The organism is Anabaena sp. WFMT (genome assembly GCF_051781005.1).
GTDB lineage: Bacteria > Cyanobacteriota > Cyanobacteriia > Cyanobacteriales > Nostocaceae > Anabaena.
In genome coordinates this window covers 115,343-206,022 of record NZ_JBPWOA010000018.1, presented here as the reverse complement: position 1 = coordinate 206,022, position 90,680 = coordinate 115,343, and the positions used below count along the sequence as shown (strand labels likewise).

Annotated in this window: 81 protein-coding genes, 2 tRNA genes and 3 pseudogenes; 48 read left to right on the top strand and 38 right to left on the bottom strand. The window is 38.6% G+C overall.

What is annotated here, in order from left to right; all coding sequences use genetic code 11:
* The first annotated feature begins 526 nt into the window (after nucleotides 1-526).
* On the top strand, nucleotides 527-778 hold the full coding sequence (locus ACSQ6I_RS11525; RefSeq protein WP_438890473.1) for a hypothetical protein: 252 nt from the start codon (nucleotides 527-529) through the stop codon (nucleotides 776-778).
* A gap of 40 nt (nucleotides 779-818) precedes the next feature.
* On the top strand, nucleotides 819-1,232 hold the full coding sequence (locus ACSQ6I_RS11520; RefSeq protein WP_438890472.1) for a tetratricopeptide repeat protein: 414 nt from the start codon (nucleotides 819-821) through the stop codon (nucleotides 1,230-1,232).
* A 10-nt stretch (nucleotides 1,233-1,242) separates the two neighbouring features.
* Here ACSQ6I_RS11520 and ACSQ6I_RS11515 read toward each other — a convergent pair.
* Both ACSQ6I_RS11515 and ACSQ6I_RS11510 read right to left on the bottom strand, forming a co-directional pair.
* Nucleotides 1,243-1,316: transfer RNA gene (locus tag ACSQ6I_RS11515), tRNA-Val, on the bottom strand.
* Nucleotides 1,317-1,448: 132 nt separating this feature from the next.
* The gene (locus tag ACSQ6I_RS11510) at nucleotides 1,449-3,467 is read right to left on the bottom strand and encodes a glycoside hydrolase family 10 protein (RefSeq protein WP_438890471.1); all 2,019 of its coding nucleotides are present in this window, start codon (nucleotides 3,465-3,467) and stop codon (nucleotides 1,449-1,451) included.
* Between the two features lie 199 nt (nucleotides 3,468-3,666).
* On the opposite strand from ACSQ6I_RS11510, the gene ACSQ6I_RS11505 reads away from it, so the two are divergent.
* From ACSQ6I_RS11505 to ACSQ6I_RS11495, 3 genes are read left to right on the top strand one after another with little or no spacing between them, the layout of a single operon-like run.
* On the top strand, nucleotides 3,667-4,098 hold the full coding sequence (locus tag ACSQ6I_RS11505; RefSeq protein WP_438890470.1) for a HEPN domain-containing protein: 432 nt from the start codon (nucleotides 3,667-3,669) through the stop codon (nucleotides 4,096-4,098).
* Between the two features lie 3 nt (nucleotides 4,099-4,101).
* Entirely contained in the window at nucleotides 4,102-5,478 is a 1,377-nt protein-coding gene (locus ACSQ6I_RS11500; protein ID WP_438890469.1) for a tyrosine-protein kinase family protein, read from the top strand.
* 8 nt (nucleotides 5,479-5,486) lie between these two features.
* Nucleotides 5,487-6,992, top strand: a complete 1,506-nt coding sequence (locus ACSQ6I_RS11495) for a P-loop ATPase, Sll1717 family (protein ID WP_438890468.1) — start codon at nucleotides 5,487-5,489, stop codon at nucleotides 6,990-6,992.
* Between the two features lie 113 nt (nucleotides 6,993-7,105).
* Here the strand turns inward: ACSQ6I_RS11495 and ACSQ6I_RS11490 are convergent, their stop codons facing one another.
* Nucleotides 7,106-8,503, bottom strand: coding sequence for an amidohydrolase (locus tag ACSQ6I_RS11490; RefSeq protein ID WP_438890467.1), 1,398 nt, complete (start codon nucleotides 8,501-8,503; stop codon nucleotides 7,106-7,108).
* A gap of 82 nt (nucleotides 8,504-8,585) precedes the next feature.
* Between ACSQ6I_RS11490 and ACSQ6I_RS11485 the strand changes: the two genes are divergently transcribed.
* Both ACSQ6I_RS11485 and ACSQ6I_RS11480 read left to right on the top strand, forming a co-directional pair.
* On the top strand, nucleotides 8,586-9,359 hold the full coding sequence (locus ACSQ6I_RS11485; protein ID WP_438890466.1) for a cysteine hydrolase family protein: 774 nt from the start codon (nucleotides 8,586-8,588) through the stop codon (nucleotides 9,357-9,359).
* A 175-nt stretch (nucleotides 9,360-9,534) separates the two neighbouring features.
* Nucleotides 9,535-9,990, top strand: coding sequence for a cupin domain-containing protein (locus tag ACSQ6I_RS11480; protein WP_438890465.1), 456 nt, complete (start codon nucleotides 9,535-9,537; stop codon nucleotides 9,988-9,990).
* Nucleotides 9,991-10,241: 251 nt separating this feature from the next.
* Here ACSQ6I_RS11480 and ACSQ6I_RS11475 read toward each other — a convergent pair whose 3' ends face one another.
* A complete protein-coding gene (locus tag ACSQ6I_RS11475; RefSeq protein ID WP_438890464.1) occupies nucleotides 10,242-10,439 on the bottom strand; it encodes a DUF2811 domain-containing protein in 198 nt (65 codons plus the stop codon).
* Nucleotides 10,440-10,982: 543 nt separating this feature from the next.
* Nucleotides 10,983-11,633, bottom strand: coding sequence for a bifunctional phosphoribosyl-AMP cyclohydrolase/phosphoribosyl-ATP diphosphatase HisIE (hisIE, locus tag ACSQ6I_RS11470; protein WP_438890463.1), 651 nt, complete (start codon nucleotides 11,631-11,633; stop codon nucleotides 10,983-10,985).
* Between the two features lie 273 nt (nucleotides 11,634-11,906).
* On the opposite strand from hisIE, the gene hemL reads away from it, so the two are divergent.
* The gene (hemL, locus tag ACSQ6I_RS11465) at nucleotides 11,907-13,205 is read left to right on the top strand and encodes a glutamate-1-semialdehyde 2,1-aminomutase (RefSeq protein ID WP_438890462.1); all 1,299 of its coding nucleotides are present in this window, start codon (nucleotides 11,907-11,909) and stop codon (nucleotides 13,203-13,205) included.
* A gap of 78 nt (nucleotides 13,206-13,283) precedes the next feature.
* Here the strand turns inward: hemL and ACSQ6I_RS11460 are convergent, their stop codons facing one another.
* Entirely contained in the window at nucleotides 13,284-13,427 is a 144-nt protein-coding gene (locus ACSQ6I_RS11460) for a metallothionein (protein ID WP_438890477.1), read from the bottom strand.
* Between the two features lie 559 nt (nucleotides 13,428-13,986).
* On the opposite strand from ACSQ6I_RS11460, the gene ACSQ6I_RS11455 reads away from it, so the two are divergent.
* Nucleotides 13,987-15,594, top strand: a complete 1,608-nt coding sequence (locus ACSQ6I_RS11455; RefSeq protein WP_438890461.1) for a pentapeptide repeat-containing protein — start codon at nucleotides 13,987-13,989, stop codon at nucleotides 15,592-15,594.
* Nucleotides 15,595-15,628: 34 nt separating this feature from the next.
* Here the strand turns inward: ACSQ6I_RS11455 and ACSQ6I_RS11450 are convergent, their stop codons facing one another.
* On the bottom strand, nucleotides 15,629-16,246 hold the full coding sequence (locus ACSQ6I_RS11450; RefSeq protein ID WP_438890460.1) for a TetR/AcrR family transcriptional regulator: 618 nt from the start codon (nucleotides 16,244-16,246) through the stop codon (nucleotides 15,629-15,631).
* Nucleotides 16,247-16,466: 220 nt separating this feature from the next.
* On the opposite strand from ACSQ6I_RS11450, the gene ACSQ6I_RS11445 reads away from it, so the two are divergent.
* Together ACSQ6I_RS11445 and devC are read left to right on the top strand one after the other, a co-directional pair.
* The gene (locus ACSQ6I_RS11445) at nucleotides 16,467-17,657 is read left to right on the top strand and encodes an ABC exporter membrane fusion protein (protein ID WP_438890459.1); all 1,191 of its coding nucleotides are present in this window, start codon (nucleotides 16,467-16,469) and stop codon (nucleotides 17,655-17,657) included.
* Nucleotides 17,658-17,760: 103 nt separating this feature from the next.
* A complete protein-coding gene (gene devC / locus ACSQ6I_RS11440; RefSeq protein WP_438890458.1) occupies nucleotides 17,761-18,936 on the top strand; it encodes an ABC transporter permease DevC in 1,176 nt (391 codons plus the stop codon).
* Nucleotides 18,937-19,016: 80 nt separating this feature from the next.
* Here the strand turns inward: devC and ACSQ6I_RS11435 are convergent, their stop codons facing one another.
* Entirely contained in the window at nucleotides 19,017-19,847 is an 831-nt protein-coding gene (locus tag ACSQ6I_RS11435) for a squalene/phytoene synthase family protein (protein ID WP_438890457.1), read from the bottom strand.
* Nucleotides 19,848-20,806: 959 nt separating this feature from the next.
* Here ACSQ6I_RS11435 and modA point away from each other — a divergent pair.
* Nucleotides 20,807-21,601 (top strand): molybdate ABC transporter substrate-binding protein, encoded by a 795-nt coding sequence (modA, locus tag ACSQ6I_RS11430; protein ID WP_438890456.1) that lies wholly within the window; start codon nucleotides 20,807-20,809, stop codon nucleotides 21,599-21,601.
* A gap of 263 nt (nucleotides 21,602-21,864) precedes the next feature.
* Here the strand turns inward: modA and ACSQ6I_RS11425 are convergent, their stop codons facing one another.
* Entirely contained in the window at nucleotides 21,865-22,314 is a 450-nt protein-coding gene (locus ACSQ6I_RS11425; protein WP_438890455.1) for a phosphate-starvation-inducible PsiE family protein, read from the bottom strand.
* A 745-nt stretch (nucleotides 22,315-23,059) separates the two neighbouring features.
* Here ACSQ6I_RS11425 and ACSQ6I_RS11420 point away from each other — a divergent pair.
* The gene (locus tag ACSQ6I_RS11420; RefSeq protein WP_438890454.1) at nucleotides 23,060-23,419 is read left to right on the top strand and encodes a hypothetical protein; all 360 of its coding nucleotides are present in this window, start codon (nucleotides 23,060-23,062) and stop codon (nucleotides 23,417-23,419) included.
* Nucleotides 23,420-23,779: 360 nt separating this feature from the next.
* Complete coding sequence (locus ACSQ6I_RS11415) at nucleotides 23,780-24,154, top strand: hypothetical protein (RefSeq protein WP_438890453.1); 375 nt, start codon at nucleotides 23,780-23,782, stop codon at nucleotides 24,152-24,154.
* A 131-nt stretch (nucleotides 24,155-24,285) separates the two neighbouring features.
* On the opposite strand, the gene ACSQ6I_RS11410 is transcribed toward ACSQ6I_RS11415, so the two are convergent.
* The 3 genes from ACSQ6I_RS11410 to ACSQ6I_RS11400 all read right to left on the bottom strand — a co-directional run bounded on the left by ACSQ6I_RS11410 (nucleotide 24,286) and on the right by ACSQ6I_RS11400 (nucleotide 27,650).
* Complete coding sequence (locus tag ACSQ6I_RS11410; RefSeq protein ID WP_438890452.1) at nucleotides 24,286-26,217, bottom strand: ABC-F family ATP-binding cassette domain-containing protein; 1,932 nt, start codon at nucleotides 26,215-26,217, stop codon at nucleotides 24,286-24,288.
* 87 nt (nucleotides 26,218-26,304) lie between these two features.
* Nucleotides 26,305-26,721, bottom strand: a complete 417-nt coding sequence (locus ACSQ6I_RS11405) for a DUF1824 family protein (protein WP_438890451.1) — start codon at nucleotides 26,719-26,721, stop codon at nucleotides 26,305-26,307.
* Nucleotides 26,722-26,801: 80 nt separating this feature from the next.
* Entirely contained in the window at nucleotides 26,802-27,650 is an 849-nt protein-coding gene (locus ACSQ6I_RS11400; RefSeq protein ID WP_438890450.1) for a prohibitin family protein, read from the bottom strand.
* A gap of 128 nt (nucleotides 27,651-27,778) precedes the next feature.
* On the opposite strand from ACSQ6I_RS11400, the pseudogene ACSQ6I_RS11395 reads away from it, so the two are divergent.
* From ACSQ6I_RS11395 to ACSQ6I_RS11385, 3 genes and pseudogenes are all read left to right on the top strand, one after another.
* Nucleotides 27,779-28,646 (top strand): annotated as a pseudogene (locus ACSQ6I_RS11395) (ABC transporter ATP-binding protein); the annotation flags it as partial.
* A 73-nt stretch (nucleotides 28,647-28,719) separates the two neighbouring features.
* Nucleotides 28,720-29,151 carry a beta-carboxysome assembly chaperone CcmS gene (gene ccmS / locus ACSQ6I_RS11390; RefSeq protein WP_438890449.1) on the top strand — a complete coding sequence of 144 codons (432 nt, stop codon included), beginning with the start codon at nucleotides 28,720-28,722 and terminating at the stop codon, nucleotides 29,149-29,151.
* 28 nt (nucleotides 29,152-29,179) lie between these two features.
* A complete protein-coding gene (locus ACSQ6I_RS11385; RefSeq protein WP_438890448.1) occupies nucleotides 29,180-29,794 on the top strand; it encodes an acyltransferase in 615 nt (204 codons plus the stop codon).
* A 118-nt stretch (nucleotides 29,795-29,912) separates the two neighbouring features.
* Here the strand turns inward: ACSQ6I_RS11385 and ACSQ6I_RS11380 are convergent.
* Together ACSQ6I_RS11380 and ACSQ6I_RS11375 are read right to left on the bottom strand one after the other, a co-directional pair.
* A pseudogene (locus tag ACSQ6I_RS11380) lies at nucleotides 29,913-30,464 on the bottom strand (cytochrome P450); the annotation flags it as partial.
* A 256-nt stretch (nucleotides 30,465-30,720) separates the two neighbouring features.
* Nucleotides 30,721-31,533, bottom strand: a pseudogene (locus tag ACSQ6I_RS11375) (cytochrome P450); the annotation flags it as partial.
* Nucleotides 31,534-31,700: 167 nt separating this feature from the next.
* On the opposite strand from ACSQ6I_RS11375, the gene ACSQ6I_RS11370 reads away from it, so the two are divergent.
* Nucleotides 31,701-32,333 (top strand): AAA family ATPase, encoded by a 633-nt coding sequence (locus ACSQ6I_RS11370; RefSeq protein WP_438890447.1) that lies wholly within the window; start codon nucleotides 31,701-31,703, stop codon nucleotides 32,331-32,333.
* Nucleotides 32,333-32,890 carry a hypothetical protein gene (locus tag ACSQ6I_RS11365; protein WP_438890446.1) on the top strand — a complete coding sequence of 186 codons (558 nt, stop codon included), beginning with the start codon at nucleotides 32,333-32,335 and terminating at the stop codon, nucleotides 32,888-32,890. The genes ACSQ6I_RS11370 and ACSQ6I_RS11365 overlap by 1 nt, the downstream gene beginning before the upstream one ends.
* A gap of 3 nt (nucleotides 32,891-32,893) precedes the next feature.
* Here ACSQ6I_RS11365 and ACSQ6I_RS11360 read toward each other — a convergent pair whose 3' ends face one another.
* Nucleotides 32,894-33,805: an alpha/beta fold hydrolase gene (locus ACSQ6I_RS11360; RefSeq protein ID WP_438890445.1), complete on the bottom strand. Its 912-nt coding sequence runs from the start codon at nucleotides 33,803-33,805 to the stop codon at nucleotides 32,894-32,896.
* 113 nt (nucleotides 33,806-33,918) lie between these two features.
* Here ACSQ6I_RS11360 and ACSQ6I_RS11355 point away from each other — a divergent pair, with 113 nt between their 5' ends.
* From ACSQ6I_RS11355 to ACSQ6I_RS11330, 6 genes are all read left to right on the top strand, one after another.
* Nucleotides 33,919-34,230, top strand: a complete 312-nt coding sequence (locus tag ACSQ6I_RS11355; protein WP_015215497.1) for a carbon dioxide-concentrating mechanism protein CcmK — start codon at nucleotides 33,919-33,921, stop codon at nucleotides 34,228-34,230.
* Between the two features lie 86 nt (nucleotides 34,231-34,316).
* Nucleotides 34,317-34,667, top strand: coding sequence for a carbon dioxide-concentrating mechanism protein CcmK (locus ACSQ6I_RS11350; protein WP_438890444.1), 351 nt, complete (start codon nucleotides 34,317-34,319; stop codon nucleotides 34,665-34,667).
* Nucleotides 34,668-35,269: 602 nt separating this feature from the next.
* The gene (locus tag ACSQ6I_RS11345) at nucleotides 35,270-36,457 is read left to right on the top strand and encodes a HetZ-related protein 2 (RefSeq protein WP_438890443.1); all 1,188 of its coding nucleotides are present in this window, start codon (nucleotides 35,270-35,272) and stop codon (nucleotides 36,455-36,457) included.
* Nucleotides 36,458-36,801: 344 nt separating this feature from the next.
* Nucleotides 36,802-37,485: a Crp/Fnr family transcriptional regulator gene (locus tag ACSQ6I_RS11340; protein ID WP_438890442.1), complete on the top strand. Its 684-nt coding sequence runs from the start codon at nucleotides 36,802-36,804 to the stop codon at nucleotides 37,483-37,485.
* Nucleotides 37,486-37,584: 99 nt separating this feature from the next.
* Entirely contained in the window at nucleotides 37,585-39,372 is a 1,788-nt protein-coding gene (locus ACSQ6I_RS11335) for a M61 family metallopeptidase (RefSeq protein ID WP_438890441.1), read from the top strand.
* A 78-nt stretch (nucleotides 39,373-39,450) separates the two neighbouring features.
* Entirely contained in the window at nucleotides 39,451-39,894 is a 444-nt protein-coding gene (locus tag ACSQ6I_RS11330) for a hypothetical protein (protein WP_438890440.1), read from the top strand.
* A gap of 65 nt (nucleotides 39,895-39,959) precedes the next feature.
* Here the strand turns inward: ACSQ6I_RS11330 and ACSQ6I_RS11325 are convergent, their stop codons facing one another.
* Entirely contained in the window at nucleotides 39,960-40,700 is a 741-nt protein-coding gene (locus tag ACSQ6I_RS11325) for a 2-phosphosulfolactate phosphatase family protein (RefSeq protein ID WP_438890439.1), read from the bottom strand.
* Between the two features lie 323 nt (nucleotides 40,701-41,023).
* Here ACSQ6I_RS11325 and ACSQ6I_RS11320 point away from each other — a divergent pair, with 323 nt between their 5' ends.
* Together ACSQ6I_RS11320 and ACSQ6I_RS11315 are read left to right on the top strand one after the other, a co-directional pair.
* A complete protein-coding gene (locus tag ACSQ6I_RS11320; RefSeq protein WP_438890438.1) occupies nucleotides 41,024-41,944 on the top strand; it encodes a class I SAM-dependent methyltransferase in 921 nt (306 codons plus the stop codon).
* The gene (locus tag ACSQ6I_RS11315) at nucleotides 41,937-42,923 is read left to right on the top strand and encodes a PrsW family intramembrane metalloprotease (RefSeq protein ID WP_438890437.1); all 987 of its coding nucleotides are present in this window, start codon (nucleotides 41,937-41,939) and stop codon (nucleotides 42,921-42,923) included. The genes ACSQ6I_RS11320 and ACSQ6I_RS11315 overlap by 8 nt, the downstream gene beginning before the upstream one ends.
* A gap of 203 nt (nucleotides 42,924-43,126) precedes the next feature.
* On the opposite strand, the gene ACSQ6I_RS11310 is transcribed toward ACSQ6I_RS11315, so the two are convergent.
* Complete coding sequence (locus ACSQ6I_RS11310) at nucleotides 43,127-43,999, bottom strand: 6-carboxytetrahydropterin synthase (protein WP_438890436.1); 873 nt, start codon at nucleotides 43,997-43,999, stop codon at nucleotides 43,127-43,129.
* Nucleotides 44,000-44,142: 143 nt separating this feature from the next.
* Between ACSQ6I_RS11310 and ACSQ6I_RS11305 the strand changes: the two genes are divergently transcribed.
* From ACSQ6I_RS11305 to ACSQ6I_RS11295, 3 genes are all read left to right on the top strand, one after another.
* Nucleotides 44,143-45,333, top strand: a complete 1,191-nt coding sequence (locus ACSQ6I_RS11305) for an SMEK domain-containing protein (protein ID WP_438890435.1) — start codon at nucleotides 44,143-44,145, stop codon at nucleotides 45,331-45,333.
* A gap of 213 nt (nucleotides 45,334-45,546) precedes the next feature.
* Nucleotides 45,547-45,816, top strand: coding sequence for a hypothetical protein (locus ACSQ6I_RS11300; protein ID WP_438890434.1), 270 nt, complete (start codon nucleotides 45,547-45,549; stop codon nucleotides 45,814-45,816).
* Entirely contained in the window at nucleotides 45,816-46,184 is a 369-nt protein-coding gene (locus tag ACSQ6I_RS11295) for a clan AA aspartic protease (RefSeq protein ID WP_438890433.1), read from the top strand. The genes ACSQ6I_RS11300 and ACSQ6I_RS11295 overlap by 1 nt, the downstream gene beginning before the upstream one ends.
* A gap of 13 nt (nucleotides 46,185-46,197) precedes the next feature.
* Here ACSQ6I_RS11295 and ACSQ6I_RS11290 read toward each other — a convergent pair whose 3' ends face one another.
* The 5 genes from ACSQ6I_RS11290 to psbD all read right to left on the bottom strand — a co-directional run bounded on the left by ACSQ6I_RS11290 (nucleotide 46,198) and on the right by psbD (nucleotide 52,599).
* Nucleotides 46,198-46,887, bottom strand: coding sequence for a J domain-containing protein (locus ACSQ6I_RS11290; RefSeq protein WP_438890432.1), 690 nt, complete (start codon nucleotides 46,885-46,887; stop codon nucleotides 46,198-46,200).
* Nucleotides 46,888-46,946: 59 nt separating this feature from the next.
* Entirely contained in the window at nucleotides 46,947-47,909 is a 963-nt protein-coding gene (gene cysK, locus ACSQ6I_RS11285) for a cysteine synthase A (protein ID WP_438890431.1), read from the bottom strand.
* Between the two features lie 17 nt (nucleotides 47,910-47,926).
* A complete protein-coding gene (locus tag ACSQ6I_RS11280; RefSeq protein ID WP_438890430.1) occupies nucleotides 47,927-48,367 on the bottom strand; it encodes an RrF2 family transcriptional regulator in 441 nt (146 codons plus the stop codon).
* A 469-nt stretch (nucleotides 48,368-48,836) separates the two neighbouring features.
* A complete protein-coding gene (locus tag ACSQ6I_RS11275; RefSeq protein WP_438890429.1) occupies nucleotides 48,837-50,555 on the bottom strand; it encodes an iron uptake porin in 1,719 nt (572 codons plus the stop codon).
* A gap of 988 nt (nucleotides 50,556-51,543) precedes the next feature.
* Complete coding sequence (psbD, locus tag ACSQ6I_RS11270) at nucleotides 51,544-52,599, bottom strand: photosystem II D2 protein (photosystem q(a) protein) (protein ID WP_438889924.1); 1,056 nt, start codon at nucleotides 52,597-52,599, stop codon at nucleotides 51,544-51,546.
* 328 nt (nucleotides 52,600-52,927) lie between these two features.
* On the opposite strand from psbD, the gene ACSQ6I_RS11265 reads away from it, so the two are divergent.
* The 4 genes from ACSQ6I_RS11265 (at nucleotide 52,928) to ACSQ6I_RS11250 (ending at nucleotide 55,062) form a co-directional block, all read left to right on the top strand.
* On the top strand, nucleotides 52,928-53,200 hold the full coding sequence (locus ACSQ6I_RS11265; RefSeq protein WP_015215480.1) for a hypothetical protein: 273 nt from the start codon (nucleotides 52,928-52,930) through the stop codon (nucleotides 53,198-53,200).
* 13 nt (nucleotides 53,201-53,213) lie between these two features.
* Nucleotides 53,214-53,891, top strand: a complete 678-nt coding sequence (locus ACSQ6I_RS11260) for an ABC transporter ATP-binding protein (RefSeq protein ID WP_015215479.1) — start codon at nucleotides 53,214-53,216, stop codon at nucleotides 53,889-53,891.
* A gap of 392 nt (nucleotides 53,892-54,283) precedes the next feature.
* Nucleotides 54,284-54,832, top strand: a complete 549-nt coding sequence (locus ACSQ6I_RS11255; RefSeq protein ID WP_015215478.1) for an NYN domain-containing protein — start codon at nucleotides 54,284-54,286, stop codon at nucleotides 54,830-54,832.
* A 158-nt stretch (nucleotides 54,833-54,990) separates the two neighbouring features.
* Nucleotides 54,991-55,062 (top strand) — tRNA-Asn (locus ACSQ6I_RS11250).
* A 100-nt stretch (nucleotides 55,063-55,162) separates the two neighbouring features.
* Here ACSQ6I_RS11250 and ACSQ6I_RS11245 read toward each other — a convergent pair.
* Nucleotides 55,163-55,582, bottom strand: coding sequence for a pentapeptide repeat-containing protein (locus ACSQ6I_RS11245; protein ID WP_438890428.1), 420 nt, complete (start codon nucleotides 55,580-55,582; stop codon nucleotides 55,163-55,165).
* A 1,338-nt stretch (nucleotides 55,583-56,920) separates the two neighbouring features.
* On the opposite strand from ACSQ6I_RS11245, the gene nifH reads away from it, so the two are divergent.
* Nucleotides 56,921-57,820, top strand: coding sequence for a nitrogenase iron protein (nifH, locus tag ACSQ6I_RS11240; RefSeq protein WP_016953627.1), 900 nt, complete (start codon nucleotides 56,921-56,923; stop codon nucleotides 57,818-57,820).
* A gap of 181 nt (nucleotides 57,821-58,001) precedes the next feature.
* Here the strand turns inward: nifH and ACSQ6I_RS11235 are convergent, their stop codons facing one another.
* Together ACSQ6I_RS11235 and ACSQ6I_RS11230 are read right to left on the bottom strand one after the other, a co-directional pair.
* Complete coding sequence (locus ACSQ6I_RS11235; RefSeq protein ID WP_438890427.1) at nucleotides 58,002-58,199, bottom strand: NblA/ycf18 family protein; 198 nt, start codon at nucleotides 58,197-58,199, stop codon at nucleotides 58,002-58,004.
* A gap of 378 nt (nucleotides 58,200-58,577) precedes the next feature.
* Nucleotides 58,578-58,940: an ArsR/SmtB family transcription factor gene (locus ACSQ6I_RS11230; protein ID WP_438890426.1), complete on the bottom strand. Its 363-nt coding sequence runs from the start codon at nucleotides 58,938-58,940 to the stop codon at nucleotides 58,578-58,580.
* Between the two features lie 277 nt (nucleotides 58,941-59,217).
* On the opposite strand from ACSQ6I_RS11230, the gene hetL reads away from it, so the two are divergent.
* Nucleotides 59,218-59,940: a heterocyst differentiation pentapeptide repeat protein HetL gene (hetL, locus tag ACSQ6I_RS11225; RefSeq protein ID WP_438890425.1), complete on the top strand. Its 723-nt coding sequence runs from the start codon at nucleotides 59,218-59,220 to the stop codon at nucleotides 59,938-59,940.
* A gap of 232 nt (nucleotides 59,941-60,172) precedes the next feature.
* Here hetL and acsF read toward each other — a convergent pair whose 3' ends face one another.
* Nucleotides 60,173-61,267 carry a magnesium-protoporphyrin IX monomethyl ester (oxidative) cyclase gene (acsF, locus tag ACSQ6I_RS11220; protein ID WP_438890424.1) on the bottom strand — a complete coding sequence of 365 codons (1,095 nt, stop codon included), beginning with the start codon at nucleotides 61,265-61,267 and terminating at the stop codon, nucleotides 60,173-60,175.
* Nucleotides 61,268-61,536: 269 nt separating this feature from the next.
* Between acsF and hemF the strand changes: the two genes are divergently transcribed.
* Together hemF and ACSQ6I_RS11210 are read left to right on the top strand one after the other, a co-directional pair.
* The gene (gene hemF, locus ACSQ6I_RS11215; RefSeq protein WP_438890423.1) at nucleotides 61,537-62,619 is read left to right on the top strand and encodes an oxygen-dependent coproporphyrinogen oxidase; all 1,083 of its coding nucleotides are present in this window, start codon (nucleotides 61,537-61,539) and stop codon (nucleotides 62,617-62,619) included.
* A 54-nt stretch (nucleotides 62,620-62,673) separates the two neighbouring features.
* Nucleotides 62,674-63,534, top strand: coding sequence for an acyl-CoA desaturase (locus ACSQ6I_RS11210; RefSeq protein WP_438890422.1), 861 nt, complete (start codon nucleotides 62,674-62,676; stop codon nucleotides 63,532-63,534).
* Nucleotides 63,535-63,655: 121 nt separating this feature from the next.
* Here the strand turns inward: ACSQ6I_RS11210 and ACSQ6I_RS11205 are convergent, their stop codons facing one another.
* Together ACSQ6I_RS11205 and ACSQ6I_RS11200 are read right to left on the bottom strand one after the other, a co-directional pair.
* Nucleotides 63,656-64,489, bottom strand: coding sequence for a M56 family metallopeptidase (locus ACSQ6I_RS11205; RefSeq protein WP_438890421.1), 834 nt, complete (start codon nucleotides 64,487-64,489; stop codon nucleotides 63,656-63,658).
* Nucleotides 64,490-64,493: 4 nt separating this feature from the next.
* A complete protein-coding gene (locus ACSQ6I_RS11200) occupies nucleotides 64,494-64,913 on the bottom strand; it encodes a BlaI/MecI/CopY family transcriptional regulator (protein WP_438890420.1) in 420 nt (139 codons plus the stop codon).
* Nucleotides 64,914-65,030: 117 nt separating this feature from the next.
* Here ACSQ6I_RS11200 and ACSQ6I_RS11195 point away from each other — a divergent pair, with 117 nt between their 5' ends.
* The 4 genes from ACSQ6I_RS11195 to ACSQ6I_RS11180 all read left to right on the top strand — a co-directional run bounded on the left by ACSQ6I_RS11195 (nucleotide 65,031) and on the right by ACSQ6I_RS11180 (nucleotide 66,990).
* Nucleotides 65,031-65,477, top strand: coding sequence for a DUF29 domain-containing protein (locus ACSQ6I_RS11195; RefSeq protein WP_438890419.1), 447 nt, complete (start codon nucleotides 65,031-65,033; stop codon nucleotides 65,475-65,477).
* Nucleotides 65,478-65,607: 130 nt separating this feature from the next.
* Entirely contained in the window at nucleotides 65,608-65,817 is a 210-nt protein-coding gene (locus ACSQ6I_RS11190) for a hypothetical protein (RefSeq protein ID WP_438890418.1), read from the top strand.
* 45 nt (nucleotides 65,818-65,862) lie between these two features.
* Nucleotides 65,863-66,735: an Rpn family recombination-promoting nuclease/putative transposase gene (locus ACSQ6I_RS11185; RefSeq protein ID WP_438890417.1), complete on the top strand. Its 873-nt coding sequence runs from the start codon at nucleotides 65,863-65,865 to the stop codon at nucleotides 66,733-66,735.
* 3 nt (nucleotides 66,736-66,738) lie between these two features.
* The gene (locus ACSQ6I_RS11180; protein WP_438890416.1) at nucleotides 66,739-66,990 is read left to right on the top strand and encodes a DUF4351 domain-containing protein; all 252 of its coding nucleotides are present in this window, start codon (nucleotides 66,739-66,741) and stop codon (nucleotides 66,988-66,990) included.
* 156 nt (nucleotides 66,991-67,146) lie between these two features.
* On the opposite strand, the gene ACSQ6I_RS11175 is transcribed toward ACSQ6I_RS11180, so the two are convergent.
* Nucleotides 67,147-68,817, bottom strand: a complete 1,671-nt coding sequence (locus ACSQ6I_RS11175; RefSeq protein WP_438890415.1) for a DUF3352 domain-containing protein — start codon at nucleotides 68,815-68,817, stop codon at nucleotides 67,147-67,149.
* Between the two features lie 566 nt (nucleotides 68,818-69,383).
* Here ACSQ6I_RS11175 and ACSQ6I_RS11170 point away from each other — a divergent pair.
* The 3 genes from ACSQ6I_RS11170 (at nucleotide 69,384) to ACSQ6I_RS11160 (ending at nucleotide 74,370) form a co-directional block, all read left to right on the top strand.
* Nucleotides 69,384-71,969 (top strand): M1 family aminopeptidase, encoded by a 2,586-nt coding sequence (locus ACSQ6I_RS11170; RefSeq protein WP_438890414.1) that lies wholly within the window; start codon nucleotides 69,384-69,386, stop codon nucleotides 71,967-71,969.
* A gap of 285 nt (nucleotides 71,970-72,254) precedes the next feature.
* Nucleotides 72,255-73,931: an ABC1 kinase family protein gene (locus ACSQ6I_RS11165; RefSeq protein ID WP_438890413.1), complete on the top strand. Its 1,677-nt coding sequence runs from the start codon at nucleotides 72,255-72,257 to the stop codon at nucleotides 73,929-73,931.
* Nucleotides 73,932-73,977: 46 nt separating this feature from the next.
* Entirely contained in the window at nucleotides 73,978-74,370 is a 393-nt protein-coding gene (locus ACSQ6I_RS11160; protein WP_438890412.1) for a hypothetical protein, read from the top strand.
* Nucleotides 74,371-74,650: 280 nt separating this feature from the next.
* Here ACSQ6I_RS11160 and ACSQ6I_RS11155 read toward each other — a convergent pair whose 3' ends face one another.
* From ACSQ6I_RS11155 to ACSQ6I_RS11125, 7 genes are all read right to left on the bottom strand, one after another.
* The gene (locus ACSQ6I_RS11155; RefSeq protein WP_438890411.1) at nucleotides 74,651-75,580 is read right to left on the bottom strand and encodes an Npun_R2821/Npun_R2822 family protein; all 930 of its coding nucleotides are present in this window, start codon (nucleotides 75,578-75,580) and stop codon (nucleotides 74,651-74,653) included.
* 12 nt (nucleotides 75,581-75,592) lie between these two features.
* Entirely contained in the window at nucleotides 75,593-76,591 is a 999-nt protein-coding gene (locus tag ACSQ6I_RS11150) for an Npun_R2821/Npun_R2822 family protein (RefSeq protein WP_438890410.1), read from the bottom strand.
* Between the two features lie 36 nt (nucleotides 76,592-76,627).
* Nucleotides 76,628-77,581 (bottom strand): glycosyltransferase family 10 domain-containing protein, encoded by a 954-nt coding sequence (locus tag ACSQ6I_RS11145; protein WP_438890409.1) that lies wholly within the window; start codon nucleotides 77,579-77,581, stop codon nucleotides 76,628-76,630.
* Nucleotides 77,582-77,605: 24 nt separating this feature from the next.
* A complete protein-coding gene (locus ACSQ6I_RS11140; RefSeq protein WP_438890408.1) occupies nucleotides 77,606-78,817 on the bottom strand; it encodes a glycosyltransferase family 4 protein in 1,212 nt (403 codons plus the stop codon).
* A gap of 4 nt (nucleotides 78,818-78,821) precedes the next feature.
* Nucleotides 78,822-81,071, bottom strand: a complete 2,250-nt coding sequence (locus tag ACSQ6I_RS11135) for an ABC transporter ATP-binding protein (protein WP_438890407.1) — start codon at nucleotides 81,069-81,071, stop codon at nucleotides 78,822-78,824.
* Nucleotides 81,072-81,164: 93 nt separating this feature from the next.
* The gene (locus tag ACSQ6I_RS11130) at nucleotides 81,165-82,337 is read right to left on the bottom strand and encodes a glycosyltransferase family 4 protein (protein ID WP_438890406.1); all 1,173 of its coding nucleotides are present in this window, start codon (nucleotides 82,335-82,337) and stop codon (nucleotides 81,165-81,167) included.
* 96 nt (nucleotides 82,338-82,433) lie between these two features.
* Nucleotides 82,434-83,276, bottom strand: coding sequence for a putative nucleotide-diphospho-sugar transferase (locus tag ACSQ6I_RS11125; protein WP_438890405.1), 843 nt, complete (start codon nucleotides 83,274-83,276; stop codon nucleotides 82,434-82,436).
* Nucleotides 83,277-84,100: 824 nt separating this feature from the next.
* Between ACSQ6I_RS11125 and gloB the strand changes: the two genes are divergently transcribed.
* The 3 genes from gloB (at nucleotide 84,101) to dnaB (ending at nucleotide 89,120) form a co-directional block, all read left to right on the top strand.
* Complete coding sequence (gene gloB, locus ACSQ6I_RS11120; protein ID WP_438890404.1) at nucleotides 84,101-84,874, top strand: hydroxyacylglutathione hydrolase; 774 nt, start codon at nucleotides 84,101-84,103, stop codon at nucleotides 84,872-84,874.
* 205 nt (nucleotides 84,875-85,079) lie between these two features.
* On the top strand, nucleotides 85,080-85,538 hold the full coding sequence (gene rplI / locus ACSQ6I_RS11115; protein ID WP_015215449.1) for a 50S ribosomal protein L9: 459 nt from the start codon (nucleotides 85,080-85,082) through the stop codon (nucleotides 85,536-85,538).
* Nucleotides 85,539-85,652: 114 nt separating this feature from the next.
* Nucleotides 85,653-89,120, top strand: coding sequence for a replicative DNA helicase (dnaB, locus tag ACSQ6I_RS11110; protein WP_438890403.1), 3,468 nt, complete (start codon nucleotides 85,653-85,655; stop codon nucleotides 89,118-89,120).
* A gap of 88 nt (nucleotides 89,121-89,208) precedes the next feature.
* On the opposite strand, the gene ACSQ6I_RS11105 is transcribed toward dnaB, so the two are convergent.
* Complete coding sequence (locus ACSQ6I_RS11105; protein WP_438890402.1) at nucleotides 89,209-89,733, bottom strand: FKBP-type peptidyl-prolyl cis-trans isomerase; 525 nt, start codon at nucleotides 89,731-89,733, stop codon at nucleotides 89,209-89,211.
* An 82-nt stretch (nucleotides 89,734-89,815) separates the two neighbouring features.
* A complete protein-coding gene (locus ACSQ6I_RS11100) occupies nucleotides 89,816-90,139 on the bottom strand; it encodes a phasin family protein (protein WP_015215446.1) in 324 nt (107 codons plus the stop codon).
* Nucleotides 90,140-90,680: the final 541 nt, after the last annotated feature.

Below are 90,680 nucleotides of genomic sequence, written 5' to 3'. Positions count from 1 at the left end.
AAAATTCTAATTGAAAGTCACAATTAGATAGTTCGTGACCTATCTGCCTTAAAAATACGAACAATCTGGCTGTACGTATACATTTTACTACTTTTTCTTCTTTCAGTGATAATTCGATGGGAGGATTGCAGACTGAGGGACGCATCTTTACACCAAGGAAAGTATCCTGTTGCCGTAAAAACCGCTATCCAACAGTTAAAAAAGGGTAAGTAAGCCACGTAAAGAACCATCTGTTACTGTTTAATATTCGAGCTTTACTAATACTTTTACTTTTGCTAAGTCTCTGATTTACTCAGCCCTGCTGGGTCTTTTTTCATTGCTTAGTCTAAACTCCAGTGATTATCTTTTGTGTTACTACCTACCTAGATAGCTAATTATCTGACTACTTGATTTTCTCTGAATTGATATGTTACTCTGTATTTATCTTTAATCTACTATTTGTCGATAGACTTGCAGTAGTTAAATTATGGGGTGATAAAACACACTCTTGAAAATCTGAGTTTTTAGTAACTGGAAATCTTCTTTTATGCCAAAAGATTGGTTAGAATTGCACGATTTTGACAATACTAAACCCAAATTACAGCAGCATCTAGAAGCTGAACAAATTTCATCTGAGCAACTGCAAGAATTAGCAACGGTCGGTTTTAAATCAGTTTTGAATTTACGTTCTCCAGATGAAACTGGTTTTCTGGATGATGAACAGCAACAGGCAGAAACTACAGCATTAGAACTGCATCTATCGCATTCAGTGATCATTATCACCAGATTTATTAATTAATAAAGATTCAGTCCAGCTAATTTAGCGTTCACTAATAACTATGAAAAACATAGAAGATTTAAACAGGGAAATAGAAAAGAATCCTAATAACTACAACGCTTATCTACAAAGGGGATTAATCTACATTGAAGACCTAGATGCTGGTGTAGTGCCAAATACAGTATTTTCTTTTAAAGACTACAGCAAAGCTATTGAGATTAATCCAAATTGCGCTAATGCTTATGTTAATCGCGCAGAGATTTATAAGTTTTGGGGAGAGATTTTCGCTGAGTATCAGTCTTCATCCAAAAATCCCGACTGGCTGGTGAAGGCAACATACCACCTAAAAATTGACTTGTCTCAGTGTTATCTAATGGCAATAGCCGATTATACAAAGGCACTCAAAATAAATCCAAATGATGTAGACACACAACAAGCTAGAGCAAGATTGATGCAGAAACTGTTTTTAATTTAGTTTACAAATATGGACGGTATTGGATTCGAACCAACGACCCCATCGATGTCAACGATGTACTCTAACCAACTGAGCTAACCGTCCTTAACTAAGCCTTATCAAAGGTAGCATACTTTTTTCTAAAAAACAAGTCAAACTCTAAATAAACAAAAACTCCGTATCCTCAGACCGATTCCACGAAGTTGCAAAAAATCAAATTAAATTTGTGAATGGACATCAACTCACTGCAATAGTCACACCTGCACTCTCATTTCCCAACCTATCTACTGCACACACTGCATAGGTTCCAGGTTGCACAGTCGCAAAATTAGTACCAGTAGACAAAATTCTTTGAATTATCCAACTATCTCCACTTTGACGGTACAGCGTCCAAGAACGTACAGGTTGATTATCACCTGCTTCCCAATTAAGTCTACCGTTTTGGAATTTTAGTTCTTTGGGGGGAGATGGCGCTATTGTACTTTGCCATGACATAGTAGGAACTATTGCAGGTCTGGAATAATAGGCATTTTTAAATTGGTCAGCAATGCCTTGGCGATTTTCAGTTATGGAACTCATACTGAAGAAGATATTGCCCAAGGAAAGTTTACCTGCTAAGTTGCGAGTAATGATAATCTGCTTTCCTATCTCTTCATTTTTCCAGGCTTTACCGTCTAGTTGTCCAATATTGTTACCTGCGTAAATGTGTCGCTGTTTAGTATTGGCTTCTGTCCACCATTTGAGTAAGACTTCATAACTCTGTTGTGTTTGGTCGGTGCGCCAATAAAGTTGGGGGGCTAAATAATCTATCCAACCTTGCTGTAACCATTTTTTAGAATCAGCATACAGGACATTATAGGCATCTAAGCCCACAATACCTGCTGGTTGTCCAGGACGATAAATACCAAAGGGACTAATCCCAAATTTAACGTGAGATTTGGTTTTTTTAATTCCCTGAGATAGACGTAATACCATTTGATTGACGTTTTCCCGTCGCCAGTCTTCTAAGTTAAGTGTCCCACCGCTTGATTTATAAGCTGCGTAGGTTTTGTTATCGGGGAAAGTTTGACCGGATATGGGATAGGGGTAAAAATAGTCATCCAGATGAATGCCATCTAAATCGTAGCGGCTGACAACATCAATAATGACATTGTAGGCTCTATCTTGAACGATTTTCGCACCTGGGTCCATCCATAATTGATTTCCCCATTGATAAACAACTTCGGGATTAGTTATGGCTATGTGGGGACGGACATTAGACCCGCTTTTGGTGGTAGTTTTGGCGCGGTAGGGGTTGAACCAAGCATGAAGTTCAATATTGCGTTTATGACATTCTGCGATCGCATATTCTAAAGGATCATAAAATGGTTCTGGTGCTTTTCCCTGAGTTCCCGTAATCCACGCACTCCAAGGTTCTAACCCAGAAGCATATAAAGCATCTCCCTCTGGTCGCACCTGCAAAACTAATGCATTAAAATTCAGGGATTGTAATTGTTGGATAATTGCCAAAAGTTCAGCTTTCTGCTGGTCTACAGACAGTCCCGCTTTGGAAGGCCAATCACTATTCCATACAGTTGTTACCCAAGCACCCCGAAACTCGCGGCTATGACTTACCTTGACTGTATTAGTGGGTGTGGAGACAATGTTTGGTGGAACCACAATGTAGTCAGAAGCAATCTTTTCTGCTTTTCCCTGATATACCAAAGCTTGATAGACCATCACAGCCACATCTGCACGAGTAGCAGCTATTTTGGGATTGAGTAATTTGATATTTGGATAACTAGCCACCCAACCTACACGAGATGCGATCGCAATCTGATTTATAGCATAGTTAGGAATAGCGATCGCATCTTGATAAATTTGTGGCAATCCATTCACCAGATCAGCTTCTACCTTAGCAGCAATTTCCAAACCATTAACCATAGCAACTAAGACATCACCCCTAGAAATCCTTTCATTGATACCAAAACGCTTATCAGGATAACCCACCAAAAAACCTGTTTCGTAGACCTTTTTAATAGCATTAATAGCCCAGTGGTTATTGGGGACATCCACAAAAGACACATAATCGCGTTTAACCGATTGAGTAAATACCGCGCCAATAATTGCAGCAAACTCAGCACGAGTCACAGAATTATCAGGGCGAAAAGTACCATCAGGATAGCCATTTAAAATCCGACGTTGCGCCAAAGCCTCAATAAACGGACGCGCCCAATGATTTTGGATATCTGGAAATGTTGTTTTAGTAGATACCATTTTTCCCTACAGCTAGATTAACATCCACTGTTAATTTAGCAATTTTGCAGCTTGAAATTTGAGCTTGCTTAGTAAAAATGCTACTAAGTTTTGATTACAGGTTTTTTATGTCTCCTTACCCTTTACCCTGGCCGTGCAGAAACAGAAAAGAAAAGGGATAGGTGTATAATTCATCAATCAATATTATTAGAGAATAATCATGTCAGAGTCCTTTACACAGGCTGCTGCACGACATTTACAAGATGCAAAGCTATTACTCAATGAACAGCGATTGGATAATGCAGTATATCTTGCGGGTTATGTTGTTGAATGCTCATTTAAGGTATTAGTAGAGGTATATATTCCTAAAGATCAAAAAGCAGCCATAAAATATGGTCATGATTTAACGAAACTTCAAGGTCTGGCAATGGATAGGCTCCGCTTAATGTATCCTGTGCTTGATATGCAACTTTCAACTTCTAGAACTACAGGAACAGTCTTAGATCAGGATCACCCAGAAAGGCGCTACTCTCAATCTGGTCGCTGGAATGATGTTGAAGCAGAAGAAGCAGTGAATAGAGCAGAACAAATTTATAATGAAGTTATTCCTAGACTTGTTTTAGATGGCAAAATATCAAGCGAGAATATTTAAAAGATGACGATTACTTTTAGCGATACTTTTGACAAAGTAGAAGACTGCTTTAAAGAACCTGATATAGAATCAACATTGACAGCAAATCTTGAATCTGTAACCATAATTCGTGATGTTTATGGTAAGATACGACTTTTTTTAGAACCAAAGGCAAATTTTCACCCTGAAAAAACAGATATAAAGAAATTAGAACAATACCTAGAACAAAAACTTGGTTCATACTATGGCAAAGATATATGGTTGCCAGAAGGAGAAAAAGACGGTTATAAAGCTTTAATTGCAGAAATTAAATACTGTAGAATTAATGCTGAGTGGCAAGATAATAATATTGTTCCTAGCTTATATATATTAGAACGCCATATTGCTAAACAAGCATGGACTAACAAAAATTCAGGTGAGCCACCTTGGAAAATAGAACTGGTTGATCAAGGACATAAACCAGCTATTATTACTTTTTTTTCATTTAAAGGTGGTGTAGGTAGAACTACAGCCCTGGTTGCAACGGCACTCACGTTAGCTCGTAATGGACATAGGGTAGCCATAGTAGATTTGGATTTAGAAGCTCCTGGCTTATCCACAATCTTTTTTAAAGATAATTCTGTCGATTTTGGTGTTATTGACTATTTATTAGAGAAAAAGATTCAAAAAAATAATTGGTCTTTAAATACTCATATTGCACAAATTAATAAACAATTATTACTGGGAGATTTTGGAGAATCAATACGTTTAATCCCTGCCGGAATTGTAGATGATAACTACTTAGAAAAATTAGCAAGGCTAGATTTTCAGAATCTGATTGATCATGAATTACCTGATAATTTTCAGGATATGCTTAATGAATTAGAAAGATTAGCTAAACCTCTTGATTTCATCCTACTAGATTCTAGAGCAGGATTTCATGATATTGGAGGATTAGCATTAACAAATCTTTCCCATGCCGCAGTTATATTTGGTAGACAATCTCGTCAAAGTTGGGATGGATTAACTCATGTAATTCATCATTTATCTCGACCAATAGCACCAGAAAAGCGATTGCCGGTATGTTTAGTTCATGCGATGGCTCCTAGTTTGAATGATCCAAGAAGAAATGAGGAAGTGAGAGCATTTAGAGAACAGGCATATCAGATTTTTCAAGAAAAATATTATGATAATGCTGAGGATGTTCCAAATTTTAATGATACTGAAGCATTCTTTACACCTATTGTTATTCCTTTACAAAATGATTTACAAGGAGATATTTCTCTCTTTACTCGTGATGATACTGAGGAAGAAGAATTACGCTTACAAGGTATTGTTAATTTAATGACTAGTCAAGATTATCAAAATCTAGCTGAGAGAATTTGCCGCCTTTTCGGTAAGGAATTGGATAACAGAAATTAGGTAGCCATATGAGTGACTTTAATAAACAAAAACTTCTAGAATTAATGCAAAATATAGCTCCGGGAGCAGCAACAGCAGAGCATGAAAGTGATGATCATATAGATTTTTTGAAAAACTTTCTTCCAGTTCCTGATTATCGCCGAGCATTAGAACCAGATACATTTTTAATATTAGGAGGTCGGGGTGTAGGTAAAACAGAACTATTTCGTTTATTAGCTATTCCATCTGGACGAATTACACTCGTAGAAAATTTAAAAATTAGAGCTTTACCTACCTTAGATAAAACAACATGGATTGCAGCTTTTGGTCGTACCCAGCAAAGAGGTAAAATATTTCCATCCCAGGAAACTATAGAAACTGTAATGCAAAATGCAAATAATCTTGATTGGCGTGCATTTTGGATTGGTTTAATGTTGGGAATCATACTGCGACAAAATAATGAAGCATTAACTAGTAATTGGGCTGAGGTAATACCCCCAGTAACTCGTCAAGCATTACTAAATAATTTATCACTACTTTCAGATTGGTTTCCTCTTGTACGCCAAGAATTAGAAACAATTAATCATGCTCTAGAATTATTAGATGAAAAATTAATTGAAACTGATGAATGGCTATTTATTACTTATGATGAATTAGATAGATTGGTTAGTTCATATAATAAATTAGCTGCACCCATTGGAGAGCTTTTAGCATTTTGGTTAGATAGGTGGCGACGCTGGGAACGAATAAGACCAAAGATTTTTTTACGTACAGACCTTTTTCGAGAAGAGTTTTTAGGTTTTCCTGATGCTTCAAAACTCAAAGCACATCAGATTAATCTAGAATGGAAACATTCATGGTTATATCAATTATTTTTCAAAAGATTAGCAAATTCTGGACAAGAAATGGCAGATTATTTGCAGATTATTCCAAATTTTATTAAAGAAACTAATACAGATTTGGGGATAATGGTAGCTGCGGATGAATCAATTTTTGAATCTATGATTGAAAAAATAATTGGTAAATTCATGGGTGCTAATGCCAGAAAAGGTTACACATATAGATGGATTCCTAATCATCTCCAAGATGCTGGACGTAGAATTGCTCCTCGTTCATTTTTAAATCTGTTTTCATTAGCAGCAAGTCGTAGATTAGAAAAATTAGACGAACAACCTTTACCAGAAACTACATTGCTACATCCTTCAGACTTACAAGGTGCGCTCATGGAAACTTCTAAAGATAGAATTCGAGAGTTAGCACACGAAGAATATCCTTGGTTAGAATCATTGAAAACTAGCTTAAAAGGTCTAAGCGTTCCAATTGAAAAATCCATATTTTTAGAAGCAATAGCTAACACGACTTGGAATGAAAAAGCAGAAAAACTCCCATTCATTACAAAACCAGAAGAAGTTATAGAATATTTATTACAACTGGGAATTATTGAAAGTCTTTCTGAGGAACGTATTAATATGCCGGAAATTTATCTATATGGATTTGAGGTCAAAAGAAAGGGGGGAATTAAACGTCCAAAATAACAGATAAATCACAAATAGCTAACTAGAAGTCCGCTTTTAATAAACGAACTAATGACTTTATGAAAAAAATCTCTCCGCGTACCTCCGCGCTAACCTCAGCGTACCTCTGCGTTTTACAAACCCATCACCTGACGATAATGAACCTCCATTTCCCCTACACTCTTCGACAAGCGTGTTTTTCCCCATTCACTGCGGTTAAATAATTCTTGCCGCAACTCATCAACATTAATAGTCGTAAATTTACCATCAGCAATAATTTGTTTACCATGCACCCAAGCACTATCAACAGCATTAGTAGGACGACCTAAAACTAATAAACCAATGGGATCAGTACGAGGAAGCAATGATAAATTAGTTAAATCATAAAGAACTAAATCAGCTTGTTTGCCGACTGTAAGAGAACCCAGTTGATCATCCATATTTAATCCTTTCGCACCACCTAAAGAAGCCATTTCTACAGCTTCACGGGGAGTAATCCAATATTGATAATCTAATTCAGTAAAATTGTGTAAAATAGAACCAATTTTAATAGCCTCTAACAAATCCTGAGAATCATTACTAGAAGCACCATCACAACCAAAAGTTACATTTACACCACCTTGACGATATTTGAGAATGGGTGCAATACCACTACCTAAACGCAGATTACTTAAAGGATTGTGAACAACTGTAGCTTGAGTTGCGGCGAGAATGTTAATATCAGAGTCGGTTAACCAAACGCAATGAGCTAGAGTTGTGCGATCGCTCAAATAACCAATACGCTGCAAATGTTCAACCGCAGTACAACCATATTTTTCCTGGGCTAGTTTTTCCTGGGCTTTAGTTTCCAGTAAATGCGAGTGACGACAAAGATTGTAACGATTACTTAATTCAACACATCCCGTAAATAAAGCATCACTACACAACTGTATCCCTGTTGGTGCAACTAAAATATTTATCCCCTCATCTGGACGATGAAACAGCCTCACCGCTTCTTCAATAATTACCAAAGTTTCCGCAGTAGAACGAAAATAAGGCTCATGAATTTGGCTTGATTCCCCTGAAGGTATCCCCGCACTGAGAGATTCATCTTGAATCAAAGGGGCAACAAAAGCCCGAATTCCGACTTCTCGATAAGCGCGAACGGCTGTGGCGATAGTTTCTAACTCTTTACCGGGAATTAACACCAAATGATCTACCACACTCGTTCCCCCAGAAAGTAAAGTTTCTACAGCCGTTCCCAAGGCGCTGAGATAAACCTGTTCCGTATCCAAAGGGGCAAACTCATATAAATGTGCTAACCATAACTCTAACGGTAAAGGTGGAATTACTCCCCGTTGCCATTTTTCGGAAGAATGGGTATGGGCGTTAAAAAAACCAGACAGTAACAGTTTATTTTCACCGTTAATTCTTGTACCAATCACATCTAAATTAGAGTCAATAGCGGTGATAATACCATTGACAACTTGCACATCTATAGTCGTGTAACCATCTGTAACTGCAATTACAGCATTTTTAATAGTAAAGTTCATGATTTTAACCTTGATAAAGTAATTTAACTCTCAACTGAATTTCAAGTCACAAAGAAAAAAATTATCTTGGCTGTTGACATTTATGAATCTACCAATTCGGACATTAGGCATTGCACCAAATGCTTGGGAAGTAAATCAGACTTTTGCAGACATTACTCGTCCTCAAAAGACCCCACAACCAGTTATCTTATCAACAGAAACCAAAACCTTGCGCCTTGACTTGGCAAAAGCTGCCATAATTGTCATTGATATGCAAAATGACTTCTGTCATTCTGATGGTTGGTTAGCGCATATTGGTGTAGATATCACCCCAGCACGTCAACCCATTGAACCATTACAAAAATTATTACCAGTACTACGCACTGCTGAAGTGCCTATAATTTGGCTAAATTGGGGAAATCGCCCTGATTTACTCAATATAAGTCCTGCTTTACTACACGTCTATAATCCCACAGGTGAAGGTGTGGGACTGGGTGATCCTCTTCCCAAAAACGGTGCTAAAGTACTTGTAAAAGGTAGTTGGGCAGCAGCAGTAGTAGACGAACTCGAACAGCAACCAGATGATATTTGCGTTGATAAATATCGAATGAGTGGTTTTTGGGATACACCCTTAGATAGTATTCTGCGGAACTTAGGAATAACGACAATATTTTTTACTGGTGTCAACGCTGACCAATGTGTATTAACAACTCTATGTGATGCCAACTTTTTAGGATATGACTGCATTTTAGTCCAAGATTGCACCGCTACAACGTCACCTGAATATTGCTGGCTGGCTACGTTATACAACATTAAACAATGCTTTGGTTTTGTCACAGATTCCTCAGCAATTGCCACAGCGATAAATAATTCGTAATTCGTAATTCGTAATATTTCCTGCGGAAACGCTCCGCGAACGTAATTCGTAATTCGTAATTACCAATCACCCATTACCCATTACCCATTACCCATTACCAATCACCAATCACCAATTACCCATTACCCATTACCCATTACCCATTACCCATTACCCATTACCCATTACCAAATATATGTATACTACTAGTTGTGTCATTCCGGTTATCAAATCTCCCAAAGATTATCAAACATACCGCATAAGTCCCAATGAATCTAATCGGTTAGCAATTATTTTTGATTCGGCAATTGCTAATACTTCCTTAACTTGTTGTGTAGAAATCTTTGATGTGGGTGGACAAACGCCACCAAATCGTCATCAATGGGCATTGGAAATGTTTTTCATCCTCAAAGGAGAAGGAATCGCCATTTGTGATGGAAAAAGTGTACCTATTAAAGCCGGAGATAGTTTATTAGTACCGCCTACAGGTACTCATTTAATTAAAAATACAGGTGATACTCGTCTTTATACACTGACAATCATGGTTCCAAATGAAGACTTTTCTGAACTAATTCGCAGTGGTATACCTGTAGAATTAGACGCGGAAGATATGGCTGTTTTAGGAAGATTAGATCCTTTTAAATTGGTCTAAACTTAAATATTAATGAATCTGAAAAAAAGCTCTGTTGTCTATCAAAAACTTGCCCAGCAGAACTTGAATAAAACAAACTTTCCATACAAGCTGCACCAACTAGTTTCTTAACAGCACCCTGGCTATCACAATTTTAGAACCCTTATAGAGACGTTCCATGGGTAGGGATTCTCGTCTCTATAATCTTTTTCACTTCTATGTCTATTAGTCATAAACACAAAAGGGTGGAAATTTGATTTTAGTATTTCTGTTTAGCACTGGTGAAACAAAGTTTCTAAGTAGATACGTGCAGCGCTGCGATCAGTATCTCCATTTTGGAGTAAAAATAATGATAATGCTGCTGTCAATACTCGGTTTTGATCCCAATCAGGATGGGTTTCTAAGTAGTTGTTTAGGGAGTCATGGAGTGTTTCGGGAATTTCTGTAAAGAGATTAACTGTTGTGTTCATTAAATATTTTCCTTGTATAAGGTTTATCAAGAGATTTTGCTTGCAGTGAAAGTTTTATCCAATTCTTTACCAGATAGATCATATGTACTAATCATTTCAGGTAAACTTACAAAGTTGATGCTAATAGTGGAACGGACTAAAAACGCAAGCCGAATCATTGTGCGCTAAGAGGGGGTAGGTTTGTCAATGCTGCGAAATGTTAAAAAGTAGCAGGGGAAAAATAACTATTGACGGAATAATAAGGATTAGAGCCTAATTTTTGTTATAAAACTCAATAAAATCTCAGTTGCCGACTTTTTTGGTGCTGAAAGGATAAAATCCCCAGTAACTTAGCCAGAGCCTATGATCTCGTTAAACATCTGTGGAAAACAGGTAAAGCTCCTGTGGAAACTCTGTGGAATGAACGAGGATAATAGGAGTGAATGATAAGAATTACAAAAATATCAAGATTTGGTGACAACTGAGCTTAATCAAGTGCAGGGGATAGGGGGTTAATTAACAGCAGGAGAAAAGATTAATATTCCGCTTCATCTTTCCCGGCCTCTATTTCCGACGCTCTTGCAATTTGCGATATACAGCTTTTAAGTCAACTTGATGATGTGCGATCGCAACAAGGGTATGATAAAACAGATCCGCAACTTCACCTGCGATCGCATCAGCATCATCATCTTTACAGGCCATCACAACCTCAGCGCTTTCCTCACCAATCTTTTTCAAAATTTTGTTATCACCACCAGCCAATAACTTACAGGTATAAGAACTTTCATTGGGATGGTCACGGCGATCGCATATGACATCAAATACCTGCGACAACATATCCCCTGGTGGTGGGATAATTTTCCCATCTACTTGATGAAAACAACTACGCTCCCCAGTGTGACAAGCAATATCCCCCAACTGCTCCACTACCACCAATATGGCATCGCTATCACAGTCATAACGAATACTTTGCACCTTTTGAATATGTCCAGAAGTTGCTCCTTTGTGCCACAACTCCTGACGGGAACGGCTCCAAAACCAAGTTTCTCCAGTTTCCAACGTCTTTTGTAAAGACTCCCGATTCATCCACGCCATCATCAAGACAGTACCATCCAGATAATCTTGGACAATGGTCGCCACTAAACCCTTGTCATCGTAGCGAATTTTTTCCACAGGGATAGCAGATTGGAGCGATCTCAGTTCGGGAGAAGACATACCAGCTAATTTACTTTAAATTTAACAATCATTGATGCATTCACGATACCATTCTCAATAGAGCAACTAGCATCTTTTTCATAAAGATCCTGATTAAGTCTCAGATCGTCGAGTCCGCATATCTAATAAGAGTAAGTTTTGATTCGATGTGTATTAAAATTATTGTTATTTTTTTGGTTCAGGCAATCCCATCAGGATAGAAATTTTCTGCAATTTTTGACCCTATCCTAAGATAGAGAAGCTCTTTTTATTCCCCACTTTTGGGAGGAAACCTTGGTAAACACCACAATTAAAACGACAAAATCACAAGAAATATTTGCTGCTGCTCAAAACCTGATGCCAGGGGGAGTAAGTTCTCCAGTTCGCGCTTTCAAATCTGTTGGTGGACAACCCATAGTTTTTGATCGCGTTAACGGAGCCTACATTTGGGATGTAGATGATAACAAATACATTGACTATGTTGGGAGCTGGGGACCCGCTATTTGTGGTCATGCCCATCCAGAAGTGATCACAGCACTGCATACAGCCTTAGAAAAAGGTACTAGCTTTGGCGCACCCTGTGTACTAGAAAATGTTTTAGCAGAAATGGTGATAGATGCAGTTAAAAGCATCGAAATGGTCAGATTTGTCAATTCTGGCACTGAAGCTTGTATGGCCGTACTTCGGTTAATGCGAGCCTTCACCAAACGGGATAAAATCATCAAGTTTGAAGGTTGCTATCACGGACACGCTGATATGTTCCTGGTCAAAGCAGGTTCTGGTGTAGCTACACTTGGCTTACCCGATTCACCAGGAGTTCCCAAAGCTGCAACTAGCGATACATTAACAGCTCCTTATAATGATTTGGAAGCTGTCAAAGCCTTATTTGAGGAAAACCCCAACCAGATAGCTGGCGTAATTCTCGAACCAGTAGTTGGTAATGCTGGCTTTATTACTCCTGATGCTGGCTTCTTAGAAGGATTGCGGGAGCTTACCCACGAGCATGGGGCCTTACTCGTATTTGATGAAGTAATGACTGGCTTCCGTATTGCCTATGGTGGCGCTCAAGAAAAATTTGGCATCACTCCAGATTTGACAACACTCGGTAAAATTATCGGTGGTGGCTTGCCAGTGGGAGCTTATGGTGGTCGCCGCGATATCATGTCGATGGTTGCACCTGCTGGCCCTGTATATCAAGCTGGGACTCTTTCTGGTAATCCCCTAGCAATGACTGCTGGAATCAAGACACTGGAATTGCTGCAAAAACCCGGTACTTATGATTCTCTAGAACAGATGACTCAGAAGCTAACCAATGGGTTGCTTAAAATTGCTCAAGAAACGGGTCATGCAGTCTGCGGTGGTAATATCAGCGCCATGTTTGGTTTATTTTTCACCGCCGGGCCAGTCCATAATTATGAGGATGCGAAAAAAGCAGATACAGCCAAGTTCGGGCGGTTCCATCGTGGAATGTTAGAGCATGGTATTTACTTAGCACCATCTCAGTTTGAAGCTGGGTTCACTTCTTTAGCTCATACAGATGGAGATATTGAGCAGACGTTAGCCGCTGCAAGAGATGTGATGTCTAGTCTGTAATAGGGAACAGGAAACTCTTAACAGGGAATGAGTTTTCTTTCCTGTTAAGAGTTCCCTAACCCCAGGCCGCAGCACTACTTAACAGCCACATCCATTATGACCACAGCCTTTGATGGTTTGATGACCCTCTGCACAACCATCAGAACAATAGTATTTATCGTCTTTGAGAATAGCGCTTTCTAATGAAACAACGCACAAGCAGCTCGGACAGGCGCATTTCATTTGGTTTACGGTTGTCATAATAATTTCTCCATTTCGTTGTTGAAAATAATAATATAACATATGAACAGCAATTCATATGTTATAGAAAAAAATTCAAACTACAATTTAAGATCGGCTGTATACGGAAATCATCATGATACTAGTTACACATTAATTTTGTATAATTAATAATTTAGTTTTTCAGTATTTTTACATAAAAATATTGGAGATAATAGCTTGATTTTAGTGAGATAATAGTTAGGAGAAAAAAAATTAGTTTTAGCTGATAGTTTGTTTTAAGCCCTGTCCATGTTGAAACCTGGAGTTTTTAAGGAAAGTATATTATTCGTTTGTGGGTTAAGTTATGAGCTTTACCCTTATTCCAAAAAACTATGGCTTTCAAAGTAGATGCTGTTTAAATACTTTACTATAACCTTAATTAGCATCATGTATAAATTTAAGAACTCTTTAAAAACTAGTTTTCAGCAGAAATTACCTGACAAAATTGCAATTTACTCTCAATAATAGAATCAGAGTCTAATTTCCTACATCACTTCGTTGTGCAGCGAGTTAAAAGTGCATGAGCTATTGCTTCAATCCTACCTGTTCCCATCCTAAAAATGTGGCATCTAGTCCAAGATGCCAATCTTGTGACTCGCCACTAACGTTGCGTGGTAAATGTGGTCAATATCGAGTGTATAAACCTTTAGGACAGGGAGGTTTCGGAGCCACATTTTTAGCTAGAAATGAAGCTTTGCCAGGAGAACCAAGTTGTGTGATTAAGCAGCTGCGTCCTTCAGGAACAGCTCCACACATATTACAAATGGCACGAGAACTGTTTGAGAGGGAAGCCAAAACTTTGGGTCAAATTGGCAATCATCCGCAAATACCACGGCTATTGGACTATTTTGAAGAGGAAAAACAATTTTATTTAGTTCAAGAATATATCAGTGGTGCTACTCTCCAACAGGAAGTAAGAAAAACTGGACTCTATAGCGAAGCCGGAGTCAAACAGTTCTTGAGTGAGATCCTGCCATTGCTGCAATACATCCATGAGCTAAAGGTGATTCACCGTGATATCAAACCAGCTAACTTAATTCGCCGCTCTCAAGATGCCAGACTAGTACTGATTGATTTTGGGGCTGTCAAAAACCAAGTCACCCAAGTAGCTGCCGAGCAATCAGGACAGACAGCATTGACAGCTTATGCAATTGGTACTCCTGGTTTTGCCCCTCCAGAGCAAATGGCTATGCGTCCGGTTTACTCTAGTGATATCTATGCTCTAGGAGTGACGTGCATTTATCTTCTGACTGCCAAAACTCCTAAAGATTTGCCATACAATCCCACAACGGGTGAAATCATGTGGGAGCAGCTTGTAGATGTGAGTCCACATTTAACAAGTGTGTTGAAAAAAATGTTAGAGGTTTCAGTCCGCAATCGCTACCATTCGGCCCCAGATGTTCTCAGAGCATTGGAGATAGAACCATATTTAGATAGTTTAGCAAAGGGGTTAATAGTTCAATCTGATGTTGATGTTAAAGAATCAGTAAACAATAAGTCAGATAATTCTAGTGCTTTGTCTACTCATCCTGGTTCTAATACTCATGGTATAGCGGAAGTAGCAGCGGCAATCCGTGCTAGACGCGCTAAGTCATCGGAAACAACTGGATTACGAACTGGGCGGATTCAGCAGAAAAAATTAATCTCTAAATCTCCTGATATAGTTAACACTGATATTAATAATTCTCAAGCTGGCCGCAAATTAAATTCTCAAACTCTACTCCAAGCATATGTGAAGGGAAGACGGGATTTTGCTTCGTACAACATCAGTATGTTGAGCTTACAAGGTGCTGATTTATCGGGAACTAATTTCCATCACGCTCAATTAAAACAAACTAATCTCCAAGGTGCAAATCTCGAAAATACTGATTTTGGCAGAGCTAGTCTGATGCACGCGAATTTGAGGGATGCTAATTTGACTAAAGCTTACTTAAGTCATGCTGATTTAGAAGGGGCTGATCTCAGAGGTGCTGATCTTAGTTATGCTTATATGAGTCAGGCCAATCTCCGGGGGGCTAATTTATGCGGTGCTAATCTCACCGGTGCTAAAGTTACTGATCAACAAATAGCACTAGCTAAGACGAATTGGTTGACAGTCCGCCCCAATGGGAAACGTGGATTTTTGTAATCTTTATTATTGTTTGAATTATTATTATTTGAAATTATTTTTGGGCTGAGTTAACGATTAAATGGGTTAAAGCATCAATCAAGCGATCGCTCTCCATCGGGATAATATCCTCGCCATATAAAACTTTTTGAGTGATCGCAAAATGAGCTAACGAACCAATTAAGATTCTGGCTGTTGCCTCTGGATCGGGTATTTTCAATTCTGGATGTGATCCTAAGTATTGACTAATAGTCTCAATAGCTGGTTTGGCAATAGAACGGATAAAAACTTGCGCTAGTTCTGGAAATCGCACAGATTCACCAATCAGCACTCGCTCAAATGCTAAATATTCTGGATCTGTGGTCATTTGCTCTAAAGCGGTTTTCGCCAAACTCCGTAGAACTACATAGGGTTCTCCCACCAGGGGATGTTGACCAAAAATTGACTGAAACCGTTTTCTGGCTAGTCGTTCTATCAAGGCGCTGAAAAGTCCAACTTTATCTTGAAAGTGGCTGTATACCGTTGCTTTGGAAACTCCCGCTGCTTCAGCAACCCGATCCATGCTAGTCCCTGCGTAACCCTGTTTTAAGAACTCCCCCATTGCTCCTTGGAGAATCTTTTCTACTTTATCTGAATGCCCTCGCTCTATCCCCCCAATTTTTGGGCGTACCATATTTTACTAATATCCTTTTTTGTCAACAATTCTATATAAAGGAAGACTGCCTAGTTGACTTAACTAGTCCTTCTAGCCTACAGTTTAAAACTAAACGGTTTAGTTTTTTGTGTAGATCAAAAATATTTTTCTCAAGTGCAAACTTCTACCTTAATACTCCTCGATTAAGCAATTTGCATTTTCATGAACAAATTTTGAATCGCTTAAAAGGTATGCTATTGTGCAGAACCCCAAGCTACAAGGTTCATTATCTTCTCACGCGCTGATTTGGCTACCAATTACTATATCTATAATTGCCTCATTCACCGTTGTAGGCATTGGTACATTTACTGTCATGCGATTGAGAGATAAAGCCCAAGATGCAGTAATGCCGGTAGTAATCATACCCGAACTGAAAACAGTTACAGCTTTGGGACGGATTGAACCGCAAGGACAAGTGATTAAACTCTCATCTGGATCTAGTGAAGGTAGTCGGATAGAAAAGTTATTGGTGCAAGAAGGAGAGAGGGTAAAAGAAGGACAGATAATTGCTATTTTAGACAATCACGATCGCTTGCAAGCTGCATTACAAGAAGCTGAGGAAGAAGTCAAAGTAGCCAAAGCTAATTTATCCCGCATTCAAGCTGGTGCAAAACGTGGAGAAATTGCCACTCAACAAGCAACTATTGCCCGTTTGACAGCCGAAAACCAAGGGAATATTGATACTCAGACTACGACTATTGCCCGCTTGCAAGCTGAGTTAATCAATGCGAAATCAGAAAACCAACGTTATCAGGAACTATATGCCGAAGGGGCAATTTCAGCCTCTCAACTTGATAGTAAACGCCTAACTCTAGAAACTGCCCAAAAGAGTCTGCAAGCTGCACAAGCAGAGTTAAATAGTCTCTATTTAACAGGCCAACAACGAATCAAAGAAGCGATCGCTACATTAGATCAAATTGCAGAAGTGCGTCCAGTTGATGTAGTCGCAGCCAAAGCTGAAATTGGTCGGACTCAAGCAGTAGTGAACAAAGCAAAAGCTAATCTTCAACAAGCTTACGTGCGATCGCCCCAAAATGGACAGGTATTTGAAATTCACACCCGTCCTGGAGAATTAATATCAAATAATGGCATTGCCGATATTGGGCAAACTAGTCAAATGTACGCGGTTGCCGAAGTTTACGAAAGCGATATTAAAAAATTAAATCCAGGGCAACAGGTACGGGTATCTGGTGATGTTCTACCGATGGAATTACAGGGGACAGTGGAACGGATAGGTTTACAGGTACAGCGGCAGAATGCTATCAATACTGACCCTTCTACCAATATTGACAACAGGGTGATCAAAGTCCATATCCGACTAGATCCAGCTTCGAGTCAGAAAGCTGCCAATTTAACCAATATGCAAGTCAAGGTAGTAATTGAACTTTAGGAAGAAGGAGTCAGAAGTCAGGAGTCAGGAGTTCAGGAGTCAGAAGAAAGATAAATAATCTCCCCAGTTCTCAGTAACCAGTCCTCAGTCCTTCATTTCTAATATGATACGAATACTTCAACAGTTGCGACGACGGACACCTTTGGGGTGGTTGCAACTAAGTCATGATAAAAGTCGCTTGCTGGTAGCGTTATCAGGTATTGCCTTTGCTGACATTCTCATGTTTATGCAACTGGGTTTTCAAACTGCACTCTATGACAGCAACACTAGGCTACATCGCAGTTTGCACGCGGACATTATTTTAACTAGTCCCCAAACCCGTAACCTGCAAAGTATGTCTACCTTTTCTCGACGGAGACTATACCAAGCAATGGATATACCAGGGGTGCAATCAGCAGAAGCAATTTACCTCAATGTCATCACCTGGAAAAATCCCCAAACTCGTAAAGAAACAGCAGTATTGGGAATCGGCTTTAATCCCAATAGACCAGTTTTTGATTTACCAGAAGTCAATCAACAATTAGCTGCAATTAAACTACCAGATACAGTTTTATTTGATCGGGGTGCAAGGGGAGATTATCAAAAAGCGATCGCACAGATTGACCAAGGTAAAACCGTTACGACTGAAATTGATGGACGCACCATTACTGTCGGTGGGTTATTTAAAATAGGTGCTTCTTTTGGCACAGATGGCAGCTTAATTACTAGTGATCAGAACTTATTACGGTTAGTTCCCAAACGTCCATCTAGCAGTGTCAGTCTTGGTTTGGTGAAAATTAAACCAGGCTATGACTCGCAACAAGTAGCCAAAAACTTGAGAATGTATCTTACAGATGATGTGAGAGTATTAACCCATGCAGAATTTATTGAATTTGAGAACAATTTTTGGAGAACTAACTCACCCATTGGATTTATTTTCAGTTTAGGTGTCTCAATGGGGTTTGTGGTGGGGGTAATTATTGTTTATCAAATTCTCTCTGCCGATGTCAATGCCCATCTACGTGAATATGCTACCCTTAAAGCCATTGGCTATCGAAATTATTACCTGTTAATTGTGATATTTGAAGAAGCATTAATTTTGGCTATTCTAGGCTTCATGCCGGGTTTAGCCGTGTCCTTGGGACTTTACCAATTGACCAGGCAAGCGACCAACTTACCAGTATACATGACGATAATTCGTGGTATGCAAGTTTTAGTGCTGACAATTACCATGTGTGCAATTTCTGGTGCGATCGCAACTCGTAAACTCCAAGCCGCTGATCCTGCCGATATGTTTTGATATCAATCTTCCAGAACTCTTGTAAAGACGTTGTATGCAACGTCTCTACTTTGTCACCAGATGTTTATTTTCTCAGACGATTAACTAGCTTTGACATTGACATCCATCAGGTTTTCAATCAAAGCATAAACATCACTACGGCTGAGTTTTTCCTTGCCACTAGCCAAAGCATCAAGAGTACCATGAGCTAAAGCCAGAGGAATTTGGCAGAACTGTAAAGCCGGCCCCGCAGGAAGAGAACTAGTATAAGCATTTGCCAAAGCCAAATTACGACGTGCATATTGTTGGAGATCGTCGTTATTCCAACCATCTGGGAAAAAGTCTACCCCACGGGTTAAATCTTCAGTATTATTACGTAAAATATTCACCGCTTGTAAACCCCTTCCAAACCCAATCGCTTGAGTCCGGTTAGTTTCCGTGCCATCGTACCAAGACCATAAATCTGATAGTAACAAGCCCACTGCACCTGCCACCCCAAATGTATAACGATCTAAATCAGATTCTGTTGCAATTTTCCAGTTTATTTCTGCCCAATCAGCCATCCTATCTGCCATTGCTGCTGTTGCATCCCAAATTCGAGGAGCAATACTTTCTGGTGCTAAAATTGACCATTCTCTGACCCGGAGACTGACTTCTGCTAAAGAATCTTCATATCCACGAAATCCTAGAGAAAACGCATCTACAGCAAAACCATCAACCCCAGCTTGTAAAGTGTGGCTAATACTTCGCAACAAATGTGACTTGGTTGCATTATCCAATTCTGGATGATCTTCAATTTCATCAATAGCACGCATACACAAGTAGGCTGATGCAACAGCTTCTTGCAACCCTGACGGTAAAGTACTTATTGGAATATAAAAAGTTCGGCTAGTTTCTCTGAGGATTTGCAATGCATCTCCACGTAAATCCATTTGTTCATTCCCCTCTTGATTTTCACACCACATGAATGTCGGTTTTTCTGATGATAGTGGATTTAGTTCCTACTAAATAATCTTAAAAACTATCTAGTATTTCATCTAAAAATTAATAGTTTATGGTATTGCAATTAACAAAAAGCTCAAATTTCACTGAATTCTAGTCTAGTATATAGGGTTTTGGTAACAACAACCTTCTACTGTGATGTTTGGTCTAGGTAATCTTCAGTTTGTTTGGAGAAAAAATTAAGTAAAATATAGGTATAAAATAATTAGGGTCAAAAAAACAATAGATATACTAACAGTACTTACGCAACTGACTTGCTTTGTAGGGTGCGTCAGACTTCATAAATCCTGCAAATAAACAGATATTTGATATTTGATGCACCATAAAATAGATGTTTGGTGTGACACTTGCCTAAGTCCTAACTAAGAATGTTCCATATTTCGGATTTGCATAATGATAGCAACTACGCATTATTGACACGCTAACATAAAAAAAGCCGCTTGAGCGGATAAAATCGACTCCAAAACTTAAAATCAAAGATATTTACCAAACTAGTTGGTAAGGTTGCTCTACCAACTTCAATATCAATTCATACTTATTGTAAACCACGTCTACTTTGAAACCAATAGTTTTTTCTTAATCGGGTTTTGTTCCTAAATCCTATACTCTTCCCTGTTAAGAGTTCCCTTTTGAAAAACTCCAGTTCTCAACTTGGACGAGGTTTAACAATAACAGGTGCAAAATTTGGACAAAACTTATTCACCGACTTAGTTGGTAAAAATTACTTTATACCCAGCAATAAAAATAAATTGTATTCTACAATACATCTTTCAGAATGTAGATATGCAAATATTTACCAACTTAAACGGTAAACATCTGAATAACATTACAAAGACTCTATTGAGTATCACTTCTCATGAAACGAAAGTTCTCAAACAAGCTTTTTTCAATGAAAAGAAGATGGTTGATGATATCAATTGTGACAGCATTGACTACAGTACTAATAACAATTGGCTTACCAAGACTAATTTCAGCCCCTGTAGTAGCACAATCCAATACAAACTTGCTGGTATCTGCTGCGGCAAGTCTGCAAGATGTACTAAAAGAAATTCAGCCCCTCTACCAACAAAATCAGCCAAACATCAACATTAATTATAACTTTGGTAGTTCTGGTGCTTTGCAACAACAAATTGAGCAAGGGGCCCCTGCGGATATATTTATCTCTGCTGCGAAAAAACAAGTAGATGCTTTAGAGCAAAAAAATCTTTTAATTCCTGGTACTCGTACCATCATCGCTAAAAACAGGCTTGTGTTGGTTGTACCAGCTAATTCTTCTGGTGTAACCAGCTTTTACAATCTTAAAGATGCAAAAGTTAAAAAAATCGCTATTGGTGAACCTAGAAGCGTACCTGCTGGACAATATGCACAACAAGTTTTGGAAAAATTGAAACTCTGGACACAGATCAATTCAAAACTGGTTTATGCTAATAACGTGCGCCAAGTTCTAGCATCTGTAGAAACTGGAAACGCTGACGCAGGTTTAGTTTATACTACTGATGCAAAAATTTCCAAAAACGTAAAAGTTGTAGTTGCTGCTGACGAAAAATATCACTCTGCAATTATTTATCCTTTAGCAGTCCTTAAACGTAGTAAAAATGTTGATGCAGCTAAGAATTTTTCCCAATTTTTATCTAGCGATCAAGCTAAAGCTATATTCAAAAAAAATGGGTTTATTCTACCTTAGTCATAGCTAAATATCAACAATTTTTTACAGATTAAATATTCCTGTATATTTCATAAATGCAGGAATATTAAGTAAACAAGATTAATTTAATTGAGCAATTTACAATACAGCGACATGAGAGGCCGTTTATAAACAATTATGAAGGTTAGAATTGATGTGTTTCTATATTACATGAATCATACTTTTAATAATGTGATGATTGCATTTTCAGTATTCACATTTTTTTAGAAACAGCCTCTAATTATACAAATTAAAGATAATGCTTAATCTTCGCTAACTTTGATATTTCCAAATGATTTAGATATCCAAGGAATAGTGATAAAAATCCCTGCTAATACTAATAGAAATACAGAAATTCCAAAAATTTGATCACGCGGAATTTCTAGCACACCTCGTAGAATAATTTCTCGTAAAGCAGAAACAATAGTAATTTCTACTGCTGCACCGACAGAGATGCTATGTTCTTGAATGTAATCAACTAACAGTCTAAATAATTCAACAAGTATCAAGATAAACAAAATATCAGATGTTACTTGCCGTAAATCAAGTGGATGCAAAAATGAGAAAAACATATCTCCTAATCTGATTAACATCACACAGAATAGGCTGACGCATAGAGAAATAACAATAATATCTTGGAAAATTTCTAAATTGCGGACAATTCTATCTCGCTGAAACCAACTATTAACTTCTACAAGAATGCGTTTTGGCATAATCACTCCAGTATATTTATGTTGATTTATTTTATCTATGCTAATCAATAATATTAAATTAAAATTTGAAATTACAATGTTTATCTAGAGCATTAATCAAATTTAATTAAATTATTTAAACAGGAAACAAAAACTAGAGACTAAACTATATAGAGTTATTTATGCATCAAGTACAGAAGGGAGATAATGGTATGGAAAGTGGACTGGAATAGTCCACCTTTAACAGAAGCTCAGATGATGAAAAGTTCACGCTGTAGGGTTATAGATGCGATCGCTTGTAGAACCCTGTAGAACCTCGCAGGAGGTGCGCGTTCCACCGCAAACAGGTTAAAAATCCTGAACATATTTACATGATGTGATGTGGAAAAAAATGCTAAATCTCAAATATTCAATCTCTCAGGCTCTTACTCTCTGTGCCTCTGCGCCTCTGCGTGAGACAAAATCATATGTTGTCGTAACGCGATCGCCCCAGTTTGAATCATATAGGTGCATTTCAGCAATGTGTGTTGCACCTCTGCATTTAAAATTGGCTAAAAATTTATATATTTACCAATTAATTTGGTAAATAGTAGTAAAAAATACAGTTTTCCCCAGAAAATTCAGTTTTGATGATTTCTATAACGCACCGTTAACAACGAAGAGTTTTCAGGTGTAAGTGAAAATATTTTCAACAATTGATGGTTTGTAGAACTGAAAAAGTTCTTTATCCTGGTTGCACTATTATGCACCAGTCATGGAGAGAATTATGATTACTGAAGAAAAATTAGCCGATAACTTTAACACCATTATTGAAGAAATGCACCCGCGAGTATGGGAATTACTACGACACTGTTATGTGAAAGTAATAACTCCTTACTTAACGCGTTCTTGTGTTACTCCTGTGCAGTATATTGGCATTTACTGTCCTCATGAAATTGTTGCATCTCTAGTAGTTGAAAAAGATTTACTCAGAGAAGTAGCAAAATATTTAGGACTACCTGAAGTTGTTTGCTTAAATGCTACCAAATTACTGCGAGATCCTTTATCAAAGCTAAAAACAGCTTATCCTCATTTGTGGTTAGAACTTATGTGGATTACCACAGAAACACAAGAATACAGTTCTTAAATATCAGAACTTACACAACTGGAATATTAGTAGGGTGCGTCAGATGTCGAAAATCTATTGATAATAACCAATTTATATATCTGACGCACCGCACCTGCAAAAGATATTAAATGTGACTCTTACGTAAGTCCTCAACTTATTGGCAATTACCACAAAACTTAATGTAGTTTTGTATCTAACTTGCTAAGAAAATATGTGGAAAATTGATGTGCAGGACATACGAATTATATAAACATTCGTATGGGAGTGAACGGTTGTCACTTTGGAAAATCTTAACATCTGACGTAACTCACTAATTGATCATGCGGAATTATTTAGATTACGTCAGTCTCTTGTTCTTTTGAAAAAGGACGAAATCCCATGACTAAACCATATCTATCTCCAGATGATTTGCCTTCTTATAAAACTACACAAATCAGTGAATTATTGCTCAGTCAACTAGAAGAAGTCACTAAAAAGCGATTTTTCCTAGCTTGTAATAGTATGGTACGCATTTTATTATCTAGTTGCCATTGGTATTTCAAAGTCAATAGCGGTATTTTGATGTTAATCATGGTTTGTCATAATATTGAAAGTTACCAGAACATCATGACTACTGTTCCCTACTTAGCCGAAACGTTAAAACGGTTTGCTAACACAGCTAAAATTAGTATTAGTTCACCAGTTAATAACGGTATCCCTTGGGTAATTAGTATAGACAAAACTTGGACTGGTGAAGAGTTACCCAATACGTAAATAATCAGAAAAATTGAATGCTGATTTAGCGACATAGAAAATCTTCCTGATAGCGTTTTTTATCGCCAAATCTGTAGGGGCGGGGTTTCCCCGTCCTTGATTGTATTGTATGCGGAAGAGAATCGCTATATTTAAGAATCCATTTCCGCTAATTCTAACCAGCGTTCTGTCGCTACATCAATCGCCTTTTTGAGTGTTTCCACCTGTTCATAAAGCTTTTGAACTTGGGTATAATTGCCAGGAGAAACAGTTACTAGTGCTTTTTCTGCGGCTGTTTTTTCATCTTCTAATTTGGCAATTTTACCTTCTAACTGTTCAAATTCTTTTGTTTCCCAATTAGATAATCTCCGTCGCTTTTTAGTTTCGGTTTCTGGTTCTGAAAATGTAGATTTTTCTTCAGTGCTATTTTTGGGCTTTTCTGTAGTATTAGCTATTTCTTGTTGTGCGGCTTCTTCAGCTTTTTTGTAATCTAAATAAACTGAGTAGTTACCAGGATATTGCTTGAAATTACCACCGGGTTCGAGCGCAAATACAGTATCTATGGTGCGATCTAAAAAGTAGCGGTCATGGGAAACTACAATTACACATCCAGAAAAATCTTCTAAATATTCTTCTAATACCGCTAATGTTTGCACATCTAAATCATTAGTTGGTTCATCTAAAATCAAGACATTAGGCGCACTGATAAGTAAGCGTAATAGAAATAACCGCCGTTTTTCACCACCAGAAAGTTTATTAATTGGCGCATATTGCTGACTTCCAGGAAACAAAAACCTCTCTAACATTTGAGAAGCAGTAATTTTAGTACCGTCAGCTATTTGAATAAATTCTCCTTCTTCTTTGATGTAATCAATTACCCGTTGATTTTCATTTAATTCCGTGAGTAATTCTTCAGAATGTTGGTCAAAATAACCAATGTGAATTGTACTACCAATTTCTACAGTCCCGGAGTCTGGCTGAACTTGTCCGGTGATGATATTCATTAAAGTTGATTTACCTGCACCATTAGCACCAATAATGCCAATGCGATCTTCGGGACTAAATTCGTAGGTGAAATTATTAATTAAAATTCGGTCATCGTAAGATTTACTAATGTTATTGAGTTCAATAACTTTTTTGCCAATCCGACGACTAACTGTAGAAATATCAACTTTACCTTGAACTTGTTTAAACTCAGTATCACGCAGTGCATGAGCGCGATCAATTCTGGCTTTTTGTTTTGTACTTCTGGCTTTGGGACCCCGTTTGAGCCATTCTAATTCGCGCCGCAATACACCTTGATGTTTCCGTTGACTGCTGACAGCAGATTCTTCAGCTAAAGCCTTCTTTTCGAGATAATAGGAATAGTTACCTGAATAAGTGTAGATATCACCTCTATCAATTTCGATGATTCTATTAGTAACTCTATCTAGAAAATAGCGGTCGTGGGTAATTAAGAAAAGTGCGCCACGATAGCGACTTAAATAAGTTTGTAACCATTCTACAGATAGTGCATCAAGATGGTTTGTTGGCTCATCCATGAGCAATACATCTGGTTCTGCTAATAACGCTGTTGCTAGTGCAATCCGCTTACGATAGCCTCCAGATAAAGTACCAACTTTAACATCAAAATCAGCAATTCCTAATTTAGTGAGAATGATTTTGGCATTAGTTTCTAGTTCCCATGCACCAGTTGAGTCCATTTTCTGCATTACCGCAGAGAAACGAGACATTAGCTGACTATCTTCTGAATGATGAGCTAATTTATCAGAAAGTTCTTCGTACTCCTTTACTAAAGCCATCTGTTCACCACTGTCAGCAAATACTTGTTCTAAAACAGTGCGATTTTCATCTACGTTTGGCTGTTGGGGTAAGTAGATAATTTTAGAACCAGAGTTAACTAAAATTTGACCACTATCAACTGATTCTAACCCTGCAATCATTTTTAATAATGTTGATTTACCGGAACCATTGGTACCAATTAGACCAACTTTATCTGTGATATCAAGGCTAAAACTCGCATCTTTTAAAACTTCTTTGATACCAAAGTCTTTTTTAACTGATTGTAAAGTGATAATACTCATAAAATTTTAATCATTAGTTATTAGTTATTTGGTGGGCAATGCCCACCCAAGGTCGCAGTTGATTTATTAGTTGATTTATTATAAATACTATACAAATAAATCTAGAGGTAAATGTCCATACATCTCATTGATTCCTGTTTCTTGATAAGATTGACAAGAAACTAATACTCCCCGATGATGCCCATAGTAAGAATCGAGATAACACAGTCCATTTTTACCATTTAGTTTGATATAAACTGGCCCATCAGGTGTTTGCAAATTACTTGGGGCTTCATAATGAAAAGCATGAGAATAGGTTTTCATTGCCAGAATACCTTCCTCTGCTGTATCAGCACAAATTCCTAAAATTTGGTAATCTGAAAGGCTGGCCATGAAAGTTAATGCCTGACGGGTTAAAACTTTTTCTGATGGTTTAAGAACCGGGGCAATATCCAGACAGTTGAATTTGTTGAGGATTTTTTTTGCTTCTGAGATGGTGAGGTTGGAATCTTGGGGAGTAGGCATATATACGTTTATTATGTTTCTGGTGTTACTGTTGTGTTGAAGATGGGACTAGCCCACCTTACTAGTATTTTTGATTAAAATCAAGATTGATTTGACATCTTACCTAAGTTGAAAATAAATGGGATGCTACCTTGGGAACCTTCACCCATCACAAGTACATTTGGCATTTGTGAACCGCCATTTCGCCAAGCTTCAATTGCTTCTTTTTGCAAAACCAATTGTCCTCCCTGTGCTTTGAGAGTTTCTGCTAAGAGTCTTTGAGCTTCGGCTCTACCTTTAGCGCGATTAATGTCTGCTTGGGCTTCTTGTTCAGCTTCTCGCGCTATATAGACGGCTCTTTGCGCTCGCTGTTCCGCTATTTGTTTTTCTTCAACTGCTCTGGCAAATTCTGGGGAGAAGGCTAGGTCAACTACACTCGTATCTAATACGATTATCCCATATTTATCTAAGCGATCGCCTAAAGCAGTGTCAAAATCTTCTTTTAATTCACTTCTTTTGGTAATTGCCTCTTCTACTGTTCTTCTCGCTGCTGCAATTTTAAATGCTTCCTGGGTTTGGGGAGCAATGATTTTTGAGACAATGTTTTCTAAAGTACCCTGTTTCCTTCTTACTTGAACTACTTGGATAGGATCAAGACGAAAGTTAATAGCAAATCTGGCAGATAAATTTTGTAGATCCTTAGTAGAACTCTCTGCGGGAACTTCAAATTTTTGTACCGTTAAATCATACACATCTATCACCGAGATAAATGGTGGTCTTAAGTGAATACCCTCCAACAAAGCACCATCTCTTGCTTTACCTAAAATACTGATTACTCCAGCTTGTCCAGGGTTGATAATCACAAAAGAATTGAGTCCAAAAAGTACCAATATTGCCAATACAATTCCGAAGGTGGTAGTTTGCCAATTCCCTAGTTGTTTAGTATTCAAACTCTTATCTCCTGTTAGTTTTAAATGCTTATTTTTGAGCTAAGTAACACATTTAACTCAAATACCTTCATAGTTATTGTACTTAAATTAGTACTCAAGACTGATCAAATTGATTGTGTGGTAATAATATTTTAGCTCCTAGTGTGGCATGGATGGCAATGTTGCCTATGCCTTTTATTTTAGCTGGTTTGGTAGCTTTTCAGAAATTACTAGAGCATCCCGCTACGCTGAAGTACGGAAAAAAGTTGGTTTGCTTAATGGCAGGTTATCGAATAATCTCAGCGCTATTACTACTATTAAAAGTTTCACAGATGAAGATTATGAAGCCAAATGCTAGAGTCTGAAAGTGATGCTTATCGCCAAAGCAATACTAAGGCAATTGCTCTTTTTGCGACGATACTTTTATGGCGATTATACGAAGTACAAGACGGAAAAATAACTGTAGATGGTGTGAATTTACAAAGTTTGAATTTACGAGATTTACTCCGTTGTATTGGTTTGGTAAGTCAGGATGTGTTTTTATTTCGTGGTACTGTAGCTGAAAATATTGCTTATGGGACGGTTGATGCCAAAAATGAAGATATGATCATGGCTGCGAAAGTGGTGGCAGCAGATGATTTTATTATGCGTTTGCCCCAAGGTTATGAGACAATTGTGGGGGAGAGGGGGCAAAAGTAAGTTATCTGGTGGACAAAGACAGCGGATTGCTAAAAGATCCACCAATTTTAATCTTAGACGAAGCTACCTCAGCAGTGGATAATGAGACAGAAGCAGCTATTCAGCGTTCCTGAGAATGGATTACCGTCAATCGGACTAGGATAGCGATCGCATAGTGTACCGTAGGTAATCGCACATCGTCTTTCTACTATCCGCAATGCTGATTGCATTTATGTCATGGAACACGGACAATTAGTAGAGTTAGGAATCCATGAACAACTTTTAGAGAAAGATGGCATTTATACAAGCCTCTGGCGTGTACAATCAGGGTTGAGATAGAAGAACTCCAACCCCTCTCCGCAAGCAAAGAGGGGAAAATTTAAACTTACGAATTACAAATTACGAATTATTTATGATGTTTGGTAGTACCCAACCGGAAACAGAAGATAGTAAATGGCGGCGACAATTGGATAGATTTGTCAAAGCACATCAGCAAGAATTAGCAGCATTATTTTGGGGACTGCGATTGGAACATGGTAACAGTCAAGGTACTATTGGTATTGATTTACAACCAAAGCCACATTTCGTTTATTGTCCCCAAGCCGAGATAGAAAAACTAAATGATAGAGTTGAAAATCGGCTGCAAGAAATTCTAGGAATTATTGAGAATAATAAACCAGAAACTGAAGTTGTGATGATTGGTATTGGGAAAGGGGAAATTAAGTTAATTCAATTTGCACCTGAACCTAAACCGGAAGTTTGTTTTGAGCAAGTTAGTCAGGATGTGGATAGTTTGTTGGAATTGTTGGAGGAGAGGATGAGTGAACAGATAAATGCCTTTTAACGCAGAGGGACGCTGAGGATTTATGGGGATGGAAAAAATTAGAAGTAAAATTGTTAATAAGTTAGAACGTCTATTTGTCAACCATTTAGTTCCTCGCTTGGTAGTTTGGGAAGAATACGTTCAAACCAAAATCAGACGATATAAACATCAACAAATCAAGCCTCAATTAAAATTTTGTGGTGAAGGTGTTCGCTTTAAACGTGATTTAGAAATTTCTCATCCCCAGAATGTATCTCTTGGTAATAAAGTCTATATCGGTCCAGATGTTTTATTAGATGGTCGTGGGGGAATTACAATTGGCGATAATACTACAATCGGATTTAATGTGATTATCCTCTCGGCCAATCATGACTATCAAAGTAATGATTTACCATATCAACATAATGTTTATATTCATAAGCCTGTAATTATTGGTAGTAATGTTTGGATTGCTGGAAATGTCTTAATTGTTCCAGGAGTTTCTATTGGTGATGGTGCAATTATCGCTGCGGGGACAGTGGTAACAAGTAATGTTGAACCTTTGGCTATTGTTGGAAATCAACCAATGAGAACAATTAAATATCGTGATCAAGAACATTATGAACGTCTGGCTAATCAGCGAGAAATTCCAGATGAGGTATTAACTAATAACTCTGAAAATTAATTTTAAATAATAGAGACGTTATAGCAGTTTCCAGGTTTATTTACGCCGCAGTGTACTATTTTTACTCCTGATTCCTGATTTCTACTATCTGTATACAACGTCTCCAAATTTTACAATATCACTGCTGTATTAGCATTTTTGATCTCGGAATCATTTTCATTCCCCCAGGTGCAGCTAAAGTTAAACCCCGACGCACAGGATTAACAGGACGCTGATTTAATAGTGAGAGTTGAAAATTTGAAAGAATTGTTGCCAAAACTAGTTTCATTTCATACTGAGCAAATGCTAAACCAATACAACGACGATTTCCACCACCAAAGGGTAAGTATTCATAAGGTGAAAATTGCCTTTCTAAAAAGCGTTCTGGTTTAAATTGTTTGGGTTGCGGATATACTTCTTCTCGATGATGTGCTAAGTAAATATTGGGGATTATAAATGTTCCTGCTGGTAATTTATAACCCATAATCTCAATCGGAGTTTTGACAACTCGCAGGAAACCTGCCATCACAATAGGATAAATTCGCAGTGTTTCTTGACAAACTGCTGTTAAATAGGGAAGTTTAGCGATTTGGCTGAGTTCTGGATTGACTCCCAAAGAGTTTATTTCCTGTAGTAATCTTTCTCGCACTTCTGGTAATCTATCCAACCAGTAAAACGCCCAGGTTAACGCGGCTACGGTGTACACACAAGTACTATCTGCAAGGGTTTTAGGCGTTATAGACCCCTTAAATTGTCATTACGAGCGGAGCGAAGTAATCACATCATCCCATGGTTTTTGCGATTGCTCCGTCGTTCCTCCTCTCTACGAGACGCTAACGCGAACGCAATGACAGGCTTCCAGAGCGATCGCAAAACCTCAAGCTAGATGACGAAACCAAGCACTAGTAGGAATTTTAAGACTTGTGTGTACACCGTAGGGTTAACGCGGAAGCTGTGGTTTCATGTCCCGCTACTAAAACAGTCATTAACTCATCGTGTAATTCTTGGTCTGACATTCCTTGACCATTTTGATCATGAGCAGCCATCATTAAACTAAGGATATCTTGGCGGTTTTGATCAGGTTCTGCTCGACGTTGCTGAATTAAAGTATAAATTAGTTCGTCGATATGTTTTTGTTGGCGCACAATCCAACCCCAAGGACTCCAAGCACCAAAGTCTTTTTGCAGGAACCGAAAAAAGAAAGCACTGGACATAATCGGTGATGTCATGAAGTCTAACAGAGAACAGAGCGATCGCCTCAATTCTTCAAACATCTCTCCTTCATCTAAACCAAATATTACCCGTAATATGACTCGCAAGGTGATTTCTTGCATGGATTCTCGGATATTGAAGGGCTTACCCATCTGCCAATTATCACTTACTTGCCGAGTAATTTCCTGGATATCTTGACCATAAGCCCGCATTCTTTCCCCATGAAAAGGAGGGGCTAAAAGTTGCCTTTGACGTTGGTGGGGTTCTCCATCCATTAACATTAAAGAGCGGTCACCCAACAAAAATCTTAAACCCCTATTCCCTCTCCCCACCTCAAAATGACTAGGATCAGTAGTAAAAATCTGCTCTAATGCTTCTGGTTCGCTGAAATACACCAAACAGCTATCCCCGGAACCTGATAGTGTAAAGCTATCACCATAGACTTTGGCAAAATCTTCCACATACTTCACTGGCTGCATAAAAAACTTGATTCTCCCGCGCCAAAGCGGCATTTTAACTAACTGTGGTAAGCTGTTGGCTGATGTCATATTCATTTGCACAATTTATATATTCTAAATTTTAACCGGGGCAATTTTTTTAAATTGCAAGTCCCCAAAAAGCGGTACATTGATGTAATAACAACTTGAAATAGTTAGTAATTTTAATCCAAAATCTAAAAACCCGAATTGGGATCAGGCTGGGTCGGAAGTAAAAAGTGCCAAAAATCATTGCTATCCTTAACGGTAAGGGCGGAGTCGGTAAAACGACTACCGCAGTCAACTTAGCTGCTAACTTTGCCCAAAACAAAAAAGTCCTGCTGATAGATGCAGATGTTCAAGGTTCTGCTAGTTGGTGGTTTCGACGAAATCAGCAGGGGATGGGATTTGATTTGGCTCAAGATACAAATCCACAACTTTTAGGTGAATTACCAAAAATAACAAGTTACGATTTAGTCATAGTAGATACGCCTCCAGCATTGCGTTCTGAAGCTTTAGCGGCGGTAGTAGGGATCGCAGATTATCTGGTTTTACCCACACCCCCAGCAGCAATGGATTTAGCTGTCCTAATTGAGACAGTTAGACAAGCCGTTATCCCTATGGGTACTCCCCATCGGGTACTGTTAACTAAAGTGGATACCCGCAGTTCAGGAGAAGCACTAGAAGCACAAAAAACTCTTTTACAACTAGGTATTCCAGTTTTTAATACTTTTATTCGTACCTATAAAGCGCATGAAAGAGCCGCCCTTGAAGGTGTAGCAATTACTCAATGGCGAGGAAAAAACGCACGGGAAGCAGAATCTGATTACCGTCGTGTGGCTGATGAATTAATGCATGATTGGAGGAAATAATGGCTAAGAAAAATCTTTCTGACTTACTACAAGAAGAAGCTCAAAAATTTACACCCCAGGTTGGTGACACAGCAATTGAAGTAACTGCACAAAAAGTTGAAGAAGATAATTCTTCTCCATTGGAGGAAGAACCAGCATCAACTTCTAATAGGCGCACAACTCCGACTAAGGCAGATTTAGAAATTACAATTAAAGAATTGACTGCGACTCTGGAAAAAGTACAGAAAAAAGAAGTTTCCCTCAAGGAGCAAATTAGCGATTTTAAAACAGATTTATCTGTACAGAAGGCTTTGGCAGAACGTTTGACTACAGAACTTCATGAAACTAAGAAAACAGCCCTGCAATTAGCAGAATCTAATTCTAAATTAATAGCAGAAATTAATGAATTAAAGAAAGTTAAAGAACCTGTCAAAGAAACTTTTATAGAACCTGTCAGAGAAACTTCCAGGTCTTTATCCATTAATCCCAAAAAATCACACAGATCCTCTGAAAGACTCCAAGAGATGCCTAACCAATCAAATGATAATTTTGCCGATAATACATGGTTATACGATTAGAATTTAACCTCGAAATTCTAAAATGTGTTGGGCGGTAATTTGTGGTTGTTCTAGGTGGGGGATATGTCCACAATCTTGAATCCAAATTAGTTGACTTTTGGGAATTGCTTTTTGAAACTTCTTCGCATCCCCAGTTCCCAAAATTTTATCGTTATCGCCCCATAAAATTAGCGTTGGTTGCCTAATTTGTGCAAGTTGCTGAAGTTTAAAAGCAGTGTAACCGCCACTTTTAGTAAAAGTAATCAACGCCTGATTCCAATTAGGCATTTTTAGATGCAACTCTCCACAACATAAAGCGTCCGCAGAAATCAGACTAGGATTATTGTAAGCAGTACGACAAATGCGATCGCGCACTTTGGGATTTCGCAAAAACTCAGCTGCTAAAGAATACAACGGCGCAAACATCAATTTACTTAAAGCTGAACCGCCTTTCAACCCTGCACTATCTATCAACACCAACTTCTGCACCACTTCAGGGTACGTCAGGGTAAAATCAATTGCCGCTGCACCACCCATCGAAGCACCAACCAAAATCACAGGTTGGTTAATCAGGGTTTTCCAGAAAGAATAAAGATGAGTTTTAATGGCTATGGGGCTGTAATCAATCCCCGCAAGTCTATCTGTAAAGCCAAAACCCAATAAATCCACCGCCCAAGTTTCATTCTCTTCAGCTAACAAGGGTAACAGCCGCCGAAATTCTAGAATAGAACTGTCAAAACCGTGAATTAAGAGGATCGGTATACCACCACTACCTTGCTGTATATAAGTAGTAGTGATTGATTCAATATATACGGAGGTAGTGTTCGCCCTTGGCGTGTCACAGACAATCGCTTGACTTTGGATACTTTTAGCCAAAGCGATAGAAGTAGGTTCACTTAGTTGCCCAACTGCGGCAGGTAAAAAACTTGGAAACATAAAAATTAGTTTACCTGACAACTGACAAAAAGAAAATTTTCCCAAATGTTAAACCTGTCACCAAAGCCTCGTACAATAAATATTGCTTATCCATGACTTAGGAGAGTGAAGCCATGCCAATGGCGGTTGGCGTAATTGAAACTTTAGGTTTTCCGGCAGTACTGGCATCAGCAGATGCAATGGTAAAATCTGCCGCTGTCACAATCGTATATTATGGTATAGCCGAAAGCGGTCGCTTATTAGTGGCTGTTAGGGGACACGTTGCCGAAGTTAGAACAGCAGTTGAAGCAGGAATTACCGCCGGAGAAGAAGTTTATGGTGGGCAAGTAATTACCCATTATATAGTTCCCAATCCCCCGGAAAATGTGGAAACCATTCTACCCATCCACTTCACTTCAAAATCTGAACCTTTTCGTATGTTCTAAGCAAGTTCCCTATCAATATTGGCAGCACAACTTCTTAAAATTAATTTGTAGCGCCATATAACTTTTATTCATACAGGAGATTACTAATGTCACTACAGGCAGTTGGCGCACTTGAAACTAAAGGTTTTCCGGCAGTACTTGCAGCCGCAGATGCAATGGTAAAAGCTGGAAGAGTCACTCTAGTTGGTTATATCAGAGTTGGTAGCGCCCGCTTTACAGTTAATATTCGTGGCGATGTTTCTGAAGTTAAGGCAGCTATGGCTGCTGGCGTAGAAGCCGCAGAAAACGTTTATGGTGGGACTCTGGAATCCTGGGTAATTATTGCCCGTCCCCATGAAAACGTCGAAGCTGTTCTCCCTATAGCCTACACAGCAGATGTTCAACAGTATCGGGAATCCGTAGAAAATCCCATTGTCAGATCATCCAACATCATATAGATACAGCTTTTCAAGAGTCCACAGTCAGTCTAAATTGACTACGGACTCTCAATGATGTACTTGTTTATTACAAAATTTTAGTTTTATTACTGAACGTAGCCCAAAAGAATTACTTAAACCTAGTGATCTCAGTCACAGTACACTTACAGTCTATTTATAGTAGTATTCTAATACTGAATTAGTTGATGAGGAGTTCTCACTTATCCCATTTGATCAAGATAACTTCCTGCGTTTTTAGAGACATGATTTTTTGATGATAAAACCTAAAACTTTAGTTAGTTTTGTTTTTCAACTTCACTCCTAAAAACTATATACGGACGTATGCAAATTGATAAAACTTTTACTTTTCTTATTTTCTAATAAATACCAAGAATTGTAAAGAGATTTGATCACAAATAACGACAGAAGACTGAAACTTACACAAGTAAATACACGTCCTATGATAGTGAATCATCATTTTGATCTTGGGAAAGCAAATTAACTAAACCAAAAGTTCCTATATAACTTTAGTAACTCAAAACCTAATCAAGAATTAAGCACAGACATTGATTAATCAGGATTTTGAGATCAGGGGCAACTACTAGTTAATAACTTAAGTTGGTATGGGGGTTGTGATGCAAACTTTAAAACAGAGTTTCGAGGAGCGCAATCTCACTATGGAAAACGATGCGGCAAACCTGGCGCAATATTGGCAAAAGCGACTCGCTGCTGAATGTCCAGAACAAAGTGAGGTTGCTAGAGAAAGTATTATGTTTTGGCTTTTGGGGGTAGATTTAAAACGATTTGATCTACTCAACCCCAAAGAATTGGAAATTGCCAAGCAAGCAATGGAGTACCGCTGGCGGATTTTACAGCAGCGTTATTTGGGAGTGGGGCGAGAACGTGCTTATCGTAACCTGCTCAGTCGCTTGGGTAGTGTGATGACACTGAGAAATAAAATTCAGACTTGGGTAGCTCTGAGTCGCGATCGCCAGCGCAGTGTGATGGATGTCTTACAAGAAGTACTCCAAGAACTGCTCCAAAGTGACTCATATATGCAGCAGCAAATGTCTTCAATTGCTGAAATAAGTTCTGATAGAAGATTACAGGATACTTTACTATTTGCCAGTATAGAGGAATATTGTTTGCGCCCAGTCCGCAACCAACCCCTATTAGTGTATCGCTTTGTTAACTATCTACGCCGGATTCAGCGGGGGGGCTTAACTCAAGTTCCAGTCAGTGACTTAATTAGACTAGTTTCCGACGAAGTTTTGACTGAAGATACTGACAATCCACTCAACTTAGTCGATAGTCAAGCGATCGCTCAATATCAAGAAGCACAAAAAGTAGAAGAACAACAATCACTACGTCAAGCCGTACATCAAGAATTTGAGCAATATTTACTGCAAAATTTAGGGCAACCGGCAGTAGACTGGCTGCAATTATATCTCCAAGGTAAATCTCAAGAAGAGATCGCCAAAAAACTCAATAAGCCAATCAAGGAAGTATATCGACTACGCGAAAAAATTAGCTACCATGCTGTCCGCGTTTTTGCTATCAAAGGTAAACCAGAACTGGTAGATAACTGGCTTTCAACTTCCTTGCAAGAAAATAACTTGGGGCTAACACAACGCCAATGGCAGCAACTTGACGAAATATTAACTCCTCTGGGAAGGAACATTCTTCAGCTACGGAGAGCAGGTAACTCTATGGAAGCTATAGCCCAAAGCTTACAACTCAAAACCCATCAAGTAATAGGCGAATGGACTAAAGTATATCTTGCTGCCCAAACCCTGAGAACTCAAGATTAACTCAACACAGTAGTTTGAAAACTCTGTTTTTGATCACAATACATAATTGTTATGTTGTAATCAAAGCATTGATATCCAGTCCGGTTAATTACTTAGCATAAATTTGGACTCGTTGTTAATAGCTAATTGCTGTTTACTTACCATTATTCATCCTGTGGTTATGATTATAGCAAGCCATGCTTACCAATTAGTCCTAACAGATTTGATAAGTGTTAGAACTGACATAGTATCATTGCTCAGTTTTTTAAATACGAATAGCTTATATTACATACATAATACAAGTAATCTATGTTAAAAAACTGAAAAGTTACAATCTTATTGAATTAATTCCTTGTGAATATTTCATGCAAATAGAGGTTTTTAGTGATCTTTTTCCCTTGTTGAGTACAGCCAACCCACAAACTTTGGAATGGTTACTCAACATAGCCGTTGAACACGAATACCCATCTGGACGAGCAGTTTTGATGGAAGATGCCTGGGGTAATGCAGTTTACTTCTTGGTTTCTGGTTGGGTTAAAGTTCGACGTACTAATGGTGATGATTCTGTGACAATAGCGATTTTAGGACGGGGCGATTTTTTTGGAGAAATGGCGGTTTTAGATGAATCACCACGCTCAACAGATGTCATTGCCCTTTCACCTGTGAAATTATTAACTGTCTCCAGAGAACGTTTTATCCAAATTTTGTTCAAAGATCCGCAGTTACATCATAGAATGCTGCAACTAATGGTGCGACGCGTGCGGCAAATTAATATCCGTTTGCAAATGCGGTCTTCACCACCAGCCGTCAAACTTGCCCATACTCTAGTTGGCTTGAGTGATAACTATGGTAAAAAGTCAGCCCAAGGACAGGAAATTTTTTACATCCCTTTTAAAGATTTGGCAGAAGTAACTGAAATTACCCTTGATGAAACTACCAAAATCATGGAAAAACTTCATGAAAAAGGATGGATTAAAATTGATCCCCCTAATAACTCCATTGATATCATTAATGTTAAGCAACTAGTGAATTTGGCTAATAAATTCTAATTGGTACTTAGTGGTAAAAACCCTTGTATTAATTGAATATTTACTACTGTCTAGCAACTGTTGACTATTGACTAAATAAACCCACAATCAGGACACAAAATGACTGAAGCAATAGCAATTCGTTTCAACACTCAAGTTCAAGAAGTTTATCCACTAATTCATTACTGGGTAGCAATGCCCCAACCAGAAAATCATCTGTTTGAGGTGACTCTACATTTTGTAGATTATCCATTGCCAATTCTTGATCTGAAAATGCCAGTATGGACACCTGGTTCTTACCTGGTGCGAGAATATGCTAAAAATTTACAAGATTTTGCGGCTTTTTCAGATAAAGAAACTCCTTTACCTTGGCGGAAAGTCAGTAAAAATCACTGGCAGGTAGAGAAAGGTGATGCTGCTAAAGTCATCTTGCGTTACCGCGTTTTTGCTAATGAATTATCGGTACGTACAAATCATTTGGATGCTACCCACGCTTATTTTAATAGTGCGGCGCTATTTTTGAGAATACCTGGTTGGCAAGAAAAACCAATTCACATTACTATTGTACCACCGCACCCAGAGTGGCAGGTCACTACAGGTTTACCAAAAGTTGCTGGTCAAAACAATACTTTCTTAGCTGCCGACTTTGATACTCTTGTTGATAGTCCTTTTGAAATTGGTAATCATCAGATTTTTGACTTTGAAGTATTAGGCAAATCTCATGAATTGGCAATTTGGGGACAGGGTAACTATCAAGTGCAACAGATGCTTACTGACTTCAAAAAAATTATAGAAGTCGAAGCCGAAATGTTTGGTGGTTTGCCCTATGAAAGATATGTATTCATACTACATTTATTTAACCAAGCCTATGGCGGATTAGAGCATAAAAATTCTTGCTCGTTAATTTATCACCGTTTTGGTTTTCGCAATCAAGATAAATATGATCGCTTTATTCAATTAGTAGCACACGAGTTTTTTCACTTGTGGAATGTTAAAAGAATTCGCCCAAAAGCTTTAGAGGTGTTTGATTATGACCAAGAAAACTATACATCATCTCTTTGGTTTTGTGAAGGAACAACAAGTTACTATGATTTGGCAATTCCTCTCCGTGCCGGAATTTATAATGCTAAATCGTATTTGAACCATTTAAATCAGGAAATTACCAAATATAACAATATTCCCGGACGTAAAGTACAACCTCTTTCTGAGTCGAGTTTTGATACTTGGATTAAACTTTATCGTCCTGATTCTAATAGTCCTAACTCACAAATCTCCTACTATTTAAAAGGGGAAATGGTATCGCTGTTGCTTGATTTATTAATTCGTTCTCGCCATAGCAATCAGCTTTCTTTGGATAACGTCATGCTGAAAATGTGGCAGCAATTTGGACAAGCAGAAATTGGCTATACTTCAGAGCAGTTAAAGGAAACAATTGAATCTGTAGCAGGGATAGATTTATCTGATTTCTTTAATCAGTATATTCATGGTCTAGATGATTTACCATTTAATCAGTATTTAGAACCTTTTGGTGTACAACTGGTAGAGGAAAAGGATGAAGAACCTTTTTTAGGTGTGAAAACAAAAACTGAATATGGAAGGGAAATAATTAAATTTGTTGAAATAGGTTCACCTGCAAATATAGCAGGAATTGACCCAGGTGATGAATTATTAGCGATTGATGGGATTAAGGTAGGAACAAATCTGTTAAGCGAACGTTTAAAAGATTATCTACCTAATGATACTATCGAGATTACGGTTTTTCACCAAGATGAATTACGTCAATATTGTGTATCTCTTGCAATACAACAACCTACTAAATATCAACTCAAATCTGTTGATCATCCTTCCCTGACTCAGCAAGATAATTTTGCAGGTTGGTTGGGCGTATCTTTAACAACTATTCATTAAGAATAATATTTCACCCACCGGAAACTACAGTGGTGAAATTGTAGTTATCAAAGACCTAGTTTTCGGTTGGAGATGTTGATGAAAGTTGTCAAAAAAGATTTGAATATACTGATATTACGATATGCTGTAAAAGCTTGGATAATTGGTAGCATCTTGGCTTTGATTGGACTTAGTTTAATTATCGGATTTTCTCCTTTTGGAGGAATATCTATATCGGGAGTTATACTCACTCTAACTGGAGTATATTTATTTATAGAATCTGAAATTGTTCATATTGTCCTTGATAAAACTCATAGTGTTTTTACTATGAAACGACAAAAATTATTAGGTACAAAAGTGATTCAGCATCAAATTCGAGAAATAGCTGATGTTCAGGTAGAAAATGATGATGACGGATCTTATAGAGTGAGTATTGTATTAGTTTCAGCGAAGCGTATACCTTTAACACCATATCTTCCAGGTGTTACAGACAACCAAGAAAATGCCGATATGATCCGCCAATTTTTAAATTTAGCAAATTAAAATTTACCCCTTACGAAACTTTTGCTTATAAGGGGTAAATCTAACCAGAAAAAATAATTTTTTGGTTATTTATTATGACTTTTTAAAACACCAGGTTCCTGCTGAATAGGTAGGACATCTAAAATATCAGTTTGGGAACAATATTTTAAATCTTCTAAACATTCCAGGCGTAATAATCGCTTACCGTGACTAGCTTGGTAGAATAATCCCAGTAAATCATTTTGCCATTGTGAATAGAGAGCGATCGCACTGGTGACTTCATCGTTACCAGTTAAATCTTCTAAAGAAGAATTACTTTGTTGCCAAATGCTATGTGCGATCGCACCAGCACAAACAGTATCCTCTAAAGAAAAACTGCCTTCCCAACCAGAACCGACAATCCAGACTGTCTCCGGTTGCTTTTCTAGGAGAAATTGCACCACCGCAGCCCGGTTAATTAAAGCAGCGGCGAGAACAATTGGTGCATCTTGTATCCGTTTTAAGGCGCGAGTCCCATTAGTGGTACTGATAAATAAGCGCCGACCCTGTACCAATTCTGCTGTGCAATCTAAGGGTGAATTACCCAATTCAAAGCCAGCTACCTTCGCACCGCCACGTTCTCCAGCACGTAATCGTTTTTCCGATGGCCATTTTTCGCTAACTTCTACTAGTTGGTCTAAATCACTGAAGACTTGCACTGCTTCGCCTCCAGCCGCTAAAACTGTCGCCATTGTGCTAGTTGCTCGCAAGACATCAACAGCGATCGCGCATTCTGGCGCTTCATCAGTTGGAGTTAATTCTGGAGTATGATATACAAATATCTTCACGCGCTGGATATACCTGCTTTATAAATACTGCGGTTATATTTTACCCACTTGATGTCACCAACTGTTGATACTAAACTCCATTTTTCCATTAATACATAAATACTATAGAATTCTCAAAAGCCTATTTATCAAGGTTTTAGGCTTGGTATTGCATCTTTTAATCTCAAAGATAGAAAAACACAGAGATTGTCTGAATCATGATTTCCAGGATGAAAATAACCATCTTCTCACCTAATGCCCATTGTAATTACATCACCTTCTAGACTCAACTCCAGCAAATATGTCATAAGTAAATAAAAAGGTTGTTCAACACAAATTGACTTATGACGGTTTCTGTAACATCAACTCCTGACTTACCTTCCCGGCTCGTGAATGGCATCCTCTCAATTCAACCTTTAGCGAACCTCGCCAAACACCAAGCCAGACAAATGATGATCAAACGGGCTGAAAGAATAGGCGTTTTTTGGACACAAGAAGTAGAAAAACTCCAAACTCGTGATTGGTCAACAGATTTAGCTCAAGTCCAAAATTCTCAGCTAACCTACCCAGACTACTACGTTACCTCATTCCACGCTTACGAAACCGGAAATCTCAGTTGGCAAGCTGCTTTTGAGGTAGAGTCTGCTGCTCATGCCGTCCACGCTAAAATTTGGCAAGATACCGAAGCCACAGGTGATGCGAAACTACGCCAAAGTTACCATAAAATCGTCGAAAGTTCCATTTCCCAACCACCACAAGACATCCTAGATTTAGGTTGTAGTGTGGGAATGAGTACTTTTGCCCTGCAAGCAGTTTATCCCCAAGCCAAGATTACAGGTTTAGATTTATCTCCCTACTTCTTAGCTGTAGCTAACTATCGCAGCCAACAACGTCAAGCTACAATTAACTGGGTTCATGCTCAAGCTGAATCTACAGGACTGGCAAATGCTTCCTATGATTTAGTTTCCATTTTTCTCATGTGCCATGAATTACCCCAATCAGCAACCCAAAAGATTTTTGCAGAAGCAAGACGTGTTTTGCGTCCAGGTGGGCATTTAGCAATTATGGACATGAATCCTAAATCGGAAATTTACAAGAAAATGCCAACATACATCTTAACCCTGCTCAAAAGTACCGAACCTTATTTAGATGAATACTTCAGTTTGAATATTGAGCAAGCTTTAGTAAAGGCAGGTTTTCAAACTCCTACCATCACTAGCAATAGCCCCCGTCATCGGACTGTAATTGCTCAGGTGTGTGGCTAATTTATCTCTCATACTATGGGCAGTCATTCCACCGCTGCTGTTTTTGTGGTTTTATTACCGCCGGACTCATGCTGCCCCGCCACCGCTACAATTGCTCTTTTTCTTCATCATTGGGGGAATATCTGGTTTCGTAGCCCTGGGACTAGAATGGACGGTGGAAAATGTTGCTAACTCAGTTATAGACTGGGCAAAAATACAGCGTTCTTTTTTTGGCTTTTCCCTGCGACAGATGGTGGAAATAGCGCCAATTGAAGAAGGCTGTAAGTTAGCAGCAGTTATCTTTCCTATCTGTTATCTTCAACGCAGATACCAATTTCGTGCTACAACTGTTTTTCTTTTTACCATCGCTGTAGCTTTAGGATTTACGGCTGAAGAAAACTGGATTTACTGGTTTCACGGTACAGCATCAATTCTAGAAAGGTTGATTAGCACTCCTGTACATTCTATGTTTTCTGCACCCTGGGGTTATGCACTAGGAATATATATTTCTTCCACAAGGCGTTTAAATCGAGACAGAAGTTTAATTTTTATAGCTTGGTTAAATGCTGTCTTTTTTCATGCTTTGGTGAATATTTTATCCAGGGCTTGGGTTTACCCACCTCCAATACATTTTCTTGGTTACGCTTTATTTCCTTTGCTGTTGTGGATGTTTTGGCGGTTAGAGCAAATACTGCGAAGAGTACAACGCAAACCTCCTATTACTTTAATTTCTGGTTACACACCCCAAACTCGTTATTGGCAAAGGGGTTTAATAATGTTAATTCTCTTACTAGGTGGAAATGCTATTTTTGGGTTGTTTCTTCTCGCTAGAAAACTTAGTCCATTGAGGTTAGAGCAACTGTTTGAGCCGGATATTTTTTCGTTTATACTTAAACAAATAGTACTAAATCTCTCTTTAGGAGTTTTGTCCTGGTTAATTTATCGCTATTTACGATATTTAGCCGGTCGTCGATATTTTTTAAAATTAGGAAAATACTAGGAGATTTTTATGCAAACTACTTGTGATATTACTTTCTAATTGCCAATTTTTAAAATAATTCGTAATTGATAATTTGTAATTCCTAAAGACTTTTTAGTCGCTTTCGTAAAAAAGCTACCTATAGACCAACGCGAGTGCGTCTCCAAATATCTGGAAAATTAAGCCCAAAAATTACGAATTACGAATTACGAATTACGAATTAGTTAAACTCTTGCTAAGACTGGTTGACTTACGGCTGTACTAACAGATGTGGATTCTGTATCAGCGGCGTAAATTTCGCAGGAATTATTAGGGCTTTCGATGAGTTTGACCTTGTAAAGCTTGGCTCCTAGCTCTTGAATAGGCGATCGCAATACGTTACTAATATAAAGGGCTATATTCTCAGCAGTGGGGACAACTTTAGCAAAGAAAGCAATATCTTTGTTTAAAAAGGTGTGATCAAATGGTTCCACTACATAATCTTCAATCACCTGATTCAAAGCACCTAAATCGACAGTCATACCCGTGCGAGAATCAATTTCTCCTTTCACAGTGACTTCTAAATGGTAGTTATGTCCATGTCCATTCACACGAGCGCATTTACCATAAATCTCTGTATTCTCTTCTAAACTCAAATCAGGATGAGCGAGTCTGTGCGCGGCGCTAAAGTGAGTGCTAATACTGAGATATGCTTCCATTCCGTTGCCCATATATTCTGCCCAAAGTTCAGGATGTTCAAATAACTGCACGCGGACTAAAGGTAAGTGGGGTGCTAGACGTTCCCAAATCACCCGCGCAATATTTTCTGTGGTGGGGAGAGTTTGTTGAAATTCTGTCCACACATCATTGAGATAAGAAAAATCTAGTTGACCAGTAACTTCCCGTTTGATGACGTGTTTCACATCAGACAAGTTCAGCACCATACCATATTCATCTAGTTCCCCAGCGAGAGAAACAAATAAAACATAGTTATGCCCGTGACCGGGAAATTTCGAGCAAAGACCAAATTTTTCAACATTTTCGTTTTCACTCAGTTCTGGCAACCAATACCGATGACTTGCCGAAAACTGAGCGCGGCGATTTACAATACATTGCATGAGTACTCTGGTAACAGAACTTAAAATTTCTTAATCTTTTTCTATTATCAGTATAAACTAATTTGCTTGCTTAGTGGTCAGTGAAATAGGGAATACTCATAAGATTTTCGTATAATAACCATCCAAGTAGAACTTGCTGCATTATGGACAATACTATATTTAGTTTATCTGTTAGAGTTAAAACAACTACAAATTTATTTATTGATTTTGTAAATAAAAATAAGGAGCAATACGTGATTACTAGGGGTTATTTTATAGGTGAAATAATAGATGAACTAGCCAATATTGCTCATCAAGTCGATAATAGAACCAGACTACAATTGTACGATTTAAATATACATCTTGAAAATTTCTTTAGGGAAATATTGAATATATTACTTGATATACGCTTGGAAAATCTCAATAATGAAAGAAGCAATGCACCTGGATTAGATTTAGGTAATTCTTTAAAAGGCATAGCATTTCAAATTACTTCGGAAAAAAAATCTACTAAGATTAATGATACTCTAAAGACTGTTTTTGATAAAAATATAAAAGAATATAATGAGATTTATATACTAATAATTGGTCACAAACAAAAAAGTTACACACCAAATAAAGAACTATGGGATAAATTTAATTTTAAAAAGGGAAATATTTGGGATATCAACACCATTTGTAAAAAAGTAATTGATCTTCCTCTCGATAGATTACAATCTATTCACCAGTACATAAAACAAGAGGTTGTCAGGGTAAAAATAGAGTTAGAGATACCAAATCAAGAAGGTGAATTTGCTACAAGTATTAAAAATTATATTGAGGTAATAGGAAAACCTAAATTTAATGAAAATGCACTTAAAGTTTATTATGAATATCACATAAATAAATTTAAAATTCAAGGAGAAGCAGATTATTGTTACCCACTTGATGATATAAAACAGGCGTTTGATTTTTTAGCTAAGGAACTTGCAAAATTACCTCGCATAACACGAGAATTTTATGCTTTCCTTCTTGAAAGGAGGGATGAAAATTCTTTTGAGAAATATGGTTGGAGTAGATCATTTTACCGTTTTAATGAAGATAAACTCAAAAGAATCTGTAAATATAGTGATATTGAGGGAGAAATTAGATTGCTTACAAAGCATGAACTTATATATTGGGAAGAAATTGAGCGGGGTTATGAAGAGTGTGGTATAGGTAGAAATTCTACTGAATATTCCTACCATATTTACATTCCTGGTAATTATGAAAATTATAATTATGACAATTTTCTTGAAGATTTTGTAGATTTTATAGACAATAAAAATATCGGTTATCAAAAACCTATAGTAAATCTCGATTTTAGTGATTTTTAATTCGTGCTTTATTTGAACCCTAAAATAATTTGACGACTCCCTTCTAATCTATAAAATTACTAATCTTCTTTTCTTACTTCGCGCTCTTCGCGTCTTCGTGGTTTATTAAATTAAAAATTATTTCAGCACTATAGAGATTAACTACTGATTCTAGCTTCTGTCCTAGAATGAGTGTAGGAATTCACTCAAAACTTTAACTTGTAAATTACCTGTATGCCTTACCCTAAACTTACTGGTGAAGAAATTACCAAACGTGGTAAAGAAATTTATGAAAAAAGCATCCGCACTGTAGTAGAACAAACAGAAAACATTGGCAAAATTATTTCAATTAATGTAGAAACAGGAGAATATGAAATTGGTGATGATTTAATAATCACAAGTCGCAAATTACAAACTAAACAAGCTGATGCAGCAATTTGGGCAGGACGAATTGGCTATAATGCGGTTTATGCTGTTGGTGGTACATTGATCAGGACAGCATAGTGATACATGGAACTGTAGTTGGCCTGCAAGCTCGAATTAATGTAATTTTTCATTTACCAGAAGGATTAAATATAGAGATTGGATGTGTTGTTGATACAGGATTTGAAGGTTTCTTAACTTTACCAGCAGATGCAATTACTAAACTTAGGCTGCCCTACCTTGCTAGTATTGAAGCAAATCTTGCTGATAATTCTAATGTTCCAGTTAATGTTTTTTTGTCCAATATTATATGGAATGGTGTCGAGAGAGAAGTTGCAGTTTTGGCAATGGGTCGCCGTCCTCTCATTGGAACTGCGCTACTTAAAGATTATCATCTCAGTATAGATTTCTATAATGGTGGTACGGTTGTAGTTGATGATATTTTGTAACTTTGAGTAAGCCTCATTTACTCACCGATTCTTGGGCTTCACGATGCAACCTTTTAGCTATACGGAATAATTCTTGACCTGTGTGCAAATAGCGATCATCATAGCTTAACGGAAAATACGCCAACTCTTCTATTCCATCTGCAACTTGACTCAGACAATAGTAAAGGTGCGCTGCCGCTGCTGCAAAAGTAGCAGGATTCGGCAAAGAACGAAACCTAATTTGAGCTTCTTTGAGGTCTTCTCGACAAGATTCTAAATAATTCTGAAATTCGTCTAACAATTCATCATCAAAAGGATCTGCGGCTAATTCTTCAATTTGTTCTTCTAGAGAACTGAGAATTGTACAAAGTATCCGATTTACTGGTTTATAAACTCGGCGCAACCATTCTTCGATTTGTTCATCAGCATCTCTTCCCGTTGGCCTGGTTGTTTTGTAAGGTTTTTGGTCAGAATTGCGCTTTGGCCTGGGAATACTTGATTTTTGAGCTTTATGTTGCAGTTTTTGATCGTAGTGCTGGCGATTGTGGGTGTCGCCTAAAACCTCATAGGCGGCATTAATGAGAATAATCTGCTCGTTATTTGCTATTTCCTGATTAGTATCAGGATGAAATAACTTAACCAAGCGGCGATAGGCTTGTTTAATCTCCGCTTGGCTGGCTTTGGAATTAACTTTGAGGGTTTCGTAGTGGTTAGAATCGACCATGATCAGCTAACAGTTATCAATCATCAGTTATTGGTTAACTGATTTAATCTAACGTATCGTTAGCTGATACTACTTGCAACTTTTGCTTCTAAATCTTGGAACAGTGGTGTACTCAAATATCTCTCGCCAAAACTGGGTTGAATCATCACTATTAAGCGTCCCTGATTTTCTGGACGTTGGGCGACACGAATGGCAGCACAGAGAGCAGCACCAGTAGAAATCCCAGATAGTAGACCTTCTTCTCTGGCTAAACGGCGACTATAAGCGATCGCATCTTCATCACTAACAGCAATCACTTCATCAATCAATTCTACCCTCAACACTTGAGGAATAAACCCTGCCCCAATGCCCTGAATTTTGTGAGGGCCTGGTTTACCGCCAGATAAAACAGGGCTATTAGTTGGTTCAACTGCGATCGCTTGAAAACTTGGTTTTTTAGCTTTAATTATTTCCGCTACACCAGTAATCGTACCACCTGTACCCACTCCCGCCACAATCATATCTACCTGTCCATCGGTATCTTCCCAGATTTCCTCAGCTGTAGTTTCCCGATGGATTTTGGCATTAGCCGGATTGCGGAACTGTTGCAACATATAAGCATAAGGAGTTCTCTCTACAATCTCCTGCGCTCTGCGAATTGCCCCAGTCATCCCCTCAATTCCTGGCGTGAGTTCCAGTTCAGCACCATAAGCCCGCAACATAGCCCGTCGCTCTGCACTCATCGTCTCCGGCATAGTCAAAATCAATCTATACCCCTTAGCTGCCGCTGTCATTGCCAAAGCAATTCCTGTATTTCCCGATGTCGGTTCTACCAAAATTGTCTTGCTGGGACTAATTAATCCTTCCTGTTCAGCATCATTAATCATGCTTACCCCAATGCGATCTTTCACCGAAGACGAGGGGTTCATGCTTTCCAGTTTCACCAAAATCTGCGCGACACAACCTTCTGCTTGGGGAATCCGGTTTAACTTTACTAAGGGTGTCCGGCCAACTAATTCTGTAATATTCTGAGCAATCCGCATAATAAATTGTGAATCCTTTAAATGTAATACATGATATCTAACTGACGGCGTGAATCTCTTTTTTCACAAAGATCCTGAAGCGAATGTTTTTGTAAGACTGAATTTGCAGCCTGACGCGCTTCTTGCCAGATTTCTTCCACAATAGAACTATCTACACTTTTGAGGTTATTGGTATCTTCTTCACTAATCCGCACATCTAAACCTTCCAAACATTCCAATATTTCTAAAATGCTAATTTTCCAAGGTTCCCGTGCTAAAAGATAGCCACCTTTTGAACCACGTTGACTCTTAACTATACCGCCGCGCCTCAATGTAGCTAATAGCTGCTCTAGATAACGATCCGGTATATTTTGTTGAGCGGCAATTTGTCGAATTTGCATCGGTTCACCGCTTTCGTAATGAATTGCCATCTCTAATAACGCCAAAATTGCGTATTCAGATTTACATGATAGTTCCACAAGCAGCAATTTAAGAATAAAGGATAAATAATGAAAGCTGAAGCATGGAGGATAAATGATAGGACTTACGCATTAACAAAATCTATCAAATATGGATTATGAATTTTATCTTTTGTAGGGTGTGGTTCGGCAAGCTCACCAACCACGTCAGACCCGATAATTGAGCATCTAACAGATTGTCTCTATCTGACGCACCACACTAATATGCGATTCCAAAAGCCTGAAACTAGGCAATTTCCTTCATACATATCATGTGCAGTTTGTACAGTGCGTAAGTCCTAAATGATCAAAATTGTTCATGACTTTTCATACTTCCCCTCTTGGAGACGCAACTCAAATCCACTTCACCCCTTTTCTAGTATACTCCGGTTCTCCACTGGGGTTTGTTATTTTTTTCTACCCAAAACAAAATCCCCACCTTATGGCGGGGATAAACAAGTTTCAAACTTGTCAGCAAATCGTCAACGTCTTAGAAAGTGAACGTTGTTCTCAATGTACCGATAAAGGTATCTTCGCTGCTGCTGCTTTGTCCGGTAGCTGGCAACCAAATCACACCAGGGGTGACGGAGATATTGTCAGAAACGCGATACTTGTAGAAACCTTCAACTTGGTAGGGAATATCACCAGAGTTAGCACCACCATTATTGTTAAAGGAATAAGGTTGAGCGCCACCGAAAATACCCAATACGTTGCCTTTCTTACCAAAGTCAGGTAACGCTACACCAACACCGTAGCTCCATGCTTCATAATCATCACCAGCGCCAAAGCCTATGACATCATGGTAAGAAACGAAACCACTGATGGAAAGTTTTTCGCTAGGTCTGAAGGCAGCAGAAATACCGTAGGAGTTGCTGGAAGATCCTGTGTTGCTGCGTAGATTGTTAGATATCGATGAACCTACAACATCACCAGCAGAACCCACCACATTGTTCCCTGAGTCAAACAAACGACTACCTTCACCATGATAACCATGTACATAAGTAGCAGCTAAGGCAATGCGATTACCAACATTAAAGTTTAACTGACCTAAAGCAGCATAGTTACCGTCAAACAAACCTTCACCAGCAGCAGGACTATTAGCCTCAGAAGCCAAATAACCCAATGTCAATGAACTTGGTTTGAGAATACCGCCACCTTGACCAAAGGGTACATTCAGTGCAATACCTGCACCACCACCAATTCGGTAGATGGGGTTTTCAGAACTAAAGGTACTTAAAGAACCATTACCACCATCAGTTCTATCAAAGAAGTAGGGGTTGTTAACAGCAGCATAATGGCTGTGTTTACCACCAGTAGCTGCTATATAGACCTGTCCTGGACCAACAGGAGCTTCATAAGTCAGTTTGTCTATCTCAACATTGTTATTACCAGTGCTACCAACGTCAAAGGTTTGTCTACTCTCTCCAGTGTTTCCAAAGTTTTGTGCGTTACCCGCAGCCAAACGGGTATTCAACATATCTCTACCTGTGAAGCTGCTTTGCAGGTTCAAACGCACTCTATCTTGAAAAACGGTCTTACCTGCAATATCACCATTAAAAGCATCGGTCAGAGCAAAAATAGCTTCACCTTGCAATTTGGTGGTAGTAGAGAATTGATTGGCTTCTAACTCAGCAGTGCGTGCTTCCAAAGCATCGACACGACCGCGTAAAGTTGCCAATTCAGCAGAAAATTCTTCTTGCAAGCGCTGTAAGGTGGCTAAATCCTGTTTTGTCACCATGTCAGCTGTTGCTGTGGCGATCAATTCATTCACCCGGTCTAAACAGGCATTCAAACCAGCGGCAAATTCATAACGGGTTAAAGCACGGTTTCCACGATATGTACCATTGGGATAACCTGCGATACAACCATAACGTTCCACCAAGGACTGCAACGCCTGGAATGCCCAGTCGGTGGGTTGGACATCGGAAAACTGAGAAACCGATGTTACTTGAGATTGTAAATTTTGACCTTCGTTACTGTAGCGTTTAACTTGATCTAAAACCTGAGTGTCTTGGTTAACTTGAGCCAATACCACAGGTTGTTGAACAACTTCTGTTGCTACTTGTGTTTCTAGTGTTGATACTTCAGTGGCGGTATTTGGGGCTGCATTGCCTGCGGAGGGCGAAGCGATCGCTGTTCCTGAAACTAATAAGGCCGCTCCCAAAACGGCTGGGCTAACAACCAAGGATTTCCACAATAGATTAGACATCTTTCCTTTACTCCTCACACCTTATATAGATAAACGGTTTCGTTGTATTTGCTGCTTAGAAATGTGGCATTTTGCCGAAACCTTTGGAAAGGGCATTGCTACCGTTACTACAATTTTAGTTTTTACAAGGCTAATAACTGATTAACTTATCGTTAAATATTCATGCAATTAACTTATGTAAAAACTAATCCTTTATAGCTCCTCATTATATAATATCTGCGTCTAATGATCAAGATAAGAGTTTTTGATTAAATAACTGTTTTCTACTCATATCCAAATAACCGCAGAAATTGACAACTCCTCACAAATTCTAGTTGGGGGGATTCTTGAAGAGTCCACAAACGAACTGTCAACAGTGCTGACAAAGACATCCTAATAATTCCGCTAAGGTCTAGCCCTAACTGCATCGCTACTTTTTAATTATGTCTAATAGACTTACAGCAGATCGCAGGTAAATGAGATACAAAATTGAAGAAAAAAAGCCATATACACCACAGACTTTCCACCCTGTAAAAAGTTCCCTATTGTCTGTTTCCTGCCATATTATTGATAAACCAAAAGTTCCCATAAACAACTATCCGCCCTGACTTAAATCTGATGATCTAAATCAGGGCGGTCTAGCGGGTCTTCAGGTTGCAACCAGACTGCCGGAAGGAACTCCGACTTTTAGCCTAGCTACTTGAGCTAACTTAGTATCTCAGAATAACTAAGGCTAAGTTTTAGAGAACAGCCCCGGCGCACAGCCGGCTAACTGCAACCTGATGACCCATGGGTATACTACTTTCTATCATGGGCATCACCTCCTTGTTGCCTAAGTGGTCTTAAATTTCAAAAGGGCAGAGCGTCTTGCTCTGGGTTTGTAACCTTCGATTACTATAACACATCAAATTTGCTTTGCAATATTAACCATAAAAAAACCCCCACCGATAATTAGTGGAGGATAAGTTAAAAATGATGAATGTTAAAGATGTATTAATTCATCATGAAATTAGAGAGCGTTACCACGTGGTAATACTTCTTCAGGGAATACAAATTGTTCGTGGGGTTGATCTTGAGGAGCCATCCAAGCGCGGATACCCTCGTTCAGCAAAATATTTTTGGTATAGAAAGTTTCAAACTCTGGGTCTTCTGCTGCCCGTAATTCTTGGGAAACGAAGTCATAAGCCCGCAGGTTGAGTGCCAAGCCGACAATTCCTACAGATGCCATCCATAAGCCTGTGACTGGGACGAACAACATGAAGAAGTGCAACCAACGTTTGTTAGAGAAAGCAACGCCGAAAATCTGTGACCAGAAACGGTTTGCTGTCACCATTGAGTAGGTTTCTTCGGCTTGGGTGGGGTTGAATCCAGGGAAGGTGTTGGAACCTTCACCATCTTCAAACAGGGTGTTTTCTACTGTGGCTCCGTGAATTGCCGACAGTAATGCTCCACCTAAGATTCCGGCTACACCCATCATGTGGAAGGGGTTGAGTGTCCAGTTGTGGAACCCTTGCAGGAATAGTAAGAACCGGAAGATTGCGGCTACACCAAAGCTGGGTGCAAAGAACCAGCTTGATTGTCCTAAGGGGTACATCAAGAAAACGCTGACGAATACTGCAATTGGTCCTGAAAACGCAAGTGCGTTGTAAGGACGAATTCCTACTAGTCTGGCGATTTCAAATTGACGCAACATGAAGCCAATTAGACCGAAGGCTCCGTGTAAGGCAACAAATGGCCAGAGGCCACCTAGTTGAAACCAACGGGTTAAGTCGCCTTGGGCTTCTGGTCCCCAGAGTAACAACAGGGAGTGTCCCATGCTGTCTGCTGGTGTGGATACTGCTACGGTGAGGAAGTTAGCTCCTTCTAGGTAGGAGGATGCTAGTCCGTGGGTGTACCAGGAGGTGACGAAGGTTGTGCCGGTTAGCCAGCCGCCTAGTGCGAGGAAGGCGCAGGGGAATAATAATATTCCTGACCAACCTACGAATACGAAGCGATCGCGCTTTAACCAGTCGTCTAATACGTCAAACCACCCTCTACTCGGGGCGCGTCCAACTGCGATGGTCATTACAAAGAATCTCCAAAAGTTTATAAGTACAGGTTTTATCTATATATAGATGGCTATGACATAACCGCCTATATGCAGAAAGTTAACCGGGTTGTTAATCCAGTTTACAATTTTTTACGCTCTTTAATCATAATAGGTGCAAATCTCTAATTTTTCCAGTGCTGATGGAAATAATTTCATCTGTGAGACACCTGTAATCCCTTCAGGGTAACGAAACAACGATATAAAACAAAATCTCATAATTCTTCCCTCCTTTCACAATTCACACCGAATCAGCCAGGTAACGCTAGAATTAGTCCTACAGTCAGTGAAATGTGATTAATTCTAAATGTTTACCATCGACTTAAGCATCAAAAATACTGCTTTCCCGATATCAGTACAACGTAAGTCTACTGAAGACGCTGAAGCTGTTTATCAGCTGATTCTGGCAGCAATGCGCTCTGGGAACCCTGATATTGTGGAACTCAAGTGCGAAGGCAAAACAGAGAAAAAAATTGCTGTCCGTGCTAGTGAAATTTCAGGTGTACAAATTGTACAAAAAGATGGTACTGCCGTTGGTGGTACTAGACCACCCGGATTTTTCGCTTTAGCAACTGAGTAAACCAGGTGTACAAATGACGGCTGTAGGCATCGAAGTTCAGGATTTAAACTTCTTATGGCCTAATGGGGAGCAAGTGATCAAATCTTGCTCTCTCAAAGTACCGCAAGGCGAATTTTGGATGCTTTTGGGTACTAATGGCAGTGGCAAATCAACTCTCCTGAGACTGATAGCAGGGTTATTAGCTCCCCAATCTGGCGAAATTGGCATTTCACCCCCTGTTGGTTTTGTTTTCCAAAATCCTGATCATCAATTAGTTATGCCAACTGTTGGTGCTGATGTGGCTTTTGGATTAGTGGCAGAAAAATTGCCTCCTGCTATGGTCAGAGCTAGGGTGGAGGAGGCTTTAGGGGCAGTGAATTTGCTGTCTTTACAACGTCGTCCTATCTATGCTCTTTCTGGTGGACAAAAACAGCGTGTGGCTATAGCTGGTGCGATCGCTCGTCACTGTGAAGTCTTATTATTAGATGAACCCACTGCTCTACTAGATCCAGATAGTCAACTCGACTTAGTGTCCAGTGTTCGTCATCTAGTTAAAAGTCGCGGAATTACAGCTTTATGGGTAACGCATCGCTTAGATGAGTTAAATTATTGTGATGGTGCTTTTTTATTAGAAGAAGGCTCTCTAGTCGATGCAGGTGAAGCCGAGCGTCTCAAACAGCGACTAATGAAAGCACACAGCGAAACTTCTTAAGACAAAACTCCAGCAGTATCTTGCCTATCAGGTTTTCTAGAAAAAGTATTGGCAGACTTTTTATTTGAAAGCCCCTAATATCAATATTTTCAACAATTTTTAATCATCAAAAATTCATAACCAGATACTAGACAAACACTTTGCTGTATAGGTATCTGGTTTTTCATTATGGAATTTTGACGACTCAAAAAAATTATTTATTTCTATAAATAAACTGCGATAACCCTTATTTGAAGAGGCTTTTTAGACATTGTTGCTTCTACCTTAGGGTTTAGTTTTTCGGCAATGGGGCATTTTTTATTCTCTGTAGCATAGTGTTACAAGTGATGCTTCAATTACTATAAGTCTTATGAATGATTTCTGTTAACTCTAGATAATTGTGATTAAAAACCATGCCCCGTTCTATCATCCCGTCCATTTTATTAGTGGACGGCTACAACATTATAGGCGCTTGGACTTGCTTAAAGAAAACCCGTGATCATGCTGGACTAGAGGCAGCACGGGGGGAACTAATAGAAGCAATAACAAACTACAGCGCATTTCAAGGTTATGAAACTCAAATAGTTTTTGATGCCCAATATCAAAACACCCCCAGCAATAGAGAAAATATTACAGACTTTCTCACTGTTCATTACACAGATTTTGGTCAGACCGCAGACACCTATATTGAAAAATCCTGTGCGTCCATGCGTCACCAAATAGCACAATGTTTAATTTCTCGCGTAATTGTTGCCACATCAGACCGAGCGCAGCAGTTAATGGTACAGGGGTATGGTGCTGAATGGTTATCAGCGCATCAACTATGCGGAGAAGTAGAAACAACTGTGTGTCGGATGCGTCATAGATATCAACCACCCAAACAATCGAAAAGCCGATTTTTAGCTAATGCTATTGATGATAAAGCAAGGCAGCGTCTGGCTCAATTGCGGATGGGATTATAGAAAAGAGTATTCATAAATCTCTGAATTGCTCTTCTAGAGCGAATTTGGGCTGTCAAAAATTTTAACTTTCAGCAGCTACCAAAGAAAATTTAAAAATTTTCCCCAAAGTAGTTGACATCATCTGGTTTTAAGTTTAATATAGTAATCGTTGCGAGCGTTCCTCAGTAGCTCAGTGGTAGAGCGATCGACTGTTAATCGATTGGTCGCTGGTTCGAATCCGGCCTGGGGAGTTAAAAAAATAAAGGATAAGGCATGAAAGAAGAAAGCAGAAATTTCTAACTTCATGCTTTTGACTTTATATAGAGATTGTCAGCTATTCCTTGTCATAATTCACCTGTAGAGGTCAACTTCAGCCAAGCTGGCATTATCGAAGTTAGCAGTAGTCATATTGCAGTCTTTAAAGGTGGATTGCCACAGATTGGCTCGCTCCCAGTTAGTATTGCTAAAGTTGCAGCGAACAATGTAGCATTCTACACCATTGTTAATTCCAGTAAAGTCGGAACCACTGAAGTCAGCATTTTCCCAACTACATCTGCCCCACTCAGTATATCGGAAATTAGCTTCTTTCAAAATAGCACCACTAAAGTCAACACTGAGGGCGAAATCCTCCAGATTAATGCCACTGAGATCAACACCTCTGAACAAACCTTCACGCGAGTCATTAATGGCAATACAAGTAAAATCTCGCTCCCCAGCAGCATATCTACTCAACAATTCCTCAACAGTAATTATTTGCCTTTTGACCTTCATGATTCAACACTATTACTCAGTAACGTTTACTCTACTGTATACACCAAATAGAGTCACCTGCGAAATCTAACCTTACCCTCCAAATCAAAAACCTCCCTACCGGACTACTAGACAAAGCCCAAATCACAAACTACAATTCCTTGCCTCTGGAACAGTTGCCACCTGACACTGCAAAAGATGGCAAAGTGATCAAGACACAAAGCGATAAATTTTTGAGAATGCAAAAATAGCAGAATTATGTAATTTTCTAAATTATTAGTTTCAATTATTTTAAATTCAACTTGATTATAAAAGTAGCTGATTTCACAAACTCTATTTGATAAAATGTTTGCCTAAATTGCATCTTATAACCTCTAAGTCATAACCATTAAAGGTAACAAGGATAATATTTTTTAGAATTGGAAAATAATTTATTTTGAGGCTTATAAAATATTGATATCTATGTTATTGTTGGGATAGGAATCAAAAACATCAAAGTCAAAAAAACTTCAAGGGTAAATTGAGGTCAACGAAATCAAGTTCTTTTGTTCTGCTAAATCCACTTCAGTTTATATATCTTTTCTGTACGAAGAGATAAGGACAAATGAATTAGAAGAGTTACCCTCGTAACAACTTGAAGTCAATCAGAATTCCTTTGAGTATTTGCCGATAAGAATTGGCTAAGTAGATAACATTATCAACCAGATGGGACTAACCTTGGAGTTTGGGAAGAAAGACTCTTAGAGGATGTCTGGTAAATGTATAGGAATCAAAACTGTTAGCGACTTAGAGCCAGCAAGAAAGATATTTTTTACTGTGAACTAGTAACACTAGGGTATTGATTCCCATGTATCAATCACAGTGAGATTTATTGATTCTGAAAAAATATCCAAAAGCAACATCAATACAGCAATTTTCCAGAAATTAGGAGAATGGTTTGTTGGACTGGAAATTAGACATTTTTGGCAGCCAAAATACAAGCAAAATCGTCACAATTGTAGCAGTCATTGAGAGTGAACTACAATGTTGGTTGATTGGGTGGTTCAGGGGGAAAATCTGCATAAAGGTGAATCCCTATTGTAACCACTCTCCAAGATTAAACATCCTCCGAGGATGCCGCGACAACAAGCGACAATGCCCAAGTTAAGCCGTTAAATATTTCTTGATTTAGGAGATGTGGATTTCTTCTAAATAAATTTCCAGTAACCAGATATTGTTTTCCTACAAAAATCTGAATCTGCGTTTGGTAGTGCCTTGAGTATGCCTTAAGTCGCTATACAAATTCTGTTTCCTAATCGCACAAAATCTCAAATCAAGTTTCAGACTCATCAACACAATAATTGTAGGAATAAACTCATCATGGCTACTGACTCAAATATTAGACAAATTGCTTTCTACGGTAAAGGTGGTATTGGTAAATCTACTACTTCTCAAAATACCCTTGCTGCTATGGCAGAAATGGGTCAACGCATCATGATTGTAGGTTGCGACCCTAAAGCTGACTCTACCCGTTTGATGCTCCACTCCAAAGCTCAAACCACCGTTCTTTCCTTGGCTGCTGAAAGAGGTGCTGTTGAAGATTTAGAACTCAGCGAAGTACTGTTGACCGGTTTCCGTGGTGTTAAGTGCGTAGAATCTGGTGGTCCAGAACCCGGTGTTGGTTGTGCTGGTCGTGGTATTATCACTGCTATTAACTTCCTAGAAGAAAACGGTGCTTACACAGACTTAGATTTCGTGTCTTACGACGTATTAGGTGACGTTGTCTGTGGTGGTTTCGCCATGCCAATTCGGGAAGGAAAAGCGCAAGAAATCTACATTGTGACATCAGGTGAAATGATGGCGATGTATGCTGCTAACAACATTGCTCGTGGTGTTTTAAAATATGCTCACACTGGTGGTGTGCGTTTAGGTGGCTTGATTTGTAACAGCCGTAACGTTGACCGGGAAGTCGAATTAATCGAAACCCTGGCAAAACGCTTGAACACCCACATGATTCACTTTGTACCTCGTGACAATATCGTTCAACACGCAGAATTGCGTCGGATGACTGTTAACGAGTATGCACCTGATAGTGATCAGGGTAATGAATATCGGACATTAGCTAAGAAGATCATCAACAACAAAAATCTAACTATTCCTACTCCTATTGAAATGGAAGAATTAGAAGAATTGTTGATTGAGTTCGGTATTCTTGAAAGTGATGAAAATACTGAAAAGCTAGTTGGTAAATCAGCTACTGAAGCACCAGTCAAAAAGTAGTAACACAAAGCAATTAGTGCTTGAGATTGGGGAGGGTAACTCCCACCCTTTCCTCAATTTATGAAGATGTGAAAATGCAAATAGGTTTTTTCACATCTTATTTGCATTTGGTTAAAATGCTTACAGCACAAGGGTTATATCTTGTTTACTATGCAAATTAGAAGCCTTTGAATTTCCTATTTTAACCAGAGATGCTTCCTGAATCTAGTTTCCATTCATGCTTAAGTAATTGTTGGTAGCTTGTTTCTTGAATCATCATATGCTCATACAACTTGAGCAGAAATATCTGAGCTTGTTCACGAGACATTTGGTGTACTTGGTCAGCAAAGATTCTGAGGCCAAATTCTTGTTCTAAAGATAATTTTATAGGCTGATTCATTGCTGGCTCCTATGCCGAATTGGGGCAAATAAGGGTTAATACTCGCTATTTAAGTTTTGAGCAGTCATACACCCATTGAGTTCGAGGGCATTCCCGATTTGAGGGGTGTAGCGCCAGAATTTTATGTTTTACGAACTTATGTTAATAAGTATAACGAATTATTTACAATTCTGACGTGATGGGAGTCAGATCAACATGAAAAAAGATGAGCAACTAGTGATACGACACGTTAGCCCTGAAGTGAGACAGTTGATTAAGGTATATGCAGATGTTAATAACTGTACACAGGCGGAGATGTTGGAACGCATTGTTTTGGAGTGGCACGCGCAACAAAGCTTGAGTGAACGGCCTCCAGGGGATGAAGATGAGTAGGGTAATTCAAAAAACTGTAGTTTTGTTCCGAAAAGCTTTCAGGCTTTCATCCTGCTGTAGCACACGTTGACTAATGCGATCGCACGCTAATTCACAAAGCTCAAAAATAATCGGGTCGGCAATCTCGTAATAGGCACTAGTCCCTTTGGGCTGACGAGATAAAATTCCTGCCTGAGTTAATACTTTCAGATGCTTAGACAGATTTGCCTGCCCTAACCCAGTCGCTTCTGCTATCTCCATGACATTCATCGAACCTGATTTGAGACAGGTCAAAATTTGTAGCCGACTTCCTTCTGATAGCACCTTAAAATAGTCAGCAACGGCAGCAAGAATAGCTGGATTAGCCTGAGACGGATTTGTTTTTGGCATAGGGCAACTTAAATCATCAGCAAAAGACTTCATCGCTATTTAGCAGTATAACTAAATATCAATTATTAGGAAACAGAGCAATGAAATGATTAGATTTTACCATTAAAATGCTAAAATTACTCCACAGCTATTTAGTTAATTAATGAAAAATTATCGTTAACTCTTATCCTCCATTCCCGGAGTTATTTTCCCAACCCTAAGTATTACAGAGAAAATCTCTGAAAATTGCCGGGGATTTTGAATTTTGTTTGAATTGAGAATTTTGAAGTATTTATTTATGAATGTAGATGAAATTATCAACCGCTATTCTGCTGGAGAACGAAATTTTCAGCGAATTAATCTCCAAGATGCAGAGCTAACGAACGTAAATTTAGAAGGGATAGATTTTAGCTATGCTGATTTGCGTCAGACACGGCTAGGTAAAACTAACTTCAGTCAAGCTTGTTTGCGAGAAGCAAATTTAAGTGAAGCTATTCTGTGGGGAATAGATTTAAGTGCAGCAGATTTATATCGCGCTATTCTCCGAGAAGCAGATTTAACAGGTGCAAAATTAACTCAAACCCGACTAGATGAAGCAAACCTCATCAAAGCTAGTTTATGTGGTGCAAATTTACATGGTGCAAAACTATCTAGCGCTTTGCTAATTCAAGTAGACTTACGTCCTAGTTCCAACCAACGGACAGATTTAGGATATGCAGTTTTGAGTGGAGCAGATTTGAGCTATGGAGACTTACGAGCTGCTTCACTACACCATGCTAATTTGGATGGTGCGAAGTTGTGTAGAGCTAATTTAGGTCGGATAATTCAATGGGGAGATTTAGCAACTGATTTAACTGGAGCTAGTTTGCAAGGAGCAGATTTGAGTTATGCAAATCTGACTAATGCTATATTGCGAAACGCAAATTTACAAGGAGCAGATTTAACGGGAGCAATTCTCACAGATGTTAATCTGGAAGGCGCAATTATGCCTGATGGTAAAATATATAGTAATCCGATTTGAATTTTGAGAAAAACAGATTTACAGCGGATTTCGCTGTCAGGAGGTACATACCTAGCGGGCAAGACTTCGACAGGTCTTACAGTGAGCTTGTCGAACTGCTCAGTCCGAGGATGCCCGCACCACAAGAGTTTCATTATTCAAGTTTGTATCTCAAAATGAAATCTGCTGTAATAAAAATATAATTTTTAGGTTGGGTGAACCAGAACGCAACCCAACCCAAATAACAAGTGATCTAACGTACTGTTCCCCGCAACACTTCTGTATCAATTGGTTTAATTAAATAGACAAGTAGGAGATTCCAGACAATTGCCGTTATTAAAGGCAGTTTGCGGATAAATTTCACTACTTTATTGCTAGAACTGCGTGAAATTTCTGCTATTTTCAAGTTGTAATTTGAGCAGTTTTGCAGACGTGGGAAAAACTGGGGATGTTCGGTATTTAACATCACTGGAAAAGCACGTCCAGCAGTTTCATTGGTATTGCGAACTACTTGCTGGTCAAATTCTTTGGGTTCAAGTCCCAGTAAGTGGTAAAAACTAGCCCGTTCGTGAACTGTTAAAGTGTGGGTAGCAAATACTGATAATAGGAAAAAGCGACTCAATAGCCTTGATCTCCAATTATTCCAGAGTTGAGGTTGCGTAGACGCGGAGCGGCTTGTCGGCAGACATTGCAATAATGCCTTGAATATATCCCCATGTCGGTTTTCGTCTTGACACCAACTCTCAAATTTGCGGAAGATGGGATAAAACTGGTGTTCTGGATGCTTTTGTAAATGGTGATAAATAATAATGTAACGCCAGTAACCAATTTTTTCTGATAAATAGACCGTGTAAAGCACCCACTCAAGAGGAAAAAATGTATAGGTGCGGATTTTAGTTACCTCACCCAAGTCTAGCGAGAGTTTAAAATCGCCCATCGCTTTATTGAGAAATCCAGCATGACGGGCTTCATCACGCGCCATCAGTTGAAATATTTCCGCCAGCAAGGGACTACGCTGTTTTAGCTTCCGGGATAGTTCCTTGAACAGCAAAAACCCAGAAAACTCGGAAATGCATGAGCGTTCCAAATACTCAATAAAAGCTCGGCGTGCTTCTCCGTCAATATGTTCCCAAGACTGATCAAACTCTTCATCGCGAACAAAATGATGACGGTTGTAGTCAGCCCGCATTTCTGCCAACAGGGCTTGCAACTCTTTTTCTTGGGCTGAGAGATCCAAACTAGCCGCAGTTTCAAAGTCTGTGGTGTAAAACCGAGGAGTGAGTACGGTTTCTTTAGCTGGCGCTTTAATTCCTGGCTTCACTTCAGGCTGGGGTAGGGTATTTACCATGATTCCTCTATTAACAAGCTAAATACTTACATAGCTATCAAGTTATGATAACTGTAATTCCTGAACTGGAATCTGAATATGAAACCTTTACAATCCTTAAGCAAAGTTTAGATTTATCCATCTATCGCGGAGAAAGTCAACAGAGGGAAGGAAATTGTTGGCAGAGATAATTTATTAAGTTTTGAAACATTTATATTTTTGCTAGTTTAATAGCTATATAGTTGTTAAGCGAATTGCCACTTTTACTCAAAAATTAAGAGGTATTCAATATGGGTCGTCATTTAGAGAATCATCTGCGGGAATCAACAAATCAAACAATATTGCTTCCCCCTCTCGCTAACTCAGTCCATACACCACCTGAGAATTCGCGTCAGCGGGTGAAGCAGTTGATGCAAGACTTACAGGATCAAATCTGCGCTGGGCTAGAGCAATTAGATGGGGAAGCTTGTTTTCGGGAAGACCTTTGGGAACGAGCCGAAGGTGGTCAAGGACGCACCCGTGTGATTCGAGAAGGGCGGATATTTGAACAAGGTGGTGTTAATTTTTCAGAAGTTTGGGGAGATAGTCTACCTGCGGCAATTTTGACTCAACGCCCAGAAGCAGCTGGAAATGACTTTTTTGTAACTGGAACTTCGATGGTGTTACATCCTCGTAATCCATACATACCAACGGTACATCTTAACTACCGCTACTTTGAAGCCGGTTCGATTTGGTGGTTTGGTGGTGGGGCTGATTTAACGCCTTACTATCCTTTTGCTGAAGATGCTGTTCATTTTCACCAAACTTTAAAAAATGCTTGTGATGCTTCCCATCCAGAATATTATCGGGTTTTCAAAGACTGGTGTGATGAATATTTCTACTTACAACATCGTCAAGAACAACGTGGGATTGGTGGTATTTTCTTTGACTATCAAGATGCTAGTGGTAGGCTTTATGTAGGTTCTCAACTGGATACTAAAGCAGCGCTGGCAAGTCAGCAAGTGGGAACGGTATCACGTAACTGGGAAGATATGTTTGCATTTGTAAAAAACTGCGGTGAAGCATTTTTACCAGCATATCTACCCATAGTCCAAAAGCGACAAGAAATAGAATATAGCGATCGCCAGCGTCAATTTCAATTATACCGTCGGGGTCGTTACGTGGAGTTTAACTTGGTATATGACCGGGGAACAGTTTTCGGACTGCAAACCAATGGCCGGGCGGAATCTATTTTAATGTCTCTACCACCCTTGACTCGCTGGGAATATGGCTATCAACCAGAGGCAGGAAGCCCTGAAGCACAGCTTACCAAAGTTTTTCTCAAGCCCCAAGATTGGGCAAATGGCTTTATAGAGCTGGAATACAGCATTTAGCTAATTTGTTATTTGGATTAGTTCTCTAATTTTGTGAATTTTTGAGGAGTGTTAGTGACGTTGAATTCATCAAATCTATTAGGGAATGCCCAACCTCTGCGCCTTCATTGGGTGTCTGTAGCATTTTTTGGTACTATTCATGCGATCGCACTACTAGCTCCTTGGCATTTTTCCTGGGCTGCGGTGGGTGTAACTGTGTTTCTGCACTGGCTATTTGGCAGCATTGGAGTTTGTTTAGGTTATCACCGTTTGTTGAGTCATCGCAGTTTTCGAGTTCCCAAGTGGTTAGAATATGCGATCGCTATTTTAGGTGCATTATCTATACAAGGAGGCCCCATTTTCTGGGTAGCTGGACATCGGTTGCATCATGCTTACACCGAAGACGAAGAGAAAGATCCTTACTCTGCCCGTAAAGGTTTTTGGTGGAGTCATATGCTTTGGATTTTTTATCCCCGTTCCGAATTTTTCGATTATGAGTTATACCAACGATTTGCTCCCGACCTAGCACGAGATCCCTTTTACATCTGGCTAAATCGCTACTTTTTACTGCTGCAAATTCCCGTTGCATTATTACTCTATGCCCTGGGAGGCTGGTCATTTGTCATTTATGGCGTGTTTTTGAGGTCAGTTATTCTCTGGCATACCACCTGGCTAATTAACTCGGTTACTCATATGTGGGGATACCGCACATTTGCCAGCGATGATAATTCTCGTAATCTTTGGTGGGCTGCCATTCTCACCTATGGCGAAGGCTGGCATAACAATCACCATGCTTATCCTCATGTAGCCAAGTGTGGCTGGCGCTGGTGGGAAATTGATCTCACTTGGTGGGCGATTGCGGTATTAAAAACAGTGCGTTTGGCAACGAATATCAACCTACCACCAGATCAAGCGATGAAACCAGGAAATGTGTAAGTCAGGAGTTCGGAGTTCGGAGTCAGGAGTCAGGATGAAGGAAGAAGGAAGAAAGAAGGATGGAGAATATTTTTCTCTTCTGTTTCCTGTTCCCTGTTCCCTACTTCCCTTTTTTTGTAATTCAAGTATGAAAAACGACTGTTAGTAAGGGTAGAAACGCCAACAAAAAAATATGCCAGGATTGTAATTGAGCTTCTGAAGTTGTTTCTGGTGGTGTTAATAAAGCTTCTATTCTCTGTTCCAAGCGATCGCCTGCACCCAAAGCGGCACAGCAAACTTCTTCTGTTATAGGGTTGTTACTGACTACCAATAGCAATGATTCCGCTAACACCAAGGGATCTACTTGGGATGCGGCGTAACTGTCAGCCCGTAATTCTCGCAAAACTAACAATTCTTGCCATAGTGGTTCTGTATTGGGCAACCAGGCGGTGCAGGAACGCATCCAACCCAGCCAAAAGAACCAGAACGTATCCCTATACTGATAATGCCCTTGCTCGTGGGCTAAAACGCTTTCTAAATGGGCAGGTGAGAGGGTTTGTAGTAATCCTTGACTAACTACTAGTTCCGGTTGCCAAAAACCCATTTGTCCGGCGAATAATGCTTTAGTTGGCAGGATTCGGGCTTGTTTACCTGCGAGATTCACTTGGGGACATTCACGGGCTGATTTAATGGATTTCCAGCCTTGGAAAGCTAGTTTGATACCCAAGATGTTAAAAAAGCTGAGAAAAATTAATGCTAGTAGATAACTGAAGGAACCAGTATACATTCCGCCCATTGTCCCTTGTGTACCCATGCAGACTACAGCCATTGCTGTCATGAAAATGAGTAAGGGGGGAAAGAGGAATAAAAAGAGCGATCGCTCCCAGCGCAAATTCCAATTACCCTGGGGTATATGGCCAGAGTATCGTAACCAGCAAGCAATGGTTACAGCAGAGATAATAATGAGTAGATGCATAATTCTATTTTTCTCCTCTGGCTTCCCGTGCAGCTTGAATGCGTTTAGCGATCGCTTCTATTTGGTCACTAGCAGCTTGATCTAAACTATCAGCAAAGGCCGCAATTACATCAGGATTACCCACTGCGAGGAATCTTTGCAATTGCTCATGAGCTTTAATCATCTCTGCTTGTTGCTTGGTTAGCAATGGCCGCCAATAGAATGCTTTACCCTGTTTATCGCAAGCTAACCAACCTTTTTCCGTAAGACGACGGAGAACAGTAGTAACGGAAGTATAAGCTAATTCTCGGTTGGGATCAGCCAAAATGCGATCGTGTACATCTTTAACTGTTGCTGAATTCAGTTCCCAGACAATACTCAAAATTTCTGCTTCTAAAGGACCAACAGATAGTTGTTTGGGACGATAATCTGGTAATGGAGCCATATTGATAATTTTGGGGGAACTGCTTTTATATTTTCACATTTTTTATCTCACGCAGAGGCGCAAAGAGATTAAAATTCGCTGTAAGGTTGAGTTAGGTCACTCAAAGGAGACAAAGCAATGACACAGCAGATTGCACTATCTTTATATGAGCAAGACTATATACTTTGGATTGAAGATATCGTCAATAAGTTACGGAATAGGGATATTGAGGGTCTAGATTTTGAGAATCTGATTGAGGAGATAGAGGATTTGGGGCGATCGGATAAACGTGAACTGGAAAGTAGACTCAGGGAACTTTTAGAGCATATTCTGAAGCGGAAGTATGTCAATATGCCTGATTGTTATCGTGGTTGGGTGGAATCAATCGTTAAGCAAAGGATTGGTATAGAAGATTTATTCGCAGACTCACCTAGCCTAAAACCCTTTTTTAGCCAAGTATTTGATAAAGCTTATACAAATGCTCTAAAAATTGTTCGCAAGAGTTATCCACAGTGTGAATTTCCTGAGACATGGCCGTTTAGCCGTGATTTAGAAGCAATGCTAAATGTCGATTTTTGGGATTGATACTTACCCACACAGTTAAAATTGGTAATTGGTAATTGGTAATGATATTAATCCTGTTCATCCTTAAATCCTGGAAATCCTGATTCAGACAAGATGTGCAAAAATTGTCAAGCAGGTTTGAGGAAGTAACATGACAGACAAAAACTGGGAAGACGAAGAACTATGGATCGTCACCGCAAGCACTCCAGGCGATCGCACAAAAGAAGGTGTAAACGCTGTTACAGGCAATGGTAATCCTTACAGCAGTCCCCCTGTTACCGTTGAAGAAATAAAAGACAGTCGGCTAAAAGCATTGACTGGCTCAACTAATTTAGTTTATTGTATTTGTGAATATGCCTAAAATCCCAGACTAACAAGTAATTAGGGGATATAAAAATTATAGATAATGCACACAGATACAATATTTTACCAAATCTTCCTCACCTTTCACACGCTATTATTTGAACTACTAGGTCAACCCACAGAAAATGCAGAAGGCTATAATTTCACATCTGTTGAAGTCAAAGAAAAAGCCTTTCGATTTGATGGAATTTTCATGCCAAATAGTTTGGAAAAACCCATCTATTTTGTCGAAGTACAATTTCAACCCAAACCAGAATTTTACTGGGAATTAATTACAGAAATCAACATTTATCTCAATCAATACAAACCCCCGCAAGATTGGCAAGCTATAGCTTTGTTTGCTAAACGGAGTCTAGATGTAGAAATATTAACTGCTTTCCAGCAAGAGTTAGTTAATAGTGGTCGCATCAAACGCATTTATTTAGATGAAATTCCACCAGGTTCAATTGGAATGGGATTAATTGAATTAATTCTGAGTAAAGAAACCCAAGCACCAGAATTAGTTCAAAACTTGATGCAAAGAACAAAAACAGAGATTAGTAACGACAGTGAAAGAAAAGGTATTATAGATTTACTGGAAAGTGTTTTGGTGTCCAAATTCTCGCAATTAAGCCGTCAGGAGATTGAAGCGATGTTTTTAGTGAGTGATATCAAGCAAACAAGAGTATATCAAGAAGCAAAGCAAGAAGGTATACAGGAAGGTAGACAAGAAGGTAGACAAGAAGGTAGACAAGATGGAGAGATGATTTTACTTATGCGTCTGTTGTCCAAGCGATTCGGAAAATTGAGCAGTAATTACATCGAAAATATCAGCAAGCTGACCATAGAACAACTAGAAGACCTCGGAGAAGCATTATTAGATTTTGTGGATATTAACGACCTAGAACAATGGCTCAAATCTCACATAGAATTATAGAAAATGCACACAGACCTGATATTTTTAGTGAATGGTATCAAGCAAACAAGAGTATATCAAGAAGCAAAGCAGGAAGAAGCAACAAACTTACTGGTGCGGATATTATCCAAACGGTTTGGGAAATCGAGCGGTAATTACATCGCAAATATCAGCAAGCTGACCATAGAACAACTAGAAAACCTCGGAGAAGCATTATTAGATTTTGTGGATATTACCGACCTGGAACAATGGCTAAAAATCCACACAGAGAAGTAAGTGATTAACCCAAATTGCTCATTAGATCCAGAGAAATGTAATCAGGTGCAAGGAGGAAAAGGTATTGATAGTTAAAAATCCTTTGTAGGGACAATTGATGAATTATCCCTACGCCTTGTTTGGAGATGTGTATTGCCCTATTACTAGTAATTTAATTTACTTTGCAGTAGCAGGCTTTAGAGACAACAACATTTCCATTTGACTGGTAGATTTATCAGGGCTATTCACAGTCACACCAATACCACGAATGGAACTCAGGATAGCACTAGCATCGGGAGGAAGAGGTTGACCTGCTGTGGCAAAACGAGTAATCAGGGACGTGGTGTTGTCCATATCTAAGTAAAAATAGCCTGCGTTGGGTTTTTGCAAAGAACCTGTTACGGATTTAAATGTGTCCGTATTATCGAGGGATTGACCTTTTTTATCTGCCAGGGTTTCGCCAACGGGTCCACCAATAGCAAGAAATACGGTGTCCTGATCTAGCCAACCATGTGCTACTAAAGCGCCTTGCTGGGGTATTTGCCATTCTGTGATATTTTTACCACCAATGCTTTTTTGAGCAACGTTGAGGGATTGCTTTTTGGCTAAATCATCTAATTTAGTGAAGGTAGCTTCGGCTGTTTTGCGATCGCTCGTATCAAATATGATCGCTCCCCCAAATCCTACATTAGCTAACCATCCTTGACTCGATTTCACCGCACCCAAAGCAAATTCTTGATTCATCCAACCAAAAATATCTTTATCTAAATCAAGATTGGCAAATTGTTGTAGTTGTCCGCGAGTCTGTTCAACTACTTGCTTCAGTTCAGGATAATCTTTTGATTGTTCTACCAAAGTTTGCCAACTACGATTAATATTCTGTCCAGTGACTAAAGCAAAGGTATCGCTAGGAAATTGTCCCACTATCTTCGCAGGAGTCGTTTGATACTGAAATTTGCTCAGTTGCGGATCTAAATTCACTACAGCTTTTAACCGCAATCCTGCATCATCAACACCAATACCCGCTACCATCGACTTTACTTGTTTAAGTTGTGCCAAGGTTTGGGGAGGTAATGGCCTAGCTTGAGGACTTAATGCTGTTAATTGCTGTGCCATATTGGCGTAGTCAGGAACATAAATTTGAGCAAGGCTGTTTTTTATATCCACACCTTTGGAGAGAATGCTACTTGCACCTTCTTTAGTCGCAAAAGAAGGTTCACCTTTATAAGTGTCAATAGCTTTTTCTAAAGCTTGTTTTTCTGGTGCTAACAGCAACTGGCTATTATTCAAAACCGTTGTGTATGTCGATTTACCCTTATTTTTACTAGCAATAATTTTCTGACCTTTATAGTCTGATTCCTCAGTTTGCAGATTTTTTTGCTCTTTCAATTTCTTAGAAAAATTCAAAGCACTGAGTTTATCCTTGATACCTACTACTAACAGGATATTTGGCTCCTGTTTTGGCTTAATAGGTGCATTTGGCTGAGTAGGTGTGGGGGCAGTAGGTGGTAATACAGCAATCATCACACCACCTACCCAAGGCTTAATGTCTGTTTCGTAAGAAATATTACTATCACTTAATAGTTCTTTATTGACATTTTCTAGACTTTTTGTTATTAACTGTTGTGCTTGCGGATTACCAAATTGCCGTAACTGATTCCAAGATTGATCATCTGTATTGATATAAGTTGCTATTAAGGCATTAGCAGGTACTACTTTAGCACTGCCAAGAGGACTGGAACTATCTCCAGTAGGAGATTTCAAATACATATAGACTGCAATACCTCCAGCCACGACTATAGCAGTACTAATAGCAGGAACTAAAAACTTTGATTTACTTTCAGGCATTGTTATTGTCCTCTTTTGAGCAGATATTTGAGCAAATAAATTATTATCAGGCAGTTAAAACAGTGATAGTCAATATTTAGGATTTTTATCACCGATTTCCACTAATTTAGCGGTTTTTACTGATAAAATTAGTGTTTATACACACGCAGAATTTGTAGTGGCTCTAAAAAAGACTTCACTAGAGTCAGGAGTCAATCCGCAAATGGTATCTTAGTTGATATCCAAAAAATAGTCGGACTCTTAGCCACAAGCTATTCTAAGCTAGAAGAATGATCGATAGTATTTGTGCTTAACGGAAATCGATCGCCTAACGGCACGCTACGTGAACACAGCGCGGGATAAGAAACTCTTGTCCCGAAGATGCAAAAGTGCAAAATATTCAGATGACATCAAAACATCGAGACTTGGGCGCAAAATGAGAAGGTTAATACCAATCATCCCATCCCAGAGAAAAATCCTCATCAAATAATCATGTTGATTGAGGATACGCATCTACGATGCCGACGGCAAGCGTAGCTATCGGTATTTTTATGAAAGTTTCAGGATTACAAGGTCAGTAATTATCAATGTTGCATTATTATTTTGATACAGAGAATAACGGACACAAATCGTTTGAGTTGCCAGGGGCTAAACCACACTACAACCCTGACAAACCCGGACAGGTTGAGCATATTTTTCTCGACCTGAGTTTGGATATCCCGAAGCAAAGTTACTATGGCAATTGTAGTATTAGATTGTTGCCTATCCGTAATAATATTGAGCGTTTGACCTTGGATGCTGTAAACCTGAATATCCAATCTGTACAGGTAGACGAAGTACCGCAAAAGTTTGAATATGATGGAGAAAAGCTGGCAATTCAACTGTCTCAACCAACTCAGATCGGTAAGAGATTGTTGATTGCGATCGCTTACTCGGTGGAAAAACCCCAACGGGGAATCTACTTTATTCAACCAGACAAACACTATCCAGACAAACCCACCCAAGTCTGGACTCAAGGAGAAGACGAAGATTCTCGTTTTTGGTTTCCCTGTTTTGACTACCCTGGACAATTATCAACTTCAGAAATTCGAGTTCGTGTCCCCAAACATCTGATCGCTATTTCCAATGGTGAATTAATTGACACCGCAGAAAATGGTGATTACAAAATTTACCATTGGTCACAGCAGCAAGTTCATCCTACCTATTTGATGACATTAGCAGTAGGGGACTTTGCTGAAATTCGTGATCAGTGGCAAGGGAAACCTGTCACCTACTACGTAGAAAAAGGCAGGGAAGCAGATGCTAAACGTAGCATGGAAAAAACTCCCCGCATGATCGATTTTTTGAGCGAAAAGTATGGTTATTCCTACCCTTTCCCCAAATATGCCCAGGTCTGCGTCGATGACTTCATTTTTGGAGGTATGGAAAACACCTCCACCACTCTCTTAACCGATCGCTGTTTACTAGATAATCGGGCAACATTAGATAACCGCAATACAGAAAGCTTAGTTGTCCATGAACTCGCACACCAGTGGTTTGGTGATTTGCTGGTCATTAAACATTGGTCTCACGCTTGGATTAAGGAAGGAATGGCTTCCTATTCTGAAGTCATGTGGACAGAACATGAATATGGTATCCAAGACGCAGCTTATTATCGCCTATTGGAAGCTCGGAGTTATTTAAGCGAAGATAATAGTCGCTACCGTCGGCCAATGGTAACTCATGTTTACCGGGAAGCAATTGAGCTTTATGACCGCCATATTTACGAAAAAGGATCTTGTGTTTATCACATGATTCGCACAGAATTGGGAGATGAATTATTTTGGCAAGCCATTCAAACCTTTGTTAATGATTATGCTCATCAAACTGTCGAAACAGTAGATTTATTAAGGTCAATTGAAAAAGCAACTGGACGAAATCTCACTTTTCTGTTTGATCAGTATGTTTATCGCGGTGGTTATCCCGATTTTAAAGTTGCTTACTCTTGGGATGGGGATGCGAATTTAGCTAAGGTGACGGTGACTCAAACCCAAGCCAGTTCAGACGATAATGGGAAGAAGGATTTATTTGATCTAAAAATTCCCATTGGTTTTGGTTATATTCAGCCAAAATTAGAACTCAAAAGTTTCACTGTGCGTGTGAATGAACGAGAACAAAGTTTCTACTTTCCCTTGACAGAAAAGCCTGATTTTATCAGCTTTGATGTGGGTAATAATTACCTGAAAACTGTAGCTTTAGAATATCCAGTTCCAGAGTTGAAAGCACAGTTAGAATTTGACCCGAATCCCATTTCTCGCATCTATGCAGCTGAAGCTTTAGCTAAAAAAGGCGCATTAGAATCGGCAAAAGCACTATCAGCAGCTTTAGAAAATGATTCCTTCTGGGGTGTGCGTGTAGAAGTAGCTAAACAGTTAGCAGAAATTAAGTTAGATCAAGCTTTTGATGCTTTAGTTTCTGGTTTGCAAGATCAAAGTCCTTATGTACGTCGTGCTGTGGTAGAGTCTTTGTCTCAAATCAAAACCCATACTAGTTATAAAGCGGTGAAAGGTTTTGTGCAGGATGGTGATGCCAGCTACTATGTGGAAGCTGCTGCTTGTCGTACCATTGGCACAATTGCGGCTGCTAATTTGGAAGATAAACCCCATGAAGATAAGGTTATCAAGCTGCTAAAATCTGTTTTGGAAGAAAAGGCAGGTTGGAATGAAGTGGTAAGGAGTGGCGCAGTTGCTGGACTGGCTGAATTGAAAACTTCTGAAACGGCTTTGAATTTGCTGATTGAATACACCAAACTGGGCATCCCCCAACCGTTACGACTGGCGACAATTCGCGCTTTAGGCAAAATTTCTGTTGGTCAAACTCCTGCTAATTTAGAACGAATTTTAGACCGATTGGCAGAAATAGCTAGAGAAACGTTCTTTTTGACACAGGTGGCAGTGGTGTCAGCATTAGGACAAATGGAAACTCCCAAAGCGATCGCTATTTTACAATCTTTAGCTAATCAAACAGCCGATGGGCGTGTTCGTCGTTATGCTGAAGAAGAAGTTTCCAAAGTCCAAAAGAATATTGGCCCAGAAAAAAGCTTGCGTCAAATGCGTGAAGAACTCGACCAACTCAAACAACAAAATCAGGAACTAAAAAGCCGCTTGGAAACTTTAGAGGCCAAATCAAAGTAAACTCAATATCCTCAATTATTCCTGAATAACAACCAGATTCCCGACTCTTGGAGATTCGGGGATCTCAACCTTGTTAACTCAACAATTAAAGAAAATATAAAATACTCCAGCTGGAGAACAAATGTTTGTACTTTTATAAAGTATAATTAAGAAAAAGATAAACAACTCTAGACAGTTGAAGTAGGCTACTTGAGCCTGACATAGTATCTGTCAATAGACAAAGCTAAACACTTTGTCAACCAATTATCTATCGTAAAATTCCCAGTTGAAGAGGCAAATAAAGGCGTGGGTCAGTATCAACCTGCTCAACTAAAGCAGTATAATCCAGACGCGATTGCTCGTTACTACCGTTACCGTCCCTGGTTAGCTTGGGGCAGACTGCTAAGAATCATCCTATCTTTTGCAGGATTTATACTCGGTCTCAAGTGGGATGAATGGCAAAATCAAGTTGAGCAGAACAAAGGGAAACGAGCTACCCAGTTGCGAGAACTGCTCACTCACCTTGGCCCTACATTTATTAAAGTAGGTCAAGCACTCTCCACCAGACCTGACTTAATCCGCAAAGACTTTTTAGCAGAACTGGTAAAGTTACAAGACCAGTTACCACCCTTCGATAATGCCCTGGCTTACCACATTATTGAAACTGAACTAGACCGACCAATTCAGGACATATTTAAGGAACTCTCACCCAAGCCCGTAGCAGCAGCCAGTTTAGGTCAAGTCTATCGTGGTCGCTTACTCAGTGGTGAAGAAGTAGCCGTAAAAGTGCAGCGTCCGCACCTACGTCCAGTCATTACAAAAGACTTGTACTTAATGCGCTGGGCAGCAGGTTGGCTAACACCTTGGTTGCCTCTCAATCTCGGTCACGACCTGACATTAATTGTGGATGAATTTGGCACAAAACTATTTGAAGAAATAGATTACATCAACGAAGGTCGCAACGCAGAAAAATTTGCGAATAACTTCCATAATGATCCTCATGTCAAAGTTCCGTCTATTTATTGGCGTTATACCAGTAATCATGTCTTAACGCTAGAATGGATTAACGGATTTAAGCTTACTGATACACAAAGCATCCGCCAAGCAGGTTTAGATCCAGAAACAATCATCCAAATAGGTGTTACTACCGGATTACAACAGCTGTTAGAACATGGCTTTTTCCATGCCGATCCCCATCCAGGTAATTTGTTTGCTGTCCCCGATGGTCGCATGGCTTACATTGACTTTGGCATGATGGATCAATTAGAGGAAACTACCAAAGAATCACTTGTAGATGCCTTAGTACATCTGGTCAATAAGGATTACACCGACTTAGCTGAAGACTTTGTAAAACTGGGCTTTTTAGCTCCAGATACAAATATTTGCCCAATCGTACCAGCATTAGAAGCCGTGTTGGGGAATGCTATTGGCAAAAATGTCAAGGACTTTAACTTCAAAACTATTACTGATGAATTTTCGGAATTGATGTATGAATATCCTTTCCGAGTACCAGCCAAATTTGCTTTAATTATTCGTTCCTTGGTGACACAAGAAGGCATTGCTCTCAGCCTTAATCCCAATTTTAAAATCGTTGAAATAGGCTATCCCTACATAGCAAGACGGTTACTCACCGGAGAATCTCCCGCATTGAGACGGCGGTTACTGAATGTATTATTTAAAAATGGTAAATTCCAGTGGCAGAGGTTAGAAAACTTAATTTCCATTGCTCGTACCGATGAGGAATTTGATGTTTTACCTACAGCAAAAATGGGCTTACAATTTCTACTATCTGAAGAAGGTAAATTCCTCCGTCGTCAGTTAGTTCTTGCTATCACCGAAGATGACCGCTTGCATACTGAAGAAGTACAACGGCTCTGGAATTTAGTCAAAGATGACTTACCACCAAATCGGTTATTAAATGTAGCAGTTGGCTTGTTAACAGAGTTCTCTAGAGAAAGTGTAGCTGCTATTCTGCCAAAATAATCCCTCAGTAAATAAAAACGAATTTTAATAAAAATCAGGAGTTTTGATGTACTATTACCCTCTACAACCGCCTTACGTTTTACTATTAATTGGTTTTCTCACCGCTTTAACTTCTGGTTTAGCACTCTCTGGCACATTAAAAGTAATTATCCAAGAATGGCCAAAGGATAAGTCTAAAGATAAGTCTTCTGAACAAAATACTAATGCCCGTTTCTTTTATAAACAATTGTTAGTGCCATTTATTGGTATTACGGGTGGTATTTGTTTATTTCTTTCTTCCGGTTTAGAGATATTTGGTTTTCCCTTTGGACTAGCTTTAGGTGTGGGTTTACCAATGAGCTTGCTAACTTGTTTATTTGTTTGGTGGCAGTTGGGAGGTTTGCTAGATTATGTTAAAAGCCAAGGAATGCAATCTTTAGATTTAGATTCTTGGTCTTAAAAATAGAGTATTATCCACCCTAAATATCCGTTATGAAGGGGGAATTTGATAACAATTCCTACCTTTCTAAGAGGATATTTGAAAAGTCTAAGCTTGTATTGAGATCCCTCCTAACCCCCTTAAAAAGGGAATAACCTGCTCAAAGTCCTCCTTAAAAAAGAGGATTTAGGAGGATCTAAAGTTTTTAATACATCAGTCACTACTTTTCAAATATCCTCTAAAGTAGCTAGAGGATATCTAAAGATTTTTTGATCAATCTTTTGATTTTGGCTGTAAATAGTTACTTACTTCTCAGTTGTTTAACTTGGTTTTTAATATTGTCAACAGTCTGCTGCCACTGACTTTTTTTCACAGGTGCGGGAATAGCAGCGGCAGGTATACCAGGATTCAAATTACGATAATATTCCCAAGTTTCCCAGTAGGGACAACCAGGTTGAATTTTAATTCCTGCCCAATGGAGATATTGTAGCTGTTGATTAACTGTTGGATCAAATAACGTATTACCTTGGGTCTGAAAATGTGGTGTTCCCCCCCAATTTCCTGGTGCTTTGCCTTCTCTACGGACGATGTTAAAACGACGGGGAATACGCTTAAGTAGCATATAATTGATAATTGGTTGGTCAGAAGTTTTTTCAGAGAAATCAAAATATTCTGGATGAGATGCACATTCAGCAAATGTTTCATACAAATCATTTTCGGAAATTAAGTTTTTCTTAGAACCCCAAAACCCACCATTAAAAATTTCTTTAACTTCATCCTTTGTGAATACTTTATCTTCTAATACCTGGGAATTAAAAACATTTTTAATTCCTCCTAAATGTTGATAATCACAACAAATAAAATCAGTATTTTTCAAATAGTTGAGATTATCAATTATTTTTTCAAAGACAACAATGTCAGTATCAATATACAAAAATTCATCAAATTCTCCAAACCAGCAAGCTTGTTTACGAAATTGATTAGGACGAGCAAAAAACTGTCCCCCAAAGGTTTCGTATAATCTTTGGGAAAGACGAGCGATAAAATCTAGGTCTTCGTAGATTTTTACACCATAATTTTTACCTAAAATATCAGCAATAGCATGATAATTATCATCATAAGGAATCATGACTACTGGTGTATCAGCATCATGTAACCGAATACTATTCAAAAGTGCGATCGCTTGATCTGTCACTTTATCATTAGCAATGATATAAATTCCCCTATTCATTCAATTAAACCTCTAATTTTTAGCTAATTTCAACTTGTTTAAAATTCGTGTGCCTAAACTGGGAATAGCGTTATAAGCCTTAGCTTTAGTTGTGAACTTTGGCCGCTGTTCCGGTTCATGCAAATAGCGATAGTACAGAAAAATATCTCGATAAGGAAAATCAATATTTTCTCCAGTACAAACTCGATGGAATAATTTAGAAGATAAACCAATATAATGCAAATAAGTCAATCTATTACCCTTGTCATAGAGAATTTGATCTCGGTTTTCAAAATGTAAAGAGGTTACAGAACAACCAGTAGTTTTATCAGCAGGTAACTTCAGGGCAAAATTATAGTTAGATAACCCTAATCGCATGACCATATAGTTGAGAATTGTTTGGTCAGGAGCCATATCATAGAGAACTTCTGCTTCTCCTTGACGCAAAAAATCTAGGATCATTTCTCTATTTTGCTCAGGAAATATATCTTTTTTAGAACCATAAAATCCAGAACAAAATATTTCAGTTTGCAAGCGTTTTGGATTAAATAATTCTTTTAATTTGGTTGATGATAAACTGTAAACATGAGATAAATCTTTGAATTGAAAATCGTATACTACCCAATCATGATGATTTAGCTGAGTAAAAATATGATCTAATGGACTCATTAATATAGTATCAGCGTCCATATAAACAAAGCGGTCGAAAGGGGCATCAAAAGCGCAGTAACGTCGATGGGTTCCGAGTCGATGATATTGATCGGTTCCTAGTTTTTGCCAATGTGTTTGGGCTGTAGGATGGGTATCCCAAATATCTTTAACAAATTTATCCCATTTTTGAATTGAATCTTGGTGATCATAAAGTGTTACATGAGGGCGGTGGACAAGTTCAGCAGCAATTTTTTCTGTATTGTGATCATAAGGATAGATACATACAGGCATTGTCTGACCATAAATTGCTTCAATACTGTTAATTAAGGCAATGAGTTGGTCATAAACTCGGTCATTAGCAAGTGTACAAATACCATCCATATATAAATCCTAAAAATGTACATTTATCAATTTGAATTAAGAAAATTGAGTGACAAATTCTGATAACCAATTGAGTAAGTTTAGTTTGTGTAAAATAATTTGCCTGGCTTCAGCAATCGCATCTTTGGAAGCATACCAAGCATCAGGAGTAGCTGTTATTTCTTGAATGTAGGCAATTCCTTTTTCATCTAAACTTGGTAATCTTAAGAAGCTACCTGGTGGTAATAATTTATCTGCTGCTTGCCCACCATAGTAAATTGGTAAACACCAAGCTAATAAACTATCCCAAAGTTTCTCACTTACATACCAACTATTATCAGCATAGTTTTCAATTGCTAAATTATAATAATATGGTGCCATGCCGTACCACTTATTACCAAGTTCTCCTGACGTTTTCACCCATTTTTCTAAACCACGTCCATAGAAATCAATTTGCATACCGCTAGATTTTAAAGATTGCAAAAAATCGAGACGTTGCCGATGATTAGCTGTGCGATTAATACCGGAAGTAATCCAACTACAGGTAGATACTTTTTGCGGACATGGCATTTCATTTAAATCCTTAAAGGAATTGGAATGATACCAAATGGCAGGCATATAATTGGGAATGGGGGCAAAATCATCAGGTCCAGAAATATAACCGCAATAATTTTCAGCTTGTTGATAATTACGTTTATTAATTTCTAAAATTTCATCTAAAGGTGGTTCTCTCAATAAATAAATAATCTGCTCTTTACTGACATCACGTAAGAGATTATGAATATTTAATTCTGGTTTTGGTTGCTGTTTCCGTAAACGGTCTAATAATGACGGAGGAGGTGACGGTCGAGGAAAATCAAACTGATACATGAGCAGGAAATCTGGTTTTTCTGCCAGTGCTTGCATTTGTATATTTTCCCAAACACCAAAGGGATGGGGTGTTTGTTGCCACAGCCAATCTGCTCTTGATTCTAGAGCGCGATAGCTGCTAATCATACCTACAGTTTTCATATTTAGTCGCTAATCAAAATTAGTTTAGGGGATGAGTTGCGGTAGAAAGGATTGATCTATGTGGCTGAGGATTTTGGCGGCGCGATTTTCCCAAGAGAACTGCTTAACAAAGTCAATAATTTCTGGATAACCAGCTATTTTTTTGGGATGTGTTGCTAATACTTGTTGCAGAGCAACAGCAAATTTAGTTGGGTTATCTGGTTCACACCAAGCAGCAATAGCCGGAGTATTTTTAAACTCAGTTAAGGAGGGAATTTCGGTAGCAACAACGGGATTGCCAGAGGCTAGATAGTCAAATAACTTTAAGGGGGATGTAAAAGTTGCGGCTTTTCCTAAACAATGAGGATGAGCCAAGATATCTGCTGCTTGTAGCAAAGATGATAACTCATTATGCAAGATATAACCTAAAAAAGTAATATTTTCTACTTGCTTGTCTTTTGCTAATTGTTGATAGTGTTCAACTTCTGCTGGTTTACCACCTGCACAGGCAAACTGCACATTTGGCATTTCTTTAGCTACCTCAATGAGTATATCAATACCTTTAAATTGCTTTAATGCTCCTGCATAGACTACCAATTTTGTTCGTCCGTCTTGTAATAATTTTTCACGCCACAATCTAGATTTTTCAGGTTGTCTTTCCATAAATAGGCGATTAAAACCATTGTGTAGGGTAATCACTTTTTCTGGTGGCATACCATTTTCAATCATGGTTTCACGGATGGTGTCTACTACTGTGATGGCAATTTGAAATAGAGGATTTTTGACGATTTCCGGTTCAAATTTTTTGTGATCATGATGGTGATGTTCGTAGATTGCCGGAATGCCATTTTTTATGGCGGCTTTGATAAAATTCCAGTTACGACTATGAACAAGTTGGGTTGTTGATTTTATATGAAAAGGTAAATAATACTTGGTGGCAATAGTATTAGAATTAGTAATTTTACTTTGCCAATTGTCAATTGGCCAAGGCATGGGTAAGGGAGCAACTTTTAATTTATCTTGTAAATTGTAGTAATTAACAAGTTTGGCTGGGATTTTTTGAGGTTGAAAAGGACGAGCTAGATACCAGGGATTTATAGCTGATAATCCTTTTTGAGGATAAACTAGTACGGTTGCATAATCTAAGTTAGCTGCTCCATTTGCAGCGTTAGTAGACTGAACTAGGTGAGCTTCTGGCTTGGGTAATTCTTCGTTAATAAAAAATATATAGTTTTTAGCTAAAATATTGTTTTTCATTGTTTTATATTTTAATATTATCCTCAAATTTTTCTAGGTTGCCCAGAAGATAAATAGCAGATTCATATGCTTCATTAAGTAGTTGATTTTGAAATTCCATTGGCTCTTCCACATTATCAGCTAGTGTGCGGAGACTGGCAAATATGGGATTAAGAGAGGAGCGAAATTCATCAAAGAGATAACTAAAATTTTGATAATATGTGGTAATACCACTGCGGTTCTGCTCGGCGATAGAGACTAACTGTCCTTTGATTTGTTTGTTAATTACATCATCGAAAACATCAACAGTGTTGATGATTCTCCATGCTGATTTGTAAGATTCTTCTAGTAATTCTTGACGCTCTTGGGAATCATCTACTAGATCATCAAGTAATAAACGCATTAACCCAATCATGGAATTAAGTTGTGTGCGAATTTCATAAGATATCCGGAGTAAGCTTTGATTGCGTTTACTGGAAGTGTCAGAGTTATTGGCGAATTGCATGGAACATAGCTGTGAATAGTATCCACCCTTTTTGAGCAGTTCTTCATGGGTTCCAACTTCTACAACACGACCTTGATCTAGGACGGCTATTTGATCGGCTTTACGGACTGTGGAAAGACGGTGAGCAATGACTAGGGTGGTGCGATTCTGACTAAGTTCATCGAGTGCAGATTGTACCAAGCGTTCGGAAACAGTATCTAAGGCGCTCGTAGCTTCGTCTAGGATGAGGATTTCTGGATTTTGAACTAGTGCGCGTGCGATCGCTAGTCTTTGTCTTTGACCACCCGATAACATCACACCGCGATCGCCTATCAGGGTATCAAATTGCTGTGGTAATTTGCTAATAAATTCATAAGCATTGGCTTTCTGTGCTGCTGTGATGATTTCTTCTTCTGTTGCTTCTGGTCTAGCGTAAGCAATGTTATTCCGTACTGAATCATTAAACAAAAAAGTATCTTGACTAACAATTCCCATGTGTTTTCGCACAGAAGTTAAATCAAACTCTCGTAAATCTACATCATCAAAAGTAATACAGCCACTTGTTGGATCATAAAATCTTGGTAAAAGGTCTGCCAATGTCGATTTACCAGCACCAGAACCACCTACCAATGCTAAAGTTGTGCCACAAGGTAAAGATAAATTGACATCTTTCAATACCTGTTGTTTATTTTCAGTATATGCAAAAGAAATAGATTTAAAATTTACTCCCTTTTCTAAACTTTTATAAGGAAGTTTACCATTACCCATAAATGGCTTATCTTCTAGCCTTAAAAATTCACCTACCACCTCTACGCTAGCAGCAGTACTGGCAAAATTGCTCCGCAGACCATTTAATTGAGAAATTAATGGTAGTAAACGCAATAGCACTAATAAGTATGTCAGCAGTACGGTAGAAACGGCAGTAATTTGGTTAGCAAATAAAGTTTTACTCAAAAAAACAATTATCAGTAAACAAGTAATGCCCATAAATTCACTTAAGGGAGCGATCACTTGTGAATTAGCCTGAGAGTCAAAATCTGCTTTTTCACGATCTTTAATCAGTTTTTGAATGCGTTGATATTCTCTTGTTTCATTGCCTGTTGACTTGACTAACCTAATCCCGTTCAAAGTTTCTAACACAGCAATTGAATATGCTTTAGATAGCTCACTGAGTTGTTTGCCAAATTTTTTGGAACGGCTAATAAAGTACTGATTCAGCAAGGTCACTACCAACATTAAAGCTGTCGCAGCAATTGTTAATTGCCACGAAATGGACAATAATAAACCAATAAAAACTAAAATTGTAATTGACAGAGTAGTTAATTTGACTACATTACTTATAGCACTAGAGGCGCGACTCATTTCTCCGCCCAGACGGTTCATTAAATCACCAACCTTCATCTTGGTGTAATAATCTATATCAACTTTTAATAAAATACTGAGTCCAGCTTCTCGCATATCTGATGTTAACATCCGGGTGAGAGAACTAGATGTTAATGAACTAATGTATGCAAATAAATTCTTTAAAGCAATTGTGCCAATAACTGCTACAGCCATGACTGCAATTCGGTAATTTTCTGGCACACCATCAAATGGATTTAAGAGAATTTTGAGAATGCCAGGAGCGCCTTTAAAGTCTATATCTTGTCCTACTATTTTTAAAACAACTGGCACAATTAAAGCCGTGCTAACGCCATTAAATAAAGCTCCAGAAAATCCTAATAATATCGTTGATAAAATCAATACTGGATAAGGTTTAGCAAATTTTAGTAGTAGTTTTCTGGTAGACATTGGGTTTAATTAATTAACATGAAAATTAAGTTATTTCTCACACCAACAATATATATGATCATTCATAGAAAATTAATTATTTCTCAGAACTACTTATAAGTTGGCGATGACTGACTCAAGAACAGAGGACATTGAGTTGATACTATATTTTTCTACACATCTTTCTCTTGCTTTAACTGCACGCTGATTAGCTGTATCTAAATCCTCAAATATCAATTTGATTTTTTCAGCAAGTTGTGCAGGTGCTTCAGAATCAACTAAGTAACCTGTTTCACCTAAAATTTCAGGAATGTCTCCCACACGGGTTGCTAATATAGGTTTAGCCATTGCCATGCCATCTGTTAACTTGAGGGGAAATTGAGCTAAAGCTGCGGGAGTATCCCTTTGTGGTACAACAATTATGTGTGCTGCTGCCACAATTTTAGGCATTTCTGTAGATGGATATTTTGGGAGTTTGATAATCCAACGTCCCCATTTTTCTGAGAGTTGAGCATCATAATCATCATAAGGACTACCACCCACAATTACTAGTTTTAAATCTGGTTCATTGAGAATTTCAAGTGCCATTAATACATCTTCAACACCTTTATAAGGTCTAGGTGCGCCAGGAAACATTAAAATTTTATAACCTGATAGTCCATAATAGCTTCTACTTGCTTCGGGATCATAATAATTGGGATTAAACAGTTCTGTGTCTTTGCCATTGGGTATATATGTTCCACCAAATTTATCTTGTAAAAATTTAGTATGAATTGTAATGGCATCAGCTTTGTGTGTCATCCTTTCAATTTTTTGTAAATAAAGCGGATGATCTGGATTTTTTAATGCTCCATCTGGTTTAAAAATATCCCTATAAATTTGCTTCCAGGAGAAATTATATTGCCATTTTTCACCACCATACCAACTAAGTTCCCAGTCATCTATATCTAAAATTATTGGTTGTTTGGTTTTTAATTTTTGCAGTAATGCTAACCCAAAAGTTGTAGGTTTTGGTCTCATAGCATAAATGATATCACCATCAAGTCTTTTCAAAAGCTGAGAAGCTGAGATCAGAAATTTTGGGTAGTTATAGCCAGTAAAGTGATTAATCATAATTTCTGATTTCGGAATCACTGCGGCCTCTTGTCCAAAGACAAATCCTAAAATTTCTACTTGATGATTAAGTTTTTGCAGTGCTTGAGCTAACAGAAAAGAACGGACAGATCCACCACCCCATCGTCCTGCTCCAGCACTCGATAAATCACTTACTAATATAGAAATTTTCAATTTTGATATTTTCTCCTTTGACTGCAAAATTTTTAGATGTTTTTGATTATTATACGAACCATATAGGAGTTATTATCCCTCCTAATAATAAATAGTTTATTTTTTACGCCAGGGATTGGTCAATTGATTGGGTATAAAGACTTGAGCTAATTTGTCAAACACTCTAGTATAAAGACTTCGAGTAATATTTTTAGCGTATTGAGGACGGTAAGGATAGGTACAATGTAAAACTTTGATTGGTGTATCAATCTGGTAGGCATCTTGCCATTTACTCATATAATTATAGGTAGGTGGTAATATTTTTATTTTGGGTTCGGTTGAGGCTATAGCTGATGCAAAAGCACCTTGATCTTTGAGTAATAGTTGATCTTGATTGTTTTTAACTATTTCAAAATACTGTTTAAATTCATCAAAAAACATCTTGGTTTTTTCGGTTTTACGAAAAGCTATAAAACCCCCATTATATTGGATACTGTCAGCTTTTAATGGTAAACCTGCGGCTTGTAAAATTTCTAATACATGAGGTAAAATTTCTAGTTGATTCCCCCGCAATAAATTAGTGGCTTTAGCAATAGCAGGTTGTACATCTTCAGTGATTAAAAAGTCATATTCATCTAAACCTTCAAATACATCATTGATATCAGAAAGTAGGCAAATATCTGAATCTAAATAGATTGTTTGCTCAAATTCTGATGATTCGTATAGAGCAAGTTTGGCATATCGTGAAGACAACACTGTGTTTTCGTGGGCAGGTGCAGGTTTTAAAGTTACATTTTTAAACGCTGTCAATAAAGGGTGGAGAATTATAGGAACACGGTCAATTAAAATAATGATTGGCTCTTGATGAAACTTCCTCACTGCTGCTAAAAAATGTATGCAATCTTGAAAAGAGTAAAGTCCTGTAAGAATTGTAATAAATCCTTTAGTTGCTGATCTCATAAAACCTTATTTTGTTGAAAACTAATTTATTTAGTGTGTCTCTTTTCAAAAACTTTCACTCCAGCCTTCGTGCCAATAAAAAACTTCGTCCTATTGATAAAATTAAACACATGGGAGTGGAGTTTTTGTTCTATATTAGAGGATGTTTGAAAAGTGGTGGCTGAATATATTAAAAATTTTATGCACGCGACTTGCTACAAGTCGGGCAACCCGCTCAACGCAGTGGTTCTCTTTGGAAAGAAGGACTTTGATTATGTTTGTTATTCCCTCCTTTAAAAAGAGTTGTTAGGGAGGATCTCGATACAACCGTAGACTTTTCAAACATCCTCTTAGAATCACTCCAATTAAAATGTATGTAGTTGCAATTTAGGTTATTCTTGATTAAGATAGCATTTCTCGGTTGAGTGAGATACAAGAACTCTACATTCAACCTCCTGCACGAAACAGCGGGGAGGAGGCTATGATATACCTAATATGATTAAGAAACGCTATATCTAAACTATGTATGTAAAATCAAATTTTGTGGCACTGATGTAATCATCATGAAATCATACCAAAAGTGAATAACAAAAACATTGGAGTTAATACTTCGCTTCTTTTAACCTAGATTTTTCGAGAGTTAACATAATTAATATTTTTCCAGCTATTGTGGATAGTTGTGCAGAACAGATAATGTAAAATTATACATTATAATACCAGGTATGGTTTGATTTTTATTTAAAGTATTAAGTAATTATTTGCAGTTTTTTATGAAGTTATGTATTTTACTGAGGACGATTTAAATATTAAATACTTGTGTTCTACTGAAAATAGAGGCAAATGTAATGCAAATCATACAGTTGGCAGCACTTTCGGACAATTATGTATTTTTGCTACATGATAGCAAAAAAAACATTGCCGCAGTAGTCGATCCGGCAGATTCTCAACCAGTGTTGCAGCAATTAGCGCAACTTAAAGCGGAGTTAGTAGCAATTTTTAACACCCATCACCATCATGATCACGTAGGTGGTAATCAGCAGTTAATGCAACAATTTCCCCACGTAGTTGTTTATGGTGGGGAGAAAGATCGGGGGAGGATTCCTGGACAGGAGGTATTTTTACAAGATGGCGAGCGCATCCAATTTAGCGATCGCACCGCAGAAGTTTTCTTTGTCCCTGGACATACCCGCGCTCACATCGCTTATTACTTCCCCCCAACCACAGCAGATGAGACAGGGGAATTATTCTGCGGTGATACCATCTTCGGTGGTGGTTGTGGTCGCTTATTTGAAGGTACACCAACACAAATGGTAGATTCTCTGAGTAAACTCCGTAATTTACCTGATAATACTCGTGTTTGGTGCGCCCATGAATACACTTTGAATAATTTACGATTTGCTCTCACCGTTGATGGTGAAAACCCAGATTTACAAAGGCGTTTTGCCGAAGTAACAGCTATGCGTCAACATCAAAAACCGACTGTACCTTCAGTACTAGGAATAGAAAAGCTGACAAATCCCTTCTTGCGATGGGATCAACCATCATTACAATTAGCTGCAAAAAGTAGTGATCCAGTGCAAACCTTTGCCAGAATTAGAGGTATGAAAGACCAATTTTAAAGATTTTAGTAACTGCTGAAACTCTATAGTAGGAACAGATATTGTAGATTTTGGCAAATTAGAGTTGCGATCGCCCCCTATTTTCCGCTACGATCTGTAGGCTTTGGGGTAACTATGTAAAGTCGCTGGGAATCAAGCTACCATTTTGTAAGCTCTCCTGCTGATACCCAAGTCAATAAAAATTTTACAGGAAAAACGAAAGACAATGGCCAAACGCGTGCAGTTAATTTTGAATCAGGATATTTATAAGCTCGGCAAATCCGGCGACTTAGTGGATGTGGCTCCTGGTTATGCTCGTAACTACCTCATTCCTCAAAAAAAGGCAAATCATGCCACCCCCGGTCTTCTCAAGCAAGTAGAACGTCGTCGTGAGCAAGAACGTCTACGGCAATTAGAACTTAAACAACAAGCTTTAGAACAAAAAGCAACTTTAGAAAAAGTTGGTAGCTTAAAAATTGCCAAACCAGTTGGTGAAAATGAAGCTATTTTCGGTACTGTTACCACCCAAGATGTAGCAGAAGCAATTCTAGCAGCTACTAGTCAAGAAATTGATCGTCGTGGCATTACCATCCCCGATATTAACCACCTCGGTACTTATAAAGCTGAGATTAAGCTGCATTCTGAAGTAACAGCGCAAATTAATATCGAAGTTATTGCCAGCTAAAGAGTGCTGAGTACCCAGTACCGAGTACCGAGTGGTTGACTATCGTTCCTACTCATTACTCGTTACTCATCGCTCTATACTGACTTGCCCCTGCTCACAAATCCAGAATCGCTTATGGCTGAAGAACTGAGTTTTCAAGGTGATGGTAGCAATCGCTTACCACCCCAAAACATTGAAGCAGAAGAAGCGATTTTGGGGGGTATCTTACTAGATCCAGAAGCAATAGGTCGAATTCGCGATCGCTTGGCTCCCGAAGCATTTTATATTAGCGCCCATAGAGATATCTATCAAGCTGCGATCGCTCTCCATGCCCAAAATAAACCCACAGACCTCCTTTCCCTCACCAGTTGGCTGACTGATAACGATAAGCTGACCCGCATTGGTGGCAGAAACAAATTAGCCACTTTAGTAGACCGCACAGTATCAGCAGTCAACATTGATGCCTTAGCAGGATTAGTCACAGAAAAATACCTGCGACGACAATTAATTAAAGCTGGTAATGAAGTTGTCCATCTTGGTTACGAAACCGAAACCGAATTACCAATTGTCCTCGACCAAGCCGAACAGAAAGTTTTTGGTGTTACTCAAGAACGTCCTCAATCAGGTTTAGTCCACATTTCTGATACTCTGATTAATGCCTTCCAAGAAATTGAAACTCGTCATCAAGGCATTGCATTACCCGGTATTCCCTGCGGTTTTTATGATCTAGATGCCATGACCAGTGGTTTTCAGCGTTCTGATTTAATTATCATCGCTGGCAGGCCATCAATGGGAAAATGCCTGAGTTACGACTCAGAAATAGTCCTAGCTGATGGGCAAATTACCACAATTGAAGAATTGTACAATCAACGTCAAGGTTCTTTATTGACGTTAAACGACAATTGGAAATTTGCCTTTACCCAACCATCTGCATTTGTAGATGACGGTATCAAACCTGTTTTTCGGGTAACAACTCGCTTGGGTAGGTCGATTGAAACTACCATTACCCACCCATATTTGACTATTAACGGCTGGCAAAGGCTAGAAAGTCTGAAAATTGGTGATAAAATTGCCGTCCCTCGTAAAATTGATGTCTTTGGTAAAGAAACCCTCCGGGAGTGCGAAGTCAAGTTATTAGCTTACTTGATTGGTGATGGCGGTTTAACTAATAGCACTCCAAGATTTACAAATAGCAACCCATTACTACAAGCAGATTTTTCTCAAGCAGTGACTGACTTTGGTGGTTTGTCAGTAAGATGGGAAGATTCCCAAGGGAAACGTACACCATCGCTTTGTGTTCGAGGAAATTTAGAATTTATAGCTGTTCAAAAACAAGTTTTTGCTCAACGTCTAGTATCTGTAATTCAATCTCAGGCTTTATCTGCTAAACAATTAAGTTGTGAACTAGGAGTCAGTCCATCTTTGGTTTGTGTTTGGCAGAAAGGAGCGTGTGTACCCAATTTTGAAACTTTTGAATTATTGTGTAAACTTCTGCAAGTGGAGTCAGAAGAATTTGCACCTCTTGGATTCAATAGCATAAGTCAGTCTAGTAAAAATTCACTGGTAACTTGGTTAGAAGAATTAGGATTATGGGGTAAGAATGCTCATGCTAAAACTATCCCACCCATTATTTTTAAATTAGAAAAATCCCAAATTTCCTTATTCCTTAACCGTCTATTTGCTACAGATGGCTGGGCTACATTACTGGCTAGTGGACAATCACAGTTAGGCTATGCAACAGTCAGCGAGAAACTAGCAAGACAGATTCAACATCTGTTATTAAGGTTTGGCATTATTGCCACCTTGAAAAAGCGCTCTGTAAAATACAATAATACTCGTAGACCTGCTTGGCAATTAGATATTACTGATGCCTTATCTATCAAGACTTTTATTTCAGAAATTAGTATTTTCGGTAAAGAAGAGGCATTAGCAAAGGTTATAGCAGCAATATCTGCAAAACGATATCAAACCAATTGTGACCTCATCCCTATAGATATTTGGGAACAAATAGCCGCAGCCAAAGGTAGTGAATCTTGGAATAGTTTAGCTTACCGTGCGGGAATTAAAGGCTATAGCAATATGCACGTCGGTAAACGATCTTTAAGCAGAGAAAGATTGTGGATTTTAGCTACTGCTTTAGATAATTTACCACTCCAACAGTTAGCAGATAGTGATATCTATTGGGATGAAATCGTTGCTATTGATGCAGTAGGTAACAAGCAAGTTTATGATTTAACTATTCCAGAAACACACAATTTTGTTGCTAATGATGTTTGTGTACACAATACTGCCTTCTGTCTTAACCTAGCTCATAATATTGCGGCTGGGTATAAATTACCTGTTGCTGTTTTTAGTTTAGAAATGTCTAAAGAACAGCTAGTACAGCGATTATTAGCTAGTGAAGCGGGAATTGAAAGTGGTTATTTACGGAGTGGACGCATTAGCCAAACCCAGTGGGAACCTTTAAGCCGTGCCATTGGGATGCTTTCGGAAATGCCTATTTTTATTGACGATACTGCGAATATTACAGTTACACAAATGCGGAGTCAAGCGCGACGACTCCAAGCCGAACAGAATACAGAACTGGGTTTAATCGTTATAGATTACTTGCAATTGATGGAAGGTGGAGGCGATAATCGGGTACAGGAGTTATCGAGAATCACGCGATCGCTCAAAGGTTTAGCTCGTGAGTTATCTGTCCCAGTTATCGCCCTATCTCAGTTAAGTCGAGGCGTAGAAGCCCGTACCAATAAACGCCCGATGTTATCTGATTTACGTGAATCGGGCTGTTTAACCGGAGAGACCTTAGTAACATTAGCCGATACTAGCTTACCTGTACCAATTAGGGAATTAGTTGGTAAATCTGGTTTTGCAGTTTGGGCATTAAATGAAAAAACAATGCAGTTAGAAAGGGCAATTGTTAGCAATGCCTTTTCTACAGGTATTAAACCTGTATTTACCTTAACAACTCGATTAGGGCGAAAAATTAGAGCTACAGGTAATCACAAATTTTTAACAATTCACGGTTGGAAAAGACTTGATGAGTTAAGTCCTAAACAACATCTTTGTTTACCAAGATATCTACCTAACACCAACAGAGATGTAATCCCCAAAGATATTTGGAACCCACACGTTGTACCTACAATTCCATCTATTGGTATGACGACGCGAGAACTACAATCTGATTTGGGAATATCCTATTGTGGTTCTGCACGTTACAAAGAAAATTTAAGTCGAGAAAGAGCTTTAAAAGTTGACAATGTTGTTCAATTGAATAAATTGATTACTCTTGGTAATAGTGATGTCTATTGGGATGAAATTATTTCAATTGAATTGGATGGAGAAGAAGAAGTATTCGATTTAACAGTTCCTTATTTACATAACTTTATTGCTAATAATATTATTGTTCACAATTCTATTGAACAAGATGCGGATTTAGTAATTATGCTTTACCGTGATGAATATTACTCACCAGACACCCCAGATCGCGGAATTACAGAAGTTATAGTAGCTAAACACCGCAATGGACCGACTGGGACTATTAAACTTTTATTTGATCCACAATTTACAAAATTCAAAAACTTAGCTAGACCAAATTATTAAAATAATTCGTAATTCGTAATTCGTAATTCGTAATTAAAATAATAATGGGTAATTGGTAGTTTACTTTCCTATTACCCATTACCAATTTTTATTTGATATCCAACAATTCCACGTCAAAAATCAGAGTGGCATGGGGTGGAATTACATTACCAGCACCACGAGAACCATAACCTAACTCTGAGGGGATGATTAACTTCCGACGATCACCTACTTTCATAGTGCTGAGTCCTTCATCCCAACCTTGAATTACTTGTCCGACTCCAATTTTGAAACTGAAGGGTTGGCCGCGATCGCGTGAACTATCAAATTTAGTCCCATCTTCCAAAGTACCAGTATAGTGAACTACAACCGTTTTTCCCTTTTCAGGAGTTGCGCCACTTCCCTGTGCTAATTCAACGTACTTCAGTCCAGAGGGAGTAGTAACGACTTTCTCATCAGACATAATCTTGCTCGCTATCAGAGTATTGTTTTCTGCAATTACAACAGTGGTTGCTGACGGTGTTTGGGTTAATTTAGCAGCAATAGCAGTATCTTGTTTACCACCAACTTGCGCCAAAACTAAAGCCGCAACACACACGAGCATGAATACCACGCTCAGTAAAATTCCTTTCAAAATCATCCCTCCCTATATAGGTAATTTGGTAATTTGATTATTACCAACAGGACATCACTTAGTTTAAATCAGAATAGACATCTTAACGCCAAAGCTTATTTTCTAAATCACGCACCTGACGCTCTAAACGATCAATTCTTCCTCGCAGTTCATCCACCTCTGACTGACGTGCAACTCCCAAATCCTGCATCATATTTCGCATTTGTCTTTGCATTTGCACTTCCCAGTTACCTTGATCTGATTTTAACTGCTGTACAATGTCGTCCATGACTGCTTTAGCTTGCTCAGGATTGAGCTTACCATCCTTGACGAGTTCATCACTGACTTGCCGTAGTTTATCTGCTACCAAAGAGGTTGTCCCAATACCCAGCATCATCAGCTGTTCTAACCAGTTGTTGCTATCCATAGTCTTTTCCTAATCATTTTATTTTTAACCAGCGAACCTTTTGCGCCTTAACGGACAAGTATTACCATTAGACTATGCGGGAAGCTTAGTGATTTTAGCTTACAGATATATTTTCTTAAACCCTCTTCCCTTATGCCTCTTGCCTTATCCTCAGGATAAATATTCACACTCACCTACTTATCTTAAGCTGATTATTTATCGCTTTTGGTGTAAGTCTCCCCAATTCAAAACCCTTAAACTCATTCTAAAACAAGGTTTTAGGTGACTGCTGGCTACTGACTGCTAATCAAGTTAATTCTTAATTGGTTGATAAACTTTTAATAATTATTAATTAATTAATTTATGAGATTTATATTATCAATATTCTGGAAAGACTGAGAATGTGTTGATTTAGTCAGTCCTTAGATACTAATCCCTGAACTGTATTTTTTCGGGTTTGGTAAGGACTGAGTTTAAAACAAATATATACAACATTGTGCTTGAGGGTGTTATTTAAGACATACAAGCCTACGCAATGGCCTGTTCAGAATATTGTATTAAC

Coding starts and splice junctions, on each gene's coding strand:
- ACSQ6I_RS11525 (WP_438890473.1), top strand. CDS start 527: ATGCCAAAAGATTGGTTAGAATTGCACGATTTTGACAATACTAAACCC.
- ACSQ6I_RS11520 (WP_438890472.1), top strand. CDS start 819: ATGAAAAACATAGAAGATTTAAACAGGGAAATAGAAAAGAATCCTAAT.
- ACSQ6I_RS11510 (WP_438890471.1), bottom strand. CDS start 3,467: ATGGTATCTACTAAAACAACATTTCCAGATATCCAAAATCATTGGGCG.
- ACSQ6I_RS11505 (WP_438890470.1), top strand. CDS start 3,667: ATGTCAGAGTCCTTTACACAGGCTGCTGCACGACATTTACAAGATGCA.
- ACSQ6I_RS11500 (WP_438890469.1), top strand. CDS start 4,102: ATGACGATTACTTTTAGCGATACTTTTGACAAAGTAGAAGACTGCTTT.
- ACSQ6I_RS11495 (WP_438890468.1), top strand. CDS start 5,487: ATGAGTGACTTTAATAAACAAAAACTTCTAGAATTAATGCAAAATATA.
- ACSQ6I_RS11490 (WP_438890467.1), bottom strand. CDS start 8,503: ATGAACTTTACTATTAAAAATGCTGTAATTGCAGTTACAGATGGTTAC.
- ACSQ6I_RS11485 (WP_438890466.1), top strand. CDS start 8,586: ATGAATCTACCAATTCGGACATTAGGCATTGCACCAAATGCTTGGGAA.
- ACSQ6I_RS11480 (WP_438890465.1), top strand. CDS start 9,535: ATGTATACTACTAGTTGTGTCATTCCGGTTATCAAATCTCCCAAAGAT.
- ACSQ6I_RS11475 (WP_438890464.1), bottom strand. CDS start 10,439: ATGAACACAACAGTTAATCTCTTTACAGAAATTCCCGAAACACTCCAT.
- hisIE (WP_438890463.1), bottom strand. CDS start 11,633: ATGTCTTCTCCCGAACTGAGATCGCTCCAATCTGCTATCCCTGTGGAA.
- ACSQ6I_RS11460 (WP_438890477.1), bottom strand. CDS start 13,427: ATGAAATGCGCCTGTCCGAGCTGCTTGTGCGTTGTTTCATTAGAAAGC.
- ACSQ6I_RS11455 (WP_438890461.1), top strand. CDS start 13,987: ATGAGCTATTGCTTCAATCCTACCTGTTCCCATCCTAAAAATGTGGCA.
- ACSQ6I_RS11450 (WP_438890460.1), bottom strand. CDS start 16,246: ATGGTACGCCCAAAAATTGGGGGGATAGAGCGAGGGCATTCAGATAAA.
- devC (WP_438890458.1), top strand. CDS start 17,761: ATGATACGAATACTTCAACAGTTGCGACGACGGACACCTTTGGGGTGG.
- ACSQ6I_RS11435 (WP_438890457.1), bottom strand. CDS start 19,847: ATGGATTTACGTGGAGATGCATTGCAAATCCTCAGAGAAACTAGCCGA.
- modA (WP_438890456.1), top strand. CDS start 20,807: ATGAAAAGAAGATGGTTGATGATATCAATTGTGACAGCATTGACTACA.
- ACSQ6I_RS11425 (WP_438890455.1), bottom strand. CDS start 22,314: ATGCCAAAACGCATTCTTGTAGAAGTTAATAGTTGGTTTCAGCGAGAT.
- ACSQ6I_RS11420 (WP_438890454.1), top strand. CDS start 23,060: ATGATTACTGAAGAAAAATTAGCCGATAACTTTAACACCATTATTGAA.
- ACSQ6I_RS11415 (WP_438890453.1), top strand. CDS start 23,780: ATGACTAAACCATATCTATCTCCAGATGATTTGCCTTCTTATAAAACT.
- ACSQ6I_RS11410 (WP_438890452.1), bottom strand. CDS start 26,217: ATGAGTATTATCACTTTACAATCAGTTAAAAAAGACTTTGGTATCAAA.
- ACSQ6I_RS11405 (WP_438890451.1), bottom strand. CDS start 26,721: ATGCCTACTCCCCAAGATTCCAACCTCACCATCTCAGAAGCAAAAAAA.
- ccmS (WP_438890449.1), top strand. CDS start 28,720: ATGATGTTTGGTAGTACCCAACCGGAAACAGAAGATAGTAAATGGCGG.
- ACSQ6I_RS11385 (WP_438890448.1), top strand. CDS start 29,180: ATGGAAAAAATTAGAAGTAAAATTGTTAATAAGTTAGAACGTCTATTT.
- ACSQ6I_RS11365 (WP_438890446.1), top strand. CDS start 32,333: ATGGCTAAGAAAAATCTTTCTGACTTACTACAAGAAGAAGCTCAAAAA.
- ACSQ6I_RS11360 (WP_438890445.1), bottom strand. CDS start 33,805: ATGTTTCCAAGTTTTTTACCTGCCGCAGTTGGGCAACTAAGTGAACCT.
- ACSQ6I_RS11355 (WP_015215497.1), top strand. CDS start 33,919: ATGCCAATGGCGGTTGGCGTAATTGAAACTTTAGGTTTTCCGGCAGTA.
- ACSQ6I_RS11350 (WP_438890444.1), top strand. CDS start 34,317: ATGTCACTACAGGCAGTTGGCGCACTTGAAACTAAAGGTTTTCCGGCA.
- ACSQ6I_RS11345 (WP_438890443.1), top strand. CDS start 35,270: ATGGGGGTTGTGATGCAAACTTTAAAACAGAGTTTCGAGGAGCGCAAT.
- ACSQ6I_RS11340 (WP_438890442.1), top strand. CDS start 36,802: ATGCAAATAGAGGTTTTTAGTGATCTTTTTCCCTTGTTGAGTACAGCC.
- ACSQ6I_RS11335 (WP_438890441.1), top strand. CDS start 37,585: ATGACTGAAGCAATAGCAATTCGTTTCAACACTCAAGTTCAAGAAGTT.
- ACSQ6I_RS11330 (WP_438890440.1), top strand. CDS start 39,451: ATGAAAGTTGTCAAAAAAGATTTGAATATACTGATATTACGATATGCT.
- ACSQ6I_RS11320 (WP_438890438.1), top strand. CDS start 41,024: ATGACGGTTTCTGTAACATCAACTCCTGACTTACCTTCCCGGCTCGTG.
- ACSQ6I_RS11310 (WP_438890436.1), bottom strand. CDS start 43,999: ATGCAATGTATTGTAAATCGCCGCGCTCAGTTTTCGGCAAGTCATCGG.
- ACSQ6I_RS11305 (WP_438890435.1), top strand. CDS start 44,143: ATGGACAATACTATATTTAGTTTATCTGTTAGAGTTAAAACAACTACA.
- ACSQ6I_RS11300 (WP_438890434.1), top strand. CDS start 45,547: ATGCCTTACCCTAAACTTACTGGTGAAGAAATTACCAAACGTGGTAAA.
- ACSQ6I_RS11290 (WP_438890432.1), bottom strand. CDS start 46,887: ATGGTCGATTCTAACCACTACGAAACCCTCAAAGTTAATTCCAAAGCC.
- cysK (WP_438890431.1), bottom strand. CDS start 47,909: ATGCGGATTGCTCAGAATATTACAGAATTAGTTGGCCGGACACCCTTA.
- ACSQ6I_RS11275 (WP_438890429.1), bottom strand. CDS start 50,555: ATGTCTAATCTATTGTGGAAATCCTTGGTTGTTAGCCCAGCCGTTTTG.
- psbD (WP_438889924.1), bottom strand. CDS start 52,599: ATGACCATCGCAGTTGGACGCGCCCCGAGTAGAGGGTGGTTTGACGTA.
- ACSQ6I_RS11265 (WP_015215480.1), top strand. CDS start 52,928: ATGTTTACCATCGACTTAAGCATCAAAAATACTGCTTTCCCGATATCA.
- ACSQ6I_RS11260 (WP_015215479.1), top strand. CDS start 53,214: ATGACGGCTGTAGGCATCGAAGTTCAGGATTTAAACTTCTTATGGCCT.
- ACSQ6I_RS11255 (WP_015215478.1), top strand. CDS start 54,284: ATGCCCCGTTCTATCATCCCGTCCATTTTATTAGTGGACGGCTACAAC.
- ACSQ6I_RS11245 (WP_438890428.1), bottom strand. CDS start 55,582: ATGAAGGTCAAAAGGCAAATAATTACTGTTGAGGAATTGTTGAGTAGA.
- nifH (WP_016953627.1), top strand. CDS start 56,921: ATGGCTACTGACTCAAATATTAGACAAATTGCTTTCTACGGTAAAGGT.
- ACSQ6I_RS11235 (WP_438890427.1), bottom strand. CDS start 58,199: ATGAATCAGCCTATAAAATTATCTTTAGAACAAGAATTTGGCCTCAGA.
- ACSQ6I_RS11230 (WP_438890426.1), bottom strand. CDS start 58,940: ATGCCAAAAACAAATCCGTCTCAGGCTAATCCAGCTATTCTTGCTGCC.
- hetL (WP_438890425.1), top strand. CDS start 59,218: ATGAATGTAGATGAAATTATCAACCGCTATTCTGCTGGAGAACGAAAT.
- acsF (WP_438890424.1), bottom strand. CDS start 61,267: ATGGTAAATACCCTACCCCAGCCTGAAGTGAAGCCAGGAATTAAAGCG.
- hemF (WP_438890423.1), top strand. CDS start 61,537: ATGGGTCGTCATTTAGAGAATCATCTGCGGGAATCAACAAATCAAACA.
- ACSQ6I_RS11205 (WP_438890421.1), bottom strand. CDS start 64,489: ATGCATCTACTCATTATTATCTCTGCTGTAACCATTGCTTGCTGGTTA.
- ACSQ6I_RS11200 (WP_438890420.1), bottom strand. CDS start 64,913: ATGGCTCCATTACCAGATTATCGTCCCAAACAACTATCTGTTGGTCCT.
- ACSQ6I_RS11195 (WP_438890419.1), top strand. CDS start 65,031: ATGACACAGCAGATTGCACTATCTTTATATGAGCAAGACTATATACTT.
- ACSQ6I_RS11190 (WP_438890418.1), top strand. CDS start 65,608: ATGACAGACAAAAACTGGGAAGACGAAGAACTATGGATCGTCACCGCA.
- ACSQ6I_RS11185 (WP_438890417.1), top strand. CDS start 65,863: ATGCACACAGATACAATATTTTACCAAATCTTCCTCACCTTTCACACG.
- ACSQ6I_RS11180 (WP_438890416.1), top strand. CDS start 66,739: ATGCACACAGACCTGATATTTTTAGTGAATGGTATCAAGCAAACAAGA.
- ACSQ6I_RS11175 (WP_438890415.1), bottom strand. CDS start 68,817: ATGCCTGAAAGTAAATCAAAGTTTTTAGTTCCTGCTATTAGTACTGCT.
- ACSQ6I_RS11170 (WP_438890414.1), top strand. CDS start 69,384: ATGTTGCATTATTATTTTGATACAGAGAATAACGGACACAAATCGTTT.
- ACSQ6I_RS11160 (WP_438890412.1), top strand. CDS start 73,978: ATGTACTATTACCCTCTACAACCGCCTTACGTTTTACTATTAATTGGT.
- ACSQ6I_RS11155 (WP_438890411.1), bottom strand. CDS start 75,580: ATGAATAGGGGAATTTATATCATTGCTAATGATAAAGTGACAGATCAA.
- ACSQ6I_RS11150 (WP_438890410.1), bottom strand. CDS start 76,591: ATGGATGGTATTTGTACACTTGCTAATGACCGAGTTTATGACCAACTC.
- ACSQ6I_RS11145 (WP_438890409.1), bottom strand. CDS start 77,581: ATGAAAACTGTAGGTATGATTAGCAGCTATCGCGCTCTAGAATCAAGA.
- ACSQ6I_RS11140 (WP_438890408.1), bottom strand. CDS start 78,817: ATGAAAAACAATATTTTAGCTAAAAACTATATATTTTTTATTAACGAA.
- ACSQ6I_RS11135 (WP_438890407.1), bottom strand. CDS start 81,071: ATGTCTACCAGAAAACTACTACTAAAATTTGCTAAACCTTATCCAGTA.
- ACSQ6I_RS11125 (WP_438890405.1), bottom strand. CDS start 83,276: ATGAGATCAGCAACTAAAGGATTTATTACAATTCTTACAGGACTTTAC.
- gloB (WP_438890404.1), top strand. CDS start 84,101: ATGCAAATCATACAGTTGGCAGCACTTTCGGACAATTATGTATTTTTG.
- rplI (WP_015215449.1), top strand. CDS start 85,080: ATGGCCAAACGCGTGCAGTTAATTTTGAATCAGGATATTTATAAGCTC.
- dnaB (WP_438890403.1), top strand. CDS start 85,653: ATGGCTGAAGAACTGAGTTTTCAAGGTGATGGTAGCAATCGCTTACCA.
- ACSQ6I_RS11100 (WP_015215446.1), bottom strand. CDS start 90,139: ATGGATAGCAACAACTGGTTAGAACAGCTGATGATGCTGGGTATTGGG.